Origin of the sequence: Streptomyces sp. x-19 (assembly GCF_046549115.1) — a bacterium.
In the GTDB taxonomy this organism is placed as follows: Bacteria; Actinomycetota; Actinomycetes; order Streptomycetales; family Streptomycetaceae; genus Streptomyces; species Streptomyces albulus_C.
This window is the reverse complement of record NZ_JAJPWK010000011.1, coordinates 1-115,343: the sequence shown is the minus strand read 5'-3', so window position 1 is coordinate 115,343 and position 115,343 is coordinate 1. Positions and strand designations below refer to the sequence as shown.

Annotated in this window: 42 protein-coding genes and 3 pseudogenes; 30 read left to right on the top strand and 15 right to left on the bottom strand. The window is 74.8% G+C overall.

Annotation, left to right across the window (positions count from 1 at the left end):
* Window positions 1–12: 12 nt before the first annotated feature.
* The 4 genes from ACLJT4_RS24180 to ACLJT4_RS24165 all read left to right on the top strand — a co-directional run bounded on the left by ACLJT4_RS24180 (window position 13) and on the right by ACLJT4_RS24165 (window position 3,467).
* Window positions 13–585 carry a dihydrofolate reductase family protein gene (locus tag ACLJT4_RS24180; protein ID WP_411125091.1) on the top strand — a complete coding sequence of 191 codons (573 nt, stop codon included), beginning with the start codon at window positions 13–15 and terminating at the stop codon, window positions 583–585.
* 111 nt (window positions 586–696) lie between these two features.
* Window positions 697–1,254: a PadR family transcriptional regulator gene (locus ACLJT4_RS24175; protein ID WP_016573672.1), complete on the top strand. Its 558-nt coding sequence runs from the start codon at window positions 697–699 to the stop codon at window positions 1,252–1,254.
* Window positions 1,255–1,321: 67 nt separating this feature from the next.
* Window positions 1,322–3,043 carry an acyl-CoA dehydrogenase family protein gene (locus ACLJT4_RS24170; protein ID WP_411125088.1) on the top strand — a complete coding sequence of 574 codons (1,722 nt, stop codon included), beginning with the start codon at window positions 1,322–1,324 and terminating at the stop codon, window positions 3,041–3,043.
* A 199-nt stretch (window positions 3,044–3,242) separates the two neighbouring features.
* Complete coding sequence (locus tag ACLJT4_RS24165; RefSeq protein WP_411125086.1) at window positions 3,243–3,467, top strand: hypothetical protein; 225 nt, start codon at window positions 3,243–3,245, stop codon at window positions 3,465–3,467.
* A 29-nt stretch (window positions 3,468–3,496) separates the two neighbouring features.
* On the opposite strand, the gene ACLJT4_RS24160 is transcribed toward ACLJT4_RS24165, so the two are convergent.
* Complete coding sequence (locus ACLJT4_RS24160) at window positions 3,497–4,213, bottom strand: SDR family oxidoreductase (RefSeq protein ID WP_411125085.1); 717 nt, start codon at window positions 4,211–4,213, stop codon at window positions 3,497–3,499.
* Between the two features lie 71 nt (window positions 4,214–4,284).
* Here ACLJT4_RS24160 and ACLJT4_RS24155 point away from each other — a divergent pair, with 71 nt between their 5' ends.
* Both ACLJT4_RS24155 and ACLJT4_RS24150 read left to right on the top strand, forming a co-directional pair.
* Window positions 4,285–5,151: a helix-turn-helix transcriptional regulator gene (locus ACLJT4_RS24155; RefSeq protein ID WP_411125084.1), complete on the top strand. Its 867-nt coding sequence runs from the start codon at window positions 4,285–4,287 to the stop codon at window positions 5,149–5,151.
* A gap of 290 nt (window positions 5,152–5,441) precedes the next feature.
* Entirely contained in the window at window positions 5,442–5,627 is a 186-nt protein-coding gene (locus tag ACLJT4_RS24150) for a 2Fe-2S iron-sulfur cluster-binding protein (RefSeq protein WP_411125306.1), read from the top strand.
* A 200-nt stretch (window positions 5,628–5,827) separates the two neighbouring features.
* Here the strand turns inward: ACLJT4_RS24150 and ACLJT4_RS24145 are convergent, their stop codons facing one another.
* Complete coding sequence (locus ACLJT4_RS24145; protein WP_411125083.1) at window positions 5,828–6,529, bottom strand: metal-dependent hydrolase; 702 nt, start codon at window positions 6,527–6,529, stop codon at window positions 5,828–5,830.
* A gap of 187 nt (window positions 6,530–6,716) precedes the next feature.
* Window positions 6,717–7,832: a DUF1152 domain-containing protein gene (locus ACLJT4_RS24140; RefSeq protein ID WP_411125081.1), complete on the bottom strand. Its 1,116-nt coding sequence runs from the start codon at window positions 7,830–7,832 to the stop codon at window positions 6,717–6,719.
* A 254-nt stretch (window positions 7,833–8,086) separates the two neighbouring features.
* On the opposite strand from ACLJT4_RS24140, the gene ACLJT4_RS24135 reads away from it, so the two are divergent.
* On the top strand, window positions 8,087–9,469 hold the full coding sequence (locus ACLJT4_RS24135; RefSeq protein WP_411125079.1) for an STM4012 family radical SAM protein: 1,383 nt from the start codon (window positions 8,087–8,089) through the stop codon (window positions 9,467–9,469).
* 109 nt (window positions 9,470–9,578) lie between these two features.
* Here ACLJT4_RS24135 and ACLJT4_RS24130 read toward each other — a convergent pair whose 3' ends face one another.
* Window positions 9,579–10,520 carry a DMT family transporter gene (locus ACLJT4_RS24130; RefSeq protein WP_411125077.1) on the bottom strand — a complete coding sequence of 314 codons (942 nt, stop codon included), beginning with the start codon at window positions 10,518–10,520 and terminating at the stop codon, window positions 9,579–9,581.
* A 352-nt stretch (window positions 10,521–10,872) separates the two neighbouring features.
* Here ACLJT4_RS24130 and ACLJT4_RS24125 point away from each other — a divergent pair, with 352 nt between their 5' ends.
* The 12 genes and pseudogenes from ACLJT4_RS24125 to ACLJT4_RS24070 all read left to right on the top strand — a co-directional run bounded on the left by ACLJT4_RS24125 (window position 10,873) and on the right by ACLJT4_RS24070 (window position 21,742).
* Window positions 10,873–11,040 (top strand): hypothetical protein, encoded by a 168-nt coding sequence (locus ACLJT4_RS24125; protein WP_411125073.1) that lies wholly within the window; start codon window positions 10,873–10,875, stop codon window positions 11,038–11,040.
* A 578-nt stretch (window positions 11,041–11,618) separates the two neighbouring features.
* Window positions 11,619–12,254, top strand: a pseudogene (locus ACLJT4_RS24120) (alpha/beta hydrolase); the annotation flags it as partial.
* A 57-nt stretch (window positions 12,255–12,311) separates the two neighbouring features.
* Complete coding sequence (locus tag ACLJT4_RS24115) at window positions 12,312–13,187, top strand: virginiamycin B lyase (RefSeq protein ID WP_411125304.1); 876 nt, start codon at window positions 12,312–12,314, stop codon at window positions 13,185–13,187.
* 117 nt (window positions 13,188–13,304) lie between these two features.
* The gene (locus ACLJT4_RS24110; RefSeq protein WP_038524732.1) at window positions 13,305–14,000 is read left to right on the top strand and encodes a helix-turn-helix domain-containing protein; all 696 of its coding nucleotides are present in this window, start codon (window positions 13,305–13,307) and stop codon (window positions 13,998–14,000) included.
* 71 nt (window positions 14,001–14,071) lie between these two features.
* On the top strand, window positions 14,072–15,301 hold the full coding sequence (locus ACLJT4_RS24105) for an NAD(P)/FAD-dependent oxidoreductase (RefSeq protein ID WP_411125070.1): 1,230 nt from the start codon (window positions 14,072–14,074) through the stop codon (window positions 15,299–15,301).
* Window positions 15,298–15,672 carry a (2Fe-2S)-binding protein gene (locus ACLJT4_RS24100; RefSeq protein WP_411125068.1) on the top strand — a complete coding sequence of 125 codons (375 nt, stop codon included), beginning with the start codon at window positions 15,298–15,300 and terminating at the stop codon, window positions 15,670–15,672. The genes ACLJT4_RS24105 and ACLJT4_RS24100 overlap by 4 nt, the downstream gene beginning before the upstream one ends.
* Window positions 15,669–17,186, top strand: a complete 1,518-nt coding sequence (locus ACLJT4_RS24095; protein WP_411125066.1) for an FAD-dependent oxidoreductase — start codon at window positions 15,669–15,671, stop codon at window positions 17,184–17,186. Before ACLJT4_RS24100 ends, ACLJT4_RS24095 begins: the two co-directional genes overlap by 4 nt.
* Window positions 17,186–18,121 carry a dihydrodipicolinate synthase family protein gene (locus ACLJT4_RS24090; RefSeq protein ID WP_411125064.1) on the top strand — a complete coding sequence of 312 codons (936 nt, stop codon included), beginning with the start codon at window positions 17,186–17,188 and terminating at the stop codon, window positions 18,119–18,121. Before ACLJT4_RS24095 ends, ACLJT4_RS24090 begins: the two co-directional genes overlap by 1 nt.
* The gene (locus ACLJT4_RS24085; RefSeq protein WP_411125062.1) at window positions 18,121–19,155 is read left to right on the top strand and encodes a proline racemase family protein; all 1,035 of its coding nucleotides are present in this window, start codon (window positions 18,121–18,123) and stop codon (window positions 19,153–19,155) included. The genes ACLJT4_RS24090 and ACLJT4_RS24085 overlap by 1 nt, the downstream gene beginning before the upstream one ends.
* A 169-nt stretch (window positions 19,156–19,324) precedes the next feature.
* Window positions 19,325–20,392 (top strand): serine hydrolase domain-containing protein, encoded by a 1,068-nt coding sequence (locus ACLJT4_RS24080; RefSeq protein WP_411125060.1) that lies wholly within the window; start codon window positions 19,325–19,327, stop codon window positions 20,390–20,392.
* Between the two features lie 286 nt (window positions 20,393–20,678).
* Window positions 20,679–21,059 (top strand): peptidase inhibitor family I36 protein, encoded by a 381-nt coding sequence (locus ACLJT4_RS24075; protein ID WP_411125058.1) that lies wholly within the window; start codon window positions 20,679–20,681, stop codon window positions 21,057–21,059.
* A gap of 191 nt (window positions 21,060–21,250) precedes the next feature.
* The gene (locus ACLJT4_RS24070; RefSeq protein ID WP_411125056.1) at window positions 21,251–21,742 is read left to right on the top strand and encodes a MarR family winged helix-turn-helix transcriptional regulator; all 492 of its coding nucleotides are present in this window, start codon (window positions 21,251–21,253) and stop codon (window positions 21,740–21,742) included.
* A gap of 389 nt (window positions 21,743–22,131) precedes the next feature.
* Here the strand turns inward: ACLJT4_RS24070 and ACLJT4_RS24065 are convergent.
* From ACLJT4_RS24065 to ACLJT4_RS24055, 3 genes and pseudogenes are all read right to left on the bottom strand, one after another.
* Window positions 22,132–22,341, bottom strand: a pseudogene (locus ACLJT4_RS24065) (hypothetical protein); the annotation flags it as partial.
* A 115-nt stretch (window positions 22,342–22,456) separates the two neighbouring features.
* The gene (locus ACLJT4_RS24060) at window positions 22,457–23,782 is read right to left on the bottom strand and encodes an erythromycin esterase family protein (RefSeq protein ID WP_411125054.1); all 1,326 of its coding nucleotides are present in this window, start codon (window positions 23,780–23,782) and stop codon (window positions 22,457–22,459) included.
* Window positions 23,783–23,877: 95 nt separating this feature from the next.
* On the bottom strand, window positions 23,878–27,090 hold the full coding sequence (locus ACLJT4_RS24055) for a lantibiotic dehydratase (RefSeq protein WP_411125052.1): 3,213 nt from the start codon (window positions 27,088–27,090) through the stop codon (window positions 23,878–23,880).
* A 94-nt stretch (window positions 27,091–27,184) separates the two neighbouring features.
* Here ACLJT4_RS24055 and ACLJT4_RS24050 point away from each other — a divergent pair, with 94 nt between their 5' ends.
* The 3 genes from ACLJT4_RS24050 (at window position 27,185) to ACLJT4_RS24040 (ending at window position 29,018) form a co-directional block, all read left to right on the top strand.
* A complete protein-coding gene (locus ACLJT4_RS24050) occupies window positions 27,185–27,334 on the top strand; it encodes a hypothetical protein (RefSeq protein WP_411125050.1) in 150 nt (49 codons plus the stop codon).
* 77 nt (window positions 27,335–27,411) lie between these two features.
* Window positions 27,412–27,969: a signal peptidase II gene (gene lspA, locus ACLJT4_RS24045; protein ID WP_411125048.1), complete on the top strand. Its 558-nt coding sequence runs from the start codon at window positions 27,412–27,414 to the stop codon at window positions 27,967–27,969.
* A 179-nt stretch (window positions 27,970–28,148) separates the two neighbouring features.
* Window positions 28,149–29,018 carry a dienelactone hydrolase family protein gene (locus tag ACLJT4_RS24040; RefSeq protein WP_411125046.1) on the top strand — a complete coding sequence of 290 codons (870 nt, stop codon included), beginning with the start codon at window positions 28,149–28,151 and terminating at the stop codon, window positions 29,016–29,018.
* 88 nt (window positions 29,019–29,106) lie between these two features.
* Here the strand turns inward: ACLJT4_RS24040 and ACLJT4_RS24035 are convergent, their stop codons facing one another.
* The 4 genes from ACLJT4_RS24035 to ACLJT4_RS24020 all read right to left on the bottom strand — a co-directional run bounded on the left by ACLJT4_RS24035 (window position 29,107) and on the right by ACLJT4_RS24020 (window position 33,901).
* Window positions 29,107–29,841 (bottom strand): hypothetical protein, encoded by a 735-nt coding sequence (locus tag ACLJT4_RS24035; protein ID WP_411125044.1) that lies wholly within the window; start codon window positions 29,839–29,841, stop codon window positions 29,107–29,109.
* Between the two features lie 112 nt (window positions 29,842–29,953).
* Window positions 29,954–30,217 (bottom strand): DUF6207 family protein, encoded by a 264-nt coding sequence (locus ACLJT4_RS24030; RefSeq protein ID WP_235217554.1) that lies wholly within the window; start codon window positions 30,215–30,217, stop codon window positions 29,954–29,956.
* A 131-nt stretch (window positions 30,218–30,348) separates the two neighbouring features.
* Window positions 30,349–32,169, bottom strand: a complete 1,821-nt coding sequence (locus tag ACLJT4_RS24025) for an ABC transporter ATP-binding protein (protein ID WP_411125041.1) — start codon at window positions 32,167–32,169, stop codon at window positions 30,349–30,351.
* Entirely contained in the window at window positions 32,147–33,901 is a 1,755-nt protein-coding gene (locus tag ACLJT4_RS24020) for an ABC transporter ATP-binding protein (protein ID WP_411125039.1), read from the bottom strand. The genes ACLJT4_RS24025 and ACLJT4_RS24020 overlap by 23 nt, the downstream gene beginning before the upstream one ends.
* A 301-nt stretch (window positions 33,902–34,202) precedes the next feature.
* Here ACLJT4_RS24020 and ACLJT4_RS24015 point away from each other — a divergent pair, with 301 nt between their 5' ends.
* From ACLJT4_RS24015 to ACLJT4_RS23995, 5 genes are all read left to right on the top strand, one after another.
* Window positions 34,203–35,237 (top strand): GDP-mannose 4,6-dehydratase, encoded by a 1,035-nt coding sequence (locus ACLJT4_RS24015; RefSeq protein ID WP_411125037.1) that lies wholly within the window; start codon window positions 34,203–34,205, stop codon window positions 35,235–35,237.
* A gap of 178 nt (window positions 35,238–35,415) precedes the next feature.
* Entirely contained in the window at window positions 35,416–63,903 is a 28,488-nt protein-coding gene (locus ACLJT4_RS24010) for a type I polyketide synthase (RefSeq protein ID WP_411125035.1), read from the top strand.
* A 20-nt stretch (window positions 63,904–63,923) separates the two neighbouring features.
* A complete protein-coding gene (locus tag ACLJT4_RS24005) occupies window positions 63,924–80,207 on the top strand; it encodes a type I polyketide synthase (protein WP_411125033.1) in 16,284 nt (5,427 codons plus the stop codon).
* A gap of 55 nt (window positions 80,208–80,262) precedes the next feature.
* Complete coding sequence (locus ACLJT4_RS24000) at window positions 80,263–86,433, top strand: type I polyketide synthase (RefSeq protein ID WP_411125031.1); 6,171 nt, start codon at window positions 80,263–80,265, stop codon at window positions 86,431–86,433.
* Window positions 86,434–86,582: 149 nt separating this feature from the next.
* On the top strand, window positions 86,583–87,767 hold the full coding sequence (locus tag ACLJT4_RS23995) for a cytochrome P450 (RefSeq protein WP_411125029.1): 1,185 nt from the start codon (window positions 86,583–86,585) through the stop codon (window positions 87,765–87,767).
* 83 nt (window positions 87,768–87,850) lie between these two features.
* Here ACLJT4_RS23995 and ACLJT4_RS23990 read toward each other — a convergent pair whose 3' ends face one another.
* The 4 genes from ACLJT4_RS23990 to ACLJT4_RS23975 are packed head-to-tail and all read right to left on the bottom strand — an operon-like array spanning window position 87,851 to window position 91,753.
* Window positions 87,851–88,042 (bottom strand): ferredoxin, encoded by a 192-nt coding sequence (locus ACLJT4_RS23990; RefSeq protein ID WP_411125027.1) that lies wholly within the window; start codon window positions 88,040–88,042, stop codon window positions 87,851–87,853.
* A 49-nt stretch (window positions 88,043–88,091) separates the two neighbouring features.
* Complete coding sequence (locus tag ACLJT4_RS23985; protein WP_411125025.1) at window positions 88,092–89,288, bottom strand: cytochrome P450; 1,197 nt, start codon at window positions 89,286–89,288, stop codon at window positions 88,092–88,094.
* Entirely contained in the window at window positions 89,285–90,343 is a 1,059-nt protein-coding gene (locus tag ACLJT4_RS23980) for a DegT/DnrJ/EryC1/StrS family aminotransferase (protein ID WP_411125023.1), read from the bottom strand. The genes ACLJT4_RS23985 and ACLJT4_RS23980 overlap by 4 nt, the downstream gene beginning before the upstream one ends.
* Before the next feature lie 18 nt (window positions 90,344–90,361).
* Window positions 90,362–91,753 (bottom strand): glycosyltransferase, encoded by a 1,392-nt coding sequence (locus ACLJT4_RS23975; protein WP_411125021.1) that lies wholly within the window; start codon window positions 91,751–91,753, stop codon window positions 90,362–90,364.
* A 370-nt stretch (window positions 91,754–92,123) separates the two neighbouring features.
* On the opposite strand from ACLJT4_RS23975, the pseudogene ACLJT4_RS23970 reads away from it, so the two are divergent.
* The 3 genes and pseudogenes from ACLJT4_RS23970 to ACLJT4_RS23960 all read left to right on the top strand — a co-directional run.
* Window positions 92,124–96,218: pseudogene (locus ACLJT4_RS23970) on the top strand (type I polyketide synthase); the annotation flags it as partial.
* Window positions 96,219–96,261: 43 nt separating this feature from the next.
* Complete coding sequence (locus ACLJT4_RS23965; RefSeq protein WP_411125019.1) at window positions 96,262–105,834, top strand: type I polyketide synthase; 9,573 nt, start codon at window positions 96,262–96,264, stop codon at window positions 105,832–105,834.
* Window positions 105,835–105,853: 19 nt separating this feature from the next.
* Window positions 105,854–115,343: type I polyketide synthase (locus ACLJT4_RS23960; protein WP_411125017.1), on the top strand; the 9,490-nt coding region annotated here is incomplete at its 3' end.

The window sequence follows — 115,343 nt, the reverse complement described above, 5'->3', positions numbered from 1 at the left end:
GAGGAATCACCCATGCGTACTCTGATCAGCACGGCCTTCGTCTCCCTCGACGGCGTCGTGGAGGCCCCCGGCGGCGAATCCGGCTACCGCAACGCCGGCTGGACCTTCAAGGACGTCGAGTTCGTCCCCGAGGCGTTCGAGATCAAGGGGCGGGAGCAGGAGGAGGCCACCGCGATCCTGATGGGCCGGGTCAGCTACGAGGCGTTCAGTCCGGTGTGGCCGACCATGCCGGAGTTCGCCCGCTACAAGACGCTGCCGAAGTACGTCGTCTCCACCACCCTCACCGAGGACCGACTGGTCGCCGACTGGGGCGAGACCACGATCCTGCGCTCGCTCGACGAGGTCGCCGACCTGAAGCGGAGCGAGGGCGGGCCGATCATCGTCCAGGGCAGCGCCTCGCTGAACCGCGCCCTCTCGGACGCCGGCCTGATCGACCGCTACCACCTGCTCGTCTACCCGCTGCTGCTCGGCGCCGGCAAGCGCCTGTTCAGCGCCGCGGACAAGGACGCCCAGAAGCTCAAGCTCATCGAGCACGACGCCTACGCCAACGGCGTGCAGAAGCAGGTCTTCGAGGTCGTGCGCTGACGACGTCGCCGGTCGCGACGACCGTCCGGCCGGGGCGCCGCCCGGGTGAGCCGCGTCTCACCCGGGCGGCGCCGCTTGTCTATGCAACAAGTTGCATAGCAAGATCGGGGCATGGCGCTCGAACACGCGATCCTCGTCTCCCTGCTGGAGAAACCGGGCTCCGGCTATGAGCTGTCCCGGCGCTTCGAGCGGTCCATCGGCTACTTCTGGACCGCGACCCACCAGCAGATCTACCGCGTGCTCAAGCGGATGGAGCAGGACGGCTGGATCGACGTCCGCGACGTGCCGCAGCAGGGCCGGCCGGACAAGAAGGAGTACTCCGTCACCGGCCCCGGCCGCGCCGCGCTCTCCGGGTGGCTGCACGAACCGGTCGAACCCGAGAGCGTCCGGCACGACCTCGCCGTCAAGATCCGCGGTGCGGTCTTCGACGACCCGGCCGCGCTGATCCGCGAGGTCGAGCGACACCGCCAGGCACACGCCGACCGGCTCACCCACTACCTCGCGGGCGAGCAGCGCGACTTCACCGGCCCCGGTGCCGACGCCCCGCTCGACGCCGGACAGGAACTCCAACACGTCGTGCTGCGCGGCGGCATCGCCTACGAGCGGATGACGATCGCCTGGCTCGATGACGTCCTCGCCACCCTCCACCGGCTCCGCCCCGCGCCCTGACCCCGCGCGGGCGCCGCGGCCCCGAACCCCTCACCCGAAACCACCGAGCTCGGAAAGGCGTCCCCCCATGGCGGATTCCCTGCTGTTCAACCCCCGCACCTACGACCCCGCGCACTTCGACGCCGAGACCCGTCGACTGCTGCGCGCCACCGTCGACTGGTTCGAGGCGCGCGGCAAGCGCAAGCTCATCGAGGACTACCGCTCCCGTGCCTGGCTGGCGGACTTCCTCGAATTCGCCGCGAAGGAGGGGCTGTTCGCGAAGTTCCTCACCCCCGCCTCCGCCGCGGACGGGCAGCCGGACAAGCGCTGGGACACCGCCCGGATAGCCGCTCTCAACGAGATCTTCGGCTTCTACGGGCTGGACTACTGGTATGCCTGGCAGGTCACCATCCTCGGACTCGGCCCGGTCTGGCAGAGCGACAACGCCGCCGCCCGCGACCGCGCCGCCGCACTCCTCGACCAGGGCGAGGTGTTCGCCTTCGGCCTGTCCGAGAAGGCCCACGGCGCCGACATCTACTCCACCGACATGCTGCTGGAGCCGGACGGCGAGGGCGGCTTCCGGGCCAGCGGCGCCAAGTACTACATCGGCAACGGCAACGCCGCCGGCCTGGTCTCGGTCTTCGGCCGCCGCACCGACGTCGAGGGCCCGGACGGCTACGTCTTCTTCGCCGCCGACAGCCGTCACCCGGCGTACCACCTGGTGAAGAACGTCGTCGACTCCTCCAAGTACGTCAGCGAGTTCCGCCTCGACGACTACCCGGTGGGGCCCGAGGACGTCCTGCACACCGGGCGCGCCGCTTTCGACGCCGCGCTCAACACCGTCAACGTCGGCAAGTTCAACCTCTGCACCGGCGCCATCGGCATCTGCGAACACGCCATGTACGAGGCCGTCACCCACGCCCAGAACCGCATCCTCTACGGGCGCCCGGTCACCGCCTTCCCGCACGTGCGCCGCGAACTGACCGACGCCTACGTCCGCCTCGTCGGCATGAAGCTGTTCAGCGACCGCGCCGTCGACTACTTCCGCTCCGCCGGCCCCGACGACCGCCGTTACCTGCTCTTCAACCCCATGACGAAGATGAAGGTGACCACCGAGGGCGAGAAGGTCATCGACCTGATGTGGGACGTGATCGCCGCCAAGGGCTTCGAGAAGGACACCTACTTCGCCCAGGCGGCCACCGAGATCCGGGGCCTGCCGAAGCTGGAGGGCACGGTCCACGTCAACCTCGCCCTGATCCTGAAGTTCATGGGCAACCACCTGCTCAACCCCGCCGCGTACGCGCCGGTGCCGACCCGCCTCGACGCGGCCGACGACGCCTTCCTCTTCCGGCAGGGGCCCGCCCGCGGCCTGGGCGCGATCCGCTTCCACGACTGGCGCGCCGCCTACGACCGCTACGCCGAGCTGCCCAACGTCGCCCGTTTCCGCGAACAGGCCGACGCGCTCTGTGCGTTCGTCACCACTGCCGCCCCCGACGAGGAGCAGAGCCGCGACCTCGACCTCCTCCTCGCCGTCGGCCAGCTCTTCGCGCTGGTCGTGCACGGCCAGCTGATCCTGGAGCAGGCGGACCTGACCGGCCTGGAGAACGACGTCCTCGACGAGTTGTTCGCGGTCCTCGTCCGGGACTTCTCCACGCACGCCGTCGAACTGCACGGCAAGGACTCCGCCACCGAGGACCAGCAGCGCTGGGCACTGGGCGCGGTCCGCCGCCCGGTCACCGACGAGGCCCGGTCCGCCCGTGTCTGGCAGCGCGTCGAGGCACTGGCCGGGGCGTACGAGATGGCGCCGTAACGCACCCCCGCGCAGCGCCCGCCGGCCCGGGGCCGGACAACCGGCCCCGGGCCGCGCCCGCTTGCGCCGAAACGGGGCACCGGTGGACGGGGACCGGCGCCAGAGCGGCTCGCCGGACGTCCCGCCGATCGTGCCCTCGCGCACCGCATCCACGGCGCGCCCCGCGCAACGTGCCCGCGCATGCACTACCTCTTGTCGCATGAACCCCACGCAGCTGGCAGAGAACACCCACGACGTCGACCACGCGCGCCCCACCACCGGCGCCGCCGCGCACCGCTCCCGCGCCCTGCGGCTCGTCGCGGCTCCCCTGATGGCCGTCCTGCTCTCGATCGGAGCGGCCTCCGCCGCCTCCGCGGACACCGGCGCCGAGCGGGACGCGGGCTACGAAACGAACCTCGGCGCACTGGTCGGCCTCGGCATCTGAGCTCCGCCGGGCCCCGCCAGGCGCCACGGTCACCAGGGCACGGGCGTGCCGTCCCAGGAGAAGAACCCGCCGGTCGGCCCGTCGTCCGGCAGGAGCGCCAGCCGTACGGCGCCCCGGGCGGCCTCCGCCGGGTCCCCACCCGCCTCGGCCGCCCGGGCGTTGAGGTCGGTGGCCCGCAGACCAGGGGCGAGCGCGTTGACCTTGAAGCCCTCCTCGGCCAGCGTCCGGGCGTACAGGACGGTGAGGGCGTTCAGGGCGGCCTTCGACGACCGGTACGCGGCGGCACCGCCGCTGCCGGGGGAGAACTGGGGGTTCGGCCGCGTGCTCCAGGTCAACGAACCGGTCCCGCTGGAGACGTTGACGATCCGGGGGCGCGGGGAGCGGCGCAGGGCGGGCAGGAAGGCGTTGGTGACCGCGACGACCCCGAACACGTTGGTCTCGTAGGTGCGCCGGAGGTCGTCCGTGCCGGTGTCGGTCGGCGGGGCGAGCGAGGGCGAGACGCCCGCGTTGTTGACCAGCACGTCGAGCCGGTCCACCTGCTGCGCGGCCGCGGCGATGCGGTTCGGGTCCGTCACGTCGAGGACCAACAGGCGTGCCCCGCCGCCGATCTCCTCGACGGCCCGCCGCCCGCGTCCGGCGTCGCGGGATCCCACGTACACGCCGAAACCCTCCGCGGCGAGCAGCCGGGCGATGTGCTTGCCGATTCCCTTGTTGGCACCGGTGACCAGTGCCGTGCGATCGTTCATGACGCCCACGGTCCCCTGGCGCCGAACCCGCCGCCAGGGACAACCTGTACCAGGCAGCGGAGGGAGCGACCATGGCGCGGCAGGAACTGGCCCGATTCCTGCGGGACCGCCGCACGGCCCTGCACCCGCACGACTTCGGCCTGCCCACGGGCGTCCCGCGCCGCACCGCCGGCCTGCGCCGCGAGGAGGTGGCGGAGCTGGCCCACATGTCCGTCGACTACTACGCGCGCCTGGAGCAGGCCCGCGGTCCCCGCCCCTCGCCCCGCATCCTCGACGCACTGGCCCAGGCACTGCGCCTGACGCCGGCCGAGCGCAGCCATCTGTTCCGCCTGGCCGGCACGCCCGCGCCGCCGCCCGCCACCGGTGCGGTGCGGCGCGTACGCCCGCACGTGGCCCGGATGCTGCAACGTCTGCCGGAGACCGGTGCGATCGTCACCGACGCGGCCTACGGCGTCGTCGCCTGGAACCCGCTGGCCCAGGCGCTCCTGGGCGGCGACCTCGGTCAGGGGACGACGAACCTGGCCCGGCGCCGGTTCCTCGGGGAAGGACGGAGCCACGGTAGCTCCAGCACCGAGGAGTTCGGACACATCGTGGTCGCGCGGCTGCTCCGGGCCGCCGACCGCTACCCGCACGACCGGCAGCTCACCGCCCTGCTCGGCGAACTGCGGGCCGGCAGCGAGGAGTTCCGCCAGCTCTGGGAGACCCGTCCGGTGCACGCCCCGGGTCACCGCACCAAGTCCGTCGACCACCCGACGGCGGGCAGCCTCCGCCTGAACTGCGACGTGCTCCTGGTCCCGGAGGACGACCAGGAAGTCGTCCTGATCACGGCCGATCCGGGATCCCCCTCGGCCAGGGCGCTGCACCGGTTGGATCGCCTTTCCTGTTTTTCTACAGCGCCGTCGGACGGGGCTATCGGGTCTTTCGGTGGTCCGGCGTAGCCAATTCGGCAGGGCCGTTCGGTAATCTCCTGGGCACGGTTCGAGGGAATTCCCGGGAGCCATTGGCCAGTTGTGGGTCGGTCGCCCGCCCGGACGACGCAGGGGAGGGGCGCTGTGGCGACGGCAGAGCTGAACGCGGCGCGCTTCCCCTCCGGGCCGCTCGGTTCGCCCTGGACACGGGGGCGCATCGCGCACGGCAGCGGCCTTCACCGCACCGCGGCGCCTCGCGCCTGAAGCCCGTCCGCACCGCGCCTGAAGCCCGTCCGCACCGCGCCTGAAGCCCGTCCGCGCTGCGTCCCGTCCGCCCTCCGCTCTCCTGCGAGCAGGGGATGTGCGGGGCCTGCCTGACTCCGGTCCTGGCCGGCGAGCCCGACCACCGCGACGAGGTGCAGACCGCCGACGAGCGGGCCGCCAACGACCAGATCACCATCTGCTGCTCGCGGGCGAAGAGTTCCGAACTCCTGCTGGACCTCTGACCATGCCGCCCACCACCGCTCACGACAGAACCGGAACCCGCTCCATGGAAGCTTCCCCCTCGCGACGACCTTCGACGTCCAACTCCCCACCTGGGTGCTGTCGGAGTTGGCCGACGTCACGCGACGACCCGCCGTCTACAACGCCCGCGGAACCCACGGCGCGCGGGCGAACGCCCCCGATCCGAGACCGGGGCGCGGCCTCAGCTGAAGGAGTGCGGCGACAGCGCCGTGAACCACAGCAGGACGACGGTGGCCACCCCCATGATCGGAGTGAGGATCTCCGTCTCCAGCTTGTTGCCGCTGTGCTTGATGATGACGATCTCGTAGCGGTTCTTCAGCGGCCACAGCCACGGGGCACCCTGTTTGGTGATGGAGTCGCCCAGCAGATGGGCCAGGCACCCCAGACCGACGGCGTACGGCAGCCAGCCCGGCGCCGAGGGGATGAACTTGGCTATCACCGCGGTGCCGATCCCGGCCATGGCGACGATCGTGCTCCAGGCGGAGAACCCGTGGCCGGGCGGGCACAGGTTGAGCGCCCGGACCGCGAGGGCCAGGAGGAAGAACGTCATACCGAGGGTGAACGGCCGTCCCAGGTACGTCACACCGGCCCAGGTGCCCGCGGTCATCAAGGCCACGAACAACAGCGAGTGGGTGGCGTGCCGGTGGCCGCCCGAGATCCAGGCCACGAAGCGGCACAGGGTCTTGGACACCGGGCCGAGGAAGTTGGCGATGGTGCCGTCGTGGTGGTCCAGGTCCGGCAGCAGCGCGGCGCCGGCGCACAGCACTGTGCCCATCAGGATCTCCTGCGGCGTGAGGTGGGCGTGCATCACCAGCGGGGGCAGGAACGGCGTGGTGGCCGCGAAGAGCAGGGCACCGCTCATCGCGTGCGAATGGCCCATCATGGTGCGTTCGTCCTCCCCGTCCGGTGCGTGCAGGTGACACGCACTCAACAACGGCGGAGACGCTACCAGCGTGTTCGACCGGAGTGGGGGGCGGACTGCGCCCGCAGCAACGGAACGCCCCGCCCGACGGGGTCCGCGGAGCTCGTGCCTCCCGTGCGGACCGCCCAGGGCGGGGCGTCGGCCGTGGTCAGCCGGCGGTTGCCAGTCGCCACAGCGGGGGGACGTGCCGGGCCGGGGCAGTCGTGCGCAGGTGGGCGCGCAGCACCGCGAACTCGTCCTGACCCAGGCCGAGTTCCTCGACTATGCGGCGCGTGGTGACGTAGGCGACCCCGCTCCGGACGGTCCGTCGCTCCCATTGCGCGAAGCGCTCCGCCAGCGCCTGCGGCGCGACCGGGCGGTCGGCGACGGCGCCTGCCGGGGGCGTCGTCGGACCCATCCGGGCCGCCCGGTCACGTTCCCGGGCGATCTCGGAGAACCCGCAGACCCGCTCGCTCGCCCGCTCCGCCTCCGCGAGCTCGGTGGTCCCGGCCAACGCCCGGGCCAAGGGGTTGATTTCGAGGGCGCGCGCCAGGGGGAGCCGGTAGACGTGGGGACTGGCGGCGGTGAGCGTGACGGGGTGGGCGGAGTCCCGCGTCGCGCAGACGCCGCGGGTGCCCCGGGCCGCCGCGACCAACAAGGCGCTGGCCTCCGAGGGGTGCCAGTCGAAGACGCGCTCCACCGCCAGGGTGTCGGCGGCGGTCAGGGTGTGCAGGGGCGTCCCCAACAAGGGCAGCAGCGCGGACTCGGGTACCTCGGAGTCGAGGCCCGGCCCGGCGACGTGCACCGCGGTGGCGATGCCGGTGTGCGCGCAGGCGGCCAGCGCCAGGGCGTCGCCGAGGGGGCTGCGCAGGGTGGGCTCGGTGCCGTCGGCCAGGACGTCGCCGCCGACGTCCACGACGTCGATCCGCTCCGCCCGACAGTACGCCGCGGCTTCGGTGATCTGTTGCGCGAGTCCCACGGCCCCGCCGTAGGGGTCCAGCAGGCCCAACTCCGGCCGTAGGTCGGCGGCCAGACGGGGCAGCAGGGAGCCGGCGGGCGGGCGGGGCGCCGAGGTCGGGGTGACCAGTCGCAGCGTCGGGCCGGCCGGCACGGTGCCGGTGAAGTCGGACGGCCGGCGTGGCCCCGGCACCGGGTCCACCACCAGCCGCTCCCAGGCGTACGTCAGCACCAGGGCGGGTTCGTCGGCGCCGTGGAGAGCGGCGTGCACCATCGCCGTCGTGATGGCGTCGCCGCCACCTCCGGCCGCTATGAGAAGTCGCTTCATGAACGACATGGATATCCCAATGCGGGGGCTGATACCAGGGTGTCTCGATTTCCGCCGAGACCACCCGTGGAGTTTCTTATGATCAGATATCGGTGGTATGTGCAAGATGCGGAAGCTTCCAACATCGGCCGCGGTGCGGCCGTGTAGTTCGGTGGTTCGCCCCATGTCTTCGGTGACTGGTTGTCGACCAAGCTGTCACGTGGCGCGACTGATCCGTTTGGATCCGATCCGATCTGGAAGGAAACCCCCCGGAAGTGGCAACCTCGTTACCGCTCCAGATATCCCCCTCCGTTCCCGAAGAGCCGACGACGCCCTACAAGCAGTACGTCTACGCCTATCCGCACCAGAAGGCGTACCGGCTCGGCCAAGACCGTCCGCTCCTGTCCGACCTGTGGGCCGGCGAGCGCCTCGACGCGCTCTCCCTCTACGTGCACGTGCCGTTCTGCGAGATGCGCTGCGGCTTCTGCAACCTCTTCACCCGGACCGGTGCGCCCCAGGACGTCACCCGTGGCTTCCTGGACACCCTCGAACGCCAGGCGGGCGCGACCCGTGCGGCGCTGGACGCCAACGGCACCCCCCGGTTCACCCTCGCGGCGTTCGGCGGCGGCACTCCGACGTACCTCACCGCCGACGAGCTGGTCCGGCTGTGCGACATCTGTGAGAACGTCATGGGCGCGGACCTCAAGGCCGTTCCGTGGTCGGTCGAGACCTCTCCCGCCACGGCGACCGCCGACCGCATCGCCGTCCTCGCGGAACGCGGCGCCACCCGGCTCAGCATCGGCGTGCAGAGCTTCATCGACGAGGAGGCCCGGGCCGCGGTCCGCCCGCAGAAGCGCACGGAGGTGGAGGCCGCGCTCGCCAGGCTCAAGGAGGCGGCCTTCCCCATCCTCAACATCGACCTCATCTACGGCATCGACGGCCAGACCGAGCAGAGCTTCCGGGTCTCGCTCGACGCGGCGCTCAGTTGGGAGCCGGAGGAGATCTACCTCTACCCCCTGTACGTCCGCCCGTTGACCGGACTGATGGCCCGGCACGACAAGAGCGGCGAACTCTGGGACGAACAGCGGCTGCGCCTGTACCGCTACGGCCGCGACCACCTGCTCGCCGCCGGCTACCGGCAGACCTCCATGCGGGTCTTCAGCCGGATCGGCACCGCCGCCGTGGACGGCGCGGACGACAGCAACATCAACGAGTACAACCAGCAGGCCGGCATGGTCGGCCTGGGGGTGGGCGCCCGGTCCTTCACGACCGATCTGCACTACACGACCGACTACGCCGTCGCGGTGCCGGAGGTCCGGCGCATCATCGACGACTACATCGTCACGCCGACCGAGCAGTTCCACCGTGCGCAGTGGTCGTTCCGCATGGACGACGACGAGCGCCGCCGGATGTTCGTCCTCGGCATGCTGTTGGAGTCGGACGGCCTGCGCGTGGAACGCTACCGCGCGCAGTTCGGCACCGTCCCGCAGGACGACTTCGGCCCCCAACTCGCCCTCCTCGCCGAGCGCGGCTGGCTGGACGACGACGGCGGAGTGCTGCGGCTGACGCCGGAGGGGACCGCCTGGGCGGACGCCATCGGCCCGCTGTTCTTCTCGTCGCGCGTGAACGAGGCCATGGCGTCCTATCGGGACCGCTGACCGGTAGGCCAGGGCCCGCGGCCCGATGAGGCTCACGTCCCCTCGCCCGCCACCGTCCGGGTGGCGGGGGGACGTGCTCCCCGCCATCCGGACGGGCGGCCACGCCCCCTCAAGCAGTCCCCGTCACCCCCCGGTCGACGTCCCCGGGGCGTTCGCGGTGCCGGCCCGGCACCGAGACCACGACGAGCCCGCCGAGCAACAGCACCGCACCCATCAGTGCCGGCGGGCTCAACCGCTCGCCCAACAGCGCCACCCCCAGCACCGCGGCGACCAACGGCTCCGCCAGGCTGAGCGTGCCCACCGTCGCCCCGCTGAGATGCCGGACCCCCCGCGTGAACAGCAGGTACCCCAGGGCCGTCGTGGCCAGCGCCAACCAGCCGATCAGGGCCACCGCCCGCGGTTCGGCCAGCCCGTGGGGGTGGGCGAGGACCCACGGCGAGACGAGCAGCCCCGCGCAGAACACGCTCGCCGGGGCCGCCGCCGCCGTGTCCGCCCCCCGCTCCTCCAGCCGCTTGGTCGCCGAGATGTACACCCCGAAACTGGCGCCGGCGACGATGCCGAGCAGCACGCCCACGCCGTCGGTCGGTCCGTCGCCGGTGGGAGCGAGGAGCAGCACGATGCCGCCGACCGCCCCCGCGGTGCCGCCGACCCACCGCCCGCCGAGCCGCTCACCGGCCAGCACGCGTCCGCACACCCCCGACACGACCGGGACGGTGCCGAAGGTGACGGCGGTCGCCAGGGCCGCGCCACTGCGGGCCACCGCCTCCAGGAAACACGCCTGGAAGGCCGCCGTGACGGCGATGCTCACGACCATCCACGGCCAGGCACCACGCCGCCACAGAGACCGGATCCCCGCCCGCCGTGCCGTGAACAGCCCCAGCACGAAGCCGCCGAGCAGCATCCGGCAGGCACCGATCGCCACCGGTGACGCGCTGGTTCCGGCCAGGATCTGGGCGGGGCCCACCGTGCCCCAGAGGAAGGCGGCAGCCAGGACCGGCGCCACCCCGCTCGCCACGACGGCACGCTCCACTGTGCCCGTTGCGCTCGTCACGCTCTCCCCATCCGAGGGCCGGGCAGGATCCGTGGCAAGCGCGCCGCGGCGGCACACCCGACGATTCCTGGCCCCGACGCTACGAGTTCCGCACGGCCGCACCCCATTGGGGGAAGGCACCATCTCTCCGGCGGACCGTTGGAGGTACCCCCGAACTCGCTGTCTGGCAAAGGATGTTCACGGAACGGCGCCACGGCCACACCGCATGCCGGCGGCCGCAGGTCGCCCGGGGCGGACGACGCCTCGACCGCCCCCGGCCAGGTACACGACAGCGAAGTCAAGGGCAGGGCTTGCACATGTCATCCAAAAGCGGTAATAGCCGCAGACCCTCTCGGCGCATATGATCGGTGACATGACGCCCACATGGGTCCCGGAGGCCACCACCGAGGCCAACGAACGCATACGCACCTTCATGGCCGCCCGCGCCGGTCGCGCGCTGTGGCCCGAAGAGCAAGCCGAGTACGAGCAGTTGCTGACCGTCTGGGCCGACTCCCTGCACGCCGGGCCGGACCCGAGGTGAACGGGCCGGGGCCGTCCGGCGCTCGCGCGAGGCGGCGTCGGCCGGGTCGACGGCGGCCCTGCGGGCCCGCTGTCGGAGCGTCGCCTCCTGCATGACGCGTCGGCTCCTCCCGGGTCGCCGGACCACCCACGGTCTCCGACCGGACACCCTGTCCAAGGTGTCCAACGTGTGCCGTCCGCCCGCCGTCCACGGCGTTCGGGCCGGTCGGCAGCGGCAGGCGGCGGCGCTCGGCGAGGTATTGATGTTGACGCTCGACTTACTCGGCGAATAAATTTACGTTCGTCGTAATTTCCCTCGGCCGGGCGTGCCGGGGGAGGGCGGGCGGCGTCGCGCCGGGCACGGGTGAGGACCAAGTCCCGTACGGAGGCGACGCGTTCGCGGCCGTACGGCTCCATAGCCGATCGCCCCCACGCCCGCCCAGCCCCGCCTTCACGGGACGACCACCCTCACCCCTCACCCCTCACGACGGAGGACCGTTGCTGAACGTCACTGCTGTTCCCGCGGCGCCCGGTGCCGCCCGGGCCGCCCGCGACCGCGCCGGCGCGCTGATCGCCGCCCCGCTCCCGGCCGATGCCGAGGTGCACGGCGACTGGGTCCGCGCGCCGGGTGCGCGGGGCGGTGCGGTGGTCTACGTCCACGGCGGCGGCTTCGTGCACACCATGCCCGAGGCGGAGCGCGTGGTGGCCTACCGGCTGTCGCGGGCGACCGGACGGCCCGTCCTGCGGGTGGACTACCGCCTGGCGCCGACCCACCCCTACCCCGCGGCGCTGGAGGACCTGCTCGCTGCCTGGCAGGGCGTGTTGGACCAGGGCGTGCCGGCGCACGAGGTCGTCTTCGTCGGGGAGTCGGCCGGCGCCACCCTGGTGCTCTCCGCCCTGTTGGAACTCAAGCGGACCGGCCGGGAGCAACCCGGCGCCGCCGTCGCGATCTCACCGGTCACCGACCTCGCCCTGACCGGTGCGTCGCTGACCACCAACGACGGCAAGGACGTGCTGTCCCGCGCCGTCCTGCAAACCGTCGGCAGTCAGTACCTGGGCGGCGCCGATGCCGGGGCGGCGCCGCAGTCGCCGCTGTACGGCGATCCGCGCGGACTGCCGTCCCTGCTGGTCGCCGTCGGCACCGACGAGGTCCTGTTGGACGACGCCCGCCGGTTCGCCGAGGCCGCCGACGCCGCCGGCGTGAGCGTGCGGCTGGACGCGTACGAGGACCTGCCGCACGCCTTCCACCTCTCCGAGCCCGGGGAGGTGTTCTTCGACCGGCTCGGCCGGTGGCTGGCCGACCCGGTCCGGGAGGTCACCGTCAGCGGCCCCGAGGCAGGCCCGTACGCCCTCGCGGACGGCCCCGACGGGGCCCTGTGGTTCACGCTGGTCCACCAGGGTGCGATCGGGCGCCGGGACGCGGACGGGGCCGTCACGGTCCACCCGGTCGGCGCGGGCCCGACGCTCCTCGCCCAAGGGCCGGACGGCGCCCTGTGGTTCACCGAGTACGGCAGCCACCGGATCGGCCGGATCACGATGGACGGCGACGTCACCGCCTTCGCACCGCCGACCGCCGAAGGTGGGCCGTTCGGCATCGCCGCTGGACCCGACGGGGCGATGTGGTTCACGCTGTCCGCCGCCGACCGGATCGGTCGGATCACCGTGGACGGCGAGATCACCGAGTACCCGGCGCCCGGCGGCTTCCCCGCCGCCCTCACTGCCGGGCCCGACGGCGCCCTGTGGTTCACCCTCAACCAAGCCGGCGCGATCGGCCGGATCACCACGGACGGGCGGACCACGACGTACCCCCTGCCGACGCCGTCCGCCGCCCCGGTGGGCCTCACCGTCGGACCGGACGGGGCCCTGTGGTTCACCGAGATCGGCGCCGGGCAGATCGGGCGGATCACGACAGACGGCGAGATCACCGAGTACCCGCTGCCCGATCGCCAGGCACGGCCGCACGCCCTCACCACCGGCCCCGACGGTGCCGTGTGGTTCACGGAGTGGGGCGGCAACCGCGTCGGGCGCATCACCACCGACGGCCGGATCACCGGCTACGAACTGCCCCGCGCGGCCAGCGAACCGCACGGCATCGTCCAGCACCGCGGAGCCCTGTGGTGCGCCCTGGAGACGGGTTCCCTGGCCAGGGTCGCGGTGCCCGGCGAGTAGTGCGAGCGTTCGGGGCGACTGCCGGCGCCGCGGAAGCCCGATCGGAATAATGTACGCATCCATCATCACGCGTACGTCATACCGAACGGGCGGGCGCACGAAAGAAGGGGGACGGCCATGTCTGCGTCCGAGACCGCCGGGCAGCGCGAGGACTCGATCAGGGAGCGGCTGGCCGCCAACCTCCGGCAGGTGCGGACCCACCGGGGGTGGTCGATCTCCGAACTCTCCCGGCGCTCGAAGATCGGCAAGGCGACGCTGTCGCAAGTCGAGTCCGGCACCGGCAATCCCACCATCGAGACCGTGTTCAGCCTCTCCCGCGTCCTTGAGGTGCCGATCTCGGACCTGCTGGACAGCGCCCCCGCCCGCGCGCTGACGGTGGTGCGTGCCGAGGAGGTGGAGGCGCTCAGCGGCGCGGGCGTGGACCTCCGCCCGCTGCGCCGGATCGAGTCCGGCGACGCCGTCTTCGAGGTCTACGACCAGCGGGTGCGGGCCGGCTGCCGGCAGGACTCGCTGGGACACGTGGGCACCGAGCACACTATCGTCCAGGCCGGCAGGTTGGGCGTGCGGGTGGACGGCCGTGAGGTGGAGTTGGGGCCCGGCGACTACGTGGGGTTCGACGCGACGCTGCCGCACAGCTACACCGCGGTCGGGGGTGCCGTGCACTCGGTGCTGCTGTTGCAGTACCGGGCGGACCAGCGGCTGCACCTGTCGGACCCGGTGCCCGGTCCGCGGTGCGCCGCGACGGACGCGCAGGCGGAGGCGGCGGCCCCGGGCGGGGGTGCGCCGACGGGCCAAGACCCGGAGCCGGTGTGACCGTTGACATGCCTCCGGTGACCTCATAGCCTCCCTTCGTCTCGTTCGTTCTGACGAACGGAGAGGGTTCGATGAAGGGAACGCTCGGTAGCCGCGCGGTGGTGCTGGGTGCCGGAATCATCGGTGCCGCCTGTGCGCGCGAGTTGGCCTTGATGGGCTTCGACGTGCTCGTGGTCGACCGCGGTGGCGCGGCCGGGGCCACCACCGCCCATGGCGAGGGAAACGTCCTGGTCTCCGACAAGGGGCCCGGTCCGGAGCTGGAACTGGCCCGACTGTCCCGCCGGTTGTGGCCCGAGACGCTGGCCGCGCTCGCCGAACGGCACCCGCACACGGCCCGTTCGGTGGAGTGGGACCCCAAGGGCGGCATCGTCATCGCGACCACCGACGCCGGCGCGCGGGCACTGACCCGCTTCGCCGCAGCCCAACGCGCCGCGGGGGTGCGGGCCGACGTCCTCGACGCCGGGGCGCTCGCGGCGGCCGAGCCGTTCGCCACCCGAGACCACGCCGCGGCGCTGCACTACCCCGAAGACGCCCAGGTCCAACCGGCCGCCGCGGCAACGGCGTTGCTCACCGGCGCGCTCGCCGCGGGCGCGGAACTGCGGACCGGGTGCGAGGTGCTCGGCGCCGTCACCCGCGGCGCGCGGCTGACGGCCGTACGCACCCCGACCGGTCCCCTCGAAGCGGACCTGTTCGTCAACGCCGCCGGACCGTGGGCCGGCGCGCTCTCCGCGCGGCTGGGCGCACCGGTGGACGTCCGACCCCGGCGCGGCGACGTCCTGGTCACCGCGCCACTGCCGCCGACCGTCTTCCACAAGGTCTACGACGCCGACTACGTGGCCGCGGTCGGCAGCAGCGCCGAGGCGTTGCAGACCTCGGCGGTGGTGGAGGCCACCCGCGGCGGCAGCGTCCTGCTGGGCTCGTCGCGCCGCCGGGTGGGGTTCGACGACCGGTTGCGCCCCGCGGTGCTGTCCGCCGTCGCCGCCAAGGCACTGCGTCTGTTCCCGACGCTGGCCGGCGCCATGGTGACGCGCGCCTACGGCGGGTTCCGGCCCTACGTCCCCGACCACCTGCCGGTCATCGGGGCCGATCCGCGCCTGGCCGGCCTGTGGCACGCCGGCGGCCACGAAGGCGCCGGCATCGGCCTGTCGGTGGGTACCGCGCGGCTCCTGCGCGACCTGGTGTCGGGCCGGCCGACGGAGATCGACGCGACCGCGTTCCGGGTGGACCGGCCCGCCGTGCTGGGCCTCGTGCGCCGCCCGCCGGACGGGGCGCTCGCTCCACCGGGGGAGGGGGCGCGATGAGTCCGCGGCGCGTGCGTGCGGCGCCCGACGCCGTCGGCCGGCGGGAGGAGCCGTTGCGGCTCATCGTCGACGGCGAGCCGGTGGACGGCGTCGCCGGGCAGACCATCGCCGGCGTGCTGCTCGCCGCCGGCCGGCTCGCCTGGCGCCGGGCACCGTCCGGCGCCCCGCGCGGCGTCTTCTGCGGTATCGGTGTCTGTTTCGACTGCCTGGTGACGGTCGGCGCCGAGCGGGACGTGCGTGCCTGCCGCCGCCGTGCCCGGGACGGCGACGTGGTGACCACCCAGTCACGGGCCGCGGGCGACGGGGAGCCCCCGGACGTGTCCCGAGGCGTGGGAGAAGGCGGCGAAGTTCCTGACGGGGGTGGATTGTGACGCAACGTCAGGTAGTGGTGATCGGGGCCGGTCCTGCCGGCATGGCCGCGGCGGAGGCCGCGTTGCGAGCCGGGTCCCGGGTCGTGCTGATCGACGCGGCCGAGCATCCGGGTGGCCAGTACCACCGGATGCCCCCCGACGCCTACGCGCCGGTGCGTCCCCGGCGACCGCCACGCGACGGGCGCGCCTTCGACCGCCGCCGGCGCGGGGTCCTGGGCCATCCGCACTGCACCTGGTGCCCGGAGACCGTGGTGTGGGCGCTGGAGCACCGGGACCCGGACGGGACGGGCGGCGCGCCGCCGCCCCGGGTGCACCTGCTCCACGGCCCGGCCGACGGCAGCGGGCGGCGCCGCAGCACCGTCGACCCGGCCGCCCTGGTGCTGGCCGTCGGCGCCCACGACCGCGTTCTGCCGTTCCCCGGATGGGAGTTGCCCGGGGTGTTCACGGCCGGCGCGGCACAGGCACTGGCCAAGGGCGAGCGGGTGGTGGTGGGGGACCGGGTCGTGGTCGCGGGCACTGGACCGTTCCTGCTCCCGGTGGCCGCCGCCCTCATGGAAGCGGGTACGCAGGTGCGGGCGGTCCTGGAGGCCAACGTGCCGGGGACCGTCGTGCGCGGGTGGTCGCGGGGCGGCGGAGAACTCGCGGCGCACACCGCCAAGATCCGCGAACTGTGCCGATACGGCGGGGAGTTGGTGCGGCACCGGGTGCCGTACCGGTTCGGCCGCGCGGTCGTGGCGGCCCGCGGCGCCGGGCGGGTGGAGGAGGTGGTCACCGCCCGGCTGCGCGCGGACTGGTCGGTGGTGCCGGGCAGCGAACGCAGCACAGCAGTGGACGCGCTGTGCGTCAGCCACGGCTTCACCCCGCAGTTGGAACTGCCACTGGCCGCCGGCTGCACCCTGCGGGGGCGGACGGCGGCGTCCCCGGCGGGCGAGTTCGTCGCGGTCGACGCGGACCAACGCACCAGCGTCGCGGGGGTGTACGCGGCGGGGGAGATCACCGGGATCGCCGGCGCCCCGGCCGCGCGGGCCGAGGGCACCGTCGCGGGCTGGATCGCCGGCGGCGGGGAGCCGGGCGACGCCGCCCTGCGCCGAGTGCGACGCCATCGCGACCAGGGGCGGGCCTTCGCCGCGCGACTGGCCCGGGCCCACCCGATCGGACCGGCCTGGCCCGGGTGGCTGGCACCGTACACCGTCATCTGCCGCTGCGAGGAGACCGACTACGCCCAGCTGCGGCGCGCCGTCACCCATCCCGCCGGTGCCGCCGCCCGGGTGGCCAAGTTGGCGACCCGGGCCGGCCTGGGACCGTGCCAGGCCCGCATCTGCGGCCCCACCGTCGCCGAACTGGCCGCCCGACTGCGCGACGGACCCGCCGAACATCCCATTGAGGGCCTGCCGCCGGCCACCCCGCACCGCCGGCCGATCGCCCAGCCCATCCGACTCGGCGAACTGGCCGCCCCGCCCGCCCCGCACGACCCGCCGACCACCCCGCCCGCACCCACGAAGGAGAGCGAGTGATGAGCGGAACCACCCCCGCGCCGCCCGGCCTCGGCGGCCTGACCGTCGCCACCGCCCTGCCCTACCGCACCGACCCCACCGCCCCGGCCGGCCTGGCGGTCGACTACGACCGCTACGCCGAACACTGCCGCTGGCTCGTGGACAACGGCTGCCACGGCGTCGGCCCCAACGGCTCCCTGGGCGAGTACGCGGCACTGACCGACCAGGAGCGCCGCACCGTGGCCCGCACCGCGATCCAGGCCGTCGGCGACGCCGGCACGGTGGTGGTCGGGGTGCACGGCGCCGGCGCGCACCAGGCCAGGCACTGGGCCGAGACCGCGGCCGAGGACGGCGCCGACGGCCTGCTGTGCCTGCCACCGACGGCGTACCGGGCCAACCGCGCCGAAGTCCTCGCCCACTTCGAGGCCGTGGCCGGCGTCGGCCTCCCGGTGATGGTCTACAACAACCCCCTCGACACCCGGGTCGACCTGACCCCCGACCTGCTCGCCGAGATCGCCCGGATCGACCACGTCGTGGCGGTGAAGGAGTTCTCCGGCGACGTCCGGCGGGTGCTGGAGATCAGGGAACGGGCGCCCGGCCTGACGGTGGTCGCCGGCGCCGACGACGTGGTGCTGGAGAGCCTGCTGATGGGGGCCACCGGCTGGTTCGCCGGCTTCCCGAACGTCTTCCCCGCCGAGTCCGCCCGCCTCTACGCACTGGCCACCACCGGCCGCCTGGCCGAGGCCCGGGCGCTCTACGAACCATTGGTCGCCGCGTTCCGTTGGGACTCGCGCACCGAGTTCGTCCAGGCCGTCAAACTCGGCATGGCGCAGGTCGGCCGGTACGGCGGACCCTGTCGACCACCGCGCGGCCCGCTGCCCCCGGAGCTGCGCGCCCGCGTCGAGGCCGACCTGGCCCGCGCCGTCGCCGCCCTGGAGAAGCAGGCGGCCGCCTGATGCCCGCGCCCGGCCCGTACCGCCTGGGCGGTGCCACCAAGACGCGGACGCTGCACGCCGTCGACTCGCACACCGAGGGCATGCCCACCCGGGTGGTCACCGGCGGCCTCGCCACCATCCCCGGCGCCACCATGGCCGAGCGCCGTCGCCACGCCGTGGCGCACCTCGATGCGGTGCGCCGCTTCCTGGTCGACGAACCGCGCGGGCACCCGGCGATGAGCGGTGCGCTGCTCCAACCCCCGACCCGTCCGGACGCCGACTGGGGCGTGCTCTACGTCGAGGTCAGCGGGTTCCTGCCGATGTGCGGACACGGCACCATCGGCGTCGCCACCGTCCTGGTCGAGACGGGGCTGGTGACGGTCACCGAACCCGAGACCACGGTCCGCCTGGACACCCCCGCCGGGCTGGTGGAGGCCCGGGTGGCGGTGCGCGACGGCGCCGCCGAACACGTCACCCTGCGCAACGTCGACGCCTTCGCCGTCGTACGGGACGCCACGGTGACCGTTCCCGAACTCGGCCGGATCCGCTACGACATGGCGTACGGCGGCAACTTCTACGCCATCGCCGACCTGGCCCAGACCGGCCTGCCGTTCGACCGCTCGCGCAAGGACGACGTCCTGGCCGCCGGACTGGCCGTCATGCGTGCGGTCAACGAGCAGAACCGGCCCGTGCACCCGACCGACCCGCTCATCAGCGGGTGCAAGCACGTGCAGTTCCTCGCACCGGACTCCACCGCCCGGCACTCGCGCAACGCCATGGTCATCCACCCTGGCTGGTTCGACCGCTCGCCGTGCGGCACCGGCACCTCGGCCCGGATGGCGCAACTGCACGCCCGCGGCGAACTCCCGCTGCACACCGACTTCGTCAACGAATCCTTCCTCGGCACCCGCTTCACCGGGCGCCTGATCGGCACCAGCGAGGTGGGCGGCCGCCCGGCCGTCGTCCCCGAGATCATCGGCCGGGCCTGGATCACCGGCACCGCCACCTACGTGCTCGATCCGCGCGACCCCTTCCCCCACGGGTTCGTGCTGTAGCCCCGGCACGGCCGTCCCGTCACATCCCCGGGTCGCGACCGGACCACGGGCCCGGTGGCGGGCGGTGGATCGCCGGCATCGGGCCGCCCCCCCCGCGCCCACTGCGTCCACCTCCCGTTCTACGGTGGGGGATTGAGTTCGAGCGTCGGACTGTGGAGGTGGGGCGGCCGTGAGGGAAACCCGCGTGGACGAGGCGGCAGAGGCCGATCCGTGGGAGGGGGTGGATGCCGCCGCCCTGGCCCGGGCCGCCCGGGAACAGGCCGAGCGGCCCGTTCCGGGCGTCGAGGACATGGCCACCTACCTCGCGGCGCAGGTGGCCGACTCCTCCCACCGCGAGGTGGTCGGACCGCTGCTGGACGGCGCGGGACCCAGCGGGGTGATCCTGCGGCGCGGCCGGGTCGTGGCGTCGTGGGGCGACCCGAACCGTGTGGAGATGGCCTTCAGCGCCACCAAGAGTGTGCTGTCGCTGGTGGCGGGGGTCGCCTTCGACGACGGACTGCTGACGCTGGACGAGCCGGTACACCGGACCGTCGGGCTGCCGCAGTTCACGGACCCGCACGGGCGCGGCATCACCTGGCGGCACCTGTTGGACCAGACGAGCCAGTGGGAAGGCGTGCTGTGGGGGAAGCCCACGGAGGTCGACGCCCAGAGCACCCGCGAGGGGACGGAATCGCCCGGCGGGCCACCGGGGGCGGGGTGGGCCTACAACGACGTCCGGGTCAACCTCACCGCCCTGGCGCTCACCGTCCTGTTCGGCCGCCCCCTCCCGGACGTCCTGCGCACCCGCGTGCTGGACCCGATCGGCGGGTCCGCGGCCTGGTCGTGGCACGGCTACCGCACCTCGCACGTCACGCTCGACGGCGGTCGGGTGCCGGTCGTCTCCGGCGGGGCGCACTGGGGCGGCGGTCTGTGGATCAACGCCCTCGACCTCGCCCGGATCGGCCACCTGTGCCTGAGCGGTGGCCGCCACGGTGACCGCCGGGTCCTGTCCCGGCGTTGGATCGACGCGCTGTGGACGCCCTGCCCCGTCAAGCCCGACTACGGGTTGTCCTGGTGGTTGAACGACGACCGGACAGTCTGGCCCGCGGCCCCGGCCACCGGCCGCTGCGCGCGGGGCAACGGCGGCTCGCACCTGCTGTGGGTCGACCCGGCCCGCGAACTCGTCGTCAGCTCCCGCTGGGGAGCCGCGGTGGAGAACCTGCTGACCGAGGTGTCGGCGGCCGTCCGGCCGGACTGACGCGGCGCGCCGCCTCTCCGGGGCGGCGGGGGCGGGCGTGGCGGCCCGCGGCAACCCCGCCGGACAGCCCGGGGTGGGCAGCCGGTGGGCGTGCGGAAGCGCAACGGGGCGCGGACGCCGGGGCACGCCGGGCACGCACGCCGCGTGCCTCGATGCGGGGCCCCGAGTCGGGCAAAACGCCGCCTGCGGTCCAAGGGCCCGACCGATACTGGCGACGGTGCCTGACTGGCCGTCCGGCGTCGCCGGCGGCAACGGCCCGTTCCCACCTACACCAAGGAGCACTGCCATGCGTCGTATGCGTTTGCTCGCCGTCGCTTCGGCCGCCCTGGCGGTCGCGTTCGGCATCGCGCCCACCGCGACCGCCGCCCCCGCGGCGCCCACCCACCGGGCGTCCTACCACTGCGCCCCCGGCCACTTCTGCATCTACAGCGGCTGGAACGGCGGCGGTACCCGCTGCCAGTGGTCGCAGCGCAGCAAGGCGAACACCGCGGACGACTGTTCCTTCATCCGGCGCGGTCAGCACGTGCGTTCCTTGTGGAACGGGACCGGCCACCGGGTGCAGTACTACACGCAGACCAACTACCACGGACGCGTCGGGTCCACCAAGGCCGGCACCGGCGGCAACCTCCAGGGCAACTACCAGATCCGCTCCTTCAAGCCGCAGTGAGGGCAAGTGATATGACGTGCCGTCAATGATGTTTCGTGGCGGCACCGGTATCACCGGCGCGGGACTGGCGGACACCGGTCCCGCGCACCGTCGTGCGTCGTGGTGGGGCGTGGTGGGACGTAGGTGCCGGGGAGCGGCCGACGGGCCGCCTGACGGCGTCGCCGTGATGCGGGGGCTATAGCCTTGCGATCATGAACGAGCCGACCGACACCACCACGGACCAGGCCCCCGCGGATCCGGCGGCGGCCGACGACGTGTTGGCCTCGCAACCCATCGGCTACTGGAGCGGTTTGGCGCACACGACCGTCACCCGGTACCTGCGTGACGCGATGGCGAAGATCGACGTCACGCAGCCGCAGTACTGGGTGCTCAACCGCGTCGCCTACGCACCCGTGGCCCCGGGCTTCGACGAGGTCGTCGACCGTCTGACGCCCCTCGCCGACGACCCGTACGAGATCCCCCGGGTCGTGCACCAACTGCTCCACCGCGGCTGGCTCGACAGCGACGCCGAGCAGCGCCTGCACCTCACCGACGCCGGTGAGGCCGTGCGCGTGCGGGTGCGTGAGCTGGCGACCGAGGTGCGGGCGGAGGTCCATCAGGGCATCGGCGACGAGGAGTACGTGGCCGCGCTCAAGGTGCTGCGCAAGATGGTGGCCAACGTCGAGGGCGCCAGGTCGTCCTAGACGCCTGTCAGGGCTGGTGGAACGCGGGTGCGGGAGGGGCTGGTTGGGGTCGAGGCCCAACCAGTCCCAGTGCTGGCCTCGGTGGGGGCGGGCGAAAATCGAACGGTGGCACGAGATCTCCTTCCCGAACCGCCCGCCGAAGGTCAATGCCATCGAAATCCTCGGACGAGGTGAGCGAGCTGGTTGCCCGGGAAGGGGGGCGCGTTGCTCATGGCCCATTCCCGGATGGGGCCGCTCGACGGGCGGGACGGTGAGTTCTCGTAGCGGGAGTCCGCTCGCGCCCGGCGCACTGATGACGGCCACGCCCCCTTCCGGGCGTGGCCGTTGTCGGTTGAGGAATGTGCATCACCGATGCGCACACCTTGGGAGTGGGCGTCGCTCCGTGGCGCCGTGGGCAGCGTGGGCCCGGCGGTCTCGACGACGGTGTCCTCGGACAGGCCCGACAGATGGGCCAGGAGGTCCGCGGAGAGCTTGAAGCCCACGGACATCAACGCGGCGTCGAACTGCCGCGCCGCTACGTCCCCGTGCCCATCGGGTCCGGTGGGGGAGGGAAGGCGGTGGGTGTGGCGGATGACCAGTGAGGCGACGCCGTGTCCCATGCCTGGCTGATCCCAGACGACTGTCCGGCGCCGCACGGGGATTTCGGCACGGACGCGGGTCCGCGGCGCGTGGACCACCGCGCACCGGCCTGCCCGGTCGTGCCGTGGTGCTCGCTCAGTGGGCCCGCCACCGTGCGAAGGCGTCCCGGACCTCGCCCGGCGCGTGGGCGAGCGCGGCGGTGTCCGGAGCGGCCGGAGTGGCGTGCGGGAGGTGGACGAGCAGGTCGAAGGCGTCCAGTGGGTCGTGGTCGGCGTAGAAGGTGCCGTAACGGTGTGCGGTGGCGGCCCGCAGGGTTGCGGTGTCGGTGGGCGGGAGCCGTCGGAGGTCGGTGGCGAAGGGCCCGTCGTGGCTCGCGGCCAGCAGCGCGTCCAGGCTGCCCGGCCGCGGCGCGTCCTCCAGGTCCGTGAAGAGCGTGCCGGAGTAGAAGCTGGCGCTGGTGTTGAGCGTCCGCCCCGTGGCCGAGGAGGTGCCGACGGCCAGGTAGGCGTCGCCGAGTCGGTCGCCCAGGTGCATGCCCAGCGTCGTCGGGGGCACCACCGGCAGGTTGTCGGGGCAGCGCTGGACGTGGCCGTTGTGGGCGGCCAGCACGATCCGGTCCTCCCGGCCCAGGATCCACTCGACGGTGTCCGCGAGCATCGCCTCGCGGTGGTGGAGGGCGTCGTCGTGGTGGCCGCGGGCCAGCTCCCGCAGCATCGCGTCGAGGGCGACCGTGCTGCGCAGCGTGCGGAGCGCGCGCTCGTGGGCGCCGGCCGTCGTCCGTCGCCGGTGCTCCAGACGGCGTGCGCCGAGCCGGGCCGCGAGATCGGCGAGCCCGGCGGTGAGGGCGTCCTTGGACGCCTGGGGAAGCGCCCGGTAGGCGGCCGTCGCTTCCGGGGCGGAGAACGCGGAGGGTGCCGAGAAGGCGGCCGCGGTCGCGCGCACCGCAGGATCCGGGATGAACTCCGGTTCGGCGACCGCGAAGTGCGCGAGCACGGCGTCCAGCCCGGGGAGCAGCGAGACCATCGAGCCCGGCAGGTCGATCCCGTAGTAGCCGACGGGACGGTCTGCCGTGCGGTTGTGCTGCCGCAACCACTCCAGGTGGGCGCGTTGCGGCCGCCACAGTCCCATCAGCGAGGTCAGGCCGTCCGCCATGGCGCGGTCGGGCCGGCCGGCACCGTCGCGGACCCAGTCGTCGACCCGCCAGCCCTCGGCGAACCCCGACTCCACCGCGTAGGCGCCGAACCCGTGCCGTTCGACCAGATAACGGCACAGGCGGTGGCGGAGCAGGAACGACTCGTGTTGGTAGTGGGCGCTCTCGCCGATCGCCACCACCCGGGCGTTCCCGATCGCCCGGTCCAACCAGGCGAGGTCGTCGAGCGGCGCGGCGGGATCCAACGTCGGGAGCGGAATCACCGCCCCGGCGCTCAGCCGGACCGGCGCCGTCGCAGGCTCAGCGGTCATGTGTCCCGATCCCCCCCCAACCGGCCTTGGCCGGCGTGCCGTTCCCCGGTCGGGAACGCTAGCAGCTACCGGCCGGACGGGAGCCGTGGGACCGGTCACCGGCCCTGCCTCCTGCGGTCGGAGTGCGCCGCGGCCGCACCGCGGGCCACCGCGTGGGCCAGGCGCGCGGACTCCGGGTCGAGACCGACCAGCCGGTTGTGGTGCGCCTGGAGGAGCCCCCGCAGCACCTGGTCCGAGTGGCTCCAGGAGCGCTGGCCCAGTCCGCGCAGCAGCCGGCCGTAACGCGACGCCTGTTCTCCGCGGCGGAGCCACGCGGTGCGCAACACGTCCCCGGCGGCGGCCGGCCCCGGGACACTGCGGTAGGGGTCGACCAGGGACAGCACCTGCCGCCGGCGCTCCCGGAAGGCGCGGTACGCCTCGTCGTCCCTCGGCACGGACCGCAACAACCAGTCCGCACCCGCGCGGTGCCCGCCGTCCGGTACAGAGCCCGCGGAGCCGTCGTCGTGGAAGGCGCGCGCGAGGTCGGCGAGGCCCGCGGCGGCCAGCAGCAGCGGCTCGGCACCGTCCTGCCGGGCGAACCTGCGGCGCAGGTGCTCCACCACGGTCACGCTGTCGGCGTGGAAGACCCGCTCGGCGGCCGCGATCGCCTCCGGCCCGCCGTACCGCTCCAGCTCCGGGTCGTAGACGTCACAGACCACCCGGCCGAGCAGGCCGCCGGCGCGCAGCCGACCGGTGGTGTCGTGCAGCCGCGGCAGCAGCCGCCCCGCCAACACCTCGGGCGGCGCGTGGAACCGGAGCCTGAGATGTGCCCCGTACGCATCGCGGTGGCGCTCGAAGAACCACCGGTCCACCTCCGCCGGGAGCTGCTCCAGCAGCCCCGGCAGGTGGCCGACGAGCAACTCCTCGTGCCGTTCGGCCGGGGCGTACCACGCGGTGGAGAGCCATTCCCCGCCCGGCAGGTGCACGCCGGCCGTGGCGCGCGGCGCGACGTGGCGCCGGGCCGCGGGCGGTGACGGGGCCGGCCGGTCCACGCCCCGGGCCAGGCGCAGGGGGAGGACGACCTCGGCGTGGTGGGCGCCGTCCGGGCCGCGCAGCCAACCGTCCGGGTGGCCCGCGGCATCGGCCGGCACCTCGTGCAGTTCGACCTGGCCGGACCGCAACAACTCGTGCCGCAGCAGCGCCGGATGTCCGGGCAGCGACAGGTCGACCTGGACGCCCCGGTCCCGCCGTCCCACCCACAGCCGTCCGGGGGCCCGCCACCGCTCCCGCCACTGCTGCCAGGCATCCCACCACTGCGCGAACGGCAGCCTGGCGTCGAGGAGTTCGGGGGCGGGCCGCCACCGTGCCGGCGCGAGCACGGTCCGCCCGTAACGCACCCGCGGCAGGTACGGCAGCACGTCGGCCCCGCCCCAGTCCCAGGCACGCCAGGGACGGGTGCCGCCCTCGGCGAGCTCGGCGGCGAAGCGCGCCACGTCGGGCAGGTCCCACTGCGGGGTGAGGAGGTGGAAGACGGCCGGGTCGACGGGCCGACCGGTCGCGGAGTCCACCAGGCGCAGCCGGTCCGGTTCGGCGCGGACGGCGAGCCGGCGCGGGTCCAGCACGCCGGGGTCGTCCGGATCGGCGAAGCACCCCACCGGCAGGAGGTGGTCCAGCCACTGCGGGACCTGCGCCGCATTGTCGTGCCGGGCGTGCCCGGGCCGGAACGTCACCTGGGCGCGCAACGCTCCGTCCGGCGCCCCGCCCCGCACCAGGGTGCCCAACTCGGCGCCCGAACGATCGTCGAGGAGGTGGCCGAACCGCCCGAACACGGCCCCCGCCGGCCCGGCACCGCCGGTCAGCACCAGGCCGAACCGCCCGTCGGACAGCGCCTCGGCGGACGCGGCGAGCAGCCGGGCGTGCAGGGCCAAGGACGCCGGTGGCCGTCCGTCGTCGCGGGCCAGGCGGCGCACCGCGGGGTGGTCGTCCGTCAACACCACCTCGGAACCGCCGCCCAACAGAGCCTGTTGGGCCAACTCGGCCAGGGTCCGGTCCCGCTCCGGGTCGGCCTCGTCCGCCCGGCCCGGCCGGGGGGCGCCGGGCCGCCGGTAGCCGGCCGGCGCGCCCAGTCCCACGTCCGGGTCGAGCGCCTCCAGCACCGGGACGACGCGAGCGGTCCCGTAGCGCTCCACGAACGCCTCGCGGTACTCGCGCAGCCGCCGGGGCTCGGACCGGCGCGGGCCCAACCGCCACGACAACTCCGCCGCCCGCGCGGCCTCCTCGGCCACCGCGCCGGGAAGCCGCACCTCGACGTCCAGGACGAGGTCCACGCGGAGCGGGGACGGCCGGTCGTACAACCGCCGCATCCGACCGTGCACCCGCTCCAGCGCGGCGCTCCCACCCCCGACCTCCGAGGCCGCGTAGCGCGACAACTCGCCCTCGATCGTGCGGAGTTCGGCGAGCTCCGGAAGGTGTGCGTCGGGCACGCCCGCGCAGGCCCGCAGCACGTGCCGCAACGGGTCGACGGCCTCCAGCGGCGGGCGGGCCTCGGTCAGCAGGATGTCCTTGGCGACCAGTTCGCCGAGCGTCGCGTACACGGTCTCCTCGGTGGCGCCGGGGAAGCGCTGCCGCAGCGCGCGGGCCAACTCGGCTCCTCGCAGGGGCCGGTGGGCGAGTTCCCGCACGGCCTGCACCACCACGGTGTTGCGCACGCTCACCTCCCGGACCGTGCGCCGGTCCCCGGCGTCGTCCGCGACGGCGCCCTCGGAGCCGTCCGCCGGCGCCGCCTGCGGTGCGTACGGCAGGACCAACCGGCCACCACGATCGGTGCACAGGGCGTTGACGACCACGCGCAGGTGGCGCAGTACGCCCGGGCGCCGTTCCCAGTCCGCGACGACGGTGGCCAACCACTCCCGGTCCGGGCGGACCGCGCGGCGATGGGCGCCGCCCCAGTGCACCTTCGCCGCCGTCCCGTCGGTGGCGCACCGCACCGGTGCGACCCCCGCCATCAGTCCGCACGACGTGGGGCGGGTGCTCATCCGCAGCCGGGCGGCGGCCAACGCCTGCACCGAGCGCCGGAGCCTGACCGGTCCGATGTCCGGCGCGTCGTCGAGCACGCGCCGCACGACCTCGGACAGCGCGGAACCGGCCACCGACACCGCCTCCCGGACCAGCGGGTCGGCCGCCAGGGCACGTAAGGCTCCGGCCGGGTCGGCGGCCTCGTCGGGGTCGTGGCCGGGGCGCGTCCGGGCGTCCCCCGCGCGGCACGACGGGAGGACCGGGGCCCGCACCAGACCGAAGCCGACCCCGCGGAACAGGCACTCACCGGACACGAGCGACTTCCCCTCACTTCCCGGTTCCCCGGACGCCGGCATCCCGCGCCCGGGGCCGTCCGCGGACCCTACGTGACGCACCGTTTACTTGTATATGAACGAGAATTCTCGTGGTCCGCGCGGACGACGGTACTCGGATCCGGCCGAGGCGCTCACGGTCGACGCGCGGCCGCCCGGTGCCTGGCGGGGCGCGGCGCACCGCGGCCCGCGGATCGTCGACGTCCCCGGCCGCGTCCACCCGTAAGGTGGACTGCCCCCCGATGGGGTGGACTGGAACAACGAGCAACGGGGTGAAGCACGTTGACGCACGAGAACGGGGCCATGGACGAGACCGCGACGGATGAGGGGGCGGCGGTGAGCACGGGGCGGCGACGCACCCCGCTCCTCCTGGCCATCGCCGTCTTCGTCTACGCGGTCGATCTGGGCAGCAAGCTCCTCGTCGTGGAGAAGTTGGAGTACCACGCGCCGGTTCCGGTGCTCGGCACGTGGCTGGAACTCCGCGTGGTGCGCAACTCCGGTGCCGCCTTCGGCCTGGGCGGGGCGATGACCCTGGTGTTCACGCTGATCGCGGCGGCCGTCGCGGTGGCGATCGTGCGCCTGGCGCGCAGGCTCCACAGCGTCCCGTGGGCCATCGCACTGGGACTCCTGCTCGGCGGCGCCCTCGGCAACCTCACGGACCGGGTCTTCCGTGCGCCCGGCGGCCTGCGGGGCGCGGTCGTCGACTTCCTCGCCGTCCGCGACTTCAGCGTGATGAACCTCGCCGACTGGGCGATCGTCGGCGGCGGCGTCCTGATCGTCTACTGCTCCTTCCGCGGCTGGGAGTTGGGCGGTGCCGGCGGCACGACGGGCGAGGCGTCCGCCGGGACCGTGCGGCCGTGAGGCGGTGCGGTCCGGGAGCACCGGCCCGGTGGTCCCGCCGGTTGACCCGTGGGTAATATCGCGCGCAGCACAACACACCGGATCGCGCAGGGCACCGGACGGGGCGGAGCGCGGCGCCTCGGCCGGCAGGCACCAGCCGACCGGTCCCGAGCCGTCATCCGTCACCAGGGTGGTATCCCATGGCAGATCATGACCTGACCGGCTTCGACCGGGAGACCTTCACCCACGACGGCGTCACGCGCCGCATCCTCCGGCGCGGCACCGGCCCCGCCGTCATCGTGATCGCGGAGATTCCCGGCATCACGCCGAAGGTGCTCGCCTTCGCCGAACGGGTGGCCGCGATCGGCTGCACCGCGGTCCTCCCGGTGCTCTTCGGCACCCCGGGCCGCGATCCCGATCCGGGCAACGTCGGACGGCGGAAGGCCGGCCAGTACCTCGCCGCGTCGCTGCGGAAGGTCTGCGTGAGCCGGGAGTTCACGGTGTTGGCCACCGGGCAGTCCTCGCCCGTGGTGACGTGGCTGCGGGCCCTGGCCGCGGACGAGCACGAGCGCTGCGGAGGGCCCGGTGTGGGAGCCGTCGGCATGTGCCTGACCGGCGGTTTCGCCCTCGGGATGGCGGTCGACGACCGGCTGCTGGCGCCCGTGCTGTCCCAGCCGTCGATGCCGTTCCCGCTGACCAGGAGCCGGGCCGCCGGCATCGACATCTCGGCCGCGGACCTGGCCACCGTGCGGGGCCGTTGCGCGCGCGAGGGCCTCCAGGTGCTGGGGCTGCGCTTCCGCAGTGACCGCCTGGTGCCGGACGACCGGTTCGCCTTCCTGCGCCGCGAACTGGGCGACGCCTTCGTCGCGGTCGAACTCCCCGACTCGGCGGCGAACCCGAACGCCGCGAAGGCGCCGCACTCCGTGCTGACCGAGCACCTCATCGACGAACCGGGTCAGCCGACCCGCGCGGCCCTGGACCAGGTGCTGGACCTCTTCCGCACCCGCCTCCTGGCCGAACCCGGTGCCACGTCCTCGGAGGCGACGGCCACGCCGTCCGAGGAGCGGTAGCCGGTCTCCGACCAGCGGCCGGCACCACGGGCACGGGGGCGGCTCCCGGGCCCGAGAACCGCGGGAGCCGCCCCCGGCGTGCCGGGCGTCAGGTCACGTCCGACCAGACGTCCTCCACCAGGGCCGCCACCTGATCGGGGCTGGTGCGGAGGTCCCCGCTGATGTTGCCGACGGTGACCGTCAGGCCCTCCTTGGTGCGCTGGCAGTGGTCGACGTTCACCGAGTCCGGGCGGGGTGTCTGGCCCGCCGGTGTCGGCTGGTTCACTATCAGGCAGGCGACGTCACCCACCGTGCGGACCTCGCGCATGGGTCTGACCAGTCCGAGGGCCGCCGCGTCCTGATAGGGGACGAACGGCGCCGGACTCCCGCCGCGCACCGCGCTGACCAGGACGGTGGTGGACGCATCGTCCTGTTGCGCGTAGGTGCGGACGGCTGCCCCGGCACCCCCGTACGCACGGGACAGCAAGTGGGTGCTCTCCGCATCGGACTTGGCGATCCGCTGTGCGGTCTGGTCCGCGCCGCGACTATCGGAGCGGCGCGCGGCTCCCTGGAATTCCACGAACGTGCCCAGGGTGGCGGGGAGCGTCAGTCTGCTGGTGGAGGTCGGCCCCACTCCGCTGCCCCCGGTGGCGTCGTCGCCGTCCGCGAGGGTCAGCCAGGTGGCGCCCACTGCCGCCGCGCCGACCACCAAGCCGGTTAGTCCAGCGGCCCAGGGCCGGGTCCACAGGGCGCGCGGAGCGGCTGGTCGGTCCGGCTGCGCCGGGGAGTGCGGCCGATCGGTGTCGGTGGGGTGTCCGGCAGCGCCGAAGTCCTCAGTCGTCATGGGCATCATGGTGCCCGTGGTGCGGGGCCGGTACGGGGGCCTTCCCGGAAGTGGTCGCCCGCGAGGTCGGGATGGCGGTCCTGCTCGTCCTCACCGCAGTGGCGGGGCCGGCCTACTTGCCGTGCGTGCGGTACTTCCGGCGCGATCCGGGCAGTGGATGCACCTCCTCGGTCGCCGCGGGACGGTGCCGCAGGTCCAGATAGGCGCGGACGGAGACGCCCGGACGGCCCGGCGTGTGCCAGGGTGCCGAGGGGCCGCTGGAACGCCACAGGCGCCCCAGCTCGGCCGCGGCAAGGGTGGCGGTGGCTTCGTCGGCGGCGGTGACGTCGATGACGACCATCCCGGGCTCGCTGACATGTTCCTCGTGGATATGCACAGTTCTGTATGACCCATTTCGCCCGGCGCCGTAAGGAGAAGCCGGCAGGGTTCATCCGAACGTGGTCAAGGCGTGGTGCGAGTTGACCGTGGGGTGCAGGCTGACGGGGGAGGACCCGTGGGGTGCGCGGGTCAACTGGTAGCCACGTTGGCAGTGGTCGTCGGCTGGGTCCTGGCGGCGTGCAGCCGGGCGTAGAGGCCCTGGGCGCGCAGGAGTTCGTCGTGCGTGCCCCGTTCGACGATGCGGCCGCCGTCCATCACGACGATCAGGTCCGCGTCGCGGATCGTGGACAGGCGGTGCGCGATCACGAAGCTGGTCCGGCCGGCCCGCAGGGAGTTCATGGCGCGCTGGATCAGGACCTCGGTGCGGGTGTCCACCGAGCTGGTGGCCTCGTCCAGGACCAGGACGGCCGGCCGGGCGAGGAACGCCCGGGCCACGGTGAGCAACTGCTTCTCGCCGGCGCTGACGGTCGAGGACTCGTCGTCCAGGACGGTGTCGTAACCCTGGGGCAGGGTGCGGACGAAGCGGTCGGCGCAGGTCGCCTCGGCCGCGGCGACGACGTCCGCGCGGGAGGCCCCGGGCGCGCCGTACGCGATGTTCTCCGCGATCGTGCCGCCGAACAACCAGGTGTCCTGGAGGACCAGTCCGAAACGGGAGCGCAGGTCGGCCCGGTTCATCGTGGCGGTGTCGGTGCCGTCCAGGAGGATGCGGCCGGAGTCCGGCTCGTAGAACCGCATCAGGAGGTTGCCGAGGGTGGTCTTGCCGGCGCCGGTGGGACCGACGATCGCCACGGTGCTGCCCGGTTCCACGGTCAGCGAGAGGTGTTCGATGAGGGGCGTGTCGGGGGAGTAGCGGAAGGACACGTCGGCGAACTCGACCCGGCCCTCGGCGCGGGCCGGTGCGTCGGGCCGGAGCGGGTCGGCCGCCTGCTGAGGAGCGTCGAGCAGGGTGAAGACGCGCTGGGCGGAGGCGATGCCGGACTGGAGCCGGCCGGCCACCGAGGCGATCTCCACGACCGGCTGGCTGAACTGGCGCGCGTAGAGGACGAACGCCTGGACGTCACCGAGCGTCAGGGAGCCGTTGACCACCTTCCAGGCGCCGACGACGGCCACCAGCACGTAGCCCAGGTTCGCGACGAACATCATGACCGGTTCCATGGCGCCGGAGGCGAACTGCGCCTTGGCGGCGGCCCGGTACACCGCGTCGTTGCAGGCGTCGAAGCGCCGCTCGGCCGCCGTGCGCCGGTCGAACCCCTTGATCAGCGCGTGTCCGGAGCACACCTCCTCGACGTGGGCGTTGAGCGCCCCGTTGGCGGACCACTGCGCGGCGTAGTGGGGTTGGGCGCGCTTGCTGATCCGGGCCGCGAGCAGCGCCGAGACCGGCACGCTGAGCAGCATCACCGCGGCGAGCACCGGTGAGATCACCAGCATCAGCACCAGCATCGTCAGCAGCGAGAAGACCGCGGTGATCAGCTCGGCGAGGGTCTGCTGGAGGATCTGCTGGAGGTTGTCGATGTCGTTGGTGGTGCGGCTGAGCAGCTCACCGGCCGGCTCCCGGTCGAAGTGGCGCAACGGCAACCGCGTCAACTTCTCTCGTGCGTGGCGGCGCAGGTCGTGGATGGTGCGCCACACCGCGGACGCCACCAGCCGGCCCTGGGCCAACAGGAACAGCGACGCCACCAGGTAGAGCGCCAGCAGGACCAGCAGCAGCCGGCCGACCGCACCGGTGTCGACGCCGGGCGCCGGGCCCGGGCCGCCACCGAGCACACCGTCGGCGATCAGGTCGGTGACCCGGCCCAGCAGCAGCGGCCCGAACGCGTTGAGCACGATCCCGCCGACGCCCGTCACCAGGGCGAGCAGCACGGCGCGGCGCTGCGGCCGCAACAGGCCGACGAGCCGACGGACCGGCCGGGGCGCCGCGGGCTGCTCCTCAGGGACGTCCGGCGCGGCCATGGGCGGCTTCCTCCTCGGTGAGCTGCGAGAGCACGATCTCGCGGTACGTCGGGCTGGTGCGCAGCAGCACGTCGTGGCTGCCCTGGGCGACGATCCGCCCGCGGTCGAGGACGACGATGCGGTCCGCCTCGTGGGTGGCCGAGACCCGCTGCGCGACGGCGAGCACCGTCGCGCCCGCGGTGTACGGCACCAGCGCCGCCCGCAGCGCGGCCTCGGTCGCCTGGTCGAGGGCCGAGAAGCAGTCGTCGAAGAGATAGACGTCCGGGCGGCGCAGCAGCGCCCGGGCGAGGGACAGCCGTTGGCGCTGGCCGCCGGAGACGTTGCCGCCGCCCTGGGTGATCGCGGTGTCGAGGCCGTCCGGCATCCGCGCCACGAAATCGGCGGCCTGGGCCACCCGCAGCACCTCCCACAGCTCGGCGTCGGTGGCGTCCGGCCGCCCGAAGCGCAGGTTGTCGGCGACCGTGCCGGAGAACAGGTACGGCCGTTGCGGGACGAAGCCCACGGCGGCGGCGAGCACGCCGGGGGCCAGCTCGCGGACGTCGGTTCCGCCGATCCGCACGGTGCCCTCGGTCGCGTCGGACAGGCGCAGCACGAGGTTCAGCAGGGTCGTCTTGCCGCTGCCGGTGCTGCCGAGCACCACGACCCGTTCGCCCGGTTCGACGGTCAGCTCGACGTCCCGTAGGACGGCCTCCTCGGCGCCCGGGTAGCGGAACCCGGCGCCGTGCAGGGCGATCCGGCCGGCGGGGCCCCGCACCGGCTGCGGCGCGGCGGGCGAGGCCACGCTCGGCACGGTGTCCAGGACCTCCGCGATCCGGCCGGCGCAGACCCTGGCCCTGGGTACCGACAGGAACACGAAGGCGAGCATCACCACGGACATCAGGATCAGCGACAGGTAGCTGAGGAACGCGCTGAGCGCACCGATCGGCATGCTGCCGGCGTCGATCCGTCGGGCACCGGTCCACAGCAGGGCGACGGTGAACCCGTTCATGATCAGCAGCACCACCGGCAACATCGTCGCGATGAGCCGGCCCACCCGCTGGGACAGGGCCAGGAACGCGTCGTTGGTCTGCGCGAAGCGGCCGAGTTCGTGGTCGTCGCGGACGAAGGACCGCACCACCCGCACCCCGGTGATCGCCTCGCGCAACAGCCGCCCCAGCCGGTCCAGGGTCACCTGCATCCGCGCGTACAGGCTGCCCATCCGGGCCAGCAGCAGACCGAAACAGACCGCCACCACCAGCACCAGCACCACCAGCAGCAGCGCCAGCGGCACGTCCTGACGCAGCGCCAGCAGCACGCTGCCCAGACACATCAGCGGGGCGCAGACGACGATGCCGAAACCGGACTGGGCGAGGTTCTGCACCTGTTGCACGTCGTTCACGGCACGGGTGAGCAGCGACGGCGTGCCGAACCGCCCGACCTCGCGGGCGGAGAAGTCCAGGATGCGGCGGAACACCGCGGACCGCAGGTCGCGGCCCATCGCCGTCGAGGTCCGGGCCGCCAGCGCCGCCGCCCCGAGCGCCGCCGCGACCTGCACCACGGCCACCGCCACCATCACCGCCCCCAGCTCGGTCACCCGATCGCGGTCGGCGCGCACCACGCCCTGGTCGATGAGCGCGGCACCCAGCGTCGGCAACAGCAACGTGCCGAGGATCTGGACGAGTTGGAGGGCGACGAGGGCGGTGGCGGCCCCCGCGTAGGGGCGCAACTGCGCCCGCAGGAGTCTCAGCAGCACGGAGGAACACCCCGGTTGACGGCGGCGCCGGGCCGCTCGGTGGTGGACGCGGTCGGCCGTTCCGCCGACCCACGTCATTGCACCGCATTCCGCACCGAAATCTCACTAGTGTTGGCGACGCCGGCGCACTCCTGACGGTCCGGAACTCGGGAATTCCCTAAAAACCTCGGAATGCGTTGACAGCGTCTTCCGCGGCTTGCGAGCGTGCCGGTATCTATCGTCCGGACTGCGTATTCGACGCCAGGTCGTGGCCGAGCTCCAGGGTTTGGACGGTCTCTTTCGTGATCGAGAAGGGTTGGCCATGTCCAAACGAGCGCTGATCACCGGAATCACCGGCCAGGACGGCTCCTATCTCGCGGAGCACCTGCTGTCGCGGGGCTACCAGGTGTGGGGTCTGATCCGCGGCCAGGCGAACCCCCGCAAGTCCCGCGTCAGCCGGCTCGCCGCCGAACTGAACTTCATCGACGGCGACCTGATGGACCAGGGCAGCCTGGTCTCCGCGGTCGACGGCGTGCAGCCCGACGAGGTCTACAACCTCGGCGCGATCTCGTTCGTCCCGATGTCCTGGCAGCAGGCGGAACTCGTCACCGAGGTCAACGGCATGGGCGTGCTGCGGATGCTGGAGGCCATCCGGATGGTCAGCGGCCTGTCCACCTCCCGCACCGTCAACCCGCGCGGTCAGATCCGCTTCTACCAGGCGTCCTCCTCGGAGATGTTCGGCAAGGCGGCGGAGACCCCGCAGCGCGAGACCACCCTCTTCCATCCGCGCAGCCCGTACGGCGCGGCCAAGGCGTACGGCCACTACATCACCCGCAACTACCGCGAGTCCTTCGGCATGTACGCGGTCTCCGGCATGCTCTTCAACCACGAGTCCCCGCGCCGCGGCCAGGAGTTCGTCACCCGCAAGATCTCCCTCGCGGTCGCCCGCATCAAGCACGGCCTCCAGGACAAGCTCTCCCTGGGCAACCTCGACGCGGTCCGCGACTGGGGCTACGCCGGCGACTACGTCCGCGCCATGCACCTGATGCTCCAGCAGGACGCCGGCGACGACTACGTCATCGGCACCGGCCAGATGCACTCGGTGCGCGACGCGGTCCGGCTCGCCTTCGAACACGTCGGCCTGAACTGGCAGGACCACGTCGTCATCGACCCCGACCTGGTGCGGCCCGCCGAGGTCGAGGTGCTGTGTGCCGACAGTGCCAAGGCCCGCGACCGCCTCGGCTGGAAACCGGACGTCGATTTCCCCGCCCTCATGCGCATGATGGTCGATTCCGACCTGGCGCAGGTTTCCCGCGAAAACCAATACGCCGACCTCCTGCTCACCGCCAACTGGTAATAGGGCCAGGCTTTCGAACACTAGGGGATTCCCGCGGGAATTCCGACGACACTCGCCACATGGATTCTCCCGGTGAGTGGCGAATCCAGGTGGCGATCCGACCTCCCGCCCGAATGCTGCGGAGAAGTCGGACGCCATTCACGTGCGGCCGTCGGCTGTCGAGATGGGTTGAGTTGAGATGGACAACGAACAAAAACTCCGGGACTACCTCAAGCTTGCGACGGCCGACCTTCGACGCACCCGGCGGCGGGTCAGCGAGCTGGAATCGGCGGCCCAGGAACCGGTGGCCATCATCGGCATGACCTGCCGCTACCCCGGAGGCGTCCGCAACCCCGAAGACCTCTGGCGACTGGTCGCGGCCGGCGAACACGGCGTCAGCCCGTTCCCCACCGACCGCGGCTGGGACCTGGAGGCACTCGCCACCGCACCGACCGCCGCCGGCGGATTCCTGCACGACGCCCCCGACTTCGACGCGGAGTTCTTCGGCATCTCGCCGCGCGAGGCGGTCGCCATGGACCCGCAGCAGCGCGTCGTCCTGGAATCCGCCTGGGAGGCGTTCGAACGCGCCGGCATCGACCCGACGTCCGTGAAGGGCAGCCGCACCGGCGTCTTCATCGGCGCCATGGCGCAGGACTACCGGGTCGGCCCCGCCGACGGCGCCGAGGGCTTCCAACTCACCGGCAACACCGGCAGCGTGCTCTCCGGCCGCATCTCCTACACCTTCGGCACGGTCGGCCCCGCCGTCACCGTCGACACCGCCTGCTCCTCCTCGCTCGTCGCCGTCCACCTGGCCACCCAGGCACTGCGGGCCGGCGAGTGCACCCTCGCCCTGGCCGGCGGCGTCACCATCATGTCCGGCCCCGGCACCTTCATCGAGATGGGCCGCCAGGGCGGACTGTCCGCGGACGGTCGCTGCCGCTCCTTCGGCGACACCGCCGACGGCACCGGCTGGGCCGAGGGCGTCGGCATCCTCGTTCTGGAACGCCTCTCCGACGCCGTCCGCAACGGCCACGAGGTCCTCGCCGTCGTCCGCGGCACCGCCGTCAACCAGGACGGCGCCTCCAACGGCCTGACCGCCCCCAACGGCCCCTCCCAGCAGCAGGTCATCCAACAGGCCCTGGTCAACGCCCGACTGACCGCCGGGGACGTCGACGTCGTCGAGGCGCACGGCACCGGCACCACCCTCGGCGACCCCGTCGAGGCCCAGGCACTGCTCGCCACCTACGGCCAGAGCCGCCCGGCGGACCGGCCGCTGCTGCTCGGCTCGGTCAAGTCCAACCTCAGCCACACCCAGGCCGCCGCCGGTGTCGCCGGCGTCATCAAGATGGTGCTGGCGATGCGGCACGGCGTGCTGCCCCGCACCCTGCACGCCGAGGAACCCACCCGGCACGTCGACTGGTCGCAGGGCGCGGTGCGCCTGCTCACCGACCCCACCGACTGGCCCGCCACCGGTGCCCCGCGCCGCGCCGCCGTCTCCTCCTTCGGTATCAGCGGCACCAACGCCCACACCATCATCGAGCAGGCCCCCGAGGCGCAGCCCGAGGAGACCGGGACGACCCACGCCCCGGCCGGCACCGACACCACGCCGGCCAGCGCCCCCGTGACGCCGGGCACCGTCCCGGTCCTGCTCTCCGGCCGCACCCCCGACGCCCTGCGCGGCCAGGCCGCGGCCCTGCGCACCGCCCTCGACGACGACCCGCACACCGACCTGCTCGACGTCGCACACTCCCTCGCCACCACCCGCGCCGGCTTCGAGCACCGCGCCGTGCTGCTCGCCGCCGACCGCACGGCACTCACCGACGGCCTCGCCGCGCTCGCCGAAGACGACGACCCGACCACCGCCCCCGCCCCGATCACCGGCACCGCCCGCGCCGAGACCCGCCTCGCCGTCCTCCTCACCGGCCAGGGCGCCCAACGCCTCGGCACGGGACGGGAACTCGCCGCCCGCTTCCCGGCGTTCGCCACCGCCCTCGACGAGGCCCTGGACGCCTTCGCCCCGCACCTCGACCGCCCCCTGCGCGACGTGCTGTGGGGCACCGACGCGGCCCTGCTCGACCGCACCGCCTACGCCCAACCCGCCCTCTTCGCCGTCGAAGTCGCGCTCTACCGGCTCGTCGAGTCCTTCGGCCTCCGCCCCGACCACCTCGCCGGCCACTCCGTCGGCGAGATCACCGCCGCCCACCTCGCCGGCGTCCTCACCCTGGACGACGCCGCCACCCTCGTCGCCGCCCGCGGCCGCCTGATGCAGGCCCTGCCCGACGGCGGCACGATGATCGCCGTCCAGGCACCGGAAGCCGCCGTCGTCCCGCTGCTCGCCGGCCACGAGGACCAGGTCTCCGTCGCCGCCGTCAACGGCCCCTCCGCCGTCGTGCTCTCCGGCGACGACCGCACCGTCACCGACCTCGCCGACCGGCTCGCGGCCGACGGTCACCGGACCCGGCGACTGCGCGTCTCGCACGCCTTCCACTCGCCGCTCATGGAGCCGATGTTGGCGGCGTTCCGGACCGTCGTCGAGGGCCTCACCCTCCACCCGCCGCTGCTGCCGGTCGTGTCGAACCTGACCGGCAAGCCCGCCACCGTCGCCCAACTCACCTCCGTCGACTACTGGGTCGACCACGTCCGGCACGCCGTCCGCTTCGCCGACGGCATCGACTGGCTCGCCCGGCACGGCACCACCGCCTTCCTCGAACTCGGCCCCGACGGCGTGCTGACCGCGATGGCCCGGGACTGCCTGGACGCCGTCGCCTCCGACGCCGTCACGGTGCCCGCCCTGCGCGCCGGACGCCCCGAGGAGCACGCCCTCACCACCGCTCTGGCCGGCCTGCACGTGCACGGCACCGCCCTCGACTGGACCGGCTACTTCGCAGGCACCGGCGCCCGCCGCACCGACCTGCCCACCTACGCCTTCCAGCGCCGCCGCTACTGGCCCAAGGCCCTCCAGGGCGCCGCCGCCGACCTGCGCTCCGTCGGCCTCGGCGCCGCCCACCACCCGCTGCTGTCCGCCGCCGTCTCCCTCGCCGACGCCGGTGGCGTGCTCCTCACCGGCCGCCTCTCCCGGCAGACCCACCCCTGGCTCGCCGACCACACCGTCCGCGGCACCACGCTGCTGCCCGGCACCGCCCTCCTCGAACTCGCCGTCCGCGCCGGAGACGAGGTCGGCTGCGACCGCGTCGAGGAACTCACCCTCGCCGCACCGCTGCTCCTACCCGAGCACGGCGGCGTCCAGGTCCAGCTGTGGATCGGCACCCCCGACGCCACCGGCCGACGCACCGTCAACGTCTACGCGCGCCCCGACACCGGCGACGACACCCCGTGGACCGCCCACGCCACCGGCGTCCTCACCACCGCCGACACCGCCCCCGCCGGCGAGGCGCAGCCCGCCCTCGACACCACCCAGTGGCCCCCGGCCGACGCCGAACCACTGTCCCTCGACGGCCACTACGACCGGCTCGCCGACGCCGGATTCGCCTACGGCCCCGCCTTCCGGGGCCTGCGCGCCGCCTGGCGCCTGGACGGGACCGTCTACGCCGAGGTCGTCCTGCCGGAGACCGCCCGGCCCGACGCCGAGGCGTTCGGCCTCCACCCCGCGCTGCTCGACGCCGCCCTGCACGCCACCGCCCTCACCGGCCTCGGCGAACGCGGGCGCGGCGGCCTGCCGTTCTCCTGGGAGGGCGTCGCCCTGCACGCGAGCGGCGCCACCACCCTGCGCGTCCGCCTGACCCCGACCGCCGACGACGCCCTCGCCCTCGCGGTCGCCGACGACACCGGGGCCCCCGTGCTCCACGTCGACTCGCTCGTCCTGCGCGGCGTCGCCGACCAGCATCTCGACACCACCGTCGCGCTCGCCCGGGACGCCCTCTTCCGCCTCGACTGGACTCCCGTCCGCGCGCCGGCCACCACGCCCGACGCGGTGGCCCTCGTCGGCCGCGACCCCTTCGGACTGCGGACCCACCCGGCTCTCACCCACACCACCGGCCACCCGGACCTCGCCGCGCTCGCCGCGGCCGACGGCCCGGCCCCGACCACCGTCCTACTGTCCCTCGCCGGCCTCGCCGCTCCGGGCACCGAAGGCGACGCAACCGACCCGGCAGGGGCCACACACCGCTGCGCCACCGAAGCGCTCGCCGCCGTGCGGACCTGGCTCACCCGCCCCGAACGCCTTGCCGCCGCCCGCCTGGTCTTCGTGACCCGGGGCGCGACGACCGGGCACGACGTGGCCGGTGCCGCGGTGTGGGGCCTGGTGCGTTCGGCCCAGTCCGAGAACCCGGGCTGCTTCGCCCTCCTCGACCTCGATCCGAACACGGACCCCGCCGCCTTCCCGGTCACCGCCCTGGTCAGCGACGAACCGCAACTCGCCGTGCACGGTGACGCCCTGCGGGCCGCCCGTCTGGTCCGTCGGCCGTTGCCTGCGGGGGAGTCGGCGGCGGGTGTGGGTGCGGGGTTCGCCGGTGGTGCAGGTGCGGTGTTGATCACTGGTGGTACGGGTGGTTTGGGTGCGGTGTTGGCCCGTCATCTGGTGGTTGAGCACGGTGTGCGGGAGTTGCTGTTGGTCAGTCGTAGCGGTGAACGGGCGCCGGGTGCGGCTGAGTTGGTCGCCGAGCTGTCGGAGACCGGTGCGATGGTGCGGGTGGTTGCCTGTGATGTGTCCGATCGTGCTGCGGTGTTGGGGTTGGTGGCTGGTCATCGGGTGTCGGCGGTGGTGCATGCGGCCGGGGTGTTGGATGACGGGTTGGTTGCTGGGTTGTCGCCGGAGCGGTTGTCGGCGGTGTTGCGGCCGAAGGTGGATGCGGCGTGGTATCTGCATGAGGCGACGCGTGGGATGGACTTGGGTGCGTTCGTGGTGTTCTCGTCGGTGGCGGGGACGTTCGGTAGTCCTGGTCAGGGTAACTATGCGGCGGCGAATGCGTTCTTGGACGCGTTGATGGTGCAGCGGCGGGCCGCTGGTTTGCCGGGTGTGTCGTTGGCGTGGGGGCCGTGGGAGCGGTCCGGTGGGATGACGGGTTCGTTGTCGGATGCCGAGGCGGACCGGTTGAGTCGTTCCGGTGTTCCGCCGCTTTCGGTGGCGCAGGGGCTGGCTCTCTTCGACGCGGCCCTGGCCGGTTCCGATGCGACCTGCGTTCCGGTCCGGCTGGACCTTCCCGTTCTGCGGACGCAGGGTGAAGTACCCCCGCTGCTACGGTCGTTGATCCGCGTCCGGGCCCGCCGTGCCGCAGGCGCCGGATCCGCCACCGCGAACGACCTCGCCCAGCGTCTGGGCCGACTGGACGAGGAGGGTCGCCAGGAACTGGTCCTGGACCTCGTCCGCGGCCAGGTCGCGCGGGTCCTCGGCCACGCCACCGGCGGCGACGTGGACGCCGGCCGCGCCTTCCGCGACCTCGGCTTCGATTCCCTGACCGCGGTCGAACTCCGCAACCGCCTTAACACCGCCACCGGTCTGCGCCTGCCCGCCACCCTGGTCTTCGACTACCCGACCGTCAGCCACCTCGCCACCCACCTCCGCGACGAACTCCTGGGCGCGCAGGCCGAGGTGACGTCCGCGGCGCGGCGCGGCGCGGTCGTCGCGGACGATCCGATCGTCATCGTCGGCATGGCCTGCCGCTACCCGGGCGGCATCGGCTCGCCCGAGGACCTGTGGCAGCTCCTCACCGAAGGCACCGACGCGGTCTCCGGCTTCCCGACGAACCGTGGTTGGGACGTCGAGTCCCTCTACCATCCGGACCCGGATCACCCTGGTACGTCCTACACGCGTTCCGGCGGTTTCCTCCACGAGGCCGGGGAGTTTGATCCTGGTTTCTTCGGGATGAGTCCGCGGGAGGCGTTGGCGACGGATTCGCAGCAGCGGTTGTTGTTGGAGTCGTCGTGGGAGGCGGTGGAGCGGGCCGGTATCGACCCGTTGAGTCTGCGGGGGACCGCGACGGGCGTTTTCGCCGGGGTGATGTACAGCGATTACAGCGCGATGTTGGCGGGTCCGGAGTTCGAGGGTTTTCAGGGGAGTGGGAGTTCGCCGAGTCTGGCGTCGGGTCGGGTGGCGTACACGTTGGGTTTGGAGGGCCCCGCTGTCACCGTCGACACCGCCTGCTCGTCCTCGCTGGTCGCCATGCACTGGGCGATGCAGGCGTTGCGCAGTGGTGAGTGTGGGTTGGCGTTGGCCGGTGGGGTGACGGTGATGTCGACGCCGGCGGTGTTCGTGGACTTCGCCCGGCAGCGGGGCTTGTCGGTTGATGGGCGGTGCAAAGCGTTCGCTGACGCGGCGGACGGTGTCGGCTGGTCCGAGGGCGTCGGCATGCTGGTGCTGGAGCGTCAGTCGGACGCGGTCCGCAACGGTCACGAGATCCTGGCGGTGGTGCGCGGTTCGGCGGTCAATCAGGACGGCGCGTCGAACGGTCTGACCGCGCCCAACGGTCCGTCCCAGCAGCGGGTGATCCGCCAGGCACTCGCCAGCGGCGGCCTCACCGTCGGTGACGTGGACGTCGTCGAGGCGCACGGCACCGGCACCACCCTGGGTGACCCGATCGAGGCGCAGGCGCTCCTCGCCACGTACGGCCGTGACCGAGATGCCGGACAGCCGTTGCTGTTGGGTTCGGTGAAGTCCAACATCGGTCACACCCAGGCCGCGGCCGGTGTCGCGGGCGTCATCAAGATGGTGTTGGCGATGCGGCACGGCGTGCTGCCACGGACGCTGCACGTGGACGCCCCGTCGTCGCACGTGGACTGGTCCGAGGGCGCGGTGGAACTGCTGACCGAGCAGACCGCCTGGCCGGAGACCGGCCGGGCCCGGCGCGCGGGCGTCTCCTCGTTCGGCATCAGCGGCACCAACGTGCACGTCATCGTCGAACAGGCGCCGGCGCCCCGAGCGGCGAACGCGGCCGATGCACCGCAGCGTTCGCCCGGCGCCGTGCCGCTGCTCCTGACCGGGCGCACCCGGGACGCCCTGCGCGGTCAGGCCGCCAGGCTGCTCCAGCACCTCCAGAACGGGCCGGACGTCGCGCTCGTGGACGTCGCGCTCTCCCTGGCCACCACCCGGACCCGCTTCGAACGACGGGCCGCCGTCGTGGCGCAGGACCACGACCAGTTGCGCGCCGCGCTGGGCGCGTTCGCCGCCGGCCGGCCGGACCCTGCCGTCGTCGAGGGCGAAGCCGCCGGACGCGGCCGGATCGCCGTGCTGTTCACCGGACAGGGCAGCCAGCGGGCCGCGATGGGACGTGAACTCCACGCGCGGCAGCCCCGGTTCGCCGCGGCGTTCGACGAGGTCTGCGCCGCGCTCGACCCGCTGCTGGACCGGCCGCTGCGCGAGGTGGTGTTCGCCGAGGACGGCAGCGAAGAGGCCGCCCTGTTGGACGAGACCGGGTGGACCCAACCCGCGCTGTTCGCCGTCGAGGTGGCGCTGTACCGGTGGGTGGAGAGCTGGGGCGTCCGGGCCGACCTGGTGGCGGGCCATTCGATCGGCGGGATCGCCGCGGCGCACGTCGCCGGGGTGCTGGACCTCGCGGACGCCTGCCGCCTGGTCGCCGCACGGGCGACGCTGATGCAGGCACTGCCGGCCGACGGCGCCATGTACGCGATCCAGGCCACCGAGGACGAGATCGCCGGACACCTCACCGACGCGGTGGCCCTCGCCGCCGTCAACGGGCCGCAGTCCGTGGTCGTCTCCGGCGACGAGACCGCGGCCGAGGAGATCGCCGCCGCCTTCGCCGCGCGTGGACGGAAGACCAAGCGGCTGCGGGTGAGCCATGCCTTCCACTCGCCGCAGATGGACGGGATGACGGCGGCCTTCCGCACCGTCGCTGAAGGGCTGACGTATCGGGCGCCGCGCATCCCCCTTGTCTGCGACCTCACCGGGGCCCGCGCCGACGACGCGGCGGCGTGCACCGCGGAGTACTGGGTGCGGCACGTCCGCGAGGCCGTGCGGTTCGCCGACTGCGTGCGGACGCTGCGCGAGGCCGGCGCCACCACCTTCTTGGAGCTGGGCCCCGACAGCCTGCTCACCGCGATGGCCCAGGACACGCTCGGCGACGACCCCGACGTCGAACTGGTGCCGGTGCTGCGCGCCGGCCGCTCCGAGGAGGCGTCCGCGGCCACCGCCGTGGCCCGCCTCCAGGTGCGCGGCGTGGACGTGGACTGGGCCGGGTACCTGGCCGGGACCGGCGCCCGCCGCACCGACCTGCCGACCTACGCCTTCCAACACGAGCACTACTGGCCGCAGTTGCCCGCCCCGGCCGCGACCGCCACCGACCCCGCCGACCAGCGGCTGTGGGCCGCGGTGGAGCGCGGCGACGCCCGGGAGCTCGCCGCCATCCTCGGGCTGGACGCCGAGGACCACCCGCCGCTGGACACCCTGCTGCCCGCCCTCACGTCCTGGCGGCGCGGCAACCAGGAGAAGCACCTCCTCGACACCCTGCGCTACCGGGTGCAGTGGACGCGGCTGAGCAAGCCCGCCGCTCCGGTACTCGACGGCGCCTGGCTCCTGGTGGCCTCCGACGCCACCGCGGCCGACGACGCCGACCTCCTGGACGCACTGGCCGACGCCCTCGGCACCCACGGCGCCCGCGTGCGCCGCCTCGTCCTCGACGACTCCTGCACGGATCGCCAGCACCTCGCCGAGCGCCTGACCGGGACCGACGGCGTGGACGCCACCACCCAGGTGCTGTCCGTACTGCCGCTCGACGAACGGCCCGCGGACGACTGCCCACCACTCACCCGAGGACTGGCGCTGACCGTGGCGCTCGTCCAGGCCCTCGCCGACACCGACGCCCGGGGCCGACTGTGGACCGCCACCCGCGGCGCCGTCTCCACCGGCCCCGACGACCCGGTCACCCACCCCGTCCAGGCCGCCGCCTGGGGGCTGGGCCGCGGCGTCGCCCTGGAGCACCCCCGGCTGTGGGGCGGCCTGGTCGACCTGCCGGACGTCCTCGACCAACGGGCCGGGCAGCGGCTCGCCGGCATCCTCGCCGTCAAGGACGTCCCCGACGGCGAGGACCAGGTGGCGCTGCGGGCCGGCGGCGTGTCCGGTCGCCGGCTGGTCCGGCACACCGTCGACGCACTGCCCGCGGCCGGGGAGTTCACCGCGTCCGGCACCGTCCTGATCACCGGCGGCACCGGCGGGCTGGGCGCCGAGGTCGCCCGCTGGCTGGCCCGCGCCGGCGCCCAGCACCTCGTTCTCACCAGCCGTCGAGGCCCCGACGCCCCCGGGGCCGCCGCACTCCGGAACGAGCTGGCCGCACTCGGGCCGTCGGTCTCCGTCGTCGCCTGCGACGCCGCCGACCGCGAAGCGCTCGCCGCGGTCCTCGCCGACCTGCCCGGGGAACTGCCGTTGACCGGCGTCGTGCACACCGCCGGCGTCGGCCACTACGGACCGCTCGACGGCCTCAGCACCGCCGACTTCGCCGCCCTGACCGCCGCCAAACTCGCCGGCGCCGCCCACCTCGACGCCCTGCTCGGCGACCGCGAACTGGACTTCTTCGTCCTCTTCGGCTCCATCGCCGGCGTCTGGGGCAGCGGCAACCAGAGCGCCTACGGCGCCGCCAACGCCTACCTCGACGCGCTCGCCCTGCACCGTCGCGCCCGCGGGCTGGCCGCCACCTCCGTCGCCTGGGGCCCGTGGGCCGAGGCCGGCATGGCCGCCGACGACGCGGTCTCCGCGACCCTGCGCCGCCAGGGCCTCGGCCTGCTCGACCCGGCCCCGGCCCTGACCGAACTGCGCCGCGCCGTGCTCGGCCAGGACGTCACCGTCACCGTCGCCGACGTGGACTGGCAGCGCTACGCCCCGCTGTTCACCTCCGCCCGCCCCAGCGCACTGCTCTCCGCACTGCCCGAGATCCGTGCCCTCGTCGACGACCGGCGCACCGGACCGGAACCGGCCGACGCCTCCGCACTCGTCACCCGGGTCCGCGCCCTCCCCGAACCCGACCAACTGCGCCTGCTCACCGACCTCGTCCGCACCGAGGCCGCCACCGTCCTCGGGCACGACTCCGCCGACGCGGTCCCCGCAGACCGTGCCTTCCGCGACGTCGGCTTCGACTCGCTGACCGCCGTGGAACTCCGCAAGCGCCTGGGCACCCTCAGCGGCCTGTCGCTGCCCAGCACCATGGTGTTCGACTACCCGACGCCGCTGGAACTCGCGCACTACCTGCGCGCGGAGGTCCTCGGCGCGGTCCTGGAAGTCGCCGGCCCGGTCGCCACCGGCGCCGCCGACGACGAGCCGATCGCCATCATCGGCATGGCCTGCCGCTTCCCCGGCGGCGTCGGCTCCCCGGAACAGCTGTGGGACCTCGTCGACTCCGGCACCGACGCGATCAGCGACTTCCCGGTCAACCGCGGCTGGCACACCGGGAACCTCTTCGACCCGGACCCCGACCGGCCCGGCACCACCTACTCCACCCAGGGCGGCTTCCTCCACGACGCGGACGCCTTCGACCCCACCTTCTTCGGCATCGCGCCCCGCGAGGCGCTGGTCATGGACCCGCAGCAGCGGCTGCTGCTGGAGACCACCTGGGAGGCGTTCGAACGGGCCGGCATCCGACCGGACACCGTGCGGGCCAGCCTGACCGGCACGTTCATCGGCTCCAGCTACCAGGAGTACGGCCTCGGCGCGGGCGACGGAGCCGAGGGCCACATGGTCACCGGCAGCAGCCCCAGCGTGCTGTCCGGCCGCCTGTCGTACGTGTTCGGCCTCGAAGGCCCGGCCGTCACCGTCGACACCGCCTGCTCCTCCTCGCTCGTGGCGCTGCACCTGGCCTGCCAGTCGCTGCGCAACGGCGAGAGCACCCTGGCCGTCGCCGGCGGCGCCACGGTGATGACGACGCCCAACCCGTTCATCGCCTTCAGTCGGCAGCGCGCCCTCGCCCAGGACGGCCGCTGCAAGGCGTTCTCCGACGCCGCCGACGGCATGACCCTCGCCGAGGGCGTCGGCATCGTCCTCGTCGAACGGCTCTCCGACGCGCAGCGCAACGGCCACCCGGTGCTCGCCGTCCTCCGCGGCTCCGCCATCAACCAGGACGGCGCCTCCAACGGCCTGACCGCGCCCAACGGCCCCTCCCAACAGCGCGTCATCCGCCAGGCACTGGCCAACGCCCGCCTCGTCCCCGGCGACATCGACGCCCTGGAAGCGCATGGCACCGGCACCCCGCTCGGCGACCCCATCGAGGCCCAGGCACTGTTCGCCACCTACGGCCGCGACCGCGATCCCGAGGACGCGCTGCTGCTCGGCTCGGTCAAGTCCAACATCGGCCACACCCAGTCCGCCGCCGGCATCGCCGGCGTGATCAAGATGGTGATGGCCCTGCGCCACGGCCGACTTCCGCGGACTCTGCACGCGGACGAGCCGTCGTCGCACGTGGACTGGTCCGCCGGGGCGGTGCGGTTGTTGACCGAGGCGCGGGAGTGGCCGGTGACCGGCCGGCCGCGCCGGGCCGCGGTCTCCTCGTTCGGCATCAGCGGCACCAACGCCCACGCCGTGCTGGAGCAGGCGCCGACCGCGGCATCCGCCGTCGGGGCGCAGCGGGCCGCCGACGCACCGGCCCCGGTCGCCGGCGGCGTCGTCCCGTGGGTGGTCACCGCCCGCAGCGCCGCCGCACTGCGCGGCCAGGCCGAGCGCCTGCGCACGTACGTCGAGACCGCCGAACCGGCCGCCGGCCCGCTCGACATCGGCCTCAGCCTGGTGTCCGCCCGCGCCCGCTTCGCCCACCGCGCCGTCGTCGTACCGCCCGCCGGCACCGACCCGCTGACCGCGCTGGACGCGGTCGCGGCCGACGGTGCCTCGCCCGTGGTCGCCCGCGGCGTGGCCGACGTCGCGGGGCGGACGGTGTTCGTGTTCCCCGGTCAGGGGTCGCAGTGGGTCGGTATGGGGGCTCAACTCCTCGATGAGTCTGCGGTGTTCGCGGAGCGGGTTGCGGAGTGTGGGGTGGCGTTGGGGGAGTTTGTCGACTGGTCGTTGGTCGAGGTGTTGCGGGGGGTGGAGGGTGCGCCGTCGTTGGGGCGGGTGGATGTGGTTCAGCCGGTGTCGTTTGCGGTGATGGTGGGGTTGGCGGCGTTGTGGCGGGCTCATGGGGTGGTGCCGGATGCGGTGGTGGGGCATTCGCAGGGGGAGATTGCTGCTGCGGTGGTGTCGGGTGGGTTGTCGTTGCGTGATGGTGCGCGGGTGGTGGCGTTGCGCAGTCAGGCGATTGGGCGGGCGTTGGCGGGGCGTGGGGGGATGATGTCCGTCGCGTTGCCGGTCGAGGAGGTGGAGTCGCGGCTGGGCGAGTTCGACGGGCGGGTCTCGGTGGCCGCCGTCAACGGCCCGCGGTCCGTCGTGGTCGCGGGCGAGCCCGAAGCGCTCGACGCCCTGCACGCCCGCCTGACCGAAGACGACGTCCGGGCCCGCCGGATCGCGGTGGACTACGCCTCCCACTCCCACCAGGTCGAGGACCTGCACGAGGAACTCCTGGCGGTGCTGGCGGACCTGGCGCCGCAGCCGTCGGAGGTGCCGTTCTTCTCGACGGTGACCGGCGACTGGCTGGACACCACGGAACTGGACGCCGGCTACTGGTTCCGCAACCTGCGCGGACGGGTCCGGTTCGCCGACGCGGTGAAGGAGTTGCTGGCGGCGGAGCACCGGGCGTTCGTCGAGGTCAGCTCGCACCCGGTGCTGACGATGGCGGTGCAGGAAGCGATCGACGAGGCCGGGGCGCCGGCCGTGGCCGCCGGTACGCTGCGCCGCGACCAGGGCGGCGCGGACCGCTTCCTGCTGTCGGCCGCCGAGGTCTTCGTGCGCGGGGTGGACGTCGACTGGGCAGGGCTGTTCGAAGAGACCGGGGCGTCCCGCGTCGACCTCCCCACCTACGCCTTCCAACGCGAACACCTCTGGGCGGTACCGCCCGTCCCGGAAGGCGGCGGCGCCGCGGACCCGGACGACGCGGCCTTCTGGACCGCCGTCGAGGACGGTGACGTCTCCGCACTGACCACCACCCTCGGCACCGACGAGGGGTCCGTCGCCGCCGTCCTGCCGGCCCTGTCCTCCTGGCGCCGGGCGCGCCGCGACCGTTCCACCGTGGACGCCTGGCGCTACCGCGTCGCCTGGCAGCCGCACACCGGCACGCTGCGGCCCCCGACCCTGACCGGTACCTGGCTGGTGGTGACCGCCGCGGGCATCGACGACGCCGACGTCGTCGGGGCGTTGGAGGCGCACGGCGCACAGGTGCGCCGCCTGGTCCTGGACGAGGACTGCACCGACCGGGCCGTCCTCGGGGAGCGGCTGGCCGGCGTAGCGGCGGAGACCGGCGGCTGGACCGGCATCGTCTCCGTCCTCGCCGCGGCCGAGCGGACCGGCGCCGTCCCGGGCACCTCCCTGGTCCTCGGCACCGCCCTGACCGTGACCCTGATCCAGGCCCTCGGCGACACCGGAATCGACGCCCCCGTATGGGCGTTGACCCGCGGCGCGGTCTCCACCGGCCGCGCCGACGCGCTGACCGCACCGGTCCAGGCACAGGTCGTCGGCGTCGGCTGGACCGCGGCACTGGAGCACCCGCAGCGCTGGGGCGGCACCATCGACCTGCCCGCCGCCCTCGACGACCGGGCAGCCCGCCGACTCGCCGCCGCGCTGTCCGGCGCCCTCGGCGCCGAAGACCAACTCGCGGTCCGCCCCTCCGGCATCTTCACCCGGCGCATCGTCCGCGCCGAGACCGCCCCCGGACCGTCCGCCCGGACCTGGACGCCGCGCGGCACGACCCTGGTCACCGGCGGCTCCGGCACCCTCGCCCCGCACCTCGCCCGGTGGCTGGCCGCACGCGGCGCCGCACACGTCGTGTTGGTCAGCCGGCGCGGCGCGGAAGCCCCCGGCGCCACCGAACTCGCCGCGGAACTGGCCGAGTCGGGCACCGAAGCGACCCTGGCCGCCTGCGACATCACCGACCGGGACGCGGTCGCCGCACTGCTCGCCGACCTCAAGGCCGACGGCCGCACCGTGCGCACCGTCGTCCACACCGCCGCCACCATCGAGCTGCACACCCTGGACGCCACGACGCTGGCCGACTTCGACCGGGTGCTGCACGCCAAGGTCACCGGCGCCCAGGTCCTCGACGAACTCCTCGACGACGAAGAGCTCGACGACTTCGTCCTGTACTCCTCCACCGCCGGCATGTGGGGCAGCGGCGCGCACGCCGCCTACGTCGCCGGCAACGCCTACCTCGCGGCGCTCGCCGAGCACCGGCGGGCCCGCGGACTGCCGGCCCTGGCGCTGTCCTGGGGCATCTGGGCCGACGACCTCAAACTGGGCCGGGTCGACCCCCGGACGATCCGCCGCAGCGGCCTGGAGTTCATGGACCCGCAGCTCGCCCTGAACGGCCTGCAGCGCGCGCTGGACGACGACGAGCGGGCCCTCGCCGTCGCCGACGTGGACTGGGAGACCTACCACCCCGTCTACACCTCGGGCCGCCCCACCCCGCTCTTCGACGAGGTCCCGGACGTCCAGCGGCTCACCGCGGCCGCCGAGCGGGACGCCTGGGCCGGTGCCCGGGGCGAGTTCGCCGCCGCCCTGCACGCCCTGTCCGACGCCGAGCGGCAGCGCACGCTCCTGGAGACCGTCCGCACCGAGGCCGCGGCCGTCCTCGGGCTGTCCTCCGCCGAGGACCTCACCGACCAGCGGGCCTTCCGCGACGTCGGCTTCGACTCGCTGACCGCGGTGGCCCTGCGCAACCGGCTGGCGTCCGTCACCGGCCTGACGCTGCCGTCGACAATGGTCTTCGACCACCCCAACCCGGCCGCGCTGGCCGCCTTCCTGCACGGCGAACTCGCCGGCGCCCGGTCCGCCGTCGTAGTCGCCGTCCCGACGGGCCCGCCCGCCGACGACGACCCGATCGCCATCATCGGCATGAGCTGCCGCTACCCCGGCGGCGTCAGCTCCGCCGAGGACCTGTGGCGGATCGCCCTGGACGAGGTCGACGCGATCTCCGGCTTCCCCGCCGACCGCGGCTGGGACGCCGACGGACTCTACGACCCCGACCCCGACCGGGCCGGCCGCACCTACTCCGTGCAGGGCGGATTCCTGCGCGACGTCGCCGAGTTCGACCCCGGCTTCTTCGGCATCTCGCCGCGCGAGGCGCTCGCCATGGACCCCCAACAGCGGCTCCTGCTGGAAACCGCCTGGGAGGCGTTCGAGCACGCCGGCATCGACCCGGTCGCCCAGCGCGGCAGCCGCACCGGCACCTTCGTCGGCGCCAGCTACCAGGACTACGCCTCCGGAGTGCCCAGCGGCGAGGGCTCCGAAGGCCACATGATCACCGGCACGCTCTCCAGCGTGCTGTCCGGCCGGGTCTCCTACCTCTTCGGATTCGAGGGCCCCGCCGTCACGCTCGACACCGCCTGCTCGTCCTCCCTGGTCGCCCTGCACCTGGCCTGCCAGTCCCTGCGCAACGGGGAGAGCTCCCTGGCCCTGGCCGGCGGCGTCAGCATCATGTCCACACCGATGTCGTTCGTCGGCTTCAGCCGGCAGCGCGCCCTCGCCGAGGACGGCCGCTGCAAGGCGTACGCGGACGGGGCCGACGGCATGACCCTCGCCGAGGGCGTCGGCCTGGTCCTGCTGGAGCGGCTCTCCGTCGCCCGCGCCAACGGGCACCAGGTGCTCGCCGTCATCCGCGGCTCCGCCGTCAACCAGGACGGCGCCTCCAACGGCCTGACCGCGCCCAACGGCCCGTCCCAACAGCGCGTCATCCGCCAGGCCCTCGCCAACTCCGGCGTCGAGCCCGGCGACATCGACGTTCTGGAGGGCCACGGCACCGGCACCGCCCTCGGCGACCCCATCGAGGCCCAGGCCCTACTGGCCACCTACGGCCCCGACCGCGACCCTGAACGGCCGCTGCTGCTGGGCTCGGTGAAGTCCAACATCGGCCACACCCAGATGGCGTCCGGCGTCGCCAGCGTCATCAAGCTCGTCCGCGCCCTCCAGGAAGGGGTGGCGCCCAAATCCCTGCACATCGACCGGCCCTCCACCCACGTCGACTGGTCCTCCGGCGCCATCGGACTGCTCACCGCCCGCACGCCGTGGCCCGAGACCGGCCGCCCGCGCCGCGCCGCCGTCTCCTCCTTCGGCATCAGCGGCACCAACGTCCACACCATCCTCGAACAGGCCCCCGCGGACGACGGGGCCGCACCCGCCGACCCGCCGCACGACGGCCTGGTGCCGGTGCTCGTCTCCGGCCGCGGCGAGGCCGCGCTGCGCGCCCAGGCCGCCCGCCTGCTCGCCTTCGTCGAGCAGCGCCCGGACGCCCACCTCACCGACCTCGCGCACGCCCTCGCCACCTCGCGCGCCGCGCTGGAGCACCGGGCCGCGGTCCTCGCCACAGACCGCGCCGAACTGGTCCGCGCTCTGCACGCACTGCGCGACGGACGGCCCGACCCCGGCCTCGTCCAGGGCACCGCCGGACGCGGCCGGACCGCCTTCCTCTTCACCGGCCAGGGCAGCCAGCGGGCCGGCACCGGCCGCGAACTCCACGCCCGCCAACCGGTGTTCGCCGACGCGCTCGACGCCGTCCTGGCCCGGCTCGACGACGCCCTGGAGCGGCCGCTGCGCGAGGTGATGTTCGCCGCACCGGGCACCGCCGAGGCCGCGCTGCTGGACCGGACCGGCTACGCCCAACCCGCCCTGTTCGCCGTCGAGGTCGCCCTGTTCCGCCTGCTGGAGTCCTGGGGCGTCACCCCCGACTACCTGGCCGGCCACTCCGTCGGCGAACTCGCCGCCGCGCACGTCGCCGGCGTGCTGTCGCTGGACGACGCCTGCACCCTGGTCGCCGCCCGCGGCCGCCTCATGCAGGCACTGCCCGAGGGCGGCGCCATGGTGGCCCTGGAAGCGGCCGAGGACGAGGTCCTCCCGCACCTCGCCGACCTCACCGACCGGGTGTCGGTGGCCGCCGTCAACGGGCCCCGGTCGGTGGTCGTCGCCGGGCACGAGGAGGACGTCCTCGCGCTGGCCGCCGCCTTCGCCGCCGACGGGCGGCGCACCAAGCGGCTGCGGGTGAGCCACGCCTTCCACTCGCCGCTGATGGACGCCATGCTCGACGACTTCGCCGCCGTCGCCCGCGGCCTCACCTACCACCCGCCGACCATCCCGCTGGTGTCGAACGTCAGCGGCGGCCCGGCCACCGCCGACCAGATCGGCACGCCCGACTACTGGGTCCGGCACGTCCGCGCCGCCGTCCGCTTCGCCGACGGCATCGACTGGCTGGCCACCCAGGGCGACGTCCGCACCTTCCTGGAACTCGGCCCGGACGGCGTCCTGGCGGCCATGGCCCGGGAGAGCCTCACCGACCCGTCCCGCACGGCACTGCTGCCGACCCTGCGCGCCGACCGGCCCGAGCAACGGACCCTGCTCACCGCCGTCGCCGCGGCCCACGCCCACGGCACGGCCGTCGACTGGACCGCCCACTTCGCCGAACACGGCGCGCGCCGCCTGGCCCTGCCGACCTACGCGTTCCAACGCGAGCGCTACTGGCCCGACACCACCGCAGCGACACCGGCCGGCCCGACCGGCCCGACCGGCTCCGCCCTCGACGCCGAGTTCTGGGCCGCCGTGGAGCGCGACGACGTCGCCGCCCTCACCGCCTCCCTGGACCTGGACGACGCGACCGTCACCGCGATGGTCCCCGCGCTCACCGCCTGGCGCCGCCGCCGCGGCGAGCAGACCGAACTGGACTCCTGGCGCTACCGCGTCACCTGGAAGCCGCGCGGCGCCGCCACCGCACCCGCCGCCCCCACCGGCCGCTGGCTCGTCCTCGTCCCGCACGACCACCGGGACGAAGCCACCGCCGCCTGGGCCGCCGACGTCGCGGACGCCCTCGGTACCGCCACCGTCCGGCTCGCCGTCGCCACCGCCGACCGGACCGAGCTGGCCGCCCGGATCACCGCGGCGGCCGGCGACGAGGAGCCCTTCAGCGGGGTGCTGTCCCTCTTGCCGCTCGCCCCCGGCGACGCCGGCCACCCCGGCGCGCCCGCCGCCCTCACCCTCACCACCACCGCCGTCCAGGCCCTCGGCGACGCCGGGATCGACGCACCGCTGTGGAACGTCACCCGCGGCGCTGTCGCCGTCGGCCGCACCGAGCGGCTCACCGCCCCCGACCAGGCCGCCGTCTGGGGCCTCGGGCGCACCGCCGCCCTGGAACTGCCCGCCCGGTTCGGCGGCACCGTCGACCTGCCCGCCACCATCGACGGAACGGCCGCACGCCGGCTGCGCGCGGTGCTCGCGGCGAACGACGGCGAGGACGCGGTGGCCGTCCGGCCGTCCGGTGTCTTCCTGCGCCGCCTCGCGCACGCCCCCGCCGGCCCCGACGCGACCCGCACCCCCTTCGACCCGGCGGCCGGCACCGTCCTGATCACCGGCGGCACCGGCGGCATCGGCGGCCACCTCGCCCGCCGCCTGGCCCGCGACGGCGCCGCCCACCTGCTGCTCACCAGCCGCCGCGGACCCGACGCACCCGGCGCCGACGCGCTCCGCGCCGAACTGGAGGAACTCGGCGCCCGGGTCACCCTCGCCGCCTGCGACGCCGCCGACCGCGACGCCCTGACCGCCCTCCTCGCCGAGGTGCCCGACGACGCCCCGCTGTACGCGGTGTTCCACACCGCCGGCGTCGTCGAGGACCACGTCCTGGACGCGCTCGCCCCGGAGCACTTCGCGGCCGTGCTGCGCGCCAAGACCGTCGCCGCCCACCACCTGGACGAGCTCACCGCCGACCTGGACCTCGCCGCGTTCGTGCTGTTCTCCTCGACCGCCGGCGTGCTCGGCGCCGCCGGCCAGGGCAACTACGCCGCGGCCAACGCCCACTTGGACGCGCTCGCCGCCCACCGCCGCGCCCGCGGCCGGACCGCGCTGTCCGTGGCCTGGGGCCCGTGGGCCGGCTCCGGCATGGTCGCCGACGACGCCGAACTGACCGACCGGGTGCGGCGCGGCGGCTTCGAACCGCTCGCCCCCGAACGCGCCGTGCACGCCCTGCTGCGCGCCGTCGCCCACGACGACACCACCGTCACCGTCGTCGACCTCGACTGGGAGCGGTACCTGCGCGCGTTCGCCGCGCTCCGCCCACTGCCGTTCGTCGCCGACCTCCCCGAGACCGCCCGCGCCCTCCCGGCGGCCCCCACCGGCGCCGCCGACGACCTGCGGCAGCGGCTGGCCGAACTACCCGCCCCCGAACGGCCGGCAGCCCTGCTGGACCTGCTGCGCACCCAGGTCGCCGCCGTCCTCGGACACGCCGACCCGCACGCCGTCGACGACGACCGGGCCTTCCGCGACCTGGGCTTCGACTCGCTGACCATCCTGGAACTGCGCAACGCCCTCAACGCCGCCACCGGCCTGAGCCTGCCCGCCACCCTGGTCTACGACCTGCCCACACCGCGCGAGATGGCGGACTTCCTGCTCGCCGAACTCCTCGGCACCCTGCCCGCCGCCGCCACCACCGCCGTCCCCGCCGCCGCCACCGACGACGACCCGGTCGCCGTCATCGGCATCGGCTGCCGCTTCCCCGGCGGCGTCACCACCCCCGAAGAGCTCTGGCAACTCCTCGACGAAGGCCGGGACGGCATCAGCCGCTTCCCCGACGACCGCGGCTGGGACCTCGCCGCCCTCGGCGCCGGCGCCTCCGACACCCTGGAAGGCGGATTCCTCTCCGGCGTCGCCGACTTCGACGCCCGGTTCTTCGGCATCTCGCCCCGCGAGGCGCTGGCCATGGACCCCCAGCAGCGGCTGCTGCTGGAAACCACCTGGGAGGCACTGGAACGGGCCGGCATCGACCCGACCGCGCTGCGCGGCTCCACCACCGGCGTCTTCGTCGGCACCAACGGCCAGGACTACCCGACGCTGCTGCGCCGCTCCACCTCGGACGTGGCCGGCTACGTCGCCACCGGCAACACCGCCAGCGTGATGTCCGGCCGGCTCTCCTACGCGCTCGGACTCGAAGGCCCGGCCGTCACCGTCGACACCGCCTGCTCCTCCTCGCTCGTCGCCCTGCACTGGGCCGGCCGGGCGCTGCGCACCGGCGAGTGCGACCTCGTCGTCGCCGGCGGCGTGTCGGTGATGGCCAGCCCCGACTCCTTCGTGGAGTTCTCCACCCAGGGCGGGCTGGCGCCCGACGGCCGCTGCAAGGCGTTCTCCGACGCCGCCGACGGCACCGCCTGGTCCGAGGGCGTCGGCATCCTCGTCCTGGAACGCCTCTCCGACGCCCGCCGCAACGGTCACCCGGTCCTCGGCCTGATCCGCGGCACCGCCGTCAACCAGGACGGCGCCTCCAACGGCCTGACCGCCCCCAACGGCCTGTCCCAACAGCGCGTCATCGTCCAGGCGCTGGCCGACGCCCGCCTGGTCCCCGCCGACGTCGACGCGGTCGAGGCGCACGGCACCGGCACCACCCTCGGCGACCCCATCGAGGCCCGGGCCCTGATCGCCGCCTACGGCCGGAACCGTGACGCCGAACGCCCGCTGCTGCTCGGCACCGTCAAGTCCAACCTCGGACACACCCAGGCCGCCGCCGGCGCCGCCGGCGTCATCAAGATGCTGCTGGCGATGGGCCACGGCACCCTGCCGAAGTCCCTGCACGTGGGCGCCCCGTCCCGCCACGTCGACTGGAGCGGCGGCACCGTCGCGCTGCTCGACGACGCCCGGCCCTGGCCGGCGACCGGTCGGCCCCGGCGCGCCGGCGTCTCCGCCTTCGGCGTCAGCGGCACCAACGCCCACGTCGTCGTCGAACAGGCCCCCGCCGCCGACGCCCCGACCACCGCCCCCGTGCCGCAGCCGGCCCCCTCCGTCGTCCCGTGGATCCTCTCCGGCCGCAGCCGCGAGGCGCTCCAGGCTCAACTCGACCGGCTCACCGCCCACTTCGCCGCCCACCCCGACGCGCCCCCGCCGGACCTCGGCCGCTCGCTCGCCACCGACCGCACGCTCTTCGCCCACCGCGCGGTGCTCCTCGCCGGCCCCGACGGCGTGCGCGAGGCCGCCCGCGCCACCGCGCCCCGCACCCCCGGCCGCACCGCGTTCCTGTTCTCCGGACAGGGCGCCCAGCACACCCGGATGGGCCACGACCTGTACCGGCACTTCCCGGCCTACGCCGAGGCGCTGGACGCGGTCCTCGCCCAGTTCGACACCGTGCTGGACGTTCCGCTGCGCGAGGTGCTGTTCGCCGCACCGGGCTCCGCCGAGGCCGCGCTGCTGGACGAGACCGGCCACACCCAGCCCGCACTGTTCGCCGTCGAGGTCGCCCTCTACCGGCTCGCCGAGTCCTGGCAGCTGACCCCCGACCACGTGGCCGGCCACTCGATCGGCGAGATCGCCGCCGCGCACGTCGCCGGGGTGCTGTCCCTGGAGGACGCCTGCCGCCTGGTCGCCGCCCGCGCCGCGCTCATGCAGCAACTGCCGCCCGGCGGCGCCATGGTGGCCGTCGAGGCCACCGAGGACGAGGTGACGCCGCTGCTCGCCGACGGCGTCGCGCTCGCCGCGGTCAACGGGCCCCGGTCCGTGGTCGTCGCGGGCGCCGACGACGCCGTCCGCGCCCTCGCCGACCGGCTCGGCGCCGACGGCCGCCGCACCCGGCGCCTCACGGTCAGCCACGCCTTCCACTCGCCGCTGATGGACCCGATGCTGACGGAGTTCGCCCGGGTCGCGGAGTCCCTCACCTACCACGCACCGCGCATCCCGTTCGTCTCCTGCCTCCGCGGCGCCCCGGCGGACGCCGGACCGGGCACCCCGGAGTACTGGGTGCGGCACGTCCGGGAGACCGTCCGGTTCGCCGACGGCGTGCGCGCCCTGCACGACGCCGGCGCCACCACCTACGTGGAGATCGGCCCCGACGGCGTGCTGTCCGCCCTGGCCGAGCAGACCCTCGACGCCCTCGGGGCCACCGCACCGGCCGTGGTCGTGCCGCTCCAACGCCGCGACCGCGCCGGGGACCTCGCCCTCCTGGAGGGCCTGGCCACCCTGCACGTCCACGGCGCCGGCCCGTCCTGGGCCGCCTACTTCGAGGCCACCGGCGGCCACCGCACCGCGCTGCCCACCTACGCCTTCCAACGGGAGCGGTTCTGGCCCGAACCCGGCGCGCCCGCGGACCCCCCGCAGGACCCGGCCGACGCCGCCTTCTGGACCGCCGTCGAACGCGCCGACCTGGCGGGCCTGGCCGCCTCCCTCGACCTGGACGACGGCACCGTCACCGCGATGGTGCCGGCACTGTCCGCCTGGCGCCGGCGGCACGGCGCCGCCTCCGCCGCCGCCCAGTGGCGCTACCACGACACCTGGTCCGCGCTGCCGACGCCGGAGCCGGCGGCGCCCACCGGCCGCGCCCTGGTCCTCGTCCCGACCGGACACACCGGCGCCGCCTGGGTGCGTGCCGTCGTCGACGCCCTCGGCACCGACACGGTCGCGGTCGAACCGGAAGCCCTCGAAGAGCAGTTGACGCGGCCGGGCAGCGACGGCTGGCGCACCGTCGTCTCCCTGCTCGCCGCCGCCCGTGACGCCCTGCCGGACGAGACGGCACGGCCCGCCACCCTCCTCGCCACGTTGGACGCGGCCGGCGTCGACGCGCCCCTGTGGTGCGTCACCCGCGGCGCCGTCCAGGTCGCGGGGGAGGCCCTGACCGCCGTCGGCCAGGCCGCTCTGTGGGGCCTGGGCCGGGTCGCCGCACTGGAACACCCGGACCGTTTCGGGGGCCTGGCCGACCTGCCTGCCGATGCCGACGACCGGGCCGCCGCCCACCTCGCCGCGCACCTCGCCGCACCGGGCGCCGAACGCGAGGTCGCGATCCGGGCCACCGGCGTCCACGGCCGCCGGATGGTCCGCACCCCCGCCGCGCCCGACGCCGCCGCCTGGCGGCCCACCGGCACCGTCCTGGTCGTCGGCGGCACCGGCACCATGGGCGGCCTGGCCGCCCGCTGGCTGGCCCGCGAAGGCGCCCGCCACCTCGTCCTCACCACCTCCGACCCCACCGCGCACACCGCCACCACCGAGGCTCTGACGGCCGAACTGGCCGCGCTCGGCGCCCACTTCACCGTCCTGGCCCATGACCCCACCGACCCCGACGGCTTCGCCGCCCTCCTCGACGGGCTCACCACCGACACCCCGCTCACCGCGGTCGTCCACGCACCGGAGACCGACGCCGCCCCCGACGCCGCGGCCGACCTCGCCGCCACGCTCGCCCCCGTCACCGCCCTCGGCGCCGCCCTCACCGGCCGGCCCCTGGACGCCTTCGTCCTCTTCGGCTCGCTCGCCGGAGTCTGGGGGGTGCGCGGCCGGGCCGCCGAGGCCGCGTCCGGCGCCTACCTCGACGCCCTCGCCCGCGCCTGCCGCCACCGCGGCACCCCGGCCCTGGCCGTCGCCTGGGGCGCCTGGTCCGAACTGGCCGGCCCGACCCTCGCCGCCCACCTGCGCGTGAACGGCCTGCCCGTGCTGGACGCGGACACCGCCCTGGCCGCCCTCGGCCGGGCCGTCGCCGACGGCACCGCCGCCGAGGCCGTCGTCGACGTCCGCTGGGAGACCTTCGCGCCCCGCCACCACGAGGCCCGTCCCACCGCCCTGTTCGACGCGTTGCCCGAGGCCCGCACCGCGCTCGCCGAGGCCGCCCGGGAGCACGCCGACCGACAGACCGCGGCCGGCGACTACGGCCGCTGGCTCGCCGCCCAGCCCGCCGCCGACCACGGCCGCATCCTGCTGGACCTCGTCACCGACAAGGCCGCCACCGTCCTCGGCCACGCCGACCACGACCTCCTCGAACCCGACCTGCCCTTCCGGGACCTGGGCTTCGACTCGCTGACCGCGGTGGACCTGCGCAACCAACTCGCCACGGCCACCGGCCTGACCCTGCCCGCCACCCTCGTCTTCGACCACCCCCACCCGACCGCGCTCGCCGCCCACCTGCGCACCCGGCTCGTCGGCGGCGCCACAGGCGCCGTCGACCCCGCCGCGCCGGTGGCCGCCCCGGCCGTCACCGGCGACGACCCGATCGTCATCGTCGGCATGGCCTGCCGCTACCCCGGCGGCGTCACCTCGCCCGAGGACCTGTGGCAGCTGATGAGCGACGGCGTCGACGCGGTCGGCGACTTCCCCACCGACCGCGGCTGGGACCTGACCGCCCTCGCCGGCGACGGGCCCGGCCGCAGCGCCACCCTCCAGGGCGGATTCCTGTACGACGCGACCGACTTCGACCCCGGCCTGTTCGGCATCTCGCCGCGCGAGGCCCTGGTGATGGACCCGCAGCAGCGGATCCTGCTCGAAACGTCCTGGGAAGCCCTGGAACGCGCCGGCATCGACCCGACGACCCTGCGCGGCAGCGGCACCACCGGCGTCTTCGTCGGCGGCGGCTCGGGCGACTACCGGCCGCCGGAGGAAGCCGGGCAGTGGCAGACCGCCCAGTCCGCCAGCCTGCTCTCCGGCCGCCTCGCCTACACCTTCGGCATCCAGGGCCCCACGGTGTCCGTCGACACCGCCTGCTCGTCGTCACTGGTCGCCCTGCACCTGGCCGCCCAGGCCCTGCGCGCCGGCGAATGCACGATCGCGCTGGCCGGTGGCGTCACCGTGATGGCCACCCCGGTGGGATTCGTCGAGTTCAGCGCCCAGGGCGCCCTGTCGCCCGACGGCCGCTGCCGCGCCTTCTCCGACGACGCCAACGGCACCGGCTGGTCCGAGGGCGTGGGCATGCTCGTCGTCGAACGGCTCTCCGACGCCCGCCGCAACGGCCACCGCGTCCTCGCCGTCCTCCGCGGCTCCGCCATCAACCAGGACGGCGCCTCCAACGGCCTGACCGCCCCCAGCGGCCCCGCCCAGCAGCGCGTCATCCGCCAGGCCCTCGCCAACGCCGGCCTGCGCTCCGCCGACGTCGACGCCGTCGAGGCGCACGGCACCGGCACCACACTCGGCGACCCCATCGAGGCCCAGGCCCTGCTCGCCACCTACGGACAGGACCGCGCCACACCCGTACTGCTCGGCTCGCTGAAGGCCAACATCGGCCACACCCAGGCCGCCTCCGGGGTCGGCGGGGTCATCAAGATGGTCCTCGCCATGCAGCACGGCCAACTGCCGCGCTCCCTACACGCCGAGAACCCCTCGTCGCACGTCGACTGGACCGCCGGCACCGCCCGCCTGCTCACCGCCCACACCCCCTGGCCCGACACCGACCGCCCGCGCCGCGCCGCGGTCTCCTCCTTCGGCGCCAGCGGCACCAACGCGCACGCCATCCTGGAACAGTCCCCGCTCGAAGCGGCTCCCACCCCTCCCGCGCACGACGGCACCCCCCTGCCGTTCCTGCTCTCCGCCCGCTCCCAGAACGCCCTGCGCGACCAGGCCCGCCGCCTCCTCGCCCACCTCGCCGCGCACCCCGACGCCCGCCCCACCGACCTGGCCTACTCGCTGGCGACCACCCGGGCCGCCTTTGAACACCGCGCCGCCGTCACCGCCACCGACCACGACGCCCTGCGCACCGCCCTCACGGCCGTCGCCGAGGGCAGCACGGACGCCACCCGGCACCCCGGCACCGCACACACCGCCGTGCACCACCTCCAGCGCACCGGCAAGCGCGCCGTGCTCTTCTCCGGCCAGGGCTCCCAACGCCTCGGCATGGGCCGCGAACTCCACGACCGGCACCCGGCGTTCGCCGCCGCCTTCGACGCGGTCCTGGCCCGACTGGACGGCCTGCTCGGCGTCCCCCTGCGGGACGTCGTCTGGGGCGCGGACGAGGCGGCACTGCACGCCACCGGCCACGCCCAGCCCGCACTGTTCGCCGTCGAGGTCGCGCTGTACCGCCTGCTCGAATCCTGGGGCGTGCGGCCCGACTTCGTCGCCGGCCACTCCGTCGGCGAACTCGCCGCGGCCCACGTCGCCGGCGTCCTCTCGCTGGACGACGCCTGCCGCCTGGTCGCCGCCCGCGCCGCCCTCATGCAGGAACTGCCGGCCGGCGGCGCCATGATCGCCGTCGAGGCCGCCGAGGACGAGGTCACCGGGCTGCTCACCGACGGCGTCTGCCTCGCCGCGGTCAACGGCCCCACCTCCGTCGTCCTCTCCGGCACCGACGACGCGGTGACCGCCCTCGCCGACGACCTGGCCGCACGGGGCCGCCGCAGCACCCGGCTGCGGGTCAGCCACGCCTTCCACTCCCCGCTCATGGACCCGATGCTGGACCGCTTCCGGACCGTCGCCGAGGGCCTGGAGTACCACCCGCCGCGCATCCCGGTGGTGTCCAACCTCACCGGCGACGTGGCCGACACCGCGGAACTGTGCACCGCCGACTACTGGGTGCGCCACGTCCGCGCCACTGTACGGTTCGCCGACGGCGTGCGCACCCTGGCCGACCGCGGCGTCCGCCTCTTCCTCGAAGTCGGCCCGGACGCCGTGCTGTCCGCGATGGCCGGCCGGTGCGCACCGGACGCGGTTGTCGTGGCGACCCTGCGCCGCACCCGCGGCGAGGACGAGACGCTGATCGACGCCCTGGCACAGCTGCACGTCCACGGCGCCGGCCCGCGCTGGGACGCCGTCTTCGCCGACCGCGCCGCCCGCTGGCTGGACCTGCCGACGTACCCCTTCCAACGCGGCCGCTTCTGGCCGGAGGCCCTCCCCGGGACGGCCGCGCCCGCCCCGGCGGCCGGCGGGTCGACCGAGACCGACGCGGCCTTCTGGGACGCCGTCGCACAGGAGGACTTCACCGCATTGGAATCCGTACTCGACGTCGAGGGCGACGCGCTCTCCAAGGTGCTGCCGGCCCTCATGGACTGGCGCAGCCGCCAGGCCGACGAGTCCCAACTGGCCGCCTGGCGGCACCGGATCGTGTGGCAGCGGCTCACCGGCGCCGCCCTGGCGCACCGCAAGGCGCTCAGCGGCACCTGGCTGGCCGTGGTCCCCGAGGGACTCGCCGACGACCCCTGGGTGACCACCACCCTCGACGGCCTCGGCACCCACCTCGTGCACGTCGAGGTCGCCACCGCCGACCGGACCGCACTGGCCGACGCCCTGCGCGCCCGGGCCGCCGACGGCACCCGCTTCGGCGGCGTGGTCTCCCTGCTGGCCCTGCGCGACACCTGCGCCGGCGCGGTACCCGAAGGCACCGCCCTGACCACCACGCTCCTCCAGGCCCTCGGCGACGCCGGCATCGACGCACCGCTGTGGTGCGTCACCCGCAGCGCCGTCTCCGCCGGCCGCACCGACCGGCCGCGGCGGCCGCTACAGGCCGCCGTCTGGGGCCTGGGCCGGGTCGCCGCCCTGGAGCACCCGCAGCGCTGGGGCGGCTTGGTGGACCTGCCCGAGGACCCCGACCAGCGGTCCGCGGCCGGCCTCGCCGCCGTCCTGGCCGGCCTCGACGGCGAGGACCAGGTGGCCGTCCGCGGCACCGCGGTGCTCGCCCGCCGCCTGGTCCCCGCGCCCGACCGCAGGTCCGCCGAACCCTGGCACCCGACCGGCACCGTCCTGGTCACCGGCGGCACCGGCGCCCTCGGCGCGCACGTCGCCCGCCGCCTGGCCAAGGACGGCGTCCAGCACCTCGTGCTGCTCAGCCGACGCGGCCCCGACGCCCCCGGCGCCGCCGAACTGCGCGCGGAACTCGACGGGTTGGGCATCGCCGTCACCGTCACCGCCTGCGACGTCGCCGACCGTGACCAACTCGCCGCCGTCCTGGCCGCGGTCCCCGACGACCGGCCGCTGACCGGGGTGGTGCACGCCGCCGGCGTCCTCGACGACGGCGTCCTGGACCGGCTCACCCCCGAACGGTTCCAGGAGGTGTTCCGCGCCAAGGTCACCTCGGCACTGCTGCTGGACGAGCTGACCCGCGACCGCGACCTGGCCGCGTTCGTCCTGTTCTCCTCCGCCTCCAGTGCGGTCGGCAACCCCGGCCAGGCCAACTACGCCGCGGCCAACGCCGTCCTGGACGCCCTCGCCGAACGGCGCCGCACGCTCGGCCTGCCCGCCACCTCGGTCTCGTGGGGCGCCTGGGGAGGCGGCGGCATGGCCGGCGCCGGCGGCGCGGAGGGGGCCGCCCGGCGGGCCGGCGTCGGCGCGATGGACCCGGACCTCGCCGTCGAGGCCCTGCTGCGCCTGGTCACCGGGAAGGAGCCCACGGCGGTCGTCGCCGACGTGGCCCTCGACCGGTTCGCCGGGGCCTTCGCCGGGAGCCGACCCAGCGCGCTGCTGCGGGAGTTCCCCGGCTACCGCGAGGCGGTCGCCGCGCAGGCGGAGGCGGCGACCGCGGACGCCGGCGGACTGGCCGCCCGGCTCGACGCGCTGCCGCCCGCCCGCCGCCCGGACACCGTCGTCGACCTGGTGCGCACCCGCACCGCGCAGGTGCTCGGCTACCCCGACGTCGACGCCGTCGCCGCCGAACGGTCCTTCCGCGACCTCGGCGTCGACTCCCTCGGCGCCGTCGAACTGCGCAACCAACTGGGCGCTGCGACCGGCCTGAACCTGCCGGCGACGCTGGTCTTCGACCACCCGACCCCCCAGGCCCTGGGGGAGCACCTCCTCGCCGGGCTCTTCCCGGACGAGCCGGCCGCATCCGACGACGAGACGGAGATCCGGGCCCTGCTGGCGACCGTCCCCCTGGACCAACTGCGGGAGATCGGGGTCCTGGAACCCCTGCTCCAGCTCGCCGGGCGCGACGGCCGGCCCGCGGACGACGACGGCGAATCCGTCGACTCGATGACAGTGGCAGACCTCGTGCGGGCCGCGCTCAACGGCCAGTCCGACCTGTAGCGCGATTGGTGGAGCAGACGATGAACGCGCCCGACACCCCAGACAACAACGTAGTCACCGCCCTGCGCGCCGCGGTCAAGGAGACCGACCGGCTCCGGCGGCAGAACCGGATGCTGGTCGCGGCGGCCACGGAACCGATCGCCGTGGTCGGCATGGCCTGCCGCTTCCCCGGCGCCGTCAACTCGCCCGAAGCGCTCTGGGAGACGGTCGCCGCCGGCGCCGACGTGATCTCCGGCTTCCCCGAGGACCGCGGCTGGGACCTGGCGGCGCTGCGCAACAGCGGCACCGACGCCCGCGACACCGTGGTCAGCCAGCGCGGCGGGTTCCTGGACTGCATCGCCGACTTCGACCCCGGGTTCTTCGGGATCTCCCCGCGCGAGGCGCTCACCATGGACCCCCAGCAGCGGCTGCTGCTGACCACCGCCTGGGAAGCCGTCGAGCGGGCCGGTATCGACGCCACGACCCTGCGCGCCACCCGCACCGGCGCGTTCATCGGCACCAACGGACAGGACTACGCCTACCTGCTCGTCCGCTCCCTGGACGACGCCACCGGCGACGTCGGCACCGGCATCGCCGCCAGCGCCGCCTCCGGACGCCTCTCCTACACCCTCGGCCTCGAAGGCCCCGCGCTGACCGTCGACACCGCCTGCTCGTCGTCGCTGGTCGCCCTGCACCTCGCCGTGCAGGCGCTGCGCGGCGGCGAGTGCACCATGGCCCTGGCCGGCGGCGTCAACGTGATGGCCACCCCGGGCTCGCTCGTCGAGTTCAGCCGCCAGGGCGGACTGGCCAGGGACGGCCGCTGCAAGGCGTTCGCCGACGCCGCCGACGGCACCGGCTGGTCCGAGGGCGCCGGCGTGCTGCTGCTGGAACGCCTCTCCGACGCGCAGCGCAACGGCCACCCGGTGCTCGCCGTGGTCCGCGGCTCCGCCGTCAACCAGGACGGCGCCTCCAACGGCTTCACCGCGCCCAACGGCCCCTCGCAGCAACGGGTCATCCGCCAGGCGCTCGGCAACGCCGGCCTGTCCCCGTCCGACGTGGACGCCGTCGAGGCGCACGGCACCGGTACCCCGCTCGGCGACCCCATCGAGGCGCAGAGCATCCTGGCCACCTACGGCCAGGACCGCACGCACCCCCTGCTGCTCGGCTCGATCAAGTCGAACCTGGGCCACACCCAGGCCGCGTCCGGCATCGCCGGCGTGATCAAAATGATCATGGCGATGCGGCACGGCGTCCTCCCGGAGACCCTGCACGTCGACCGGCCCTCCACGCACGTCGACTGGAGCGCCGGCAACGTCGAACTCCTCACCGACGCCCGCCCCTGGCCCACCACCGGCCGCCCCCGACGCACCGGCGTCTCCTCCTTCGGCGTCAGCGGCACCAACGCCCACGTCGTCCTCGAACAGGCCCCCGACGCCGCCACCCCGGCCGCCCCCGACGCCCCCGCCCGCACCGTACGGTCCCTGCCCTGGCTGCTCTCCGCCCGCACCGGCCCCGCCCTGCGCGACCAGGTCGCCGCACTCCTCGACCACCTCGACGCCGACCGCGCGCCCACCGCGCTGGACACCGCGTTCTCCCTCGCCACCACCCGCGCCGCCCTGGAGCACCGGCTCGCCGTCGTCACCGGCCCGGACGGCGTGGCCGGCCGCGCCGCCCTCACCGCCTGGCTGGCGCACGACACGGCCGCCGACAGCCATGAGGGACACGTCGCCGGACGCACCCGCCGGGCCGTCCTCTTCTCCGGCCAGGGAGCCCAACGCCTCGGCATGGGACGCGAGTTGTTCGCGCGCTTCCCGGTGTTCGCCCAGGCCCTCGACGCCACCGTGGACCTCCTCGACGCCGAACTCGACGGCGACCTGCGCGGCGTCATCTGGGGCACCGACGCCGCCGCCCTGAACGAGACCGGCTCCGCCCAGCCGGCGCTGTTCGCCGTCGAGGTCGCGCTGTACCGCCTCGTCGAATCCTGGGGCGTCACCCCGGACTTCGTGGCCGGCCACTCGATCGGCGAGATCGCCGCCGCGCACGTCGCCGGGGTGCTGTCCCTGGAGGACGCCTGCCGCCTGGTCGCCGCCCGCGCCGCGCTCATGCAGCAACTGCCGCCCGGCGGGGCCATGGTGGCCGTCGAGGCCACCGAGGACGAGGTGACGCCGCTGCTCGCCGACGGCGTCGCGCTCGCCGCGGTCAACGGCCCGACCGCGCTGGTCCTCTCCGGCGACGAGGCCGCCACCCTCGCCGTCGCCGCCCGCCTGGCCGAAGCGGGCCGCCGCACCACCCGGCTCCGCGTCAGCCACGCCTTCCACTCGCCACTGATGGACCCGATGCTGGCCGCGTTCCGCACCGTCGCCGAGGGCCTGACCTACCACGAGCCGCAGATCCCGGTGGTCTCCCACCTCACCGGCACGCTCGCCGACGCCGGCCAACTCGAATCGGCCGACTACTGGGTCCGGCACGTCCGCGAGGCCGTCCGGTTCGCCGACGGCGTCCGCGCCCTCACCGCCGCCGGCGTCGGCCTCTTCCTCGAACTCGGCCCGGACGGCACGCTCGCCGCACTCGCCCAGCAGTCCGCCCCGGACGCCGTCACCGTGCCCCTGCTGCGCAAGGACCGCGACGAGGAGCGGTCCGCGGTCACCGCCCTGGCCCGGCTCCACACCGCCGGCGCCCCGGTGGACTGGACGGCGTTCTACGCCGGCACCGGCGCCCGCCGCACCGACCTGCCCACCTACGCCTTCCAGTACGAGCGCTACTGGCCCAAGACCACCTACCGGCCGGCCGACGCCACCGGCCTCGGACTGACCGCCGCCGACCACCCGCTGCTCGGCGCCGCCATGTCCGTCGCCGGATCCGACGAACTCCTCCTGACCGGCACCCTGTCGCTCGCCACCCACCCCTGGCTCGCCGACCACGCCGTCGGCGGCATGGTCCTCTTCCCCGGCACCGGCTTCCTCGAACTGGCCGTCCGCGCCGCCGACCAGGTCGGTTGCGACCGCGTCGAGGAACTCATGCTCGCTGCCCCGCTGGTCCTGCCCGCCACCGGCTCCGTCCAGATGCAGATCGCGGTCGGCCCCGCCGACCCGGACGACGGCGGCCGCGACCTGCGGTTCTTCACCCGGCCCGGGGACGACCAGGACGCCCCCTGGACCCAGCACGCCACCGGCCGGATCACCGAGGGCGCCCACGTCCTGCCCTTCGACACCACCACCTGGCCGCCCCGCGACGCACAGGCCGTCGACATCGACGGCCTCTACGACCGCTACCGCGCCAACGGACTCGCCTACGGACCCGTCTTCCGCGGCCTGCGCGCCGTATGGCGCCGGGACACCGAGATCTACGCCGAGGTGGCACTGCCGGACGGCGTCACCGACGCCGACGCGTTCGGCCTGCACCCCGCCCTCTTCGACGCCGTCCTGCACGGCACCCTCTTCGCCTCCGCCGATGGCGACGACCGCAGCCTGCTGCCGTTCGCCTGGAACGGCGCCTCCCTGCACGCCTCCGGCGCGGCCTGCCTGCGCGTGCGGATCACCGCCTGCGGCACCGACGCCGTGGAGATCACCGCCGTCGACCCCCAGGGCCGCCCGGTCGTCTCCGTCGAATCCCTCACGCTGCGCGCCGCCGGCCCCGACACCGGCACCGAGGACCGCTTCGACGTCAACTCCCTCTTCCGCATGGACTGGACGCCCCGCACCGTCCACGCCCCCGCCGCCCCCGCCACCTGGGCCGTCCTCGGCGCCGACCCGTTCGGCCTGACCGCCTCCCTCACCGCCGCCGGCCCCGACACCGTCGCGGACCTCCGCCCGCCCGTCACCACCCTCACCGCGCTCACCACCGGCGCCGACCGGCCGGTGCCCGACGTCGTCGCGGTGGCGTTGCGCGGCGCCACCGACCGCGGAGCGGGAGCCGCCCACGACCTGGCCCGCACGGTCCTGGCCCTGCTCCAGGAATGGCTCGCCGAGGACCGGTTCGCCAGGTCCCGGCTCCTGCTCGTCACCCGCGGCGCCGTCGCGGACGGCGAGACCGGCCCGGACGACCTGGCCGCCGCCCCGCTCTGGGGTCTGGTGCGCGCCGCCCAGTCCGAGAACCCCGGCCGACTGCTGCTCGTCGACCTCGACGACGCCCCCGAGTCCGCCGCCCGACTCCCGCTCCTGCCGGCCCTCTTCGACACCGACGAACCCCAGGCCGTGGTGCGCGCCGGCACGGTCCGCGTCGGCCGGCTGGCCCGGCTGGAGTCCGGCCGCGGCCTCGTCCCGCCGCCCGGCACGCCGTGGCGCCTGGGCAGCCGCGCCAAGGGCAGCCTCGACGGCCTCGCGCTGCAACCCCACCCGGAGGCCCGGCGCCCCCTCACCGGCCACGAGGTCCGCGTCGGCATCCGGGCCGCGGGCCTGAACTTCCGGGACGTGCTCAACGCGCTCGGCATGTATCCGGGTGACGCCGGGCTGTTCGGTTCGGAGGCGGCCGGCGTGGTCGTCGAGGTCGGGCCGGACGTCGCGACCCTCGCCCCCGGCGACCGCGTCACGGGCATGCTCTTCGGCGGCTTCGGGCCGCTCGGCATCACCGACGCACGCCTGCTCACCCCCGTCCCCGCCGGCTGGTCATGGGAGACCGCCGCCTCCGTTCCGTTGGTGTTCCTGACGGCCTATTACGCGCTGACGGAGTTGGGCGGGTTGCGGGCGGGGGAGAAGGTGCTGGTGCATGCCGGTGCCGGTGGCGTCGGTATGGCCGCGATCCAGATCGCCCGCCATTTCGGTGCCGAGGTGTTCGCGACGGCGAGTGAAGGCAAGTGGGAGGTGTTGCGGGGGCTCGGCGTTTCCGAGGACCACCTCGCCTCGTCCCGGACCCTCGACTTCGCGACCGCCTTCGCCGGGACCGCCGGGGACGGCGGCCTCGACATCGTCCTGAACGCGCTGTCCGGTGAGTTCGTCGACGCCTCGATGGGGCTGCTCGGCACCGGCGGACGGTTCCTGGAGATGGGCAAGACCGACATCCGCGAGGCCGACACGATCCCGGACGGCCTCTCCTACCAGTCCTTCGACCTCGGCACGGTCGACCCCGCCCGCATCCAGGAGATGCTGCGCGACCTCGTCGACCTCTTCGACCGCCGAGCCCTCACCCCGCTGCCGGTGCGCAGTTGGGACGTGCGGCGCGCCGGCGCGGCGTTCCGCCACATGAGCCTGGCCCAGCACATCGGCAAGATCGTGCTCACCGTGCCCCGCCCGCCCGACCCCGACGGCACCGTCCTGATCACCGGCGGCACCGGCGGCCTGGCCGGCCTGCTCGCCCGCCACCTGGTCACCGAGCACGGCGCCCGCCACCTGCTGCTCGCCGGCCGCCGCGGGCCCGACGCACCCGGCGCCGCCGCACTCCACGCCGAACTCACCGCGCTCGGCGCCGACGTCACCCTCGCCGCCTGCGACGTCGCCGACCGCCCCGCCCTCGCCGCGCTGCTGGCCACCGTGCCCGACGCGCACCCGCTCACCGCCGTCGTGCACACCGCCGGCGTCCTCGACGACGGCATCCTCACCTCCCTCACGCCCGACCGCCTCAGCACCGTCCTCCGGCCCAAGGTCGACGCCGCCTGGCACCTGCACGACCTCACCCGCGAGAACGACCTGACCGCGTTCGTGCTGTACTCCTCCACCGCCGGCGTCATGGGCGGCCCGGGCCAGGCCAACTACGCCGCCGGCAACGCCTTCCTCGACGCGCTCGCCGCCCACCGCCGCGCGCACGGCCTGCCCGCCACCTCGCTCGCCTGGGGCGCCTGGGAACGGGACGCCGGCATGACCGGCCGGCTGAGCGACCAGGACCTGCACCGGGTCAGCGACGCCGGCGGCCAGCCGCTGCTCTCCGCGGCCCGCGGCCTCGCCCTGTACGACGCCGCCACCGCCGCCGACGAACCGCTGATCGTCCCCCTCGGCCCGACCGGCGGCACACCGCCCGCCGCGGCCGCCGTCCCCGCGGTGCTGCGCGGCCTGGTCCGCACCGCCGGCCGCCGCGCCCGGGCCGGCTCCGCCGGCGTGCTCCGTGCCGGCCTGGCCGAACGCCTGGCCACCCTCCCGGAGGACGCACGCGCCCCCTTCCTCGTGGAACTGGTGCGCGCCGAAGCCGCCACCGTCCTCGGCCACGGCTCCGCCGACGCGGTCGACGCCCGCCGGGAGTTCCGGCAGCTCGGCTTCGACTCGCTGACCGCCATCGAACTGCGCAACCGCCTCGGCAAGGCCACCGGCCTCACCCTGCCCGCCACGCTGATCTTCGACTACCCGACCCCCGAACGGCTCGTCGACCACCTCCACGACGCACTCCTCGGCGCGGACGCCCCGACGCCCGTCGCCGCCACCGCACCGGCCGTCGCGACGGACCGCGACCCGATCGTCATCGTCGGCATGAGCTGCCGCTTCCCCGGCGGCGTCGGATCGCCGGAAGACCTGTGGGACCTGGTGGCCGCCGGCACCGACGCGATCACCGGCTTCCCCGCCGACCGCGAGTGGGACCGCCACCCGCCGCTCGGCGGTGCGCCCGGAGCCCCGGCTGGCCAGGGCGGCTTCCTCCGCGACGTCGCCGACTTCGACGCCGCGTTCTTCGGCATCTCGCCGCGCGAGGCCCTCGCCATGGACCCGCAACAACGCATCCTCCTGGAGGTCGCCTGGGAGGCCGCCGAACGCGCCGGCATCGACCCGCAGACCCTGCGCGGCAGCCACACCGGCGTCTTCATGGGCGTCAGCGGCCAGGACTACGCCGGCCTCGTCATGCGCTCCCGCGACGACATCGCCGGCCACGCCACCACCGGCCTCGCCGTCAGCGTCGTCTCCGGCCGCCTCGCCTACGCCCTCGGCCTGGAGGGACCGGCGCTCTCCGTGGACACCGCCTGCTCCTCCTCCCTGGTGTCCCTGCACCTGGCCGCCCAGGCGCTGCGCGCCGGCGAGTGCACCATGGCGCTGGCCGGCGGCGTCACCGTGATGACCACGGCGGCCAACTTCACCGGCTTCTCCCGGATGGGCGGCCTCGCCCAGGACGGCCGCTGCAAGGCGTTCTCCGACTCCGCCGACGGCACCGGCTGGTCCGAGGGCGCCGCGGTCCTCGTTCTGGAACGCCTCTCCGACGCCCGGCGCGCCGGCCACCGCGTCCTCGCCGTGGTCCGCGGTTCCGCCGTCAACCAGGACGGTGCCTCCAACGGCCTGACCGCGCCCAACGGCCCGGCCCAACAGCGGGTGATCCGCCAGGCCCTCGCCAACGCCGGCCTGTCCCCGTCCGACGTGGACGCCGTCGAGGCGCACGGCACCGGCACCCCGCTCGGCGACCCCATCGAGGCCCAGGCGCTGATCGCGACCTACGGCACCGACCGCGACCCCGAACTGCCCCTGTTGCTCGGGTCGGTGAAGTCCAACATCGGCCACACCCAGTCCGCCGCCGGCGCGGCCGGCCTGGTCAAGATGGTCATGGCCATGCGGCACGGCACCCTGCCGCGGACCCTGCACGTCACCGAACCGTCCTCGCACGTGGACTGGTCGGACGGCACGGTACGGCTGCTCACCGAAGCGATCCCGTGGCCGCGGACCGAGCGGCCCCGCCGGGCCGGGGTCTCCTCGTTCGGCATCAGCGGCACCAACGCCCACGTCGTCCTGGAACAGCCACCGGCCGAGCCCGCCCCGGCGGACCGTGCGGCGCCGCCCGTGGTGGCCTGGCCCGTCTCCGCGCGGACCCCCGCCGCCCTCGACGCCCAGGTGGACCGGCTGCGCGCCGCCGCCCCCGCCCTCGCGCCCCTGGACGCCGCGCACAGCCTGGCCGGCGGCCGCACCCTCTTCGAGCACCGCGCCGTCCTGCTCGCCCCCGGCGACGGACCGACGCTCGACGGCGCCGCCCTGAGCGAGGTGGCCCGGGGCACCGCGACCCCGCACCGCACCGCGTTGTTGTTCTCCGGCCAGGGGGCCCAGCGGCTGGGGATGGGGCGGGAACTGCATACCGCGTTCCCGGCGTTCGCGGCGGTGTTCGACGAGGTCGTCGCGTTGTTGGACGCGGAGTTGGCCGCCGGTCCGGGCGCGAACGCGTCACTGCGTGCGGTGATGTGGGGGGATGACCGCGGGGCGTTGGACCGGACGCTCTTCACCCAGCCGGCGTTGTTCGCGGTGGAGGTGGCGCTGTTCGGGTTGGTGTCGTCGTGGGGGATCAGGCCGGAGTACGTCGCCGGGCATTCCGTGGGAGAGATCGCGGCCGCGCAGGCGGCCGGCGTCTTGTCGTTGGCGGATGCCTGTCGGTTGGTGGTGGCGCGGGCCCGGCTGATGGACGCGTTGCCGGCGGGCGGCGTGATGGTGGCGGTGGCGGCCGCCGAGCAGGACGTGGTGCCGCTGTTGGCCGAGGACGTGGCGATCGCCGCGGTCAACGGGCCGGAGTCGGTGGTGGTCTCCGGGGCGGAGGCGGCCGTTGCGGGGGTGGTCGACCGACTGGTGGAGCGCGGTCACCGGACCCGTCGCCTGTCGGTCAGCCATGCGTTCCACTCGCCGCTGATGGACCCGATGTCGGATGCGTTCCGGTCGGTGGTGGAGCGCCTCGCCTTCGCGGAGCCGCGGATTCCGGTGGTGTCCACCGTGACCGGTGCGGTGGCCGCGGCGGGCGAGTTGTCCCAGGCCGAGTACTGGGTGCGGCACGTCCGGGCGGGCGTCCGGTTCCACGACGGCGTGCGGACCCTCGCCGACCGGGGGGTGACCGCGTTCTTGGAGGTCGGCCCGGACGGGGCGCTGTCCGCGTTGGCCGCGGCCGCGTTGCCCGACGCGGAGGCCGTGGTGGTGCCTGCCCTGCGCAAGGACCGGGACGAGCCGACCGCCCTGCTCACCGGCCTCGCCCGGCTGCACGTGGCCGGCGTCGACGTCGACTGGGGCGCCGCGCTGGCCGGCACCGGGGCGCACGGCACCGACCTGCCGACCTACCCGTTCCAGCGCGAGCGGTTCTGGCCGGAGCTGGCCGCCGAGCACGGCACCGCCGACGCCGCGGACGCGCAGTTCTGGGCCGCGGTGGAACGCACGGACGTGCACGAGCTGGCCGCCCGCCTGGCCGTCGACGACGCTCAGCTCGGCGCCGTCCTGCCCGCGCTGTCCGCCTGGCGCACCCGGCACCGCGCCGACGCCGCCGCCAACGCCCTTCGCTACCGGGAGGGTTGGGAGCCGCTGCCCCTCGACACCACGCGGCACCCCGGCAGCGCCCTGGTGCTGGTGCCCGCCGCCCTCGCCGACGACCCGTGGAGCACCACGGTCGTCGCCGCCCTCGGCCCGGACACCCACCGGGTGGACGTGCCGACCGACGGCACCGACGGGGCCGCGCTCGGCGCCCTCCTCACCGCGGCGGCGCACGACACCGCCCCGACCGCGGTGGTCTCCCTCCTCGCGCTCGACGAGACCGCCGGCGACGACGCGCTGCCGGCCGGCACGACCGCCACCGCCGCCCTGGTGCAGGCCGTCGCCGACACCGCCTGCCCGGCCCCGCTGTGGGTCGTCACCCGCGGTGCCGTCGCCGCCCTCCCGGACGACCGGCCGACCGCCCCCGCCCAGGCCGCCGTCTGGGGCCTCGGCCGGGTCGCCGCCCTCGAACTCCCGCAGCACTGGGGCGGGTTGCTCGACCTGCCCGTGGAACTCGACGAGCGCACCGCACAGCGCCTGCCCGCCGTCTTCGCCGGAGCCGGCGACGAGGACCAGATCGCGCTGCGCGCCACCGGCGCCCACGGCCGTCGCCTCACCCCGGCACCCGCCCCCGAGGGCGCCCCCGACGCCGCCTGGCAGCCGACCGGCACCGTCCTGATCACCGGCGGCACCGGGGCGCTCGGCCGGCACGTGGCCCGCTGGCTCGCCGCCCGCGGCGCCGACCACCTGCTGCTGCTCGGCCGCCGCGGCCCCGACGCGCCCGGCGCCGCCGAGCTGACCGCCGAACTCACCGCCCTCGGCGCCCGCGTCACCCTCGTGGCCTGCGACGCCGCCGACCGGAAACAACTGACCCGGGTCCTCGCCGACGTCCCGCGGGACTGCCCGCTGACCGCCGTCGTGCACACCGCCGGCGTGCTCGACGACGGCGCGCTGACCGGCCTCACCCCGGACCGGCTCGCCCCGGTCTTCCGCGCCAAGGTCGCCTCCGCCGTCCTCCTCGACGAGCTGACCCGGGACACCGACCTGGCGGTCTTCGCCCTGTTCTCGTCCGTCGCCGGCGCGGTCGGCAACCCTGGCCAGGCCGGCTACGCCGCCGCCAACGCGGTCCTCGACGCACTCGCCGAACGCCGCCGCGCCCAGGGCCTGCCCGCCACCTCGCTCGCCTGGGGCGCCTGGGCCGGCGACGGCATGGCCGCCCGGCCCGCCCGCCCCGGCGCCGACCCGGTCGGCCTGCTCGAACCGGACGTCGCCGTCCCGGCCCTGGCCCGGGCCGTGACCGAACCGCAGCCCACCCTCGTCCTCGCCGACCTCCAACAACCCCACCTGCTCGAATCCCTGCTGGCCCTGCGCCCCAGCCCGCTCCTGAGCCGACTGCCGGCGGCCCGCACCGCGGCCCGCGCGGTCCAGGAGGCGCACCGCCGACACGCCGGCGCCGCGGCCGACCTGCGCGACCAACTGGCCGGCACGGCCGCCGCCGGCCGCCCGGCCGCCCTCCTGCGCGTCGTCCGCACCACGGCCGCCGCGGTCCTCGGCCACACCGGCACCGACGCCATCCGGGCCGACAAGCCCTTCCGCGACCTCGGCTTCGACTCGCTGACCGCGGTGGAGCTGAGCCGCACCCTGGCGGCGACCACCGGTCTGGCCCTGCCGCCCAGCCTCGTCTTCGACCACCCCACACCGCGGGCGCTCACCGACCACCTGCTGACCGAACTCACCGGCGCCCGGCCCGAAGCCGCCGCCGCGACACCGCCCGCACCGACCATCGCGCCGGACGACGACCCGATCGTCGTCGTCGGCATGGCGTGCCGCTTCCCCGGCGGCGTCACCTCGCCCGAGGACCTCTGGCAGCTCCTCACCGAGGGCCGCGACGGCATCGACGCGTTCCCCACCGACCGCGGCTGGGACCTCGACCTGCTCGCCGGCGACGGCCACGGCCACAGCGCCACCCGGGTCGGCGGATTCCTCCACGACGCCGCGGACTTCGACGCCGGCTTCTTCGACATCTCCCCGCGCGAGGCCCTCGCGATGGACCCCCAACAGCGGCTCCTGCTGGAAACCGCCTGGGAAGCCGTCGAACGCACCGGCACCGACCCGGCCCGGCTGCGTGGCACCCGCACCGGCGTCTTCGTCGGCACCAACGGCCAGGACTACGCCGGCCTCGTGCTGCGCGCCCAGGAGGACGTCGAGGGGCACGCCGGCACCGGACTGGCGGCCAGCGTCCTCTCCGGCCGGCTCGCCTACGCCTTCGGCTTCGAGGGCCCCGCGGTCACCGTCGACACCGCCTGTTCCTCGTCGCTGGTCGCCCTGCACTGGGCCGTCCAGGCGTTGCGCGCCGGCGAGTGCACCCTGGCCCTGGCCGGCGGCGTCACCGTCATGACGACCGCCACCAGCTTCGCCGGCTTCACCCGCCAGGGCGGTCTGGCACCCGACGGCCACTGCAAGGCGTTCTCCGACACGGCCGACGGCACCGGCTGGTCCGAGGGCGTGGGCGTCCTCGTCGTCGAACGCCGCTCGGACGCGGTCCGCAACGGTCACGAGATCCTGGCGGTGGTGCGTGGTTCGGCGGTCAATCAGGATGGTGCGTCGAACGGTCTGACCGCGCCGAACGGTCCGTCTCAGCAGCGGGTGATCCGTCAGGCGCTGGCCAGCGCGGGCCTGTCCCCGTCCGACGTGGACGCCGTCGAGGCGCACGGCACCGGCACCACCCTGGGCGATCCGATCGAGGCCCAGGCGCTCCTGGCCACCTACGGTCAGGACCGCGACCCGGACCGTCCGTTGCTCCTGGGGTCGGTGAAGTCCAACCTCGGCCACACCCAGGCCGCCGCCGGCGCCGCCGGCCTGATGAAGATGGTGCTGGCCCTCCGACACGGCACGCTCCCGCGCACCCTGCACGTCACCGAGCCCTCCACCCGGGTCGACTGGTCGGCGGGCGCGGTGCGGCTGCTCACCGAGCGCACCGCCTGGCCGCGGACCGATCGTCCGCGCCGGGCCGGGGTCTCCTCGTTCGGCATCAGCGGCACCAACGCCCACGTCATCCTGGAGCAGCCGCCGGCCGGGCCCACCCCCGCGGCCCCCGCCGACCACCCCACCCGGACGCCCGCCGTCCTCCCGTGGGTCGTCTCGGCCCGCTCGGCCACCGCGCTCGACGCGCAGCTCGCGCGGCTGCGGGCGTTCGCCGCCGGGCACCCGGGCCTGCCGCCCGCCGACGTCGCCCACTCGCTCGTCACCAGCCGCGCCACCTTCGACCACCGGGCGGTCCTGCTGGCCACGCCCGACGGCCTCGCCGAGGCCGCCCGCGCCGAGGCCCGGGAACGCGGCACCGCGTTCCTCTTCTCGGGGCAGGGTGCTCAGCGGCCGGGGATGGGGCGGGAACTGCACGCCGCCTTCCCGGTGTTCGCGGCGGCCTTCGACGAGGTCGTGGCGCTGCTGGACGCGGAACTGGGCGCCGCTGCCGGTGTGGACGTGTCCCTGCGGGAGGTGATGTGGGGCGAGGCGTCGGAGCTGTTGGACCGCACGCGCTTCACGCAGCCGGCGCTGTTCGCGGTGGAGGTGGCGCTGTTCAGGCTGGTGGCCTCGTGGGGGGTCGGGCCGGAGTACGTGGCCGGGCATTCGATCGGCGAGATCGCGGCGGCCCATGCGGCCGGGGTGTTCTCGTTGCCGGACGCGTGCCGGTTGGTGGTGGCGCGGGCCCGCTTGATGGAGGCGTTGCCCGCGGGTGGCGTGATGGTCGCGGTGGCGGCGGCCGAGGCGGAGGTGGCGTCGCTGCTCGTCGAGGGCACCGCGATCGCCGCGGTCAACGGGCCGCTGTCGGTGGTGGTCTCCGGGGCGGAGGCGGCCGTGGCGCGGGTCGTGGACCAGTTGGTGGAGCGGGGGCGGCGGACCCGCCGGCTGACGGTCAGTCATGCCTTCCACTCGCCGCTGATGGATCCGATGCTGGACGCCTTCCGGACCGTCGCCGAGGGTCTGGAGTACCACCCGCCGCGCCTGCCCGTGGTGTCCAACATGACGGGCGAGGTGGCCACGGCGGAGGAGCTGTGCGCGGCCGACCACTGGGTCCGGCACGTCCGGGCCACCGTGCGGTTCGCCGACGGCGTCCGGACCCTGGCCGGGCGCGGCGCCACCGCGTTCCTGGAGATCGGCCCCGACGGCGTGCTGTCCGCCCTGGCCGCGGCCTGCCTGCCCGACACGGACGCCGCAGTGGTACCCGTCCTGCGAAAGGGCCGCCCCGAGGAGCGCACCGCCCTCACCGCCGCCGCCCGACTCCACGTGGCCGGCGTGGACATCGACTGGACCGCGGTCCTGGCCGGCACCGGCGGGCGGCGGATCACCCTGCCCACCTACGCCTTCCAACGCGAGCGGTACTGGCCCTCGCCCGCCGCACGGGCGCCCGGCGACGCCGGCGGGCTCGGCCTGGAAGCCGGGCGGCACCCGCTGCTCGGGGCCGCGACCACGGTCGCCGGATCCGCGGAGGTCCTGCTCGCCGGCCGGGTGTCGACCACCGACCAGCCGTGGCTCGCGGCCTACGAGGAGGACGGCCGCACCGTCCTGCCGGCCGCGGCCCTCGCCGAACTCGCCGTCCACGCCGGAGACCGGGCCGACTGCCCGACGGTGGCGGAACTGACCGTCGCCGCACCGCTCGTCCTCACCGGCGCGGAGGCCCAGCGCCTCCAGGTCCGGGTGGCCGCCCCCGACGACACCGGCCGGCGCGCGCTGTCCGTGCACGCCCGACCCGACGACGCCCCCGACACCCCCTGGACGCTGCACGCCACCGCGGTCCTCACCCCCGACACCCCGCAGCCCCCGAGGCCCGACACCGTCTGGCCACCGGAGCACGCCGTGCCGCTCGACGCCCCGCCCGCCACCACCGGCCCGGCCGCGCTCACGGCGGCCTGGCAGCGGGGCGACGCACTCTGCGTCGAGATCGAGCTGCCCGAACCCGGCCCGGCGGAGCGGGCGTTCGCGCTGCACCCGGCGCTCCTGGACACCGCGGTCCGCGCCGGCGGCCTGCTGGACGGCGACCCCACCCGGGACGCCCTCGGCTGGCGGGGCCTCGCCCTGCACGCCGCGTCCGCCACCGCCCTGCGGGTCCGCCTCACCCCCAACGGCGCGGACACCTGGACCTTGGAGGCCGCCGACCCGCAGGGCGCACCGGTCGTCTCCGTCACCGGGCTCACCCTGGGCACGCCCACCGTCGAGCAGTCGGAGGCCGGGACGGCCGAGGGCGGCGCGACCCTGCTCGACGTGGACTGGGTGCCCGTGCCCCAGGCCGCGCACACCGGCGGCGACCGGCTCCCGTACGCCGTGCTCGGTGACGAACTCACGGCTGTGGAACCGGAGTTGTGGACGACCGGCGACGGGCCCGGGCGCTTCGCGTCCCTGGCCGCACTGCTGGACGGCGGTGCGCCGCCGCCCCCGCTCGTCCTTGCACCGCTGCTCGGCGCGCCGCCCGGGGACGGCGACCTGCCCGCCGCGGTGCGCACCACCACCACGGCGGTGCTGGAACTGCTCCAGCGCTGGACCGCCGACGCCCGCACCGCGGACGCGCGCCTGGTCATCGTCACCCGCGGCGCCGTGGCAGCCGGGGCGGAGGACGTGGCCGACCTGGCGGCGGCCCCGGTGTGGGGACTGGTCCGCTCGGCGCAGTCCGAACACCCGGGCAGCTTCCTGCTCCTCGACCTCGACCCCGCCGACCCCACGGGCGCCCTCCACGCCGCCGCACCGGACGCCCTGACGGCCCTCCTCGACGCCGGCGAGACGCAGGTCGCGGTGCGCGGCGGTGCGCTGACCGTCGCCCGACTGACCCGGGCCGTCGACGGGCCGGACGCCTCCGCCCCGCACCCGGTGCGGGCCTGGGACCGCGACGGCACCGTCCTGCTCACCGGCGGCACCGGCGGACTGGCCGGTGTCCTGGCCCGCCACCTGGTCACCGGACACGGCGTCAAGCACCTGCTGCTCGCCGGTCGCCGCGGCCCGGACGCGCCCGGCGCGACCGCACTGCGCGACGAACTGGCCGGGCTCGGCGCCGAGGTCACCGTCGCCGCCTGCGACGCATCCGACCGCACCGCCCTGGACGCACTCCTCGCCCAGCTGCCGCCGGAGCACCCGCTGACCGCCGTCGTGCACACCGCCGGCGTGCTGGACGACGCCACCGTGGGCGCGCTGACGCCCCGACGGCTGGACCGCGTGCTGCGCGCGAAGGCCGACGCCGCCTGGCACCTGCACCAAGCCACCCGCGGCCTCGACCTGGCCGGCTTCGTCCTGTACTCCTCGGTCGCGGGCGTCACCGGCGGCCCCGGCCAGGGCAACTACGCCGCCGCCAACGCCTTCCTCGACGCGCTCGCCGCCCACCGCGCCGCCCGGGGCCTGCCCGGCCTCTCGCTGGCGTGGGGGCCGTGGGGACCGGACGCCGGCATGACCAGCACCCTCGGCGCCGCCGACCTGGCCCGCCTGGAACGCTCCGGAATGCCGCCGCTCACCCCCGCCCAGGGCCTCGCCCTCTTCGACGCCGCCGGCGCCCGGGGCGCCGGGCTCACCGTGGCGACCCGCCTCGCCCAAGGCCCCGCCGCACCGGGCGACGGCCGGGTCCCCGCGCTGCTGCGGGTCCTGGTGCGCGGCCGGCGTCGCACGGCGGCCGCGGCCGGGCACGGTGGTGGACCGGCCCGACGACTGGCCGCCCTGGACCCCGCCCAGCGGGAGTGGGCACTGCTCGACCTGGTCCGCACCGAGACGGCCGCGGTGCTCGGGCACACCGGGCTGGACGCCGTTCCGGCCGAACGGGACTTCAACCGGATGGGCTTCGACTCGCTGATGGCGGTCGAACTGCGGACCCGGCTGGCCGCGGCCACCGGGACCCGGCTGCCGGCCGCGCTCGTCTTCGACCACCCGACGCCGCTCGCGGTCGCCCGGCACCTCCACTCGACGCTGCCCGGCGCCGCCACCGCCAGCGCCGACCCGGAGCGGTCCCCGCTGGCCGAACTCGACCGGATCGCGGCCGAGTTGACGCCGGACGCCGTGGACGAAACCACCCGCCAGGGCGTCGTCGGCCGGCTGCGGCACCTGCTGGCCCAATGGGACGGCACCCGGCAGGACGACGGCGGGCCGACCGTCGACGCCCGCATCGAAGCGGCGAGCGCCGACGAGGTCCTCGCCTTCATCGACCACGAACTCGGCCGGCAGGCGGACTCCTGACCCGCTCGACCCCCGCCGCACGCGCGCACCACATCTGAGGAAGGTTTCACGGACGATGCCGGACGAAAAGAAGCTCGTCGACTATCTGAAGTGGGTCACGAAGGACCTCCACCAGACCCGCCAGCGCCTCCAGGAGGCGACGGCGGGACGCCACGAACCCGTGGCGATCGTCGGCATGGCCTGCCGGTTCCCCGGCGGCGTGCGCTCCCCGGAGGACCTGTGGGAGCTGCTCCTCGCCGGCCGGGACGGCATCGGACCGTTCCCCGCCGACCGCGGCTGGGACCTGGCCGCCCTGGCCGGCGACGGGCCCGGCCGCAGCGCCACCCAGCGCGGCGGGTTCCTGCCCGACGCGGCCGCCTTCGACCCGGCCTTCTTCGACGTCTCCCCGCGCGAGGCGCTCGCCATGGACCCGCAGCAACGGCTCCTGCTGGAGACCGCCTGGGAGGCCGTCGAACGCGCCGGCATCGACCCGGCCGGGCTGCGCTCCACCCGCACCGGCGTGTTCGTCGGCACCAACGGCCAGGACTACGCACACCTGCTCCTCGCCGCCGAGGACGACCTGGGCGGCTACGCGGGCAACGGCCTGGCCGCCAGCGTCCTCTCCGGCCGCCTGTCCTTCGCGCTCGGCCTCGAAGGCCCGGCCGTCACCCTCGACACCGCCTGCTCGTCGTCCCTGGTGACCCTCCACCTCGCCGCCCAGGCGGTGCGCGCCGGCGAATGCGCCCTCGCCCTGGCCGGCGGCGTGACGGTGATGGCCACCTCGTCGAGCTTCGCCGGCTTCAGCCTCCAGGGGGGCCTGGCGCCCGACGGCCACTGCAAGGCGTTCGCCGAGGCGGCCGACGGCACCGGCTGGTCCGAGGGCGTCGGGCTGCTCCTCGTCGAACGGCTCTCCGACGCCCGGCGCAACGGCCACCCGGTGCTCGCCGTGCTGCGCGGCTCGGCGGTCAACCAGGACGGCGCCTCCAACGGCCTGTCCGCCCCCAACGGCCCCGCTCAGCAGCGGGTGATCCGCCAGGCACTGGCCGGCGCCGGCCTGTCCCCCGCCGACGTGGACGCGGTCGAGGCGCACGGCACCGGGACCCGGCTCGGCGACCCCATCGAAGCCGGCGCCCTGCTCGCCACCTACGGGCAGGACCGGCCCGCCGACCGCCCGCTGTGGCTCGGCTCCGTCAAGTCCAACCTGGGTCACACCCAGGCGGCCGCCGGCGTCGCCGGCGTCATCAAGATGGTGCTGGCCCTGCGGCACGGCGTCCTCCCGCAGACCCTGCACGTCGACGCGCCGTCCTCGCACGTCGACTGGGACACCGGAGCCGTGCGGCTGCTCACCGAGCCCGTCGCCTGGCCCGAGGACGAGCGGGTGCGCCGGGCCGGCGTCTCGTCGTTCGGCATCAGCGGCACCAACGCCCACGTCATCATCGAACAGGCCCCGACGGCAGACGAGTTGGACGACGAGGCGGTCGCCGACGTGGCGCCCGGACCGGCCGCCGAGCAGTCCGCCGGTGCCGCCGCCGGCCCGCGCGCCGTGCCCTGGCCGGTCGCGGCCCGCACCGTCGGTGCCCTCGACGCCCAACTGGCCACAGTGCGTGCCCTGACCACCGCACCCGGCCGCAGCGCCGCCGACATCGGCCACGCGCTCGCCACCACCCGCACCGCGTTCGCACACCGGGCCCTGCTCGTCCACGAGGGCGACACCGTCACCGAGGTGGCGCGCGGGGCCGTCCCCACCGCCGGCCGTGGCGGACTGGCCGTACTGTTCTCCGGCCAGGGCTCCCAGCGCCTGGGCATGGGACGCGAACTACACGCCCGCCACCCGGTGTTCGCCGCCGCCTTCGACGAGACCGTGGCACTGCTCGACGCCCGACTCGGCACCTCGCTGCGCGACGTCGTCTGGGGCACGGAACGCACCCGCCTGGACGACACCCGGCACGCCCAACCGGCGCTGTTCGCCGTCGAGGTCGCGCTGTACCGCCTGCTCGCCTCGTGGGGCGTCCGCCCCGACCACGTCACCGGACACTCGATCGGCGAGATCACCGCGGCGCACGTCGCCGGCGTGCTCTCCCTCGCCGACGCCTGCACCCTCGTGGCGGCCCGGGCCACCGCCATGTCCGCACTGCCACCGGGCGGCGCCATGGTGGCGCTGGAGGCCACCGAGGACGAGGTGCGTCCCCTGCTCACCGACGACCTGGCGATCGCCGCGGTCAACGCGCCCCGGTCCGTCGTCGTCTCCGGCGCCGAGGACGCAGCCGGCGCCGTCCGCCGGCACTTCGACGACCTGGGGCGCCGCACCACCCGCCTCCCCGTCAGCCACGCCTTCCACTCGCCGCTGATGGACCCCATGCTCGACGCCTTCCAGGCGGCCGTCGCCCCGCTCACCTTCGCCCCACCCGCCCTCCCCGTCGTCTCCAACCTCACCGGCCTGCCCGCCACCGCCGAGGAACTGGCCGACCCGCACTACTGGGTCCGCCACGTCCGGCAGGCCGTCCGCTTCGGCGACGGCGTGCGCGCCCTCGCCGACCGCGGCGTACGGACCTTCCTCGAACTCGGCCCGGACGGCGTGCTGTCCGCCCTGGTCCGGGAGAACCTCACCGAGCCGGGCCCCGTCGTGGTGCCCGCGCTGCGCAAGGAACGCCCGGAGGAGACCACCGTGCTGGCCGCCCTGGGCACCCTGTGGGCACACGGCACGGACATCGACTGGGACACGGTGTTCGCCGGCACCCGCACGCCCGGCGCCGAACCCGTCGCCCTACCCACGTACGCCTTCCAACGCGACCGCTACTGGCCGACCCTCCGGGCCCGCACCGGCGACCCGGCCGCACTGGGCCTGACCGCCGCCGCCCACCCCCTGCTGGGCGCGGCCGTCGCCCTCGCCGACGCCGACGAGACCGTCCTGACCGGCCGGCTCGCGCCCGCCACCCACCCCTGGCTCGGCGACCACCGCACCGACGGCCGGATCACCGTCCCCGGCACCGCCTTCGTCGAACTCGCCGTCCGCGCCGGCGACCTGACCGGCACCCCGCACCTGGCACGGCTCGACCTGCCGACGCCGCTAGTCCTCGGCGCCGACGACGCCATCGCCCTCCAGGTCCGGGTCGGTGCCGCCGACGCCGAGGGGCACCGGCCGGTCGCGGTCCACGCCCGACCCGCGGCCGCCGAGGACGCACCATGGACCACCTGCGCGACCGGCATGCTCACCCCCGACGGCACCACCGATCCGGCCGGCCCTGACACCACCGAGTGGCCACCGCGCGACGCCCGCCCGATGCCCGTCACCGACCTCGACCCCGCCGCCGACCAGGGCTCCGCGGGCCTGACCGGGCTCTGGCGGCGCGACGGCGAGATCTTCGCCGAGGCGGCACTGATCGCCGGCACCGCCGCCGACCGGGCCTACGGCATCCACCCCGCGCTCCTGGCCGCCGTGGTCCGCGCCGCCGGGGCACTGGACGCCGCGTCGCCGCGGGACGGCGGCCCGCGCGCACCGACCGGCTTCGACGGGTTCACCCTGCACGCCACCGGAGCCACCGCGCTGCGCCTGCGGCTCACCGCGACCGGGCCCGACACCGTGGCCCTAGCCGCCGTGGACGCCGCGGGCGGCGCGGTGCTGACCGCCGACCGCATCACCCTCGGCGCCCCGCAGGACCGCCCGGAGCCCGCACCCGCCGGCCACACCCGCCAGGGCGGCCTGTTCCACCTGGACTGGGTGCCGGTCGACCCGGGCGCCCGCGCCACCGGCACCCGTTGGGCCGTCGTCGGCAACGACGAACTGGACCTCGGCTACGCCCTGCACCGCGCCGACGAGACCGTCAGCGCCTACGCCGCCTCGCTCGGCGGCGCCGTCGGCGACGGCGGCCTGGCCCCCGACGTCTTCCTCGTCCCCATCGTCGGCGGCCCGGACGCCGGCCCGGCCGGCGTGCACGCCGTCACCGCCCGGGTGCTGGAAGTGCTCCAGGAGTGGCTGGCCGAACCGCGGCTCGCCGCCGCCCGGCTGGTCTTCGTCACCCACGGCGCCGTCGCGACGGCCGGCGAGACCGTCACCGACCCGGCCGGCGCCGCCGCCTGGGGCCTGGTGCGCTCCGCCCAGACCGAGAACCCCGGCAGCCTGCTGCTGCTCGACCTCGACGACGCGTTCCGGTCCGTCGGGATGCTGCCGCACGTCCTCACCCTCGACGAGCAGCAACTCGTCGTCCGCGACCACGCGGTCCGCGCCGCCCGCCTGGCCCGACTGCCGGAACCGGCCGCCGGCACCGCCCCCGCCCCCACCTGGGACCCGGACGGCACCGTCCTGCTCACCGGCGGCACCGGCGGCCTCGGCGCCGCCCTCGCCCGCCACCTGGTCACCGTCCACGGCGCCCGCCACCTGCTGCTCGCCGGCCGCCGCGGACCCGACGCACCCGGCGCCCGCGCACTGCTGGCGGAGCTCACCGAACGGGGCGCCGACGTGCGGATCGCCGCCTGCGACGTCGCCGACCGCCCCGCCCTCGACGCGCTCCTCGCCTCGGTGCCCGGCGCGCATCCGCTGACCGCCGTCGTCCACACCGCCGGCATCCTGGACGACGCCCTGATCGGTTCGCTCACCCCCGACCAACTGGCCGCCGTGCTGCGGCCCAAGGCCGACGCCGCCTGGCACCTGCACGACGCCACCCGCGACCTCGACCTGGCGGGCTTCGTGCTCTACTCGTCGGTCTCCGGCGTCCTCGGCAGCCCCGGCCAGGGCAACTACGCCGCCGCCAACGCCTACCTCGACGCCCTCGCCCGGCACCGCGCCGACCGGCAACTGCCCGCGCTCTCCCTCGCCTGGGGGCCGTGGGGCCGGGGCAGCGGTATGACGGCCTCGGTCAGCGACGCCGACCTGGCACGCATGGCGCGCGGCGGCCTGCCACCGCTGACCGTCGAGGACGGGCTGGCCCTGTTCGACGCGGCCGTCGCCCGCCCCGAGCCGACCGTGGTGCCCAGTCGCATCAACGTCGCCGGCCTGCGGGAGCAGCAGGCCCTGCCGGCGCTGTGGCGGGATCTGGTGCCGCGGTCCCGCCGCACCGCGGCCGCCGCCGACCGCTCCCCGGTCACGGTGCGCGAACGCCTCCGCCACCTCGACGAGACCGGCCGCCAACAGCTCCTCACCGACCTGGTCGTCGGCCACACCGCGGGACTGCTCGGCCACCCCGACCCCACCGCCGTCGACGCCGAACGCGGCTTCCTGGAGCTGGGTTTCGACTCCCTGGTCGCGGTCAGCCTGCGCAACCAGCTCGGCGAGGTCCTCGGTCTGCGACTGCCCTCCTCGGTCGTCTTCGACACCAAGTCGCCGGTGAAACTGGCCCGTTGGCTCCAGCAGGAGCTGGGCGCCGCCCCGGCGCCGGGCGCCACCGGCCCGGCCGCCGCGGAAACCCGGCCGGCACCGCGTTCCGACGACACCCTGGAGGGCCTCTTCCACCACGCGGTGCGCGGCGGCAAGCTGGTCGAGGCGATGCGGATGCTGAAGGCCGTCGCCAACACCCGACCGATGTTCGACACGCCCGCCGAACTGGACACGCTCTCCGAACCGGTGACGCTCGCCGACGGCCCCGGCCGGCCCCGGCTCGTCTTCGTCAGCGCGCCGGGCGCCACCGGCGGTGTCCACCAGTACGCCCGCATCGCCGCCCACTTCCGCGGCACGCGGCACGTCTCCGCGCTGCCCCTGATGGGCTTCGCCCCCGGCGAGTTGCTCCCCGCCACCAGCGAGGCCGCGGCCCGCATCGTCGCCGAGAGCGTCCTGCTGGCCAGCGACGGCGAACCGTTCGTCATGGTCGGCCACTCCACCGGCGGATCGCTGGCCTACCTAGCCGCCGGCGTCCTGGAGGACGTCTGGGGCGTACGGCCCGAAGGGATCGTCCTCCTCGACACCGCATCCATCCGCTACGAACCCGGCGAGGGCAACGACCTGGACCGCACCACGCGGTTCTACCTGGCCGACATCGACTCGCCCTCGGTGACGTTGAACAGCGCCCGGATGTCGGCGATGGCGCACTGGTTCATGGCCATGACCGACATCGAAGCGCCCGCCCCCACCGCCCCCACCCTGCTCGTCCGCGCCGCCCGGGACCTCGCCGGCTTCCGGCTGGACACCTCGTCCGTCCCCGCCGACGCGGTCCGCGACATCGACGCCGACCACCTGTCCCTCGCCAAGGAACACTCGGCGCTGACCGCGCGGGTAGTCGAGGAATGGCTGGCGGAACTGGAGCAGTCCGTGGTGTGAGAGAGACGACCGAGACGAGCGGTCGGCCCAGCCGGCGCACATCCCGCCGAGACGGCGCGGGGCCGGTGACACCCCCGCCCCGCGCCCCCGGCCCCGCGCAGCCGGCCGGACGCCCGCCCCCCACGGCACCACCCCCAGAGGAGCCCTCCATGAGCACACCCACCGCGCCGCCCTCCCTCGCGGCGGAGGCGCGCACCGTCCTGCGCCTGAGCCCCCTGCTGCGCGACCTGCAATCCCGGGCCCCCGTCTGCAAGGTCCGCACCCCGGCCGGCGACGAGGGCTGGCTCGTCACCCGTCACTCCGAACTCAAACAGCTGCTGCACGACGAGCGGTTGGCCCGCGCCCACGCCGACCCGGCCAACGCACCCCGCTACGTGCGCAACCCGCTCCTGGACCTCCTCGTCACCGACGACGTCGACGGGGCGCGCGCCGTGCACGCCGAGATGCGTGCACTGCTCACCCCGCAGTTCTCCGCCCGCCGGGTCCTGGACCTGGCGCCGAAGGTCGAGGCCCTCGCCGAACAGGCGCTCGCGCACCTCACCGCCCAGGGCCCGCCCGCCGACCTGCACGACCACTTCTCCATGCCGTTCTCCCTGTCGGTGCTGTGCACCCTCATCGGCGTCCCCGCCGCGGAGCAGGGCCAGTTGATCGCCGCGCTCGCCAAGCTCGGCGAGATCGACGACCCGCCCCGGGCCCAGGAAGCCCAGGACGAGCTGTTCGGCCTGCTGTCCGGACTGGCCCGCCGCAAGCGCACCACACCCGAGGACGACGTCATCTCCCGGCTGTCCCGGAAGGTGCCGTCCGACGACCGCATCGGGCCGATCGTCGCCGGACTGCTCTTCGCCGGCCTGGACAGCGTCGCCAGCCACATCGACCTGGGCACGGTGCTGTTCACCCAGTACCCGCAACAGCTCGCCGCGGCGCTCGCCGACGAGCAGCTGATGCGCAGCGGCGTCGAGGAGATCCTGCGGTCCGCGAAGGCCGGCGGTTCGGTGCTCCCGCGGTACGCCACCGCCGACGTGCCGGTCGGCGACGTGACCATCAGGACCGGCGACCTGGTGCTGCTGGACTTCACGCTGGTGAACTTCGACCGCACGGTCTTCGACGAGCCCGAGCTGTTCGACATCCGGCGGGCGCCCAACCCGCACCTGACGTTCGGCCACGGCATGTGGCACTGCATCGGCGCACCGCTGGCCCGGGTCCAACTGCGCACCGCCTACACCCTGCTCTTCACCCGGCTCCCCGGCCTGCGACTGGCCCGCCCGATCGAGGAACTGGGCTACTCGTCCGGCCAGTTGTCCGCCGGGCTGAGGCGGCTGTCCGTCACCTGGTGACGGTCTGCCCGCCCGCTCCCGGGCAGGCAGGAGCGAGGGCCCCCGAACCGCTCGGTCGGGGGCCCTCACGCAGGGGAGCGGGCTCAGTCCGCCGCGATGCTGATCGCCCCGGACGGGCACAGCGCCGCCGCCTCGCGGGCGGCGACGGCCAAAGTGCCCGCCGCCGGGTCGAGGACGGTCACCAGACCGTCGTCGTCCTGGTCGAACAGGTCCGGTGCGGTCAGGACGCACTGGCCTGCACCGACGCAACGGCCGGTGTCCACGGTGATGCGCACGAGGTTCCTCCGGGGATCGGGTCCTGGCGGCCGGGCGTCCCGGCCGCGCTCACTTCCAGGTGACGGGCAGCTCGTGCAGGCCGAACAGCACCCCGTCGTACTTCAGCGACAGTTCCTCGACGGGCACCGCGAGCGCGAGGGAGGGCAGCCGCGCGAACAGCGTGCGGTAGGCGATCTCCATCTCGACGCGCACCAGGTTCTGGCCCAGGCACTGGTGGACGCCGTAGCCGAACGCCACGTGCGAGCGCGCCGAACGTTCCGGGTCGAACTCCCGGGGCGCGGCGAACACCGTGTCGTCGTGGTTGGCCGCGGCGAGCAGCGGGACGATGCCCTCACCGGCGCGGATCAGCCGGCCGCCGACCTCCACGTCCTCGACGGCCACCCGGAACGCCACCAGATCCGCCACCGAGTAGTAGCGCAGCAGCTCCTCGACGATCCGGTCGTCGCCGATCCACTGCGGGTTGGCGAGCAACTGCACCACGCCCAGGCCGATGTTGTTCGCCGTCGTCTCGTGCCCCGCGATCAGCAGCAGCATCGACACCCCGGACAGTTCCTGCCGGGACAGCGTGCCCGCGGCGATCAGTCGACTGATCAGGTCGTCGCCCGGACGTCGCTGCTTGATCTGGATCAACCGGCCCAGGTACCGCAGCAGTGCCTGGGTCGCCTTGTCGCGCTCCTCGTCGGTCGAGCTGAGCCGGACCAGGACCCGGGTCCGGTCCTCGAAGAAGTCGCGGTCGGCCCTGGGCACCCCCAGCAGACTGGAGATCACCAGGGACGGCACCGGCAGCGCGAAGGACTCGACGAGGTCCGCGGAGGTGCCCGCGGCCAGCATCGCGTCGATCCGCTCGTCGACGATCTGCTGGATCGCCGGCCGAAGTTCCCGCACCTTGCGGACGGTGAACTCGGGGATCAGCGTCTTGCGGAACCGCCCGTGCTCGGGCGGGTCCATCGCCACGAACCACCCCGGCACCTCGTACTGCGACGGCGCACCGCCGGTCCGGGAAGCCTTGGGGAAGCCGGGCCGCGACGGGTCGGCGCTGATCCGCGGATCGGTCAACACCGCCCGGACGTCCTCGTGCCGGGTCACCAACCAGACCGTCCCGCTGGGGAGTTCGGACCGGACGGGGCCCGGTCCGGCGCGGTACTGCGCGTACTCCGGCGGCGGGAACGGCCGCCCCGGCTGCCGCAGCGGAAAGGCCACCGGGCACTGCGGTGCGGGCGTCGGCGCCTCCGCTCCGGTGCTCATGCCGCTCCGCAGAACGCGCGGATCCGGCCGGTGATGAACTCCTGGTCCTGCGCGGTCAGCCCGGTGTGCGTCGGCAGGTAGAAGCCGTCCGCACTCAGCCGGGCCGCGTTCAACTCCGGCCATTCGGGGGAGTAGTAGCCGGGCTGGCGGCTCATCGGCTTGAAGAACACCCGGGTCTCGATGCCCTCGTCGGCCAGGTGTGCGCGCAACTCCTCGGACCGCTCGGCCCGCACGTCGTACATCCACAGCACGTCGCGCGGCGGCATCAGCGTGATCCCGGGCACGTCGCGCAGCGCCTCGTCGTAGCGCTTCTCGACGTCCCGGCGCAGGCCCAGGATCACGTCCAACTGCTCGGTCTGGGCGAGGGCCACCGCGGCCTGCATGTTGGTCATGCGGTAGTTGTAGGCCAGCTTCTTGTGCAGGAAGCTGTGGTCCTTGGTGAACGCCATGGCGCGCAGGTGCGCCATCTGCTCGGCCAGGTGCGGGTCGCGGGTCAGGCACACCCCGCCCTCACCGGCCGAGATGATCTTGTTGGCGAAGAGCGAGAAGCACGCGATGTCGCCCCGCGGCCGCACACCGTGCGCCTCGGCGGAGTCCTCCACCACCCGCAGGTTGTACTCGTGTGCCAGGTCCAGCACGGCGTCCATGGCGCACTGCCGGCCGTAGATGTGCACCGGCATGAGCACCTTGGTGCGCGGGGTGATCTTCTCCTCGATGCGGGACACGTCGATGTTCAGGTCGTCGCGGCAGTCCACGAACACCGGCGTCGCCCCGGTGTAGGTGACCGCCCACGCCGACGCGATCATCGTGAACTCCGGGACGATCACCTCGTCCCCGGGACCGACCCCGAGCGCCCGCAGCGCCAGCGTCAGCGCCGTGGTGCCCGAGGAACAGGCGACGCCGTACGGCACGTCGTTGTACGCGGCGAACGCCGCCTCGAACTGCTTCACGAAGGGGCCTTGTGAGGAGATCCAGCCGCCGCTGACGGCCTCCGTCACGTAGTCGAGTTCGCGGCCTTGGAGCCACGGCATGGAAACCGGATGGGTAAAGGGCATGAGTGAAGTCCTCCTCGGTCAGTCGGTTGCCAGGACGGGGAGGGCGAGCAGCAGGTCCGCCGCCGCGGCCCGGCCGCCGGCGGCCCGCAGCAGCCCGGCGAAGTGCTCGGCGCGCTCGGTGAAGGAGGGCTGGTCGAGCACGCGGGTGATCTTGTCCAGGACGTCTTCGGGGTCGACCGTCTCCGGCCGGTCCAGCGTCAGGCTCACCCCGAAGTCCTGGCCCCGGACCGCCTGGTCGTCGCAGTCCACCCACAACGGCCGCACCACCAGCGGCTTCCCGAAGTACAGGCCCTCGTGGTAGCCGTTGCCGCCGGCGTGCGTGAAGAACACCTTCACGTTCGGATGGGCCAACACGTCCAGCTGCGACGGGACCCACCCCTCGATCCGCAGGTTGTCCGGCAGCTGCTCGGCCGGCGGCAGCAACTCCTGCTGTTCACGCGGAAGTTTCCACAACACCTGGTGGCCGGCGCCGCCCAACCGCCGGGCGACCTCGACCAACGCCGCCACCTGCGCGCGGGTGAGCCGGGTGATCGTGCCGAAACCCATGTACACCACGGACTTCTGCGCCGACAGCCAGTCCCCGAGACCGCCGTCGTCCGGTGCCTGGGGCAGCGGCGGCACCATCGTGCCCACCAGCCGCACCTTCGGATGCATCGGGAACGGGTAGTCCAACTCCGGTACGGAGTAGCACAACACCTGCTCCGCGTGGTCGATCCGCGCCATCATCTGCCGCGCCTGCGGCGCGATGCCCAGCTCGGTGCGGATCCGGTCGTCCTCCTCGACGACCCTGCGGACCTGCGGCGTCAGGAACATCCCGAGCGTCCGCACCCGGAACACCTGGTTCTCGATCCGCTGGGCCAACGTCATCTCCGCCGGCAGCCCCGAATGCGGCACCGGGAAGCCCGACGGGGTGTAGGACTTGGCGAACGGCACATGCGACGTCAGCACGTTGCTCGGCACGAACGGCACCCCGAGCACGAACGGAATGCCCTTGGTGATCGCCAGTTCGTGCCCGAACTGACACATGCTCTCGATCACCATCAGCGCCGGCCGGACCTCGTCGACGACCTCCTCCAGGCGGCGGTACTTCGCGATCCGCGATTCCGGCGCGAACGAATGCCGGATCACCGCCGCGTGCGCCTTGAACCGCGACCGCTGCGTCACCTCGGCATAGGTCGCGTCATCCCACGTGACCGCCGACATCCGCGAAACGGTGTCGCCCAGCGACGCGAAACGCACGGGGCTGCCGTCCACCACGGACGCCACCTCGTCCCGCGCCTTCTCGTCCGTCGCGAACCACAGGTCCGCCACCCCGCGCCGCGACAATTCCCCGGCCAGCACCAACAGCGGATTCAGCAGACCGCTTTCGGCATAACTCACGAACAGGATCGGCCGCCGATTCGCGCCCATGACAACACCCTTCGGAAAGTGACGGGCCGCCGGGCCCGCACGCCACGCGTCCCCACGGCCCGGTCGCCGAGTGACGGCATTCGCCGACGCCGCCGCCCGGGCGCACGCTGCCGGAAACGATCAGCGATCGGCACCCGGAACGCGCCGCGGAGAAAACGGGTCACTTACTTGGTCTCATGCCACGGACCGGGGGATTCCCTAGTCTTCGCGCCGCGGCGGCACTTTCCACCCCGGCCGACCAATGCCCGTACCGGCCGCCGCCCATTCCTTAGGGAAAAGTACAGCGTTTGCGCCCGTACGATCCGGCACGCAGAGGTGAGCCGAGGCCAACTTTCTTCGTAGGGGTGAGCACCACATGACGATCGGAACCGACGAGGACCCGGTGGTGGTCGTCGGAATGGCCTGCCGCTATCCGGGCGGGGTGAGCGGCCCCGACGACCTGTGGCAGCTGCTCCGCGGCGACCGCGACGCGACCACGGCCTTCCCGGACGACCGCGGCTGGGACCTGGCCGCCCTGGCCGGCGACGGCCCCGGCCGCAGCGTCACGCGCACCGGCGGATTCCTCACCGGGGCCGCCGACTTCGACGCCGCGTTCTTCGGCATGTCACCCCGCGAGGCGGTCTCCACCGACCCGCAGCAGCGCCTGGTCCTGGAAACCGCCTGGGAAGCCCTGGAACGCGCCGGCATCGACCCGCACGCCCTGCGCGGCAGCCGCACCGGCGTCTTCGTCGGCGCCAGCGGCCAGGACTACGCCGCCGTCACCCACGCCTCGCCCGACGACCTGGCCGGACACGCCCTCACCGGCCTGGCCCCCGGCGTCGTCTCCGGCCGGCTGGCCCACCTCCTCGGCCTCGAAGGCCCGGCCCTCACCATCGACACCACGTCCTCCTCCTCACTGGTCGCCCTGCACGCGGCGCTGCGCGCCCTGCGCGCGGGGGAGTGCAGCACCGCCCTGGCCGGCGGCGTCAGCGTGATGTCCACCCCGCTGGCCTTCATCGGCCACACCCGCCAGGGCGGCCTCGCCCCCGACGGCCGCTGCAAGCCCTTCTCCGACGAGGCGGACGGCACCGCCTGGGCGGAGGGCGTCGGCATCGTCGTCCTGGAGCACCTGTCCACCGCCCGGGCCGCCGGCAACCCCGTCCTCGCCGTGCTGCGCGGCTCGGCCGTCAACCAGGACGGCGCCTCCGACGGCCTGACCGCACCCAGCGGACCCGCCCAGGAACGCGTCATCCGCGCCGCACTCGCCGACGCCCGACTCACCCCCGCCGACATCGACCTCGTCGAGGCACACGGCACCGGCACCCGCCTCGGCGACCCGATCGAGGCCCGGGCCCTGCTCGCCACCTACGGACAGCACCGCGCCGCGGACCGGCCGCTGCGCCTGGCCTCCCTGAAGTCGCACCTCGGCCACGCCCAGGCCGCCGCCGGCGTCGGGGGAGTCATCGCCACCGTCCTGGCCCTGCACCACGACCTGATGCCGGCCATCCGCCACCTCACCACCCCCACCCGACAGGTCGATTGGACCCGGGGCGCCGTCACCCTCCTCACCGAGCCCGCCGCCTGGCCACGGGGCGCGCAGCCGCGCCGCGCCGGCGTCTCCTCCTTCGGCATCAGCGGCACCAACGCCCACCTGATCCTGGAGGAGCCCCCGCCCGCCGAGGCCCCCGCCCCCCGGCCCGGCCCCCGCCCCACCACGGTCCCCTGGCCGGTCTCCGCCGCCACCCCCGAAGCGCTCGACGACCAACTCACCCGCCTGCGCGACCACCTCCGCTCGCGGCCCGCCCCGGACCCCGTGGACGTCGGCCACTCCCTCGCCACCGGACGCGCCGCGCTGCGCCACCGGGCGGTCCTGCTGCCGACCGACGGGGGCGCCGTCGAACACGCCCGCGGCGAGGCCCGCGAGCGCCGCACCGCCGTCCTCTTCTCCGGCCAGGGCAGCCAGCGCCTCGCCATGGGACGCGAACTCGCCGGCCGCTTCCCGCTGTTCGCCGATGCCCTGGACGACGTCGCACGCGCCCTGGACCCGCACCTGGAGCGACCCGTGCGCACGGTGATGTGGGGCACCGACCCGGCACTCCTGGACCGCACCGGCTGGACCCAACCCGCCCTGTTCGCCGTCGAGGTCGCCCTGCACCGCCTGGTCACCGCACTCGGCCTGCGCCCGGACGCCGTCGGCGGCCACTCCGTCGGGGAGATCGCCGCGGCACACGTCGCCGGCGTACTGACGCTGACGGACGCCTGCCGCCTGGTGGCCGCCCGCGCCACGCTGATGCAGGCGCTGCCGGCCGGCGGCGCGATGGCCGCGCTGGAGGCCACCGAGGACGAAGTGGCCCCGTTGCTCGACCGGCACACCGCCCTGGCCGCCGTCAACGGGCCCACCGCGGTCGTCGTCTCCGGCACCGAGGACGCCGTACTGCGCCTCGCCGCCCACTTCGCCCGCGAGGGCCGCCGCACCAGCCGGCTCGCCGTCTCGCACGCCTTCCACTCGCCGCTGATGGACCCCATGCTCGACGCCTTCCGGGACGTCGTCGACCGGCTCGCCCTCCACCAGCCGTCGATCCCCCTCGTCTCCAACCTCACCGGTGACCTCGCCGGCAGCGAGGTCACCACCCCCGACTACTGGGTGCGGCACGTCCGCGGCACCGTCCGCTTCGCCGACGGCATCGCCACCCTGGGCGCGGCCGGCACCGACCTCCTGGTCGAACTCGGCCCCGGCAACGTGCTGTCCGCCCTCGCCCGCGACACCCTAGGGCCGGGCAGCCCCGTCGACGTGGTCCCGGTCCTGGCCAAGAACCGGCCGGAGGAGGCGGCGTTCGCCGGCGCCCTCGGCCGGCTGCACACCCTCGGCGTCCCCGTCGACTGGTCCGCCTACTACGCCGGCACCGGCGCCCGCCGCGTCGACCTGCCCACCTACGCCTTCCAACACGTCCGGCACTGGCCCACCCCGCCGCGCCCGGCCGCGCCCGGAGCCGGCGCCCTCGGCCACCCGCTGCTCGACTCCGCCGTCGAACTCGCCGACGGCGACGGCACCGTCTGCTCCGGCACCCTCGCACCGCACACCCACCCCTGGCTCGCCGACCACGCGATCGCCGGACGGCTCCTGCTGCCGACCACCGCGCTGGTGGAACTGGCCGTCCGCGCCGGCGACGAGGCGGGCTGCGACGTCCTGCACGAACTCGCCGTCACCGCCGCACCGTCCCTGCCCGACGGAGACGCCCTGCACGTCCAGGTCCGCGTCGGCCCCGGCGACACCGCGGGGCACCGCACCGTCACCGTCCACGCCCGCCCGGCGGACCGCCCGGCCGCCCCCTGGCAGCAGTGCGCGACCGGCGTCCTCGGCGGCCCGCCCCGCACCACCACCGGCCCCGCGCCCGCGCCGACGCCCGCCGACCCCACCGCCTTCACGGGCCCCAACTGGCCGCCGACCGACGCCGAACCCCTCGACCTCACCGACCACTACGAACGCCTCGCCGACCGCGGCTTCGACTACGGTCCGGCCTTCCGCGGCCTGCGGGCCGCCTGGCGCCGCGGCACGGAGGTCTTCGCCGACGTGACGCTCCCGCCCGGCGCCGACGCCGACGCCGCCGACTTCGGACTGCACCCGGCCCTGCTCGACGCCGCCCGGCACGCCGCCATGACGGCGGACGGCGCCCTGCCCCTCGCATGGCACGGCGTCCGACTGCACGCCGTCGGAGCCACCGCGCTCCGCGTCCACCTCGTACCCACCCCGACCGGTGCCCTGTCCCTGACCGCGTCCGACGCCCACGGCGCACCAGTCGTCACCGTCGAGGCGCTCACCGTCCGCCCCCTGACCGACGACGAACGCGCCGCGCCCCGGGCCCCGCGGCGCCCGCGCGACGACGGGCCCGCCGGTGCCCGCCCGCCCCGGCCCGTCGCGGCCCGCCCCACAACGGCCGCCGAGTCGGCGACGGACCCCGGCGTGCCCGGCTCGGCCGCCACCCGCCTCGCGTCGCTTCCGCCGGCCGACCGGGACCACCACCTCCTGGACCTGGTGCGGAGCCAGGCCGCCGCCGTCCTCGGCCACCCGGGACCGGACGCGGTCGGCGCCCGCAGCGTCTTCAAGGAACTCGGCTTCGACTCGCTCGCCGGCGTCGAACTCGCCGACCGGCTCGCCGACCACACCGGACTGCGGCTCCCGGCGACTCTGGTCTTCAACTTCCCCACGCCCGAACGCGCCGCCCGCCGGCTGGCGGAACTCCTCGCCGCGACCGTCCCCCGGCAGCGCGGCGACCACGGCGAGGAACTGACCAGGTTCGAGGCGATCGTCACCCGCCTGCCGCCGGACGACCCGGAACGCCGGGCCGTCGCCGACCGGCTGGACGCCCTCGCCGCCGCACTCCGCCAGAACTCGCCCACAGAGGTGCCCTCCCCGGACGAGGACATCGACACGGTGTCGGTCGACAGACTGCTCGACATCATCGATGAAGAGTTCGAAACCACATAGCGAAATTGTTGCTTTCGTTCGCGACCCGATGATGAGGACGGACATGTCGGAATCCCCGCAAGGCCAGCCGGACCAGCAGGAGAAAATCGTCGACTATCTGCGACGAGTCACCTCCGATCTCCGACGCGCCCGCCGCCGCATTGGAGAACTGGAATCCAAGGACAACGAACCCGTTGCCATCGTCGGAATGGGGTGCCGGCTGCCCGGCGGCGTGAATTCACCGGAATCCCTCTGGGGCCTGGTCTGGACCGGGGCTGACGCCGTTTCCGGTTTCCCCACCGACCGCGGCTGGGACTTGGCGGCCCTCACCGGGAATGGCGACGGCAGCAGCAGCACCCACGAAGGCGGATTCCTCTACGACGCCGCCGAATTCGACCCCGCGTTCTTCGGCATCTCGCCGCGCGAGGCGACCGCCATGGACCCCCAACAACGCCTCCTCCTCGAAGTGTCCTGGGAGGCCCTGGAACGGGCCGGCATCGCCCCCACCGCGCTACGCGGCACCCGCTCCGGGGTGTTCGTCGGGTCCTACCACTGGGGCGCCCCCTCGGCCGGCACCGCCACCGAACTCCACGGCCACGCACTGACCGGCACCGCCGCCAGCGTGCTCTCCGGCCGCCTCGCCTACACCCTCGGCCTCGAAGGCCCCGCCGTCACCGTCGACACCGCCTGCTCCTCCTCCCTCGTCGCCCTGCACCTGGCGACCCAGTCACTGCGCTCCGGCGAATCCGGCCTCGCCCTGATCGGCGGCGTGACGCTGCTCACCGAACCCTCCCTCTTCGTCGAGTTCAGCGCCCAGGGCGGCCTGGCACCGGACGGCCGCTGCAAGGCGTTCTCCGACGCCGCCGACGGCACCGGCTGGGCCGAGGGCGTCGGCGTCCTGGTCGCCGAGCGGCTCTCCGACGCCCAGCGCAACGGCCACCCGGTCCTCGCCGTGCTGCGCGGCTCGGCGGTCAACCAGGACGGCGCCTCCAACGGCCTGTCCGCCCCCAACGGTCCGTCCCAGGAACGCGTCATCCAACAGGCCCTCGCCCGCACCGGCCTGACCGCCGCCGACGTCGACGTCGTCGAGGCGCACGGCACCGGCACCCGGCTCGGCGACCCCATCGAGGCCCAGGCACTGCTCGCCACCTACGGCCAGGCACACACCGCCGACCAGCCGCTGTGGTTGGGGTCCCTGAAGTCCAACATCGGCCACGCCCAGGCCGCCGCCGGCGTCGCCGGCGTGATCAAGATGGTGATGGCCCTGCGCCACGGCCGACTTCCGCGGACCCTGCACGCGGACGAGCCGTCGTCGCACGTGGACTGGTCCGCCGGGGCGGTGCGGTTGTTGACCGAGGCACAGGAGTGGCCGGTGACCGGCCGGCCGCGCCGGGCCGCGGTCTCCTCGTTCGGCATCAGCGGCACCAACGCCCACGCCCTCCTGGAACAGGCCCCCGAGCCCGCCCCGGCCTCCGACACCGCGCCGGACACCGCGCCGGGCGAGTCGGCCGCCGCGCTGCCCTGGATCGTCTCAGGCCACACCGAACGGGCCCTGCGCGACCAGGCCACGGCCCTGGCCGCCCGGGTCGAGACCGACCCCGAACTCCGCCCCCAGGACGTCGGACACACCCTGCTCTCCGCCCGCGCCCTCCTCGAACGCCGGGCCGTGGTCGTCGCCCCGGACCGCACCGCACTCCTCACCGGAACCCGGGCACTGGCCGCCGGCCACTCCGCACACCCCCTCGTCGAGGGCGTGGCCGACGTCGCGGGGCGGACGGTGTTCGTGTTTCCCGGTCAGGGGTCGCAGTGGGTTGGTATGGGGGCTCAACTCCTCGATGAGTCTGCGGTGTTCGCGGAGCGGGTTGCGGAGTGTGGGGTGGCGTTGGGGGAGTTTGTCGACTGGTCGTTGGTCGAGGTGTTGCGGGGGGTGGAGGGTGCGCCGTCGTTGGGGCGGGTGGATGTGGTTCAGCCGGTGTCGTTTGCGGTGATGGTGGGGTTGGCTGCGTTGTGGCGGGCGCATGGGGTGGTGCCGGATGCGGTGGTGGGGCATTCGCAGGGGGAGATTGCTGCTGCGGTGGTGTCGGGTGGGTTGTCGTTGCGTGATGGTGCGCGGGTGGTGGCGTTGCGCAGTCAGGCGATTGGGCGGGCGTTGGCGGGGCGTGGGGGGATGATGTCCGTCGCGTTGCCCGTCGAGGAGGTGGAGTCGCGGCTGGGCGAGTTCGACGGGCGGGTGTCGGTGGCCGCCGTCAACGGCCCCGGCGCGGTGGTGGTGTCCGGCGAGCCGGCCGCCCTCGACGCCCTGCACGCCCGCCTGACCGAAGACGACGTCCGGGCCCGCCGGATCGCGGTGGACTACGCCTCCCACTCCCACCAGGTCGACGACCTGCACGAGGAACTGCGTTCCACACTCGCGGAGTTGACGCCCCAAGCCGGGCAGATCCCGTTCTTCTCCACCGTCACCGGCGACTGGCTGGACACCACGGAGCTGGACGCCGGCTACTGGTTCCGCAACCTGCGCGGACGGGTCCGGTTCGCCGACGCGGTGAAGGAGTTGCTGGCGGCGGAGCACCGGGCGTTCGTCGAGGTCAGCTCGCACCCGGTGCTGACGATGTCCGTCCAGGACCTGGTCGAGGAGGCGTCGGTGCCGGCCGTCGCGACCGGTACGCTGCGCCGGGACCAGGGCGGCGCGGACCGCTTCCTGCTGTCGGCCGCCGCGCTGTTCGTGCGCGGCGTGCACGTCGACTGGACGGGCGTGTTCGAGGGGACCGGGGCGTCCCGTGTCGACCTGCCCACCTACGCCTTCCAACGCGAGCGGTACTGGCAGACCCCGACCGCGATCGACCGTCCCACCGCCGACGCCCCGATGGACGCCGAATTCTGGGCCGCCGTCGAACAGGCGGACGTCTCCGCACTGACCGCCGCGCTCGGCAGCGACGAAGCGTCCGTCGCCGCCATCCTGCCCGGCCTCACCTCCTGGCGCCGGGCCCGCTCCCAACGCTCCACCATCGACTCCTGGCGCTACCACGTCAGTTGGACGCCCGTCGCCCAAGTGCCGCGCACCACCCTCAGCGGTACCTGGCTGGTGGTGACCGCCGACGGCATCGACGACGCCGACGTCGTCGGGGCGTTGCAGGCGCACGGCGCACAGGTGCGCCGCCTGGTCCTGGACGAGGACTGCACCGACCGGGCCGTCCTCGGGGAGCGGCTGGCCGGCGTAGCGGCGGAGGCCGGCGGCTGGACCGGCATCGTCTCCGCCCTCGCCGACGCCGAGGACGACAGCGCCCGGCACCCCGGTCTCACCCGTGGGCTCGCGCTGTCCGTCGCCCTGGTGCAGGCACTCGGCGACACCGACGTCCCCGCACCGCTGTGGTTCCTGACCCGCGGCGCCTTCGCCACCGGCCCGTCCGACCCCGTCACCCGGCCCCGGCAGCGCCAGGTCGCCGGCGTCGGCTGGACCGCGGCGCTGGAGCACCCGCAGCGCTGGGGCGGCACCGTCGACCTGCCCGCCGCCCTCGACGATCGGGCAGCGCGCCGACTCGCCGCCGCGCTGTCCGGCGCCCTCGGCGCCGAAGACCAGCTCGCCATCCGACCCACGGGCACCTGGGCCCGCCGGATCGTCCGCGCCGGACGCCCCGGCGGCCGACCCGCCCGGACCTGGACGCCGCGCGGCACGACCCTGATCACCGGCGGCTCCGGCACCCTCGCCCCGCAGCTCACCCGGTGGCTCGCCGCACGCGGCGCGGAACACGTGGTCCTGGTCAGTCGGCGCGGCGCCCACGCCCCCGGCGCCCCCGAACTCGTCGCCGAACTGGCGGCATCGACCACCGAAGTGACCCCCGTCGCCTGTGACATCACCGACCGGGACGCGGTCGCCGCACTGCTCGCCGACCTCAAGGCCGACGGCCGCACCGTGCGCACCGTCCTGCACGCCGCCGCCACCATCGAACTGTCCGCGCTCGCCGACACCACCATGGCGGAGTTCGCCGACGTCGTGCACGCCAAGGTCACCGGCGCGCAGATCCTCGACGAACTCCTCGACGACGAAGAGCTCGACGACTTCGTCCTGTACTCCTCCACCGCCGGCATGTGGGGCAGCGGCGTCCACGCCGCCTACGTCGCCGGCAACGCCTTCCTGTCCGCACTCGCCGAACGACGCCGCGCCCGCGGGCAGCGCGCCACCTCGGTCCACTGGGGCAAGTGGCCCGACGACCGCACGCGCGCACTCGCCGACCCGCACCGGATCCGCCGCAGCGGCCTGGAATACCTCGACCCGGAGGTGGCGCTGACCGCGCTCCAGCAGGTCCTGGACGACGACGAGACGGTCGTCGGCCTCATGGACATCGACTGGCACACCTACCACGACGTCTTCACCACCGGCCGCCCCGCGCACCTCTTCGACCAGATCCCCGAGGTGCGCCGCCGCCTCGACCGGACGGCCGCCGCGGAGCGCACGGAGCCGACCGCCGGCGGCCTGACGGCCCGTCTGGCGGGCCTCACCGACGCCGAGCAGGACCGGCTGCTCCTCACCCTGGTCCGCACCGAGGCCGCCGCCGTCCTCGGGCACTCCTCCGCGGAGTCCCTCCCCGAACGGCGCGCCTTCCGCGACCTCGGATTCGACTCGGTCACCGCCGTCGACCTGCGCAACCGGCTCGCGACCTGCACCGGACTGCGGCTGCCGTCCACGATGGTCTTCGACCACCCCAACTGCGCGGCGCTGGCCGCCTTCCTGAAGGGCGCGGCGCTCGGGGTGCCCGGCACCGCCGCACCGCAGCCGGGGACCGCCGCCGGCACCCCGGTCGACGACGACCCGATCGCCGTGATCGGCATGGGCTGCCGCTACCCCGGCGGCGCCGGCACCCCCGAGGACCTGCTGCGGCTCGCCCTCGACGGCGCCGACGTCATCGCGGAGTTCCCCGCGGACCGCGGCTGGGACGCCCACGGCCTCTACGACCCCGACCCCGACCGGGCCGGCCGCACCTACTCCCTGCACGGCGGCTTCCTCCACGACGCCGCCGCCTTCGACCCCGGCTTCTTCGGCATCTCGCCGCGCGAGGCGCTCGCCATGGACCCCCAACAGCGGCTCCTGCTGGAAACCGCCTGGGAAGCCGTCGAGCGCGCCGGCATCAACCCCGAGTCGCTGCGCGGCACCCCCGCCGGCACCTTCTTCGGCGCCAGCTACCAGGACTACGCCACCACCGTGCAGAACGGCACCGGGGAGTCCGAGGCCCACATGGTGACCGGGACCGCGGCCAGCGTGCTGTCCGGCCGGGTCTCCTACCTGCTCGGCCTGGAAGGCCCGGCGGTCACCGTCGACACCGCCTGCTCGTCCTCCCTGGTCGCCCTGCACCTGGCCTGCCAGTCCCTGCGCACCGGGGAGAGCTCCCTCGCCCTGGCCGGCGGCGCGGCCGTGATGGCCACCCCGCACGCCTTCGTCGGCTTCAGCCGGCAGCGCGCCCTCGCTCCCGACGGCCGCTGCAAGCCGTTCTCCGACGCCGCCGACGGCATGACCCTCGCCGAAGGCGTCGGCGTCGTCCTCCTGGAACGGCTCTCCGTCGCCCGCGCCAACGGGCACCGGGTGCTCGCCGTCATCCGCGGCTCCGCCGTCAACCAGGACGGCGCCTCCAACGGCCTGACCGCGCCCAACGGCCCGTCCCAACAGCGCGTCATCCGCCAGGCCCTCGCCAACTCCGGCCTGACCGGCGCCGACGTCGACGCGGTCGAGGGGCACGGCACCGGCACGAAGCTGGGCGACCCCATCGAGGCCCAGGCCCTACTGGCCACCTACGGCCAGGACCACGACGCCGAACGGCCGCTGCTGCTCGGCTCGGTGAAGTCCAACATCGGCCACACCCAGGCCGCCGCCGGGGTCGCCGGCGTGATCAAGATGGTCCTCGCCATGGAGGCCGGCGAACTGCCCGGCACCCTGCACCTCGACACGCCCTCCCGCCACGTCGACTGGAGCGCCGGCGCCGTGCAACCGCTGCGCGGGACCACCCCGTGGCCCGAGACCGGACGCCCCCGCCGGGCCGGCGTCTCCTCGTTCGGCATCAGCGGAACCAACGCCCACCTCATCCTGGAACAGGCCCCGCCGACCGACCCGCCCGTGGACGCCGACCCGCCCGCGGACGCCGCCGCGGTCGTCCCGTGGCCGCTCGCCGCCAAGTCCGCCGCGGCCCTGCGTGACCAGGCCGCCCGGCTGCTCGGCACCGTCGAGGGGTCCCCGGACCTCCCGCCCGCCGCCGTCGGACACGCCCTGGCCACCACCCGGGCCGCCTTCGAGCACCGCGCCGTCGTCGTCGGCGAGCAGCGCGCCGACTTCCTGCGCGGCCTGACCGCCCTGGCCACCGGCGCCTCCACGGCGGGCCTGGTCACCGGCGTCGCCGGGCCCGACCCCGCCGGGCCGGTCTTCGTCTTCCCCGGCCAGGGGTCCCAATGGTGGGGCATGGGCCGCGAACTCCTCGCCACGTCCGAGGTGTTCCGCACCGCCGTCGACGACTGCGCGGACGCCCTCGCCCCGTACGTCGACTGGTCACTGCACGACGTCCTGGCCGGCGAGGGCGACCCGGACCTGCTGGAACGCGTGGACGTGGTCCAGCCCGCGCTGTTCGCCGTGATGGTCGCGCTGTCCGCGCTCTGGCGCGCCCACGGCGTCACCCCCGGCGCCGTGGTCGGCCACTCCCAGGGCGAGATCGCCGCGGCCTGCGTGGCCGGGGCCCTCAGCCTCGCGGACGCCGCCCGGGTGGTGGCGCTGCGCAGCCAGGCCCTGCCGCAACTCTCCGGCCGCGGCGGCATGATGTCGGTGTCCGCCCCCGTCGACCGGGTCGTCGAACTCCTCGCCCCGTGGCGGGAGGCACTGTCCGTCGCCGCCGTCAACGGACCCTCGTCCGTGGTCGTCTCCGGCGACGCCGACGCCCTCGACGCGCTGCACACCGCCTGCCAGGAACAGGGCGTACGGGCCCGCCGGGTGTCCGTGGACTACGCCTCGCACGGGCCGCACGTCGAGGCGGTCCGCGACGAACTCGGCCGCGTCCTCGCACCGGTCCGCCCGCGCGCCCCCGAAGTGCCGTTCTACTCGACCGTCACCGGCGCCCGGGTGGACGACGCCGCCTTCGACGGCGCCTACTGGTACACCAACCTGCGGCAGACCGTCCGCATGGAGGAGGCCACCCGCGCCCTCCTCGCCGCCGGCCACCGCCTCTTCGTCGAGGTCAGCCCGCACCCGGTGCTGGCCGCCCCGATCCAGGAGACCCAGGAGGCCGTCGCGGCCGGCACCGGCGGTTCCGCGGTGGTCCTCGGCTCCCTCCGCCGCGACGAGGGCGGCCCGCGGCGCTTCCTGGCCTCGCTCGCCGAGGCCCACGCGCACGGCGCCCCGGTCGACTGGACCACGATCTTCACGCACCCCGACCACACCCCGGTGGACCTGCCCACCTACCCCTTCCAACGCCGGGACTTCTGGCCCGCCCCCCGACCCGCCACCGCGCCGACCGCCGGCGACGCGGCCGACACCGCCTTCTGGCAGCTCGTCGAGAACCAGGACCTCACCGCGCTCGCCGACGAACTCGGCGTCCCCGCCGACGCCGAGCACCCCGCCCTCGGCGCCGTCCTGCCCGCCCTGTCGGCCTGGCGCGCCAAGGCCCAGGCCCGCACCCGCATCGACGAGCTCCGCTACCACGTCCAGTGGACCCGGATCGCGGAACCCGCCGCCACCCGCACCCCCGGCCGGCTGCTGATCGCCGTCCCCCCGGACCACGCCGACACCCCCTGGGTCGCCGCCGTGCTCGACGCCCTGGGCGCCGACGCCGTCCGCTTCGAGGCCAAGGGCACCGACCGCGCCGCCTGGGCCGCCCAACTCGCCCAACTGGTCGAGGACAGTGCGGAGTTCACCGGGGTCGTGTCGCTGCTGGCGGCCGTCGAGGAACACCACCCGGACCTGGCGTCGGTGCCGCTGGGCCTCGGGCAGACCCTCGTCCTGGTCCAGGCGCTCGGCGACGCCGGCCTGACCGCGCCCCTGTGGTGCCTGACCCGCGGCGCCGTCACCACCGGCCCCGACGACCCGCTCGGCAGCCCCGTGCAGGGCTCCTTGTGGGGCCTCGGCCGGGTCGTCGCCCTGGAGCACCCCGACCGCTGGGGCGGCCTGATCGACCTGCCCGCCACCCTCGACGACCGCGCCGCGCACCGCCTCGCCGGCCTGCTCGCCGAGCCCGCCGGCGAGGACCAACTCGCCGTCCGCGCCGCCGGGGTGCGCGCCCGCCGCCTGGTGCACGCCACCCCGGCCACGCCCCGCCGCGAGGACCGCTGGCACGGGCGTGGCACCTGCCTCATCACCGGCGGCACCGGCGGCATCGGCGGCCGGATCGCCCGCTGGATGGCCGAGCGCGGCGCCGCACACCTCGTCCTGACCAGCCGCCGCGGCCCGGACGCACCCGGCGCCGCGGAACTCCGCGCCGAACTGGAGGCACTGGGCGCCCGCGTCACCCTCGTCGCCTGCGATGTCGCCGACCGCGCCGCCCTGACCGCCCTGCTCGCCGACCTCCCCGCCGACCAGCCGCTCAGCTCCGTCTTCCACTCCGCGGGCGTGGCCGACGGGGACGCCCCCGTCGCCGACCTGACCCTCGACCAACTCGACGCACTGCTCCGCGCCAAACTCACCGCCGCCCACCACCTGCACGACCTCACCGCCGGCCGCGACCTCGACGCGTTCGTGCTGTTCTCGTCCGGCGCCGCCGTCTGGGGCAGCGGCGGCCAACCCGGCTACGCCGCCGCCAACGCCTACCTCGACGCGCTCGCCGCCCACCGCCGCTCCCTCGGCCTGCCCGGCGCGTCCGTCGCCTGGGGCACCTGGGGCGAGGTCGGCATGGCCACCGTCCCCGAGGTGCACGAGCGGCTGCACCGCCAGGGCCTCCGCGCCATGGCGCCCGACCTCGCGATCGGCGCGCTCCAACAGATGCTGGAGGACGGCGACACCACCCTCGCCGTGACCCTCATGGACTGGGAGGCGTTCGCCCCGAGCTTCACCGCCGGCCGGCCCAGCGCCCTGTTCAGCACGGTGCCCGAAGCCGTCCGCGCGCTGCACGACGACCTCGAAGCGGCGCCCGGCGACGCCCCCGCGGCCCCACCGCTCCGCCGCCACCTGGAGGAGCTGTCCGCCGCCGAGCGCGGCCGGGCCCTCGTCGAGGCGGTCCGCGCCGAGGCGTCCGCGACCCTCGGCCACGCCACCCCCGACGCCGTCCCCGCCGGCCGGGCCTTCCGCGACGTCGGCTTCGACTCCGTCACCGCCGTCGAACTGCGCAACCGGCTGCGCGCCGCCCTCGGCCTGCCCCTGCCGGCCGCGCTCGTCTTCGACCACCCCACCCCCACGGCCCTCGCCGGCCACCTCGGCACGCTGCTCTTCGGCACGGCCCCCGAGGCCCCCGCCACCGGCCGCCCCGACGACCCCGACGCCCGCATCCGCGAGGCGCTCGCCACCGTCCCCCTCGGACGGCTGCGCAAGGCGGGCCTCCTCGACATGGTGCTGAAACTCGCCGACTCCGAAGCGACCGACGACCCCGCCCCCGAGGCCGCCGACCCCGCGGAATCCCTCGACGACATGGACGCCGAAGCCCTGCTGCGGCTGGCCACCGAGAACTCGGCGAACTGAAAGAGAGCTGGAGCCCACCATGAGCACGAACCCCGACAAGTACGTCGAGGCACTCCGGTCCTCCCTCAAGGAGATCGAGCGGCTGCGCCGGCAGAACGAACAACTGGTGGCGGCGGCGGTGGAACCCGTCGCGGTCGTCGGCATCGGCTGCCGCTTCCCCGGCGGCGTCACCTCGCCCGAGGACCTGTGGCACCTGGTCGCCGAGGGCCGCGACGTGATCGGGCCGTTCCCGCAGGACCGCGGCTGGGACCTGGAGAAGCTGGCCGGCGGCGGCGAGGGCAGCAGCCTCACCCAGGTCGGCGGCTTCGTCGACGACGTCGCCGGCTTCGACCCGGGCTTCTTCGGCATCTCCCCGCGCGAAGCGGTCGCCATGGACCCCCAGCAGCGCATTCTGCTGGAAATCACCTGGGAAGCCCTGGAACGGGCCGGCATCGACCCGTCGACGCTCCGCGGCAGCCCCACCGGCGTCTTCGTCGGCACCACCGGCCAGGACTACGGCGAGGTCATCAAGGCGTCCGCCGAGGACGCCGAGGTCTACGCGACCACCGGCCACGCCGCCAGCGTCATCTCCGGCCGGCTCTCGTACACCCTCGGCGCCGAGGGCCCGGCGGTCACCGTCGACACCGGCTGCTCCTCCTCGCTCGTCGCCCTGCACTGGGCCGTCCAGGCCCTGCGCGGCGGCGAGTGCGCCATGGCCCTGGCCGGCGGCGCGTCCGTCATGGCCACCCCCGGCCCGTTCGTCTCCTTCACCGCCCAGAGCGGCCTCGCCGCCGACGGCCGCTGCAAGCCGTTCTCCGACGCCGCCGACGGCACCGGCTGGGGTGAGGGCGCCGGCATGCTGGTCCTGATGCGGCTCTCCGACGCCCAGCGCGAGGGCCGCCCGGTCCTCGCCGTGCTGCGCGGTTCCGCCATCAACCAGGACGGCGCCTCCAACGGCCTGACCGCCCCCAACGGCCCGTCCCAACAGCGCGTGATCCGCGCCGCGCTCGACAGCGCCCACCTCACCGCCGCCGACGTCGACGCCGTCGAGGCGCACGGCACCGGCACCACCCTGGGCGACCCCATCGAGGCCCAAGCGCTCCTCGCCACCTACGGGCAGGACCGGACGCGACCGCTGTGGCTGGGCTCGGTCAAGTCCAACATCGGTCACACCCAGGCCGCGTCCGGTGCCGCCGGCGTGATCAAAATGATCATGGCGTTGCAGCGCGGGACGCTGCCGCGCAGCCTGCACGCCACCGAACCCACCACCGACGTCGACTGGACCGCCGGCGCCGTCAACCTCCTCGACGAGGCCGTGACCTGGCCCGACACCGGCCGGCCCCGCCGCGCCGGCGTCTCCTCCTTCGGCATCAGCGGCACCAACGCCCACGTCATCCTCGAACAGGCCCCCACCGCCCCCGAACGGCCCACCACCGACCCCACCGTCCGCCCCGCCGTCATCCCCTGGCCGCTCTCCGCCCGCACCGCCACCGCACTCGACGCCCAACGCGCCCGCCTCACCGCCCACCTCGCCGCCACCCCCGACGCCGACGCCCTCGACATCGGCTACGCCCTCGCCGACGGACGCACCACCTTCGAACACCGCACCGTCCTGCTCCCCGACGGCACCGCCCTCGCCCACGGCACCGCCGACGAGGGGCCGGCCGCGGTCCTCTTCTCCGGCCAGGGCTCCCAGCGCCTGGGCATGGGACGCGAACTCCACACCCGCTTCCCGGCGTTCGCCGCCGCCTTCGACGAGACCGCCGCCCTCCTCGACGCGCACCTCGACCGTCCGCTGCGTGACGTCGTCTGGGGCACCGACGCCGACCTCCTCGACGACACCGGCTGGGCCCAACCCGCCCTGTTCGCCGTCGAGGTCGCCCTCTACCGCCTGGTCGCCTCCCTCGGCGTCACCCCCGACTTCGTCGGCGGCCACTCCATCGGCGAACTCGCCGCCGCGCACGTCGCCGGCGTCCTCTCCCTGCCCGACGCCTGCACCCTCGTCGCCGCCCGCGCCCGCCTCATGCAGGCGCTCCCGCGCGGCGGCGCCATGCTCGCGCTCCGCGCCACCGAGGACGAGGTCACCCCGCACCTCACCGACGACGTCTCGATCGCCGCCGTCAACGGACCCACCGCCGTCGTCATCGCCGGCACCGAGGACGCCGTCACCACGCTCGCCGCGCACTTCGCCGCCCAGGGCCGCAAGACCACCCGCCTACGGGTCAGCCACGCCTTCCACTCGCCGCTCATGGACCCGATGCTGGCGGACTTCCGCGCCGTCGCCGAGCAGCTCACCTACCACGAGCCGCGCATCCCGGTCGTCTCCAACCTCACCGGCACCATCGCCACCGGCACCGACCTGCGCACCGCCGACTACTGGGTCCGGCACGTCCGCGAGGCGGTCCGCTTCGCCGACGGCATCCACGCCCTCACCACCCGCGGCGTCACCACCCTCGTCGAACTCGGCCCGGACGGCGTGCTGTCCGCCATGGCCCAGGAATCCCTGCCCGACGGCGCCAGCACCGTCCCGCTGCTCCGCAAGGACCGCCCCGAGGAACTCGCCGCCGTCACCGGCCTGGCCCGCGCCCACGTCCGCGGCGTCACCGTCCGCTGGGCCCGCCTCTTCGACGGCACCGGCGCCCACCGCACCGACCTGCCCACCTACCCCTTCCAGCACCAGCGGTTCTGGCCGACGCCGGCCCGCACAGCCCAGGACCTCACCGCCGCCGGGCTCGGTGCCGCAAACCACCCCCTGCTCGGCGCCACCGCCGAACTCGCCGACGGCGCCGGGTACGTGTTCACCAGTCGGCTCGCCCTGCGGACCCACCCCTGGCTCGCCGACCACGCCGTGCAGGGCCGCGCCCTGCTCCCCGGCACCGCCTTCGTCGAACTCGCCGTCCGTGCCGGCGACGAGGCCGGCTGCGACCGCGTCGAGGAACTGACCCTGGCCGCACCCCTGGTGCTCCCCGAGCACGGCGGCGTCCAACTCCAGGTCCGGGTCGGCGCCCCCGACCCCGCCGGCCGCCGCACCCTCGGCATCTTCTCCCGCACCGCGGACGGCTTCGACCTGCCCTGGTCCCAGCACGCCACCGGTGTCCTGACCACCGGCGCCGGCGCCCCCGACCCGGCCTTCGACGCCACCGCCTGGCCGCCCGCCGGCGCCGAACCCGTCGACGTCACCGGCGCCTACGCACGCCTCGCCGACCTCGGCTTCGCCTACGGCCCCGCCTTCCAGGGCCTGCGAGCCGCCTGGCGCCGCGGCACCGAGGTGTACGCCGAGGTCGCCCTGCCCGACGACGCCGGCACCGACCCCACCGACTTCGGACTCCACCCGGCACTGCTGGACGCCGCCCAGCACGCCGCCGCCTACGTCGACCTCGGCGCCCTCAGCCGCGGCGGCCTGCCGTTCGCCTGGCAGGGCGTCTCGCTCGCCGCCTCCGGCGCCCGCACCGTCCGCGCCAGGATCGCCCCGGCCGGCGACGACACCGTCACCATCGCCGTCTACGACACCACCGGCACCACCGTGCTGTCCGTGGACTCCCTGGTCTCCCGCGAAGTCCCCACCCAAAACCCCGGCAACACCGCCACCGTCCACCGCGACTCCCTCTTCCACGTCGAGTGGACCCCGCTCACCACCCGACCCACCACCACCCCGACCACCGTCGCCGTCCTCGGCGCCGACCCGGACACCCTCGCCGGCCCCCTCCACGCCGCCGGCCTCCACACCACCACCCACCCCGACCTGTCCACCCTCGCCACGGCCGACGCCCCCGTCCCCGACCTGGTCGTCACCACCCTGACCACGGACCACGACGCCCCCGTCCCGGCCGCCACACACGCCACCACCGCGGCCGTCCTCGACCTCGCCCAACAGTGGCTGGCCGACGACCGCTTCGCCCACGCCCGCCTGGTCCTCGTCACCCACGGCGCCACCGACGGCACCGACCCCGCCGCCGCGGCCGCCGGCGGCCTGCTCCGCACCGCCCGCACCGAGAACCCCGGCCGGTTCGCCCTCCTCGACCTGCCCCCCGGCCCCGACCGCCCCGACCCCGAGGCCCTGGCGACCGCCCTGGCCGCCACCGGCGACGAACCCGACCTCGCCCTGCACGGCACCGACCTGCGCACCGCCCGCCTGGCCCGCGTCCCCCTCCCCACCGAGCCCACCGACTGGCACCCGGACGGCACCGTCCTGATCACCGGCGGGACCGGCGGCCTGGGCGCGGTCCTCGCCCGCCACCTGGTCACCGCCCGCGGCGTCCGCCACCTGCTGCTCGCCAGCCGCCGCGGCCCCGCCGCCGACGGCGCCGACGACCTGCTCACCGAACTCACCGGACACGGCGCCACCGTCCGCATCACCGCCTGCGACGTCACCGACCCGGCCGCCCTCACCGACCTGCTCACCACCGTCCCCGACGCCCACCCGCTCACCGCCGTCATCCACACCGCCGGCATCGTCGACGACGGCGTCCTCGGCTCGCTCACCACCGAGCGCCTGGCCGCCGTCCTGCGACCCAAGGTCGACGCCGCCTGGCACCTGCACGAGGCGACCCGCCACCTCGACCTGGCCGCCTTCGTCCTCTTCTCCTCCGTCGCCGCCACCCTCGGCAGCCCCGGGCAGGCCAACTACGCGGCCGGCAACGCCTTCCTGGACGCCCTCGCCGCCCACCGCACCGCCGCCGGCCTGCCCGCCACCGCCCTCGCCTGGGGGCCGTGGAGCCGGAGCGCCGGCATGACCAAGAGCCTCTCCGACCTCGACGTCGAGCGCATCGCCCGCTCCGGCATGCCCCCGGTGACCCCGGAACAGGGCACCGCCCTCTTCGACGCGGCCCTCGCCGCCGGTCCCGCGGCCCTCGCCCCGGTCTGCCTCGACCTGCCCGTCCTGCGCACCCAGGGCGAGATCGCCCCCCTGCTGCGCGGCCTGATCCGCACCCCCGTCCGGCGCGCCGCCGCCCAGGCGTCCCAGACCGCCGACGGACTCGCCCAGCGACTCGCCGGACTCGACGCCGCCGCTCGGCGGGAAACCCTCCGGGACCTCGTCCGCACACAGATCGCCCAGGTCCTCGGCCATGCCGACGCCAACGAGGTGGCCGCCGGCCGCCCGTTCCAGGACCTCGGCTTCGACTCGCTCACCGCCGTCGAACTCCGCAACGCCCTGAACTCCGCCACCGGCCTGCGGCTGCCCGCCACCATGGTGTTCGACTACCCGACACCGCACGCCCTCGCCGACCACCTGCGCGACGAACTCCTCGGTTCCGAGGCCGAGTTGACGCCGACTCGCGCGCTCCCGTCGTCGACCGCCAACAGCGACGACCCGATCGTCATCGTCGGCATGTCCTGCCGCTACCCCGGCGGCGTCACCTCACCCGAGGACCTCTGGCGCCTGGTCAGCGAAGGCGCCGACGCCACCGGCCCGTTCCCGGTCAACCGTGGTTGGGACCTCGACAACCTCTACGACCCCGACCCCGACCGCCCGGGCCGCACCCACGTCCGCGCCGGCGGCTTCCTGCACGACGCCGGCTCGTTCGACCCGGACTTCTTCGGCATGAGCCCGCGCGAGGCGATGGCCACCGACTCCCAGCAGCGCCTGCTGCTCGAACTCTCCTGGGAGGCCGTCGAACGCGCCGGCATGGACCCCGCCACCCTGCGCGACAGCCGCACCGGCGTCTTCGCCGGCGTCATGTACAACGACTACGGCACCGCCCTCACCGGAGACGAGTACGAGGCGTTCCGCGGCAACGGCAGCGCCCCGAGCGTCGCCTCCGGCCGTGTTTCCTACAGTCTGGGTCTCGAAGGTCCGGCGGTGACGGTGGACACGGCGTGTTCGTCGTCGTTGGTGGCGTTGCACTGGGCGGCGCAGGCGTTGCGGGCGGGGGAGTGCTCGTTGGCGTTGGCCGGTGGTGTGACGGTGATGTCCACGCCCAGTACGTTCGTGGAGTTCTCGCGCCAGCGCGGCCTGGCCCCCGACGGCCGTTCCAAGGCGTTCGCCGAGGCCGCCGACGGCGTGGCCTGGTCCGAGGGCGTCGGCATGCTGGTGCTGGAGCGCCAGTCGGACGCGGTCCGCAACGGTCACGAGATCCTGGCGGTGGTGCGCGGCTCGGCGGTCAATCAGGATGGTGCCTCGAACGGCCTGACGGCGCCCAACGGACCCTCCCAGCAGCGAGTCATCCGCCAGGCACTCGCCAGCGGCGGCCTGTCGCCCCTCGACGTGGATGTGGTCGAGGCGCATGGTACCGGTACGACGCTCGGTGACCCGATCGAGGCCCAGGCGCTCCTCGCGACCTACGGCCGTGACCGCGATGCCGACCAGCCGCTGTGGCTCGGTTCGATCAAGTCCAACATCGGTCACACCCAGGCCGCGGCCGGTGTCGCGGGCGTCATCAAGATGGTGCTGGCGATGCAACGAGGCGTCCTGCCGCGGACGTTGCACGTCGATGCCCCGTCGTCGCACGTGGACTGGAGTGCGGGTGCGGTCGAGCTGCTGACGGACGAGATCGCCTGGCCGGAGACGGGCCGGGCCCGGCGCGCGGGCGTCTCCTCGTTCGGCATCAGCGGCACCAACGCCCACGTCGTCATCGAGCAGCCGCCGGGCGCCGCACTCCGCGCGGCCGCGCGCACCACCCGGCCGGTCGAGGAACTGCCGGCCGCCCCCTGGGCACTGTCCGCCAAGTCCCCCGAGGCCCTGCGCGCCCAGGCCGCCCGCCTCCTCGCCCACGTCGAGGCGCACCCCGAGCTGCGTCCCGTCGACGTCAGCCACTCGCTGGTCGCCACCCGCACCGCCTTCGACCACCGGGCCGTCGTCCTCGGTACCGACCGCACCGAGGCGCTGCGGGCGCTCGCCGCGCTCGCCGCCGGCCAGACCGACCCGGTCGCCGTGACCGGCAAGGCCGGCACCGGCCGCACCGCCTTCCTCTTCTCCGGCCAGGGCTCCCAACGCCTCGGCATGGGCCGCGTCCTCTACGAGCGCTTCCCCGCCTTCGCCGAAGCCCTGGACACCGTCCTCACCGTGCTCGACGCGGAACTCGGCCATCCGCTCCGCGACGTCATCTGGGGCGAGGACGCCCAACTCGTCGACCGCACCGGCTACACCCAACCCGCGCTGTTCGCCGTCGAGGTGGCCCTCTTCCGCCTCCTGGCCAGCTGGGGCATCGCACCGGACTTCGTGGCCGGCCACTCCATCGGTGAGATCGCCGCCGCGCACGTCGCCGGGGTCCTCTCCCTGGCGGACGCCTGCCGCCTCGTGGTCGCCCGCGCCGTACTGATGCAGTCGCTGCCCGAAGGCGGCGCGATGCTCGCCGTCGAAGCCACCGAGGACGAGGTCCTGCCGCTCCTCACCGACGACGTGTCGATCGCCGCCGTCAACGGCCCCACCTCCGTCGTCGTGTCCGGCCATGAGGGCGCGGCGCTCGCCGTCGCCCGGCGCTTCGCCGACCAGGGCCGCCGCACCACCCGCCTGCGGGTCAGCCACGCCTTCCACTCACCGCTGATGGACCCGATGCTGGACGACTTCCGCGCGGTCGTCGACGGCCTCACCTTCACCGCCCCCACCCTCCCCGTCGTCTCCAACCTGACCGGCGAACTGGCCGTCGCCGACGCGCTCCGCTCCGCCGACTACTGGGTCCGGCACGTCCGCGAGGCGGTCCGCTTCGCCGACGGCATCCGCACCCTCGCCGACCACGGCGTCACCACCTTCGTCGAACTCGGCCCCGACAGCGTGCTGTCCGCCATGGCCCAGGAATCCGCACCCGAAGGCGCCGCCACGGTCCCGCTCCTGCGCAAGGACCGGCCGGAGGAACAGGCCGTCATCGCGGCGCTCTGCCAGCTCCGGGTGCTCGGCGTCGACGCCGACTGGCCCGCCGCCTTCGCCGGCGTCGACGCCGTCCGCGTCGACCTGCCGACCTACGCCTTCCAACACCGTTGGTTCTGGCCCGCCGCCCGCCCCGCCCGCCCGGACGACGTCCGCGCCGCCGGCCTCGCCGCCGCCGAACACCCCCTGCTCGGCGCGGCCGTCCAACTCCCCGACGACGGCGTGCTGTTCACCGGCCGCCTCGCACTGCGCAGCCACCCGTGGCTGGCCGACCACACCGTCCTGGGCACCGTCCTGCTGCCGGGCAGCGCACTGGTGGAACTCGCCGTCCGCGCCGGCGACGAGACCGGCTGCGGCCACCTGGAGGAGCTCACCCTCGCCGCCCCCGTGACCGTCGCCGAGGACGGCGCGACGCTCCTCCAGGTCCACGTCGGCGCCGCCGACGAAACGGGCCGCCGCACCGTCACCGTCCACGCCCGCCCCGACGACACCGCCGACGGCACCTGGACGCTGCACGCCACCGGCGTGCTCACCGCCGAGGCCCCCGCCGCCGCCCCCTTCGACACCGCCGTCTGGCCGCCCGCCGACGCCCAACCCCTCACCACCGACGACTGCTACGCGCACTTCGCCACCCTCGGCTTCGGCTACGGCCCGGTCTTCCAGGGCCTGCGCGCCGCCTGGCGCGCCGGTGCCGTCCTCTACGCCGACGTGGCCCTGCCCGAACCGGCCACCGACGACGCGGCAGGCTTCGGCCTGCACCCCGCCCTCCTCGACGCCGCGCTGCACCCCGCGCTCCTCACCGACGAGCACACCACCGGCCTCCCGTTCGCCTGGGAAGGCGTCACCCTGCACGCCTCGGGCGCCACCGCGCTGCGCGTGCGCCTCGCCCCCGCCGGCACCAACGGCCTCACCCTCAGCGTCGCCGACCCGGCCGGCCACGCCGTCGCCACCGTCACCCGCCTGCTCGCCCGCCCCGTGGACGCCGCGCAGCTGACCGCCGACACCGCCCGCACCCACGACGCGCTCTTCCACCTGGACTGGACCCCGGTCCCGCTGCCCGACACCGGCGCACCCACACCGCTCGCCCTCCTGGGCAGCGACACCGCGGCGCTCGCCGACGCCCTCGGCAGCCCGTCCGCCACGCGGTACGCGACCCTCGCCGACCTCCTGGCCGCCGACCCCACCCCGCCCACCACCGTCCTCGTCCCGCTCGGCTCCGAACCCGGCGCCGACGTCCCAGGGTCCGCCCACGCCCTGGCCGGCACCGCACTGGCCCTCGTGCAGGAGTGGCTCGCCGAAGACCGGCTCGCAGGCTCCCGTCTGGTGTTCGTCACGACCGGTGCGGTGGCCGCCGCCGGCACCGGCCTCGACGACCTGGCCGCCGCCGCGGTCTGGGGCCTGATCCGCTCCGCCCAGACCGAGAACCCCGACACCTTCGGCCTCCTCGACCTCGACACCGACCCGGCCTCCAGCACCGCGCTGACCCGTGCCCTCACCCTCGACGAACCCCAACTCCTCCTCCGTGCCGGCCGTGCCCACGCCGCCCGTCTCGCCCGCACCCCCGTCCCGAGCACTCCCGCCGCCACTCCGTGGTCCGCGGACGGGACGGTGTGGGTGACGGGTGGGACGGGTGGTTTGGGTGGTGTGTTGGCTCGGCATTTGGTGCGGTCGTGTGGGGTGCGTCGTTTGTTGTTGTCCAGTCGTTCTGGTGTGGCGGGTGGTGGTG

Bases quoted from the DNA above. Each gene is read 5' to 3' on its own strand.
- ACLJT4_RS24180 (WP_411125091.1), top strand. From the start codon at position 13: ATGCGTACTCTGATCAGCACGGCCTTCGTCTCCCTCGACGGCGTCGTG.
- ACLJT4_RS24175 (WP_016573672.1), top strand. From the start codon at position 697: ATGGCGCTCGAACACGCGATCCTCGTCTCCCTGCTGGAGAAACCGGGC.
- ACLJT4_RS24170 (WP_411125088.1), top strand. From the start codon at position 1,322: ATGGCGGATTCCCTGCTGTTCAACCCCCGCACCTACGACCCCGCGCAC.
- ACLJT4_RS24165 (WP_411125086.1), top strand. From the start codon at position 3,243: ATGAACCCCACGCAGCTGGCAGAGAACACCCACGACGTCGACCACGCG.
- ACLJT4_RS24160 (WP_411125085.1), bottom strand. From the start codon at position 4,213: ATGAACGATCGCACGGCACTGGTCACCGGTGCCAACAAGGGAATCGGC.
- ACLJT4_RS24155 (WP_411125084.1), top strand. From the start codon at position 4,285: ATGGCGCGGCAGGAACTGGCCCGATTCCTGCGGGACCGCCGCACGGCC.
- ACLJT4_RS24145 (WP_411125083.1), bottom strand. From the start codon at position 6,529: ATGATGGGCCATTCGCACGCGATGAGCGGTGCCCTGCTCTTCGCGGCC.
- ACLJT4_RS24140 (WP_411125081.1), bottom strand. From the start codon at position 7,832: ATGAAGCGACTTCTCATAGCGGCCGGAGGTGGCGGCGACGCCATCACG.
- ACLJT4_RS24125 (WP_411125073.1), top strand. From the start codon at position 10,873: ATGACGCCCACATGGGTCCCGGAGGCCACCACCGAGGCCAACGAACGC.
- ACLJT4_RS24110 (WP_038524732.1), top strand. From the start codon at position 13,305: ATGTCTGCGTCCGAGACCGCCGGGCAGCGCGAGGACTCGATCAGGGAG.
- ACLJT4_RS24105 (WP_411125070.1), top strand. From the start codon at position 14,072: ATGAAGGGAACGCTCGGTAGCCGCGCGGTGGTGCTGGGTGCCGGAATC.
- ACLJT4_RS24100 (WP_411125068.1), top strand. From the start codon at position 15,298: ATGAGTCCGCGGCGCGTGCGTGCGGCGCCCGACGCCGTCGGCCGGCGG.
- ACLJT4_RS24090 (WP_411125064.1), top strand. From the start codon at position 17,186: ATGAGCGGAACCACCCCCGCGCCGCCCGGCCTCGGCGGCCTGACCGTC.
- ACLJT4_RS24085 (WP_411125062.1), top strand. From the start codon at position 18,121: ATGCCCGCGCCCGGCCCGTACCGCCTGGGCGGTGCCACCAAGACGCGG.
- ACLJT4_RS24075 (WP_411125058.1), top strand. From the start codon at position 20,679: ATGCGTCGTATGCGTTTGCTCGCCGTCGCTTCGGCCGCCCTGGCGGTC.
- ACLJT4_RS24070 (WP_411125056.1), top strand. From the start codon at position 21,251: ATGAACGAGCCGACCGACACCACCACGGACCAGGCCCCCGCGGATCCG.
- ACLJT4_RS24060 (WP_411125054.1), bottom strand. From the start codon at position 23,782: ATGACCGCTGAGCCTGCGACGGCGCCGGTCCGGCTGAGCGCCGGGGCG.
- ACLJT4_RS24050 (WP_411125050.1), top strand. From the start codon at position 27,185: ATGAACGAGAATTCTCGTGGTCCGCGCGGACGACGGTACTCGGATCCG.
- lspA (WP_411125048.1), top strand. From the start codon at position 27,412: ATGGACGAGACCGCGACGGATGAGGGGGCGGCGGTGAGCACGGGGCGG.
- ACLJT4_RS24040 (WP_411125046.1), top strand. From the start codon at position 28,149: ATGGCAGATCATGACCTGACCGGCTTCGACCGGGAGACCTTCACCCAC.
- ACLJT4_RS24035 (WP_411125044.1), bottom strand. From the start codon at position 29,841: ATGACGACTGAGGACTTCGGCGCTGCCGGACACCCCACCGACACCGAT.
- ACLJT4_RS24025 (WP_411125041.1), bottom strand. From the start codon at position 32,169: ATGGCCGCGCCGGACGTCCCTGAGGAGCAGCCCGCGGCGCCCCGGCCG.
- ACLJT4_RS24015 (WP_411125037.1), top strand. From the start codon at position 34,203: ATGTCCAAACGAGCGCTGATCACCGGAATCACCGGCCAGGACGGCTCC.
- ACLJT4_RS24010 (WP_411125035.1), top strand. From the start codon at position 35,416: ATGGACAACGAACAAAAACTCCGGGACTACCTCAAGCTTGCGACGGCC.
- ACLJT4_RS24005 (WP_411125033.1), top strand. From the start codon at position 63,924: ATGAACGCGCCCGACACCCCAGACAACAACGTAGTCACCGCCCTGCGC.
- ACLJT4_RS24000 (WP_411125031.1), top strand. From the start codon at position 80,263: ATGCCGGACGAAAAGAAGCTCGTCGACTATCTGAAGTGGGTCACGAAG.
- ACLJT4_RS23995 (WP_411125029.1), top strand. From the start codon at position 86,583: ATGAGCACACCCACCGCGCCGCCCTCCCTCGCGGCGGAGGCGCGCACC.
- ACLJT4_RS23985 (WP_411125025.1), bottom strand. From the start codon at position 89,288: ATGAGCACCGGAGCGGAGGCGCCGACGCCCGCACCGCAGTGCCCGGTG.
- ACLJT4_RS23980 (WP_411125023.1), bottom strand. From the start codon at position 90,343: ATGCCCTTTACCCATCCGGTTTCCATGCCGTGGCTCCAAGGCCGCGAA.
- ACLJT4_RS23975 (WP_411125021.1), bottom strand. From the start codon at position 91,753: ATGGGCGCGAATCGGCGGCCGATCCTGTTCGTGAGTTATGCCGAAAGC.
- ACLJT4_RS23965 (WP_411125019.1), top strand. From the start codon at position 96,262: ATGTCGGAATCCCCGCAAGGCCAGCCGGACCAGCAGGAGAAAATCGTC.